The sequence below is a fragment of the Micromonospora sp. CNZ303 genome (genome assembly GCF_004345505.1).
In genome coordinates this window covers 57,672-160,404 of record NZ_SLVT01000019.1, presented here as the reverse complement: position 1 = coordinate 160,404, position 102,733 = coordinate 57,672, and the positions used below count along the sequence as shown (strand labels likewise).

At 74.7% G+C, this 102,733-nt stretch carries 96 protein-coding genes (1 of these 96 running past the window's edge); 54 read left to right on the top strand and 42 right to left on the bottom strand.

The window, feature by feature from the left end; genetic code table 11:
• Nucleotides 1-319: 319 nt before the first annotated feature.
• Together EV374_RS25930 and EV374_RS25925 are read left to right on the top strand one after the other, a co-directional pair.
• Nucleotides 320-661: a hypothetical protein gene (locus tag EV374_RS25930; RefSeq protein ID WP_132239731.1), complete on the top strand. Its 342-nt coding sequence runs from the start codon at nt 320-322 to the stop codon at nt 659-661.
• Complete coding sequence (locus tag EV374_RS25925) at nt 658-1,317, top strand: nucleotidyl transferase AbiEii/AbiGii toxin family protein (RefSeq protein WP_486485965.1); 660 nt, start codon at nt 658-660, stop codon at nt 1,315-1,317. The genes EV374_RS25930 and EV374_RS25925 overlap by 4 nt, the downstream gene beginning before the upstream one ends.
• A 175-nt stretch (nt 1,318-1,492) precedes the next feature.
• Here EV374_RS25925 and EV374_RS25920 read toward each other — a convergent pair whose 3' ends face one another.
• Nucleotides 1,493-2,395 (bottom strand): SDR family oxidoreductase, encoded by a 903-nt coding sequence (locus tag EV374_RS25920; RefSeq protein ID WP_132239727.1) that lies wholly within the window; start codon nt 2,393-2,395, stop codon nt 1,493-1,495.
• 212 nt (nt 2,396-2,607) lie between these two features.
• Here EV374_RS25920 and EV374_RS25915 point away from each other — a divergent pair, with 212 nt between their 5' ends.
• Complete coding sequence (locus tag EV374_RS25915; protein ID WP_132239725.1) at nt 2,608-4,398, top strand: 5'-nucleotidase C-terminal domain-containing protein; 1,791 nt, start codon at nt 2,608-2,610, stop codon at nt 4,396-4,398.
• Between the two features lie 188 nt (nt 4,399-4,586).
• Here the strand turns inward: EV374_RS25915 and EV374_RS25905 are convergent, their stop codons facing one another.
• From EV374_RS25905 to EV374_RS25895, 3 genes are all read right to left on the bottom strand, one after another.
• Complete coding sequence (locus EV374_RS25905; protein ID WP_132239723.1) at nt 4,587-6,263, bottom strand: ABC-F family ATP-binding cassette domain-containing protein; 1,677 nt, start codon at nt 6,261-6,263, stop codon at nt 4,587-4,589.
• A gap of 252 nt (nt 6,264-6,515) precedes the next feature.
• Complete coding sequence (locus EV374_RS25900) at nt 6,516-6,707, bottom strand: hypothetical protein (protein ID WP_132239721.1); 192 nt, start codon at nt 6,705-6,707, stop codon at nt 6,516-6,518.
• 258 nt (nt 6,708-6,965) lie between these two features.
• Nucleotides 6,966-8,096 (bottom strand): geranylgeranyl reductase family protein, encoded by a 1,131-nt coding sequence (locus tag EV374_RS25895; RefSeq protein WP_132239719.1) that lies wholly within the window; start codon nt 8,094-8,096, stop codon nt 6,966-6,968.
• Nucleotides 8,097-8,299: 203 nt separating this feature from the next.
• Between EV374_RS25895 and EV374_RS25890 the strand changes: the two genes are divergently transcribed.
• Nucleotides 8,300-8,536, top strand: coding sequence for a hypothetical protein (locus EV374_RS25890; RefSeq protein ID WP_132239717.1), 237 nt, complete (start codon nt 8,300-8,302; stop codon nt 8,534-8,536).
• A gap of 85 nt (nt 8,537-8,621) precedes the next feature.
• Entirely contained in the window at nt 8,622-10,046 is a 1,425-nt protein-coding gene (locus tag EV374_RS25885; RefSeq protein ID WP_132239715.1) for an MFS transporter, read from the top strand.
• A 203-nt stretch (nt 10,047-10,249) separates the two neighbouring features.
• Here the strand turns inward: EV374_RS25885 and EV374_RS25880 are convergent, their stop codons facing one another.
• The 3 genes from EV374_RS25880 to EV374_RS25870 all read right to left on the bottom strand — a co-directional run bounded on the left by EV374_RS25880 (nt 10,250) and on the right by EV374_RS25870 (nt 14,043).
• Complete coding sequence (locus EV374_RS25880) at nt 10,250-10,846, bottom strand: hypothetical protein (protein ID WP_132239713.1); 597 nt, start codon at nt 10,844-10,846, stop codon at nt 10,250-10,252.
• A 1,126-nt stretch (nt 10,847-11,972) separates the two neighbouring features.
• The gene (locus EV374_RS25875) at nt 11,973-12,680 is read right to left on the bottom strand and encodes a hypothetical protein (protein ID WP_132239711.1); all 708 of its coding nucleotides are present in this window, start codon (nt 12,678-12,680) and stop codon (nt 11,973-11,975) included.
• A gap of 235 nt (nt 12,681-12,915) precedes the next feature.
• A complete protein-coding gene (locus tag EV374_RS25870) occupies nt 12,916-14,043 on the bottom strand; it encodes a DUF3626 domain-containing protein (protein WP_132239709.1) in 1,128 nt (375 codons plus the stop codon).
• A 364-nt stretch (nt 14,044-14,407) separates the two neighbouring features.
• On the opposite strand from EV374_RS25870, the gene EV374_RS25865 reads away from it, so the two are divergent.
• A complete protein-coding gene (locus tag EV374_RS25865; RefSeq protein WP_486485964.1) occupies nt 14,408-15,352 on the top strand; it encodes a sensor histidine kinase in 945 nt (314 codons plus the stop codon).
• Between the two features lie 128 nt (nt 15,353-15,480).
• Here the strand turns inward: EV374_RS25865 and EV374_RS25860 are convergent, their stop codons facing one another.
• Both EV374_RS25860 and EV374_RS25855 read right to left on the bottom strand, forming a co-directional pair.
• Nucleotides 15,481-16,110 carry an MBL fold metallo-hydrolase gene (locus tag EV374_RS25860; protein ID WP_132239708.1) on the bottom strand — a complete coding sequence of 210 codons (630 nt, stop codon included), beginning with the start codon at nt 16,108-16,110 and terminating at the stop codon, nt 15,481-15,483.
• Nucleotides 16,110-17,195 (bottom strand): S-(hydroxymethyl)mycothiol dehydrogenase, encoded by a 1,086-nt coding sequence (locus EV374_RS25855; protein ID WP_132239707.1) that lies wholly within the window; start codon nt 17,193-17,195, stop codon nt 16,110-16,112. The genes EV374_RS25860 and EV374_RS25855 overlap by 1 nt, the downstream gene beginning before the upstream one ends.
• A 185-nt stretch (nt 17,196-17,380) precedes the next feature.
• On the opposite strand from EV374_RS25855, the gene EV374_RS25850 reads away from it, so the two are divergent.
• Complete coding sequence (locus tag EV374_RS25850) at nt 17,381-17,800, top strand: hypothetical protein (protein WP_132239706.1); 420 nt, start codon at nt 17,381-17,383, stop codon at nt 17,798-17,800.
• 105 nt (nt 17,801-17,905) lie between these two features.
• Here EV374_RS25850 and EV374_RS25845 read toward each other — a convergent pair whose 3' ends face one another.
• The 6 genes from EV374_RS25845 to EV374_RS25820 form a co-directional block, all read right to left on the bottom strand.
• Nucleotides 17,906-19,201 carry an MFS transporter gene (locus EV374_RS25845; protein WP_486485963.1) on the bottom strand — a complete coding sequence of 432 codons (1,296 nt, stop codon included), beginning with the start codon at nt 19,199-19,201 and terminating at the stop codon, nt 17,906-17,908.
• A complete protein-coding gene (locus tag EV374_RS25840) occupies nt 19,198-19,509 on the bottom strand; it encodes an FCD domain-containing protein (protein ID WP_486485967.1) in 312 nt (103 codons plus the stop codon). The genes EV374_RS25845 and EV374_RS25840 overlap by 4 nt, the downstream gene beginning before the upstream one ends.
• Nucleotides 19,510-19,605: 96 nt before the next feature.
• On the bottom strand, nt 19,606-20,712 hold the full coding sequence (locus EV374_RS25835) for a CapA family protein (RefSeq protein WP_207914555.1): 1,107 nt from the start codon (nt 20,710-20,712) through the stop codon (nt 19,606-19,608).
• A gap of 30 nt (nt 20,713-20,742) precedes the next feature.
• Nucleotides 20,743-21,606 carry an alpha/beta fold hydrolase gene (locus tag EV374_RS25830; RefSeq protein WP_132239705.1) on the bottom strand — a complete coding sequence of 288 codons (864 nt, stop codon included), beginning with the start codon at nt 21,604-21,606 and terminating at the stop codon, nt 20,743-20,745.
• Complete coding sequence (locus EV374_RS25825; protein WP_132239704.1) at nt 21,603-22,529, bottom strand: SDR family oxidoreductase; 927 nt, start codon at nt 22,527-22,529, stop codon at nt 21,603-21,605. The genes EV374_RS25830 and EV374_RS25825 overlap by 4 nt, the downstream gene beginning before the upstream one ends.
• Nucleotides 22,522-24,006: a flavin-containing monooxygenase gene (locus tag EV374_RS25820; protein WP_132239703.1), complete on the bottom strand. Its 1,485-nt coding sequence runs from the start codon at nt 24,004-24,006 to the stop codon at nt 22,522-22,524. The genes EV374_RS25825 and EV374_RS25820 overlap by 8 nt, the downstream gene beginning before the upstream one ends.
• A 110-nt stretch (nt 24,007-24,116) precedes the next feature.
• On the opposite strand from EV374_RS25820, the gene EV374_RS25815 reads away from it, so the two are divergent.
• Complete coding sequence (locus EV374_RS25815) at nt 24,117-24,779, top strand: TetR/AcrR family transcriptional regulator (RefSeq protein ID WP_132239702.1); 663 nt, start codon at nt 24,117-24,119, stop codon at nt 24,777-24,779.
• Here EV374_RS25815 and EV374_RS25810 read toward each other — a convergent pair.
• From EV374_RS25810 to EV374_RS25800, 3 genes are all read right to left on the bottom strand, one after another.
• Nucleotides 24,749-25,609, bottom strand: a complete 861-nt coding sequence (locus tag EV374_RS25810; protein ID WP_132239701.1) for a hypothetical protein — start codon at nt 25,607-25,609, stop codon at nt 24,749-24,751. The two genes, EV374_RS25815 and EV374_RS25810, sit on opposite strands and share 31 nt — an antisense overlap.
• Nucleotides 25,606-26,721, bottom strand: coding sequence for a WxL protein peptidoglycan domain-containing protein (locus EV374_RS25805; RefSeq protein WP_132239700.1), 1,116 nt, complete (start codon nt 26,719-26,721; stop codon nt 25,606-25,608). The genes EV374_RS25810 and EV374_RS25805 overlap by 4 nt, the downstream gene beginning before the upstream one ends.
• A 90-nt stretch (nt 26,722-26,811) precedes the next feature.
• Nucleotides 26,812-28,311, bottom strand: coding sequence for an HtaA domain-containing protein (locus EV374_RS25800; protein ID WP_132239699.1), 1,500 nt, complete (start codon nt 28,309-28,311; stop codon nt 26,812-26,814).
• A 182-nt stretch (nt 28,312-28,493) separates the two neighbouring features.
• On the opposite strand from EV374_RS25800, the gene EV374_RS25795 reads away from it, so the two are divergent.
• From EV374_RS25795 to EV374_RS25745, 11 genes are all read left to right on the top strand, one after another.
• On the top strand, nt 28,494-29,324 hold the full coding sequence (locus EV374_RS25795; protein WP_132239697.1) for a hypothetical protein: 831 nt from the start codon (nt 28,494-28,496) through the stop codon (nt 29,322-29,324).
• A complete protein-coding gene (locus EV374_RS25790; RefSeq protein WP_486485962.1) occupies nt 29,321-30,379 on the top strand; it encodes a heme/hemin ABC transporter substrate-binding protein in 1,059 nt (352 codons plus the stop codon). Before EV374_RS25795 ends, EV374_RS25790 begins: the two co-directional genes overlap by 4 nt.
• Nucleotides 30,376-31,464, top strand: a complete 1,089-nt coding sequence (locus EV374_RS25785; RefSeq protein ID WP_486485961.1) for an iron ABC transporter permease — start codon at nt 30,376-30,378, stop codon at nt 31,462-31,464. The genes EV374_RS25790 and EV374_RS25785 overlap by 4 nt, the downstream gene beginning before the upstream one ends.
• Nucleotides 31,461-32,345: a heme ABC transporter ATP-binding protein gene (locus EV374_RS25780; protein ID WP_132239693.1), complete on the top strand. Its 885-nt coding sequence runs from the start codon at nt 31,461-31,463 to the stop codon at nt 32,343-32,345. The genes EV374_RS25785 and EV374_RS25780 overlap by 4 nt, the downstream gene beginning before the upstream one ends.
• Nucleotides 32,342-33,013: a biliverdin-producing heme oxygenase gene (locus EV374_RS25775; RefSeq protein WP_132239691.1), complete on the top strand. Its 672-nt coding sequence runs from the start codon at nt 32,342-32,344 to the stop codon at nt 33,011-33,013. The genes EV374_RS25780 and EV374_RS25775 overlap by 4 nt, the downstream gene beginning before the upstream one ends.
• Entirely contained in the window at nt 33,010-33,315 is a 306-nt protein-coding gene (locus EV374_RS25770) for a DUF2470 domain-containing protein (protein WP_132239689.1), read from the top strand. Before EV374_RS25775 ends, EV374_RS25770 begins: the two co-directional genes overlap by 4 nt.
• Before the next feature lie 115 nt (nt 33,316-33,430).
• A complete protein-coding gene (locus EV374_RS25765; protein ID WP_132239687.1) occupies nt 33,431-34,069 on the top strand; it encodes a flavin reductase family protein in 639 nt (212 codons plus the stop codon).
• 111 nt (nt 34,070-34,180) lie between these two features.
• Nucleotides 34,181-34,789 carry an ATP-binding cassette domain-containing protein gene (locus tag EV374_RS25760; protein ID WP_132239685.1) on the top strand — a complete coding sequence of 203 codons (609 nt, stop codon included), beginning with the start codon at nt 34,181-34,183 and terminating at the stop codon, nt 34,787-34,789.
• A complete protein-coding gene (locus tag EV374_RS25755; RefSeq protein ID WP_165947912.1) occupies nt 34,786-36,084 on the top strand; it encodes an extracellular solute-binding protein in 1,299 nt (432 codons plus the stop codon). Before EV374_RS25760 ends, EV374_RS25755 begins: the two co-directional genes overlap by 4 nt.
• A complete protein-coding gene (locus tag EV374_RS25750) occupies nt 36,081-37,844 on the top strand; it encodes an ABC transporter permease (RefSeq protein WP_132239681.1) in 1,764 nt (587 codons plus the stop codon). The genes EV374_RS25755 and EV374_RS25750 overlap by 4 nt, the downstream gene beginning before the upstream one ends.
• On the top strand, nt 37,841-40,228 hold the full coding sequence (locus EV374_RS25745) for a tetratricopeptide repeat protein (protein ID WP_132239679.1): 2,388 nt from the start codon (nt 37,841-37,843) through the stop codon (nt 40,226-40,228). Before EV374_RS25750 ends, EV374_RS25745 begins: the two co-directional genes overlap by 4 nt.
• A 62-nt stretch (nt 40,229-40,290) precedes the next feature.
• On the opposite strand, the gene EV374_RS25740 is transcribed toward EV374_RS25745, so the two are convergent.
• On the bottom strand, nt 40,291-40,602 hold the full coding sequence (locus EV374_RS25740) for a hypothetical protein (RefSeq protein WP_132239677.1): 312 nt from the start codon (nt 40,600-40,602) through the stop codon (nt 40,291-40,293).
• Nucleotides 40,603-40,792: 190 nt separating this feature from the next.
• Between EV374_RS25740 and EV374_RS25735 the strand changes: the two genes are divergently transcribed.
• On the top strand, nt 40,793-41,170 hold the full coding sequence (locus tag EV374_RS25735; RefSeq protein ID WP_132239675.1) for a CU044_2847 family protein: 378 nt from the start codon (nt 40,793-40,795) through the stop codon (nt 41,168-41,170).
• On the opposite strand, the gene EV374_RS25730 is transcribed toward EV374_RS25735, so the two are convergent.
• On the bottom strand, nt 41,097-43,067 hold the full coding sequence (locus EV374_RS25730; protein ID WP_132239673.1) for a peptide deformylase: 1,971 nt from the start codon (nt 43,065-43,067) through the stop codon (nt 41,097-41,099). The genes EV374_RS25735 and EV374_RS25730 overlap by 74 nt on opposite strands.
• Nucleotides 43,068-43,164: 97 nt before the next feature.
• Between EV374_RS25730 and EV374_RS25725 the strand changes: the two genes are divergently transcribed.
• Genes EV374_RS25725 through EV374_RS25715 form a run of 3 tightly spaced genes read left to right on the top strand, consistent with a single transcriptional unit; the run spans nt 43,165 to nt 44,749 of the window.
• Nucleotides 43,165-43,872, top strand: a complete 708-nt coding sequence (locus EV374_RS25725) for an HAD family hydrolase (RefSeq protein ID WP_165947910.1) — start codon at nt 43,165-43,167, stop codon at nt 43,870-43,872.
• Nucleotides 43,873-43,904: 32 nt separating this feature from the next.
• Complete coding sequence (locus tag EV374_RS25720) at nt 43,905-44,267, top strand: metalloregulator ArsR/SmtB family transcription factor (RefSeq protein ID WP_132239669.1); 363 nt, start codon at nt 43,905-43,907, stop codon at nt 44,265-44,267.
• Nucleotides 44,264-44,749, top strand: a complete 486-nt coding sequence (locus EV374_RS25715; RefSeq protein ID WP_132239667.1) for an SRPBCC family protein — start codon at nt 44,264-44,266, stop codon at nt 44,747-44,749. The genes EV374_RS25720 and EV374_RS25715 overlap by 4 nt, the downstream gene beginning before the upstream one ends.
• Nucleotides 44,750-44,879: 130 nt before the next feature.
• Here EV374_RS25715 and ygiD read toward each other — a convergent pair whose 3' ends face one another.
• Together ygiD and EV374_RS25700 are read right to left on the bottom strand one after the other, a co-directional pair.
• Complete coding sequence (ygiD, locus tag EV374_RS25710; protein ID WP_486485960.1) at nt 44,880-45,749, bottom strand: DODA-type extradiol aromatic ring-opening family dioxygenase; 870 nt, start codon at nt 45,747-45,749, stop codon at nt 44,880-44,882.
• Between the two features lie 404 nt (nt 45,750-46,153).
• On the bottom strand, nt 46,154-46,756 hold the full coding sequence (locus EV374_RS25700) for an MBL fold metallo-hydrolase (protein WP_132239665.1): 603 nt from the start codon (nt 46,754-46,756) through the stop codon (nt 46,154-46,156).
• Between the two features lie 163 nt (nt 46,757-46,919).
• On the opposite strand from EV374_RS25700, the gene EV374_RS25695 reads away from it, so the two are divergent.
• Both EV374_RS25695 and EV374_RS25690 read left to right on the top strand, forming a co-directional pair.
• Nucleotides 46,920-48,521, top strand: coding sequence for an LLM class flavin-dependent oxidoreductase (locus EV374_RS25695; RefSeq protein ID WP_132239663.1), 1,602 nt, complete (start codon nt 46,920-46,922; stop codon nt 48,519-48,521).
• A 150-nt stretch (nt 48,522-48,671) separates the two neighbouring features.
• Entirely contained in the window at nt 48,672-49,103 is a 432-nt protein-coding gene (locus EV374_RS25690; protein ID WP_132239661.1) for an archease, read from the top strand.
• 49 nt (nt 49,104-49,152) lie between these two features.
• Here EV374_RS25690 and EV374_RS25685 read toward each other — a convergent pair whose 3' ends face one another.
• From EV374_RS25685 to EV374_RS25675, 3 genes are all read right to left on the bottom strand, one after another.
• Entirely contained in the window at nt 49,153-50,571 is a 1,419-nt protein-coding gene (locus EV374_RS25685; RefSeq protein WP_132239659.1) for an RtcB family protein, read from the bottom strand.
• Between the two features lie 28 nt (nt 50,572-50,599).
• Nucleotides 50,600-51,214, bottom strand: a complete 615-nt coding sequence (locus EV374_RS25680) for a GNAT family N-acetyltransferase (RefSeq protein ID WP_132239753.1) — start codon at nt 51,212-51,214, stop codon at nt 50,600-50,602.
• A gap of 177 nt (nt 51,215-51,391) precedes the next feature.
• Nucleotides 51,392-52,717 carry a cation:proton antiporter gene (locus tag EV374_RS25675; RefSeq protein ID WP_486485959.1) on the bottom strand — a complete coding sequence of 442 codons (1,326 nt, stop codon included), beginning with the start codon at nt 52,715-52,717 and terminating at the stop codon, nt 51,392-51,394.
• Nucleotides 52,718-53,122: 405 nt separating this feature from the next.
• Here EV374_RS25675 and EV374_RS25670 point away from each other — a divergent pair, with 405 nt between their 5' ends.
• Complete coding sequence (locus EV374_RS25670; RefSeq protein WP_132239657.1) at nt 53,123-54,007, top strand: ABC transporter ATP-binding protein; 885 nt, start codon at nt 53,123-53,125, stop codon at nt 54,005-54,007.
• Nucleotides 54,004-55,632 (top strand): ABC-2 transporter permease, encoded by a 1,629-nt coding sequence (locus EV374_RS25665; RefSeq protein WP_132239655.1) that lies wholly within the window; start codon nt 54,004-54,006, stop codon nt 55,630-55,632. The genes EV374_RS25670 and EV374_RS25665 overlap by 4 nt, the downstream gene beginning before the upstream one ends.
• A 71-nt stretch (nt 55,633-55,703) precedes the next feature.
• On the opposite strand, the gene EV374_RS25660 is transcribed toward EV374_RS25665, so the two are convergent.
• Genes EV374_RS25660 through EV374_RS25640 form a run of 5 tightly spaced genes read right to left on the bottom strand, consistent with a single transcriptional unit; the run spans nt 55,704 to nt 62,659 of the window.
• On the bottom strand, nt 55,704-56,573 hold the full coding sequence (locus EV374_RS25660; protein ID WP_132239751.1) for a carbohydrate ABC transporter permease: 870 nt from the start codon (nt 56,571-56,573) through the stop codon (nt 55,704-55,706).
• Nucleotides 56,574-56,611: 38 nt separating this feature from the next.
• Nucleotides 56,612-57,652, bottom strand: coding sequence for an ABC transporter ATP-binding protein (locus EV374_RS25655; protein WP_132239653.1), 1,041 nt, complete (start codon nt 57,650-57,652; stop codon nt 56,612-56,614).
• Nucleotides 57,649-58,983, bottom strand: a complete 1,335-nt coding sequence (locus tag EV374_RS25650; protein WP_132239651.1) for an ABC transporter substrate-binding protein — start codon at nt 58,981-58,983, stop codon at nt 57,649-57,651. The genes EV374_RS25655 and EV374_RS25650 overlap by 4 nt, the downstream gene beginning before the upstream one ends.
• 2 nt (nt 58,984-58,985) lie before the next feature.
• Nucleotides 58,986-59,840, bottom strand: coding sequence for a carbohydrate ABC transporter permease (locus EV374_RS25645; RefSeq protein WP_132239649.1), 855 nt, complete (start codon nt 59,838-59,840; stop codon nt 58,986-58,988).
• Between the two features lie 26 nt (nt 59,841-59,866).
• Nucleotides 59,867-62,659, bottom strand: a complete 2,793-nt coding sequence (locus EV374_RS25640; RefSeq protein WP_132239647.1) for a sialidase family protein — start codon at nt 62,657-62,659, stop codon at nt 59,867-59,869.
• A 170-nt stretch (nt 62,660-62,829) separates the two neighbouring features.
• Between EV374_RS25640 and EV374_RS25635 the strand changes: the two genes are divergently transcribed.
• The 4 genes from EV374_RS25635 to EV374_RS25620 all read left to right on the top strand — a co-directional run bounded on the left by EV374_RS25635 (nt 62,830) and on the right by EV374_RS25620 (nt 65,830).
• Nucleotides 62,830-63,642, top strand: a complete 813-nt coding sequence (locus EV374_RS25635) for an SDR family oxidoreductase (RefSeq protein ID WP_132239645.1) — start codon at nt 62,830-62,832, stop codon at nt 63,640-63,642.
• A gap of 243 nt (nt 63,643-63,885) precedes the next feature.
• Nucleotides 63,886-64,794, top strand: a complete 909-nt coding sequence (locus tag EV374_RS25630; protein ID WP_486485958.1) for a pentapeptide repeat-containing protein — start codon at nt 63,886-63,888, stop codon at nt 64,792-64,794.
• A gap of 471 nt (nt 64,795-65,265) precedes the next feature.
• On the top strand, nt 65,266-65,502 hold the full coding sequence (locus tag EV374_RS25625) for a preprotein translocase YidC (protein WP_132239641.1): 237 nt from the start codon (nt 65,266-65,268) through the stop codon (nt 65,500-65,502).
• Between the two features lie 97 nt (nt 65,503-65,599).
• Nucleotides 65,600-65,830 carry a hypothetical protein gene (locus EV374_RS25620; protein ID WP_121398427.1) on the top strand — a complete coding sequence of 77 codons (231 nt, stop codon included), beginning with the start codon at nt 65,600-65,602 and terminating at the stop codon, nt 65,828-65,830.
• A 25-nt stretch (nt 65,831-65,855) separates the two neighbouring features.
• Here the strand turns inward: EV374_RS25620 and rnhA are convergent, their stop codons facing one another.
• Both rnhA and EV374_RS25610 read right to left on the bottom strand, forming a co-directional pair.
• Nucleotides 65,856-66,335 (bottom strand): ribonuclease HI, encoded by a 480-nt coding sequence (gene rnhA, locus EV374_RS25615; protein ID WP_132239639.1) that lies wholly within the window; start codon nt 66,333-66,335, stop codon nt 65,856-65,858.
• Between the two features lie 98 nt (nt 66,336-66,433).
• Complete coding sequence (locus EV374_RS25610; protein ID WP_132239637.1) at nt 66,434-67,684, bottom strand: lycopene cyclase family protein; 1,251 nt, start codon at nt 67,682-67,684, stop codon at nt 66,434-66,436.
• 143 nt (nt 67,685-67,827) lie between these two features.
• On the opposite strand from EV374_RS25610, the gene EV374_RS25605 reads away from it, so the two are divergent.
• Complete coding sequence (locus tag EV374_RS25605) at nt 67,828-68,937, top strand: serpin family protein (protein ID WP_132239635.1); 1,110 nt, start codon at nt 67,828-67,830, stop codon at nt 68,935-68,937.
• Between the two features lie 47 nt (nt 68,938-68,984).
• A complete protein-coding gene (locus tag EV374_RS25600) occupies nt 68,985-69,812 on the top strand; it encodes an inositol monophosphatase family protein (RefSeq protein WP_132239633.1) in 828 nt (275 codons plus the stop codon).
• Between the two features lie 115 nt (nt 69,813-69,927).
• On the opposite strand, the gene EV374_RS25595 is transcribed toward EV374_RS25600, so the two are convergent.
• Entirely contained in the window at nt 69,928-70,263 is a 336-nt protein-coding gene (locus EV374_RS25595; protein WP_132239631.1) for a winged helix-turn-helix transcriptional regulator, read from the bottom strand.
• A gap of 142 nt (nt 70,264-70,405) precedes the next feature.
• Between EV374_RS25595 and EV374_RS25590 the strand changes: the two genes are divergently transcribed.
• From EV374_RS25590 to EV374_RS25570, 5 genes are all read left to right on the top strand, one after another.
• Nucleotides 70,406-71,290, top strand: a complete 885-nt coding sequence (locus EV374_RS25590; protein WP_132239629.1) for an imine reductase family protein — start codon at nt 70,406-70,408, stop codon at nt 71,288-71,290.
• On the top strand, nt 71,287-72,177 hold the full coding sequence (locus EV374_RS25585; protein ID WP_486485957.1) for an NAD(P)-dependent oxidoreductase: 891 nt from the start codon (nt 71,287-71,289) through the stop codon (nt 72,175-72,177). Before EV374_RS25590 ends, EV374_RS25585 begins: the two co-directional genes overlap by 4 nt.
• A gap of 395 nt (nt 72,178-72,572) precedes the next feature.
• On the top strand, nt 72,573-73,061 hold the full coding sequence (locus tag EV374_RS25580; protein ID WP_132239627.1) for a hypothetical protein: 489 nt from the start codon (nt 72,573-72,575) through the stop codon (nt 73,059-73,061).
• A gap of 112 nt (nt 73,062-73,173) precedes the next feature.
• Entirely contained in the window at nt 73,174-73,794 is a 621-nt protein-coding gene (locus EV374_RS25575) for a class F sortase (protein WP_486485956.1), read from the top strand.
• Between the two features lie 65 nt (nt 73,795-73,859).
• A complete protein-coding gene (locus EV374_RS25570; RefSeq protein ID WP_207914553.1) occupies nt 73,860-74,963 on the top strand; it encodes a magnesium and cobalt transport protein CorA in 1,104 nt (367 codons plus the stop codon).
• A gap of 143 nt (nt 74,964-75,106) precedes the next feature.
• On the opposite strand, the gene EV374_RS25565 is transcribed toward EV374_RS25570, so the two are convergent.
• The 5 genes from EV374_RS25565 to EV374_RS25545 form a co-directional block, all read right to left on the bottom strand.
• Nucleotides 75,107-76,573, bottom strand: a complete 1,467-nt coding sequence (locus EV374_RS25565) for an FAD-dependent oxidoreductase (RefSeq protein WP_132239623.1) — start codon at nt 76,571-76,573, stop codon at nt 75,107-75,109.
• Nucleotides 76,570-76,881 carry a (2Fe-2S)-binding protein gene (locus EV374_RS25560; protein ID WP_486485955.1) on the bottom strand — a complete coding sequence of 104 codons (312 nt, stop codon included), beginning with the start codon at nt 76,879-76,881 and terminating at the stop codon, nt 76,570-76,572. Before EV374_RS25560 ends, EV374_RS25565 begins: the two co-directional genes overlap by 4 nt.
• Entirely contained in the window at nt 76,874-78,061 is a 1,188-nt protein-coding gene (locus EV374_RS25555) for an FAD-dependent oxidoreductase (protein ID WP_132239621.1), read from the bottom strand. Before EV374_RS25555 ends, EV374_RS25560 begins: the two co-directional genes overlap by 8 nt.
• Nucleotides 78,058-78,978, bottom strand: coding sequence for a dihydrodipicolinate synthase family protein (locus EV374_RS25550; RefSeq protein WP_132239619.1), 921 nt, complete (start codon nt 78,976-78,978; stop codon nt 78,058-78,060). Before EV374_RS25550 ends, EV374_RS25555 begins: the two co-directional genes overlap by 4 nt.
• A gap of 73 nt (nt 78,979-79,051) precedes the next feature.
• Nucleotides 79,052-79,588, bottom strand: coding sequence for a helix-turn-helix domain-containing protein (locus EV374_RS25545; protein WP_132239617.1), 537 nt, complete (start codon nt 79,586-79,588; stop codon nt 79,052-79,054).
• Between the two features lie 302 nt (nt 79,589-79,890).
• Between EV374_RS25545 and EV374_RS25540 the strand changes: the two genes are divergently transcribed.
• The 16 genes from EV374_RS25540 (at nt 79,891) to EV374_RS25465 (ending at nt 99,582) form a co-directional block, all read left to right on the top strand.
• Complete coding sequence (locus EV374_RS25540; RefSeq protein ID WP_132239615.1) at nt 79,891-81,498, top strand: ABC transporter substrate-binding protein; 1,608 nt, start codon at nt 79,891-79,893, stop codon at nt 81,496-81,498.
• Between the two features lie 7 nt (nt 81,499-81,505).
• Nucleotides 81,506-82,594: an ABC transporter permease gene (locus tag EV374_RS25535; protein ID WP_207914551.1), complete on the top strand. Its 1,089-nt coding sequence runs from the start codon at nt 81,506-81,508 to the stop codon at nt 82,592-82,594.
• A complete protein-coding gene (locus EV374_RS25530; protein ID WP_132239613.1) occupies nt 82,591-83,511 on the top strand; it encodes an ABC transporter permease in 921 nt (306 codons plus the stop codon). The genes EV374_RS25535 and EV374_RS25530 overlap by 4 nt, the downstream gene beginning before the upstream one ends.
• A gap of 3 nt (nt 83,512-83,514) precedes the next feature.
• Nucleotides 83,515-84,492 (top strand): ABC transporter ATP-binding protein, encoded by a 978-nt coding sequence (locus EV374_RS25525; protein WP_132239611.1) that lies wholly within the window; start codon nt 83,515-83,517, stop codon nt 84,490-84,492.
• Entirely contained in the window at nt 84,489-85,472 is a 984-nt protein-coding gene (locus EV374_RS25520; protein ID WP_132239609.1) for an ABC transporter ATP-binding protein, read from the top strand. The genes EV374_RS25525 and EV374_RS25520 overlap by 4 nt, the downstream gene beginning before the upstream one ends.
• Before the next feature lie 10 nt (nt 85,473-85,482).
• Entirely contained in the window at nt 85,483-86,721 is a 1,239-nt protein-coding gene (locus EV374_RS25515; protein ID WP_132239607.1) for an amidohydrolase family protein, read from the top strand.
• A complete protein-coding gene (locus tag EV374_RS25510) occupies nt 86,718-88,364 on the top strand; it encodes a DUF885 domain-containing protein (protein ID WP_132239599.1) in 1,647 nt (548 codons plus the stop codon). Before EV374_RS25515 ends, EV374_RS25510 begins: the two co-directional genes overlap by 4 nt.
• 42 nt (nt 88,365-88,406) lie before the next feature.
• Nucleotides 88,407-88,784 carry a nuclear transport factor 2 family protein gene (locus tag EV374_RS25505; RefSeq protein WP_132239597.1) on the top strand — a complete coding sequence of 126 codons (378 nt, stop codon included), beginning with the start codon at nt 88,407-88,409 and terminating at the stop codon, nt 88,782-88,784.
• Nucleotides 88,785-88,829: 45 nt separating this feature from the next.
• The gene (locus EV374_RS25500; protein ID WP_132239595.1) at nt 88,830-89,834 is read left to right on the top strand and encodes an LLM class flavin-dependent oxidoreductase; all 1,005 of its coding nucleotides are present in this window, start codon (nt 88,830-88,832) and stop codon (nt 89,832-89,834) included.
• Between the two features lie 164 nt (nt 89,835-89,998).
• The gene (locus tag EV374_RS25495) at nt 89,999-92,383 is read left to right on the top strand and encodes a discoidin domain-containing protein (protein ID WP_132239593.1); all 2,385 of its coding nucleotides are present in this window, start codon (nt 89,999-90,001) and stop codon (nt 92,381-92,383) included.
• A 57-nt stretch (nt 92,384-92,440) separates the two neighbouring features.
• A complete protein-coding gene (locus EV374_RS25490; RefSeq protein WP_132239591.1) occupies nt 92,441-94,486 on the top strand; it encodes a glycosyl hydrolase family 28-related protein in 2,046 nt (681 codons plus the stop codon).
• Nucleotides 94,487-94,853: 367 nt separating this feature from the next.
• Entirely contained in the window at nt 94,854-95,558 is a 705-nt protein-coding gene (locus EV374_RS25485) for a tryptophan 2,3-dioxygenase family protein (RefSeq protein ID WP_132239589.1), read from the top strand.
• 74 nt (nt 95,559-95,632) lie between these two features.
• Entirely contained in the window at nt 95,633-96,907 is a 1,275-nt protein-coding gene (locus tag EV374_RS25480) for a tryptophan 2,3-dioxygenase (RefSeq protein ID WP_486485954.1), read from the top strand.
• Nucleotides 96,904-98,082: an aminotransferase class V-fold PLP-dependent enzyme gene (locus EV374_RS25475; protein WP_132239584.1), complete on the top strand. Its 1,179-nt coding sequence runs from the start codon at nt 96,904-96,906 to the stop codon at nt 98,080-98,082. Before EV374_RS25480 ends, EV374_RS25475 begins: the two co-directional genes overlap by 4 nt.
• Entirely contained in the window at nt 98,079-99,110 is a 1,032-nt protein-coding gene (locus EV374_RS25470) for a methyltransferase (protein ID WP_132239582.1), read from the top strand. Before EV374_RS25475 ends, EV374_RS25470 begins: the two co-directional genes overlap by 4 nt.
• 55 nt (nt 99,111-99,165) lie before the next feature.
• On the top strand, nt 99,166-99,582 hold the full coding sequence (locus EV374_RS25465) for a YchJ family protein (RefSeq protein WP_132239580.1): 417 nt from the start codon (nt 99,166-99,168) through the stop codon (nt 99,580-99,582).
• 41 nt (nt 99,583-99,623) lie between these two features.
• On the opposite strand, the gene EV374_RS25460 is transcribed toward EV374_RS25465, so the two are convergent.
• The 4 genes in view from EV374_RS25460 to EV374_RS25445 are tightly spaced (each overlapping or abutting the next) and all read right to left on the bottom strand, a layout consistent with a single transcriptional unit that may run on beyond the window.
• Nucleotides 99,624-100,169 (bottom strand): gluconokinase, encoded by a 546-nt coding sequence (locus tag EV374_RS25460; RefSeq protein ID WP_132239578.1) that lies wholly within the window; start codon nt 100,167-100,169, stop codon nt 99,624-99,626.
• A complete protein-coding gene (gene manD / locus EV374_RS25455) occupies nt 100,159-101,424 on the bottom strand; it encodes a D-mannonate dehydratase ManD (RefSeq protein WP_132239743.1) in 1,266 nt (421 codons plus the stop codon). The genes EV374_RS25460 and manD overlap by 11 nt, the downstream gene beginning before the upstream one ends.
• Complete coding sequence (locus tag EV374_RS25450) at nt 101,421-102,374, bottom strand: sugar kinase (protein ID WP_132239576.1); 954 nt, start codon at nt 102,372-102,374, stop codon at nt 101,421-101,423. The genes manD and EV374_RS25450 overlap by 4 nt, the downstream gene beginning before the upstream one ends.
• Nucleotides 102,371-102,733, bottom strand: partial view of a bifunctional 4-hydroxy-2-oxoglutarate aldolase/2-dehydro-3-deoxy-phosphogluconate aldolase gene (locus EV374_RS25445; RefSeq protein WP_132239574.1) — the 3' portion only. It continues 276 nt past the right edge of the window; only the last 363 of its 639 coding nucleotides appear in the window; its start codon lies beyond the right edge, outside the window; its stop codon occupies nt 102,371-102,373. Before EV374_RS25445 ends, EV374_RS25450 begins: the two co-directional genes overlap by 4 nt.

Genomic DNA, 102,733 nt, shown 5'->3' with positions numbered 1-102,733 from the left:
CCGACGGGGTGTGGCCCGCCGTGCCCGGCGCAGGGATCAAGCCTGACCGCCCGGAGCCGGGCACGGCGGGCCACACCCCCACCACGACGCACCGCAACCACCCCACGCACCACCATCCGCCGCCGCCGCCGCCGCCGAAAAAACCAACCACGGTGATCACGCCGAACCCAGCCACGGCAACCCGCGCTCAAGCCAGCCACGGCAGCCCGCGCTCACCGCCGTACAAAAAGCACGAAAAACATCCCGATGACGCCCCGCCGCCCGCGACACCGGCGAAACCGCGATCCCCAGCGGCCCGACCTGGGGTTACCCTGACAGCATGCAGGCCCTCTCCCCCGCTCCGACCCGCGCGGCCCATCTGGCCCGTCCGGGCCGGCCCGCCGTGGTGGCCCGCACCCTCACCGAGCTGACCGGCCCCACCCGTGGCGTGGTGGAGCTGCCGGTGCGGCTGATGTGGAACTCCGACCGCACCTTCGACCTGGGCGATCCGGACGAACTGCTCTGGATGTACGAGAACGTGCTGCGCGAGACCACCCGCGCAGAGGATCTCCGGCTGCTCATCAACGGGCGCACGCTGCGCCGGGTGTGGCGGCTGCTCAACCTGCCCCGGGGCGTACGCCAGGCGTGGGAGAGCCACCACCGGGGGCTACGTACGGCGTGAGCACCGCCCACCCGCACGAGTTCTACCGCGAGGTGGCCCGGGTGGCCCTGTCCGCTGCCGGGCCGTACCGGTTCGTGCTCGGCGGCGGGGTGGCCTGGGCCGCGCACGGGCTGGTGACCCGCCCGACGGAGGACGTGGACCTGTTCGCGGACGTGGAGGGGGCCGCCGCAGCGGCGGCGGACGGGGTGCGGACGGCACTGGAGCGGGCCGGGTTCGAGGTGACCGACGCCGACCCCGACAGCGAGCTGGCCGAGCTGTTCGACGGCTTCGACCGGGACCTGAGGGACTTCGTGGTGAGCCGGGACGGGCGGCTCATCCGGCTCAGCCTGGCCCGCCTCGACCGGCACCGGAGCCCGGTGGTGATGGACCTCGGCCCGGTGATGGACGTGCGGGACCTGATGGCGAACAAGACCGCCGCCCTGGTCAACCGCCGTGAGGTCCGGGACTACATCGACGTCGCGGCGGCCCTGGAACACCACGACGTGGCCGAACTGCTGGACCTGGCCCGCCAGCTCGACCCGGCCCTGGACGAGGACGACGTCCGGGCCGCCGGCCGCTACCTGGACCGCCTGCCCGACCGCCGGTTCGCCCGCTACGGCCTGGACCCCGCCGCCGTAGCCCAAATCCGTACCCGCCTAACCCCCTGGCCCCGCTGACCCCACCCCACCCTCTCCCCCGCACCCTGTCCCCCCGCACCCCGCACGCCCCGCCCCTCTCGCGCGTCGATCATGCACTTGTGGTGTGCGGGAAGTGCTGATCCTTCCCTTTTGCGGGGCACCACAAGTGCATGATCGACGCGGGTCAACGCGGGCGGGGCGGCGCGGGGCGGGGTTACTTTGTGGGGCGGCCGCCCGTTACGCCGAGGATCTCGCCGGTGACGTAGCTGGATTCCTGGGAGGCGAAGAAGACGTACGCGGGGGCCAGCTCCGCCGGCTGGCCGGGGCGTCCCTCCGGGGTGTCCTGGCCGAACTTCTCGACCTTCTCGTTCGGCATCGTCGCCGGGATCAGCGGCGTCCAGATCGGGCCCGGCGCCACCGCGTTCACCCGGATGCCCCGCTCGGCCAGGTCGGCGGCGAGCGCCTTGGTGAAGTTGGCGATCCCCGCCTTGGTGGTGGCGTAGTCCAGCAGCTGCGGCGAGGGGTCGAACGCCTGGATCGACGAGGTGTTGATGATCGCCGAGCCCTCGGACATGTGCGGCACGGCCGCCCGGCAGAGCCAGAACATCGCGTACAGGTTGGTCTTCAGCACCCGGTCGAACTGCTCGTCGCTGATACCGAGGATGCCCTTGTCCTGTGCCATCTGGTAGGCCGCGTTGTTCACCAGGATGTCGATCCCGCCGAGGTCGCGCAGGGCCCGTTCGACCAGCTCCTGGCAGTGTCCCTCGTCGGTGATGTCGCCGCGTACCGCGATGCCCTTGCGGCCGGCCTCCTCGACCAGCCGGACGGTCTCCCGGGCGTCGGCGTCCTCCTCGTCGCTGAGGTAGGAGATGAGCACGTCGGCGCCCTCCCGGGCGTACGCGATGGCGATCGCGCGGCCGATGCCGGAGTCACCACCGGTGATCAACGCCCGCCGGCCGTCGAGCTTGCCGCTGCCACGGTACGACTCCTCGCCGTGGTCCGGCTTCGGGGTCATCTCCTCCGTCGAGCCGGGCGGCGTCTGCTGCTGCTTCGGTTGTCCCTCCTGCTGGCCGTACTGGCTGGTGGGGTCCTGCTGGGTGTGCTGGTCCTCGCTCACCGACGTCTCCTCGCGCACCGGTCGGGTCTGGGGTCTCCCACGCCCTACCCTGCGGCGGCAAGCGGAAACGGCCGTCGCCGTGTTACATGACCAGGCCCCTGCGCGCCGGTGTGATGAAACACCTCGGGCGGCTGTGGCAGGAGTGACCGACGCTCGTTTATGGTGCGCTCGGCGCTCACCGGGCGTCCCGAACCCCCATGGAAGGGCACCTCATGACCTCTCCCTCCGGCCCGTCGCGTCGGACGGTGCTCGCCGCCGCGGCCGCGGCGGCGAGCGTCCCGCTGATCGCCGCCACCCCCGCCCAGGCGGCCGGCCCGGCCCGGTCGCGGACCTGGGACCTGACGATCCTCGGCACCTCGGACACCCACGGCAACGTCTACAACTGGGACTACTACTCCGACGCCGAGTACGACGACAGCAAGCACAACGACGTGGGCGTCGCCAAGCTGGCCGCTCTCGTCAAGCAGATCCGCGCCGCTCGGCGCGGCAAGGCGACGCTGGTGCTCGACGCCGGCGACACCATCCAGGGCACCCCGCTGGCCACCTTCTACGCCAAGCAGGAGCCCATCACCACCACCGGCGCGACGCACCCGATGGCCAACGCCATGAACGTGCTCGGCTACGACGCCGTGACGCTGGGCAACCACGAGTTCAACTACGGCCTGCCGCTGCTGGCGAAGTGGATCTCGCAGCTGGGCTTCCCGGCGCTGGCCGCCAACGCCGTCAACGTCGCCACCGGCAAGCCGGCCTTCCTGCCGTACGTCATCAAGAAGGTCGACGTCGGCTTCGCCGCGCCGCCGCTGCGCGTCGGCATCCTCGGCCTGACCAACCCCGGCAGCGCGATCTGGGACCGCGCCAACGTCGAGGGCAAGCTGCGGTTCGACGACATGATCGCCACCGCCGCGACGTACGTGCCGATCATGCGGGCGCGCGGCGCCGACATCGTGCTGATCTCCGCTCACGGCGGCGACAGCGGCACCTCCAGCTACGGCCCGGAGCTGCCGATCGAGAACCCGACGGCGCTGATCGCCCAGCAGGTCCCCGGCATCGACGCGATCCTGTTCGGCCACGCCCACGCCGAGGTCGCCGAGAAGTTCGTGACCAACGAGCGTACCGGCGAGCAGGTGCTGCTCACCGAGCCGTCGAAGTGGGGCCAGCGGCTGAGCCGGATGGACTTCACCCTGGCCCGCGAGCGGGGCCGCTGGAAGATCACCAAGAAGGCCGCCGCCCTGTTGAACACCAACACCGTGGTCGAGGACCCGAAGGTCCTCGCCGCCGTACGGGCGCAGCACCAGAAGACCGTCGCCTACGTCAACCAGGTCGTGGCCCGCTCCACCGTGGAGCTGTCGGCGGCGGAGAGCCGCTACAGGGACACCCCCATCCTGGACTTCATCAACCACGTGCAGACCGAGGTCGTCGGTCAGGCCCTGGCCGGCACGGCGTACGCGGACCTGCCGGTGCTGTCGATCGCGGCACCGTTCAGCCGCACCGCGGTCTTCCCCGCCGGCGACGTGAAGATCCGCGACGTGGCCGGGCTGTACGTCTTCGACAACACCCTCGAGGCGGTCGTGCTCAGCGGCGCGGAGGTGCGCGCCTACCTGGAGTACTCGGCGAAGTACTTCCGGACCCTCGCCCCCGGCGCCCCGGTCGACCCGGCGACGATCAGCGACCCGGCCGTGCCGGACTACAACTACGACGTCTTCTCCGGCCTGGACTACGACATCGACATCTCCAGGCCGGTGGGGCAGCGGGTCACCCGCCTGGTGCTGCCCGGCACCGACACGCCGGTGGCGGACAACGCGCAGTTCGTGGTGGCGGTCAACAACTACCGGCGCAGCGGCGGCGGCAACTTCCCAGGCATCGTGAAGACCCAGGTCTACAACGCGCAGCAGGAGATCCGGCAGCTGCTGATCGACTGGGCGCAGGCCAAGGGCACCATCGACCCGGCGGACTTCTTCCAGCCGAACTGGCGGCTGGTGCGCGAGGGCGTGCCGGTCTTCTGATCCCCGCATCACCGGACGGGCCGTGGGCTGATCGCCTGCGGCACGACGGCCCCGACGGCACGACGGCACGACGGCCCCGGCGGCACGACGGCCCGGCGGCACGACGGCACGACGGCCCGGCGGCACGACGGCACGACGGCCCGGTGCCACGTAGGCGACGTGGCACCGGGCCGGCCTCGCGAGCTGGGTCAGCGTCGTTCGCGGCCGGTGACCCGACGGCCGATCTCCAGGCGCGGCCAGTCGGCGAGGTCCCGCAGCAGCTGCCGGTCGTGCGTGGCGACCACGACGGCGGCGCTCGTGGCGCGGATCGCCTCGGTCAACTCGTCGACCAGCGCCGACGACAGGTGGTTGGTCGGCTCGTCGAGCAGGATCAGCCCAGGCCGCCCGGCCAGCGCCAACGCCAGGTCGAGACGCCGCTGCTGCCCCTGCGACATCCGCCCGACCGGGGTGCGCATCGCATCGGAGTCCAGCAGCCCGAGCGCCCCGAGCGGGACGGCCTCGGCGTCGCGGAGCGCCCCGCGGGCCACCAGCCGCCCTACGTGGCGGGCGTGGACCTCGCGGGCGGTGCGGCCGGGGTCGTGCGGGGCGGTCTCCTGGTCGATCAGGGCGATCCGTGCCTCCTTCGCCCTCCAGACGCGCCCGCCCGTGGGCTGGAGCGCGCCGGCCAGCACCGCGAGCAGCGTGGACTTCCCGGCACCGTTCGCCCCGGTGACCAGCAACCGGTCGCCGCCGTCGAGGGTGAGGTCGACCGGGTCGGCCAGGCGCCCGTCGACGGCGACGCCGTACGCCCGCAACTGTGGCGCACCCCGCCGGACGCTCAGGTCGGGCCACCGCAGGGTCGGCGGCGGCTCCGGCACGTCGATCCGGTGCGCCTGGAGGGCATCCTGCTGGCGGTGCAGAGCCTGCACGACGCCCGGCGCGCGGGACTGGCGCTGGTGCTTACCGGTCCCCTTGTCGGGCCGCCAGCCGGTGGAGAGCCGGTCGCGGGCCCTGGACACCGCGTTCTGCAGCCGCTGGTGCTCGGCCTGCTGCTCCTCGTAGTCCTGCTCCCAGGACTCACGTTCGCGGCGCCGGGCGTCCTGCCAGGCGTCGTAGCCGCCGGCGTACAGGCGCGGCGTCCCGTCGCGGGTCGGGTCGAGGTCGAGGAACCGGTCCGCGACGTCGCGCAGCAGCGCCCGGTCGTGGCTGACGACGGCGAGGCCGCCGTCGTGCTCGCGCAGCCTGCGGGTCAGGAAGTCCAGCCCGTCGGCGTCGAGGTGGTTGGTCGGCTCGTCGAGCAGCAGCACGTCGTGCCGCGCGCCGAGCAGGCACGCCAGCCGTACCCGGTAGCGCTGCCCGACGGAGAGCTCCGACAACGCCCGGTCGCGGTCCGTGCACGCGCCCAGGGCCTCCAGGGCCACATCGATGCGGCGCTCGGCGTCCCACGCGTCGAGCCCCGTGGCGGCCTCCAGCGCGACGGCGTAGCGGTCCCCGGCGCCGGGATCGCCCGCCGCCACGGCGAGCGACGCCTCGTCCAACGCGGCGAGGGCCGCCAACGACGCGGCCAGCGCCTCGGACGTCAGGGTGCCGACGGTCTCGCCGTCACGCGCGGACAGCTCCTGCCGGGCCAGGCCGATCGTGCCCGCCCGGTGCACGGTGCCCTCGTCGGGCGGGATGAGGCCGGCGAGAACGTGCAGCAGCGTCGTCTTGCCGCGGCCGTTCTCGCCGACGACGGCGATCCGGGACCGGGCGGAGACAGTCACCGACACGTCGTCGAGGACCCGTCGGGAGCCGCGGACGACGGCGACGCCGTTGGCGCGGACGTGCGCGACGCCGCCCGCCGTGACGGGCAGGGACAGGGTTTCGGGGGTCGGGGCGAGGTTCAAGGGTGCTCCGCAGCTCGTGGTGGAGCCGGGCAGCAGCAAGCGGCCGCCCGGCGGGAACCGGGACGGCGAGCGCGGATTCAGCAGAGAGCAGGCGCCGCCGTCAGCGGGCGGAGCGGACCTTCTGCGACCAGATACCTCGTGCCATGACGGCCAGGCTAGCAGCGCGGGCGCGCCCGCTCGGCCGGATTTCACCCCGTCGGGCGGGCCGTAGGAAGAACCGGCAGGAACGACGAGGGAGCTGGGCCCCGTTCCTCATGCCCCGTGCCGCAGGTCCCACCGGTCGCACTCGTCGCCCGGATCCGGCTGGTCCCGCCGCGGATCGGTCTCCGTCAGCGCCGTCCGCTCCTCCGGGCGGACCGCGGGCGGCAGCTCGCCGAAGCGCACGTGCCGCAGGAAGTCGTACTCGTCGTCGGTGAACGCCGGTCCGGAGCGGTCTTCTGCCATGACTTCTCTCCCTCGACGTCATCATTGTGTGCGGTGGTGACGTCGGACACTACCGTTAAGGCATCCTAGGATCCTGGGCGAAAGACCAGGGCCGGTGCCGTGTGGCGCGTGTCGGCAGGCCGGGCGGCGTGCCGACACGCGCCAGGCGGCGTGGACATGCGCCTCCGTGGCCGGGTTCAGAAGGTGCGGCCACGGACGTGGGCCGCCGTGGCCGGGTTCAGAAGGTGCGGCCACGGACGTGGGCCGCCGTGGCCGGGTTCAGCCGACCTGCGGCCGGTCCAGCAGCGCCAGCACCGCCCGGACCGGGGCGCGACGCAGCGTCTCGTCGAAGCTCGCCCGGCCCTGGCAGAACCGTACGAACATCCGCCAGCCCGGCGGCGTGGCCAACAACGCGTGGAAGACCCCCGGCCGACGGGCGAACACGTCGAGCAGCCGGTGCCCGGCGCGCATCGACGGCACCAGGTCCCGGGTGACCGCGCGCTCGTAGCCCGCCAGGTCACCGGCGGCGACCGCCGCGCCGGCCAGTTCGCCGGACCGCAGGGCGTAGCTGATCCCCTCCCGGCTCCACGGCTCCAGCAGCCCCGCAGCGTCGCCCGCGACCAGGACCCGGCCCCGACGCAGCGGCGAGTCCTCGGCCCGGCAACGGGTCAGGTGGCCGGAGTCGTGCGCCGGCTCCACCCCGGTGAGACCCAGCCGGTCGACAAAACCGCGCAGGTAGGCCCTGGTCCGCTCCCCCTCGCCCCGGGCGGCGATCACCCCCACCGTCAGCCGGTCGCCCTTCGGGAAGACCCAGGCGTACGAGCCGGGCAGCGGACCCCAGTCCAGCAGGAGACGGCCCCGCCAGCGGGTCTGCTCCTCCGGCGGCACGGGCAGCTCCAGCTCCAGCCCCAGGTCCACCTGCCGGTGGCGGACCCCCACGTGCCGGGCGGTCACCCCCGAGGAGCCGTCCGCCCCGACCACCGCCCGCGCGTGGACCGTGTCCCCGTCTGCCAGCCTCAGGCGTACGACGTCGGGGTCCTGCTCGACCGCGCGGACCGCGACGCGCTCGCGCACCTCGGCACCGGCGGCGACCGCGGCGGCCCGCAGCCGGTCGTCGAACTCCTCCCGGCGCACCATGCTCACCAGCGGCCCGCCGGGATGGCGGCGGGTGAACCGGCGACGCCCGTCCCGGGTGAACGTCACACGGTCGACCCGGTCGTGCGCGGGCACCTCGATCCGGCCGGCCACCGCCGCGAGCGAGGTGCCGATCAGCCCGCCCCCGCAGGTCTTGTAACGCGGGTGCGCGGCGCGCTCCACCACCAGTGTGCGCACGCCCGCTCGGGCGGCGGCGTGGGCGGCGGAGAGCCCGGCGGGGCCGGCGCCGACGACGGCGAGATCCCAGACGATCACTGGTGCAGCCTAGGGCAAGCCACGGCCCGCGGCTCCGACGGCGCGGCGAGCACGTGCAGCCTGGCCAGCGCCTGCCGGGGCGCCTTCGGCCAGAGCGCGGCCACCGGCACCGCCCGATCGGGTGGGCATCTTCGCCCGTCCACCGGGTAATCGCGCGACGTGACCGCCCGCGCAGGGGCGGGACAGGCGAAGGAGGAAAGGCCATGCGGCAGGTGCAGCTGTCGGATGTCGAGGAGCGGGTGTACGACGCGGTCGCCGCGCTGGAGGCCCGGGGACAGGTGCCGTACCCGGACCTGATCGCCGAGGAGGCCGGTCTCACCGAGGAGCAGCTGCGGGCGCCGCTGCACCAGCTCACCGAGAAGAACCTGTTGCACCGGGAGGACTCGCCGATGGCCGGGCTGGACTTCGGTCCCCGGTTCTGCGCCCGCCAGATGGCGTGAGCCGCCGAGCGCCTCGCGATGGTTCGCCTCCCGGGGACCGGGGTAGCGCTCGACGATGCCCGAAGACCGGTCCACGGGAGGCGCGATGAGCCCGACCGACACGACCGCGCCGCCGGACGACCGGCGCCGCTGGCAGGCCCTCGGGGTCGGGCTGGTCGCCGCCTTCATGACGCTGCTCGACGTGAGCATCGTCAACGTCGCCGTCCCGTCCATCGACCGCGCCCTCGGGGCCTCCCCGAGCGACCTGCAGTGGGTGCTCTCCGGGTACGCCCTGACGTTCGGGCTGGTGCTGGTCTCCGCCGGCCGCTTCGGCGACGCGCGCGGCCGGCGGAGCGCGTTCGTCTTCGGGATCGCCCTGTTCACCCTGGCCAGTGCGCTGGCCGGGCTGGCCGCCTCGCCCGGGTGGCTGATCGCGGCCCGGCTGCTCCAGGGCGCCGCCGCCGGGGTGGTGAACCCGCAGGTCACCGGGCTCATCCAGGAGCTCTTCCAGGGGCCGGAGCGGGGTCGCCCGTTCGGGCTGCTCGGTGCCACCATCGGCATCTCCACGGCCGTCGGCCCGCTGCTCGGCGGCCTGCTGATCGCCGTGGGCGGCGAGGCGCACGGCTGGCGGTGGGTGTTCTTCGTCAACGTGCCCGTCGGCATCCTCGCGGTGGTCCTCGGCTGGCGGCTGCTCCCCGGCCGACCCGCCGGCCCACGCGACCACCGGCGGCTGGACCCCGTCGGGGTGCTGCTGCTCGGCGTGGGGGTGCTGGCCGTGCTGTTGCCGCTGGTGCAGCAGGAATGGCGGAGCCCGGCGAAGTGGCTGCTCGTTCCGGCGGGGCTGCTCGCCCTGGCCGGCTTCGGGGCGTGGGAACGGTGGTACGGCCGCCGCCAGGAGCCGCTGTTCGACCTGGGGCTGTTCGGCTTCCGGTCGTACGCCCTGGGATCGCTCATCGCGCTGGTCTACTTCGGCGGCTTCACGGCGATCTTCTTCATCTTCACGCTCTACCTGCAGAACGGCCTCGGCTACAGCGCGCTGGTCGCCGGCCTGGCCATCACCCCGTTCGCGCTGGGCTCGGCCGCGGCGTCCGCGCTCGGCGGCCGGATCGTCGACCGCTTCGGGCGCCCCCTGGTCGCGGTCGGGCTGCTCACCGTGGTGGTGGGACTCGTCGCGGTGGTCGTCGTGCTGAACCTGGCCCCGAGGGGCGCCGCCGTGCCGTGGCTGACGGCGGCCCCCCTGCTGGTGGCCGGGCTGGGCAGCGGTCTGGTGATCGCGCCGAACCAGACGCTGACCCTGTCCCAGGTGCCGGTGCGGCAGGCGGGCAGCGGGGCCGGCATGCTCCAGACCGGCCAGCGGATCGGTTCCGCCGCCGGGATCGCCGCCGTCGGCTCGGTCTTCTTCTCCTCGCTGGCCGCCAGCGGCGGGGACTTCTCGCTCGCGTTCCGGCACTCGCTGCTGCTGGCCGCCGGGGTGATCGCGCTCGCGCTGGTCGCGGCCCTGGTCGGCGTCGCCTACGGCCACCGCCGGTGACGGCGGTGGCCAGCAGTTCCAGCCGGGCGTCGAGCCAGCCCTGGGCCAGCTGCCACGACGGCCGACGCCCCCGGCCAGCACCCGCCGGCGGGACGCCAGGTCGCCGCGCTCGCCCCGCTCCGCCACCCGTCACCGTGGCCCGACATGCGTCTGGCCGGCACCCCGAGGTGGGGTGCCGGCCAGCGGCGATCCGTCTACTGCTGTCAGCTGTTCCAGTGCTCGGCCACCAGGTCGGCGGCCATCTGCTCCCACTGGGCGTAGTGGTCCGGGTACGCCGACACCTGCACCGTCTGCGCGGCCTTCGTCAGCGGCATGTCCTGCCACCCGTCGACCTGCTTCAGGCCCTTCAGGAACGCGGTGGTGGAGTACTCGGGGTCGGTGATCTGCTCGACCGTGCCCCACCCGCTGGAGGGGCGCTGCTGGAACAGGCCCTGCGAGTCGTGGTCGTTGCGGTCACCGAGGTGACCCAGGTTCTCCAGCTTCGACTCCTGCAGTGCGGTCGCGATCGACACCACCGCGGCCCGCTCGTCCATGCCGGCCTTCTTCGTCGCCGCGATGATCGCCTTCACGTTCGCCACCTGCTCATCCGACAGGTCGATACGCGACTGCGCACCCTGCACCCCATGCGGCACCAGCTTGCCCATGTCCGGCTTGTCGGCCTGCACCGCAACCGCCGTGATCGGCGAGCCCGCCTCGACCTCGACACCGGAGTTGGCGTGGTTCAGCGGACCGGCAGCCAGACCACCGGCGACCGCCAGGCCAGCGATACCAAGAACGCTCTTACGCATGATCGTGTTCATCGGAAACGCTCCATTCGGGGGTCGGCACCCACACCGAGGGGGATCGGCTCACGCGGGTGCAAGCACCGTCCGGCGCTCATGAACTCACGGGGGATCTCCAGCGGAAACTGGAGAGGATCTCCGACGATCAAGCCGGAGGGAAGATCAGATCGGCCGTGCCGGCCGTGTGTCCGACCCGTGCGGGCCGGAAAGTGGGCCGGGCTGTCGTGCGGGGCGGGGGTTGCCCTCGCGTCGGCCGGACCATGTGTAACCACCGCCGGCCCGCCATCATTCCGGGGCCGGGCCCGCCATCTGTCGGGGCGGCGTGACCTCAGCGGGGTGGCCTTGCTCGGTCGTACGCATGGTGTAACGACCCCGCCCCGGCCACGATTCCGCCCCCACGATGTCCCCGGTCACACGCCTAGACCGGACATCTCGTCACTGGACGGTCCAGACGACCACAGACCGGGTCCGCAGCGAGCGTACCGATGGTCACGCCCGCCGCGACGGAGCCCTTATCCGGACTCCGGGGCATGAACCGGACGGCCCATGCACGGGACGCTTCATCGGCGCCTGCGGAGACCTTGGCAGATTCGGGCCCCTGGCGGGCCCTGTTCCTTCCAAGATCGGTTGATGGCCGGCGGCGGGAGGTGCAGCTGCGCTCGACCTCGCAGTGGAAAGTGACCACCTGGCCGCGCGACGCATTCGAGCCCCCACCAGGATCGGCGAGTGGCCGGCCGGTCCCCACCGCCGGACAGCCCCACGAGTACCGCCGCGCGCCGGAGGCGCAGCGGACGGATCTGAGCAGGGACGCCGGCGACCCGGTCACCGGTGGAACACCATGGGTGTCTCGCGGCCCCGGTGACACCCATGGTGTTCCACCGGTGGGCCTCGGACGGCGGCGCGCGCCCGGGCTGGGAGGTGGTCTCGTGAACGGGGCAGCTCGACAGGGACACAGGCTGGTCACGGCGACGAGACGCTGCACCGGCTGCGGGCGAACAGCGGACCGGATGACGGCGGCTTGGACCGACAGCGGACCGGACGAGGGCGTCGTCAGCATGAACGCGACAGCGGTCCGGATCACGGCGGCGGCGTGGACGCGACCGGTCGGCCCCCGAGGCGAGGGCCGGCCGGTGTCACGCGGGTGTCACCAGAGCTGGGAGACGATGTCCGCCGCCTGCTCCTCCCACTGCGCGTACGCGAAGGGGTAGGCCGAGACCTGCACCGTCTGCGCGGCGGAGGTCAGCGGCAGGTCCTGCCAGCCGCCCACGTTCTTGAGCGCGCTGAAGAACGCCTGCGAGGCGTACTCGGGGTCGGTGATCTGGTCGGGCGAACCCCAGCCCGACGACGGACGCTGCTGGAACAGGCCCTGCGAGTCGTGGTCGTTGTACGCGCCCAGGTGGCCGAGGTTGTAGAGCTTCGACTCCTGCAGCGAGGTGGCGATCCCGATCACGGCGCCCCGCTCCCCCACGCCGGTCTCCTTGGCCTCCTCGATGATGGCCTTGGCGTTGGCCAGCTGCGCGTCGTCGAGCGGGATGCGCGACTGGGCGCCCTGCACGCCGTGTGGGACCAGTTCCTCGCGGCTGGGCTTGTCGGCGGACGGCTTGGTGGTGGTACCGCCCGTGGTCAGGGCCGACTCCTCGGCCGCGCCCGGCCTGCCCTTGCCGGTGGCCTGCTCGATCGCCGCCACGGCACCCTCGTGGGGCACGGAGGTGACCGGGGCGGCCACGGCCGTCGGCCCGAGGGCCAGGCCGCCGAGGGCGGCGACACCCACCACGCTCAGCGCGACCTTGCGGTTCGAGTCCTTCGAGTCCTTCGCAATGGCCGGGAGCCATCGAGTGAAGTCGTACTTCACGATGGTTGCCCTTTCGGTCAGGCGAAGCGCTCCCTGGATGAGCACTCCTTCGGGGGAAACTTCCGCGCCGGACGGGGTTTCGGTTCCGGCGGTACGGGGGACACAACCAGCCCGCTCTGTCGGTCATTCCGGATATGAGCGGGTACCGATCGACTGTGACCCGGGTCACTCGACACTCGTGACGGGCCCGGCCCGTCCGCGCCCCCGGCGATCGCAACGTCCGGGGGCCATCGGCCTAGGCGGCGTAGGGGGCGCCGAAGCGCACGAGGACGTGCCAGAGCTGCTTGAGGTGTTGGAGGGTGACCTGCGTCGGCCCACGGTCGGCCCAGCGGGCCGGCTCCGTGACCACCGAGACCGCCGCGCGGCCGATCAGGGCGGCGTCGACCAGTTCGCCCGGCCGGGCGAACTCGGCGTGCACCCGGGCGGCCAGCGGCGGGATGGCCGGCCCCCGGAACTCCGCGTCGATCCGGTCGACGGGCAGCGCGAACCCGGCATGCCAGCACAGGGCGAAGCCGTGCCGCCGGGCGAGCGCGGCGAGCGTCGCCCCGGTCCCGGTGCCTCGGAAGGACGGGTCGACGACCAGCGCCTCCACGTCCCGGGCGAGGCTCAGCTCGCCGTGGACCTGCGCCTCGATGTAGTCGTCGAGCGCACGGCCCGCCGCGCCGGGGGCCCACGCGGCGTCCTCGCGCCGGCGCAGCAGCGCCCGGGTCAGGGTCACCACGTCGCCCGGAACGCCGAGGCTGACCCCGGTGCCGTCGGTCGCGGCCAGCAGGGCCGCCAGCACCGGTTCGAAGACGTCCACGGTGCCCAGGTCGCGGGGCCCGAGGTGGCTGTCGCCGAAGCAGAACGTGGCCCGCGCCAGCACCTGCGGACGCAGCCGCAGGTGGCAGGAGCCGAACCGGGGGCACGCGCCGTCCGGGTGGTCGAGCAGGTTCAGGCCGCCGTACTTCGGCCGGTCGGCGGGGCGTACGCCGGCCGTCTGGTAGGCGCCGCCGAAGAGCGACTCCTCCCAACGGTCCCGGTCGCCGCCGAGGAAGGCCGTCAGGCCGCCGTTGGAGATGCCGGTCTCGAACTGGCTGCGGTAGACGCCCTCGGCGGTGAGGGCGTCGGCGACCGTACGCCCGTCGGCGAGCAGCCGGTCCGGGTGGAAGTTCAGGGTGAGCCGCCCGTTCGCGCCGACCGCCGCGATCAGGTGCTCCGGCCCGTGGGCGACACCCGAGCCGGCGAGCGCCCGGGCGATCGCGGCCAGGGCGGCGGGGCGCTCGCGCAGCGCCGCCTCGCGTACGTGGGCGAGGGCGGCGCGTTGGGCGGGGGTGAGTGCCGGCGCCGTGTGCGTGGCGGCCGGTTCGGTGGTGGGTCGCACGGCGACGAATCTCCCTCACCAGCGGGCCGGGACGCACCCCGTTTTCGGTGCCGGAGGGCGAGGCGTCGCGGCTGTCGTCCCACCCTCGAAGGGCGCACCCGGCAGTCGCCACCGCACGAGCGATCGTGACCCGTGGTCACGGCCGTGGGCGGGCGGTGCCCGGCCCGTGCCGGCCCGGATGGGCGGCGGCGTTCACCCGGTGGGCCGGCACCCGGACCGGCGATTACAGTGGGACCCGAAGCGGAAGGCGACGGATGACTGGTGGTGCGGTGGTCGAGCAGGTGCCCCGCCGGATGGTCGCGTGGTGCCGCCACCACCGGCGGCCGCGCGAGACCGGGTCCGCCACCATTCTGGGACAGCCGGCGTGACCGGGGCGCGGCACGCGCAGGCGGCGGGCGCCTTCGTGCACGAGGGGCTCTTCTACCGCGATCGGGAGGGTCTGCTCGCGGGCACGGTGCCGTTCATCACCGACGGTCTGGCCGCCGGGGAGCCGGTGCTGGTCGCGATGCCCGGCGCGAACCTGCGGCTGGTCCGCGACGCCGTCGGCCCCACGGACGCGGTGCGCTGGGCGGACATGTCGGAGGCCGGCCGGAACCCGGGACGGATCATCCCCTGGGTGTTGCAGGCGTTCATCGACCAGCACGCCGGCCGCCGCGCGCGGATCATCGGCGAGCCGATCTGGGCCGGGCGCAGCGACACGGAGTATCCGGCGTGCGCCCAGCACGAGGCGCTGATCAACATGGCGTTCGCCGGCCGCGAGGCGACCATCCTCTGCCCGTACGACGTCGCCGGGCTCGACGCCGACGTGCTCGCCGACGCGTACGCCACGCACCCGATCCTCGTCGACGACGCCGGGCGACGGCCGAGTGCCCATTACGCCCCGGCGGACGTGGTCGCCCGCTACAACGAGCCCCTGGCGAGCCCGACGGAGCCCGTTTCGGCGCTGGTCTACGAGGTCGACACGCTGTCCTCGGTGCGCCGGTTCGTGGCCGGGCACGGCGCGGCCGTGGGGCTGGACGAGGACCGGCTGGCCGATCTTCAGATCGCGGTGACCGAGCTGGCGACGAACAGCGTCGCGCACGCCGGCGGCACCGGCGTGCTGCGCGTGTGGCGTACCGCCGAGCACCTGGTCTGCGAGATCCGCGACGACGGCTGGCTGGCCGACCCGCTGGCCGGGCGGCTGACCCCGGCCGCGAACGGCATCGGCGGCCGGGGGCTGGTCATCGTGCAGGCGCTGTGCGACCTGGTCCGCGTGCACACCACCGCCGCCGGGACGACCGTCCGGATGTACGTGCGGCACCCGGCGTGACCCTGCGCTCGACGGCGTCACCCCGGAAGGTGACCGGGAGAGCGCCGGCGTGACCGCACGCGGCGGCGCCGGCCGCGGCGCGGGCCCCGGACAGTCGCTGAGCGGCTGTCCGGGGCCGCTGGCAGGGGTCAGTGCCCGCGGGCCAGCCACTCGTCGAGGTGGGGAGCCTCCGCCCCGACGGTGGTGCTCTCCCCGTGCCCGGTGTGCACGACCGTCTCCGGCGGGAGGGTGAGCAGCCGGTCCCGGATCGAGGCGACGATCGTGCCGAAGTCGCTGTACGAGCGTCCCGTCGCCCCCGGCCCGCCGGCGAAGAGCGTGTCGCCGGTGAACACGACGCCGAGCTGCGGCGCGTGGAAGCTGCACGCGCCGGGGCTGTGGCCGGGCGTGTGCAGGACGGTCAGCGCGGTCCCGGCCACCTCGACGGTCTGCCCGTCGCGCAGCTCCCCGCCCGGCGCCTCGTCGGGGTGCACCATGTCCCACAGCACCCGGTCGGCGGGGTGCAGCAGCACCGGGGCGCCGGTGGCCCTCGCCAGCGCCGGGGCCACCCGGACGTGGTCGTCGTGCGCGTGGGTGGCGAGGATCGCCCGGACCCGTCGGTCGCCGACGGCGGCGAGGATCGCGTCGACGTCGTGCGGGGCGTCGACGACGACGCACTCGGCGTCGTCGCCGACCACCCACACGTTGTTGTCGACGTCGAAGGTCTGGCCGTCGAGGGAGAACGTGCCGGAGGTGACGGCGTGGTCGACGCGGGCCGCCATCAGAGGACCACCACCGAGCGCAGCACGTCGCCCCGGTGCATCCGGGCGAACGCCTCCTCGACCTGGTCGAGGGCGATCTCCTCGGTGACGAAGGCGTCCAGGTCGAGCCGGCCCTGCAGGTAGAGCTCGGTGAGCATGGGGAAGTCGCGACTGGGCAGGCAGTCGCCGTACCAGCTCGACTTGAGCGCGCCGCCGCGGCCGAAGACGTCGAGCAGGGGCAGGTCGACGGTCATCTCCGGGGTCGGCACGCCGACCAGCACGACGGTGCCGGCCAGGTCGCGGGCGTAGAAGGCCTGCTTCCAGGTCTCGGGGCGGCCTACCGCGTCGATCACCACGTCGGCGCCGAAGCCGCCGGTGGCGGCGCGGATCGCCTCGACCGGGTCGTCGTCGCGGGCGTTGACGGTGTGCGTGGCCCCGAACTTGCGGGCCCAGTCGAGCTTGCGGGGGTCGGTGTCCACCGCGACGATCGTCGTCGCGCCGGCCAGCACGGCGCCCGCCACCGCCGCGTCGCCGACGCCGCCGCAGCCGATCACGGCCACCGAGTCGCCCCGGGTGACCCCGCCGGTGTTCATGGCGGCGCCGAGACCGGCCATCACGCCGCAGCCGAGCAGTCCGACGGCGGCGGGCCGGGCGGCCGGGTCGACCTTGGTGCACTGCCCGGCGTGGACCAGGGTCTTCTCCGCGAAGGCGCCGATGCCCAGCGCGGGCGTGAGCTCGGTGCCGTCGGTGAGGGTCATCTTCCGCGCCGCGTTGTGGGTGGCGAAGCAGTACCACGGGCGGCCCCGGCGGCAGGCGCGGCACACGCCGCATACGGCCCGCCAGTTGAGCACCACGAAGTCGCCCGGCGCGACGCCGTCGACGCCCTCGCCGACCTGCTCGACGACGCCGGCGGCCTCGTGGCCGAGCAGGAACGGGTAGTCGTCGTTGATGCCGCCCTCCCGGTAGTGCAGGTCGGTGTGGCAGACCCCGCAGGACTGGATCCGTACGATCGCCTCGCCCGGCCCCGGGTCGGGCAGCACGATCGTGGTCACCTCGACCGGCGCGCCCTTGCTGCGGGAGATGACTCCCCTGACCTCCTGGCTCACGTTTCCTCCTGCTCCACGCCGACGCGTCGCGCCGCCGTCCGTCGGTGCCCTGACGCGGCACCCGATCACGTTCCTCGGGCCGAACCTACTCCCGATCGTCGCGGACGACCGGGGCCGTCGGGCGGTTATCGCGGGCGGCGAGGGGTAGGCGGGGGCACGGTTCGACGCTCGGACGGGAGTGCGCCATGAGGATCAGCCATCTGCCGCTGCGGGTCAGCATCGGCGCGTTCGTCCTCAACTCGGGGATCGGCAAGCGGTCGCTGGAGGGGGAGGCCGCGCAGAGCGTGCACGGGATGGCCGTCGGCGCCGTCCCGCAGCTCGGCAAGCTCGATCCGGACCGGTTCGCCCGGCTGCTCTCCCGGGCCGAGATCGCCCTGGGCGCCGCGCTGCTCGCGCCGTTCGTCCCGTCGGCGCTGGCCGGTCTGGGGCTGGCGGCGTTCGGCGCGGGCCTGGTGCAGCTCTACCTGAGGACGCCGGGGATGCGCGAGGCGGGCAGCATGCGGCCCACCCAGCAGGGCATCGGCCTGGCCAAGGACGTCTGGCTGCTCGGGGCCGGCCTGACCCTGGTGCTGGACGACCTCACCCACGGCCGACGGCGGCGCTGAGGCCCCGGCGCCGGCGGCCTCCTGCACCCCACGGGCCGCGACTGCGCCGGAGACGCGCCCCGGCCCGGGAGGGCGGGGGGCGCCACCCGGGGGCGGTGCGGCGGGTCAGGTCGGCGTCGCGGCGGGGGTCCGCGCGGCGAGCTCGCGGCGGGCCGCGTTGCGGTAGCGCAGGACCTGGACCGCGCCGAGCGCCCAGAGGACGTACTGCACGGCGAAGGCCCACCGGAAGGCGGTCAGGTCCGGGGTGGCCCGACCGGCCGGGGTGGCCAGGTCGAGCACCACGCCGACGGCCAGCACCAGCACGATCGAGGCGACGAAGCCGCCGACGTTGACGACCCCGGTGGCGCTGCCGATCCGGTTGACCGGGTTGAAGCTGCGCGCGTAGTCGAAGCCGATGAGGGAGGCCGGGCCGTTGACCGCGAGCACCAGCACCAGCGTGACCAGCAGCCAGCCCGGCGCGCGTCCCGGCCAGGCCAGCACGACGGCCCAGACCACGGCGGTGGCGCCGGTGATCGCGAAGACCAGCACCGAGCGGTGGAACGGGTGCCGGGCGCAGAGGTGCGCCACCACCGGCCCGGTCAGCAGCATGGCCGCGGTCATCAGGGTGAGCAGCGACGCCGCCCTGGTCGGGCTGAGCCCCTGCCCCTGCACCAGGAACGGGTAGCCCCAGAGCAGGGCGAACACGGCGCCGGAGAACTGGGTGACGAAGTGCGTCCAGAGCCCCAGCCGGGTGCCCGGCTGGGCCCACGCGGCGGCGAGTTCCCGGCGGACGTCGGTGAGGGTGGGCGCCGCGCCGGCCGGGACCGGCCCGCCCGGGGTGTCCCGGACGGCGACGACGACCATCAGCAGCACGGTCGCCCCGACCGCCCCGGCGGTGAGGAAGGCCGGCGTCCAGCCCGCCGAGTGCAGCAGGGCCACCAGCGGTACGGCGCCGAGGATCGCCCCGAGCTGGCCGAGCGTGCCGGTGAGCTGGGTCATCATCGCGTAGCGCCGCCCCGGGAACCACAGCGCCACGATGCGCAGCACGCTGATGAACGTCATGGCGTCGCCGAGCCCGATCAGCACGCGGGCGGCGATCGCCAGGGGCACGTCGGTGGCCAGGGCGAAGCAGAGCTGGCCGGCGACCATCAGCGCGCCGCCGGCGATGAGCAGCCGGCGGGACCCGAACCGGTCGAGCAGTACGCCGACCGGGACCTGCATCGCCGCGTACACGGCGAGCTGGGCGACGGAGAAGGTGGCCAGCGCCGAGGCGTTGACCTCGAAGCGGTGTGCCGCGTCGACGCCGGTGACGCCGAGTGAGCTGCGGTGGAACACGGCGGCCACGTACGCGGACACGGCCACGCCCCAGACGAGGCCGCCCGCCGAGCGGAGCGGGGCGGGCGGCGCGGTCAGCACCCTCACCGCAGGGCCCGCAGCACGGCCGCCGCGTTGTCGATGTGCGCGGCGACGGCGGCGAGCCAGCGCCCGGGGTCGTCGGAGTCGAGCGCGGCGAGCTGGTCGGTGTGCTCGGTCAGCGCCGTCTCGGCCCAGCCGGGCGAGAGCCGGAAGCTGGCCTCCCCCATCCGCAGCTGCCGGTCGCGCAGCCGCTGGTACAGCTCGGCGAGGATCTCGTTGCCGGCGGCGTCCACGACGGTGGCGTGGAACGCCCGGTCGGCCTGCATCAGCGCGGCCAGGTCACCGGCGGCGTGCGCGTCCCGCATCTCGGCCAGCCGGGCGGCGACGGGGAGGGATGCGTCATGTATCTATCGTGGGCCCCGCCTGCTCGGCGCGTCCCGCGCCCCCGCCGGGGGTGGCGCGGGCCACCGTCAGCGGGGGTGGAGCGTCAGCAGCCCGTCGCCGTCGACGGTGAACCCGCGCGCGAAGGGTGGGCCGAAGCCGCCGAGCAGCCCCGCCAGCCAGCCGGCCTCGTCGGGCGCGGCCCGCTCCAGCCGCATCCGGCGCATCCGTACCGGGGCCGCCCGCAGGCGCCGCAGCGCCCCGGTGGCGGCGTCGAGGGTCGGCAGCCAGAGCAGCCGCAGCTCCGGGCGGTACGCCTCCCGCCCGCCGATGCCCTCGTAGTCGTCGACCAGGTCGCCGCAGCCGTAGAGGACCAGCCGGTCGCGGTACACCTCGACGGGGCGGGGATGGTGCGACGAGTGGCCGTGCACCACGTCCACGCCGGCGTCGACCAGCCGGTGGGCGAAGTCGACGTGCGCGGGCGGCACCTCGTACCCCCAGTTGGTGCCCCAGTGCACGGAGACCAGCACCCGGTCCCCCGGCCCGGCCACGGCGGCGATCCGTCCGGCCAGCGCGTCCGCCGAGGCGACCGAGACCTCCGGCAGGTACGCCACCCCGGGCGACCCGGCGGTGGCCGCCCAGGGCGGGGGCACCCCGCTGGACGGTACGGCCACCGACCAGACGAGCAGCCGACCGGCCCGGCCGAGCGGCACCCGGGCGGGCCGCCAGGCCGACGCCGCGTCCCGGCCGGCGCCGGCGGTGGCGATGCCGGCGCCGGCCAGCGCGTCGAGGGTGTCGGTGAGCCCGACCGGGCCGAAGTCGAGGCTGTGGTTGTTGGCCAGGGCGCAGACGTCGAGCCGGGCCGCGGCGAGGCAGGACAGGTTCCCCGGGTGCATCCGGTAGTGGATGGCCTTGGCCGGGGCGTGCTCGCCCCGGCCGGTCACCGCGGTCTCCAGGTTGACCACGCGGGCGTCGGGCCGCAGCTCGTCGAGCAGGTGCAGCGCCTCGCCCCACGGCCAGGCCGGCGGCGCCGGGCGCGGAACCGGCCCGTTGGCGACCCGGGCGAGGTCGACGTAGTCGCGGGCGTCGCGTACCGCCGGTTCGCGCAGCTCGGGCGGGCCGGGCGCGGGCAGGGTCGCGTCCATGCCCCGACCGGTCATCACGTCGCCGCCGAGGAAGAGGGTCAGCTCGGGCACCGGGCCCGCTTTCCCCGTCGCGCCGCCGGCTCACCTGCCGGCGGCGTCCGCGTCGGCCTCGGCCCAGAAGTCGACGAGCAGGCGGTGGAACTCCTCGGCGCACTCGATCTGCGGCATGTGCCCGCAGTCGGCGAACAGGTGGGTGCGGGCGCGCGGCAGCCGGGACCGGGCGGCGTCGAGGTGCGCCGCCGGCAGGATCAGGTCCCGGTCGCCCCAGACGACCAGGGTGGGCACGTCGAGCCGTTCCACCTCGGCCAGCAGGTCCTCGCGCCACTGCGGGCTCACACCCCGGAAGGTGCCGAGGCTGCGCGCGGTCTCCAGCATCACCCGGGCGGCGTACGGCTGGCGGGCGACCGCCAGGGCGTGCGCGACGCGTTCGGCGGTGGCGAGGGCCGGGTCGTGGAAGAGCGACAACTCGGCGCGGCGGGCGGCCCAGCGGGTGGGCCGCAGCAGCAGCCGGCCCAGCGGGCGCAGCGCCAGCAGCCGCAGCGCGATGGTCACCTCCCGGCCGAAGCCGGCGCTGTTGACCAGCGTCAGGCTGGCCACCCGGGCCGGCTCGGACGCCGCGAGGCGCATGGCGACGGCGCCGCCGAGGGAGTTGCCGACCACGTGCGCCGGCTCCTCGACGCCGACGGCGTCGAGGTAGTGGGCGGCGAACTCGCCCAGCGCCGGCAGGGTGCAGGGGCGGGCCATCGGCAGCGAACCGCCGTAGCCGGGCAGGTCGACGCTGTGCACCCGGAACCGCGCGGCGAGCAGTTCGTGCAGCTCGGTGAAGTCGCGCAGGGTGCGGCCGATGCCGTGCAGCAGCAGCACCGGCGGCCCGTCGCCGTCGACGCGGTGGCACACCCGCCGGCCGTCCACGCTCACGTGCCGGCGTCCGGCCGGGGCGCTCACGCCGGTCCTCCGGCCGGGTCGGCCGCCGGGGGCGCCTCGGGCTGCGGCTGCGCCGGGCCGGGCGATCCGGTGGTGAGCCGGCGGGTGGCGTCGCCCGCGACGCGGTCGAGCGCGAAGGCCAGGACCCGCTGGTACGACACGGGCGCCACCCGGGCCAGCAGGTCGGGCAGCTTCGCCGACCAGCCGATCAGCACCCGGCCCCGGCGGCGGTGCACCCCGCGCAGGATCACCTCGGCGGCCCGGGCGGGGTCGATGGTCAGCAGCTTCTCGAACTGCCGGCGGCCGGTCTCGAACTCCTCGGCGGGCACGCCGGCGCCCACCCGGGCGTTCTGCGCGATCCGGGTGCGGATGCCCCCCGGATGCACGCAGGTCACCCCGATCCCCTCGCCGGCCAGCTCCTGGCGCAGCGCCTCGGTGAAGCCGCGGACGGCGAACTTGCTGGCCGCGTAGGCGGTCTGCCCGGCCGGGGCGATGAGGCCGAAGAGGCTGGAGACGTTGACCAGGTGCGCGCCCGGCTCGACCCGCAGGGTGGGCAGCAGGGCGTGGGTCAGCTGCGCCACGGCCCGGAAGTTGACGTCGACGACCCAGCTGAACTCGTCCAGGCTCACCTGGTCGAACCGGCCGCCCAGCGCCACCCCCGCGTTGTTGACCAGCAGCCGCAGCACCGGGTGCCGCCGCCTGATCTCCTCCGCCACCCGCGCGGTGGCGGCGGCGTCGGCCAGGTCGACCACGTAGGCGGTGAGCTGCCGGTCGGGGTGCGCGGCGCGGACCGCCGCGACGACGGCGTCGAGGCGCCCGGCGTCGCGGTCGACCAGCACCAGGTCGCTGCCCCGGCGGGCCAGCCCGTGTACGAGGGCCTCGCCGATCCCGCTGGCGGCGCCGGTCACCACGGCCGTGCCGCCATTGAAGACGAACCTACGCACGGGCGGTCCTCCTTTCCGGTGTGCCGGCGCGGGAGAACCGCACGCCGGGGTCGGTGAGCCGGCCGTGCCGCATCAGCAGGACGTCCCGGGGATAGTTCTGGTGCAGCCGCCACGGCGCCCGGGCGCCCTGCTTGGGCAGGGCGTCGACGCTGCGCAGCACGTAGCCGGCCGTCAGGTCGATGATCGGCTCCAGCTCGCCGTCGGGCGGCGGCAGCGGGGTGACGACCTGCTGGCCGGTGCGGTCCAGGTGCCGCAGCAGCCGGCAGACGTAGGTGGCGACCAGGTCGGCCTTCAGCGTCCACGAGGCGTTGGTGTAGCCGAGGGTCATCGCGAAGTTCGGCACCCCGGAGAGCATCATCCCCTTGTAGGCGACGGTGTCGGGCAGCTCCACCTCGGCGCCGTCCACGGTCAGCGTCATGCCGCCGAGGGCGAGCAGGTTGAGCCCGGTGGCGGTGACGACGACGTCCGCGGCCAGTTCCTCGCCGGAGGCGAGCCGGACGCCCCGCTCCGTGAAGGTGTCGACGGTGTCGGTGACCACCGACGCCGTCCCCCGGGCCACCGCGGTGAACAGGTCGCCGTCGGGCACCACACACAGCCGCTGGTCCCAGGGGTCGTAGCGGGGCGAGAAGTGCCGGTCGACGTCGTAGCCGGCCGGCAGCCTGCCCCGGGCGGCGCGCAGCAGCAGCCGCCGGACCACCGCGGGCGCCCGCCGGCTGAGCTGGAAGTTGGCGGTGGAGAGCAGGACGTTCTTCCAGCGCACCACCGGATACGCGGCCTTGGCGGGCAGCCAGCGCCGCAGCGCGTCGGCCAGCACGTCGCGCGACGGCAGCGCCAGGACGTACGTGGGTGAGCGCTGGAGCATGGTGACGTGGGCGGCCCGCTCGGCCATCGCCGGCACCAGGGTCACGGCGGTGGCGCCGCTGCCGATCACCACGACCCGCTTGCCGGTGTGGTCGAGGTCGGCAGGCCAGTGCTGCGGGTGCACGATGCGCCCCGCGAACCGCTCGGTGCCGGGGAACCCCGGGGTGTACCCGGCGTCGTAGCGGTAGTAGCCGGCGCAGGTGAACAGGAAGGAACAGGTCAGCGCGACCGTCTCGCCGGTGTCGTCGCGCTGGGCGTGCACCGTCCAGCGGGCGCTCGCGCTGTCCCAGTCGGCCCGCAGCACCCGGTGCCGGAAGCGGATGTGGTCGGTGACGCCGTACTCGTCGGCGGTGCGGCGGACGTAGTCGCGGATCGAGTCGCCGTCGGCGATGGCCTTCGGGTCGGTCCACGGCTTGAAGGAGTAGCCGAGGGTGAACATGTCGGAGTCCGACCGGACGCCGGGATAACGGAACAGGTCCCAGGTGCCGCCGATCGCGTCGCGGGACTCCAGCACCGCGTACGTCTTCTCCGGGCAGTGGCGGCGCAGGTGGCAGGCGGCACCCACGCCGGACAGGCCGGCGCCGACGATGAGCACGTCGACGTGTTCGGTGGCCATCTCGTCTCCGTCCGCCGGTGTGACCGGACACTAGCCACGGCTGTCGAGGCTCGTCAACACCCTGTCGAGTTGGATCGACACAGCGTTGATCCGGTGTAGAGTCACCGGGCATGACACCCGCCCGTACGGCCACCGGGAACGCGACCGGGCGCGGACGGCGCGCGGCGCGCTCCGTCGGCGACGAGCGGGAGCTGGCCATCCTGGCGACCGCCGAGCGGCTGCTGGGGCAGCGGGCCTTCGCCGACATCTCCATCGACGACCTGGCGCGCGGGGCGGGCATCTCCCGGCCCACCTTCTACTTCTACTTCCCGGCCAAGGACGCGGTGCTGCTGACGCTGCTGGACCGGGTCATCGAGGAGGCCGACGCCGCCGCCGGGAACGTGCTGGAGCGGCTGGCCGAGGACCCGCCGGCGCGCTGGCGGGAGCTGATCGACCGGTTCCACGAGACGTTCGGCGCACACCGCGCGGTGGTGCTGGCCTGCGCCCAGGTGCGCGGCACCAACGCCGAGGTGCGCCGACTGTGGGCAACCGTGCTGGAGCGCTGGGTGCACGCGATCGAGACCGCGATCGTGGCCGAGCGGCGGCGCGGGGCGGCCCCCGACGGCGTGCCGGCCCGCGACCTCGCCATCGCGCTCAACTCGATGAACGAACGCGTCTGGTACGCCACCTTCGCCGGCGACGGGCCGGCGGTGGCGGAGCGCGACGTGGTCGACGTGCTGCGCGACGTGTGGCTGGCGGCGATCTACCGCGGCACCGCTCCCCCGCCGCCCTGACCACGCCGGCCCGGCCGCGCCAGCGCCCACAGCAACGGCACGGCGACCAGGCCCAGCAGGCCCCAGGGGTAACGGGCCGCCTCGACGGTGAAGGCGACCGGCCCGCCGGACGGCTCGATCCGGCCGTGCAGTTCGTGCGGGCCCACGACGGTCGCGTCGGTCGGAACGCGGATCCGGTACTCCCGGGTCTGCCCGGCCCCGATCGTGCCGAGCGGCGGGGCGTCGACGAGCGTGTGCACCCGACCGGGGCGGCCGAACAGCAGCGCGAACGGCGGGTCGACCGCGTCGGTGGGGCCGACGTTGCGCAGGGTGAGGTCCACGGTCAGGTCTCCCGGCACGCCGAACCAGCCCGGCACCCCGGACCGGTCGGCGGCGCGCAGCCCGGCGACGACCAGTTCCGCGGCGCCGACCGGCGCGGGGGCGGGCGGCGCGCTCACGCCGGTCAGCGGCAGGTCGACGCTGGCCCGGGTGCCGCCGGTGGGCGTGCGGGCCCGCACCAGGCAGGGGCAGCCGACCGGCGGGGCGGCGAGCAGCACCGGCAGGGTGGCCGCGCCCGACGACGGCACCTGTCCGTGCCCGGCCCTGCTGGTCGCGCAGTCGAGCGCGCCGCGTCGTCCCCCGTTGCCGCAGACCTCGATCTGCACGGTGCCGGCCGGCCAGCCGCTGAGGGTGACCAGGATCTGGTCGCCGGCCCGGAACGTGCCGGCCGGCACGGCGATCCGCGGCGCCGCCGGTGCGACGGCGGGCGCGGACGTGGGGGCGACGGCGGGCGCGGGCACCGGGGAGGCCAGCGCGAGCAGCGCGGCGGCGACCGGCAGGAGCCGGGTCACGGCGCGCCGCCCGCCGGGCCGGCGGCCGGGCGGGTGGCGGGTGAGCCGGCCGGGCGGGCCGGATCCGCCGCCGCGTCCCGCGCGGACCCCTCCCCGGCGCCGCGCTCGGCGAGGGTGCGGCGGCGCAGCCGGACGGCCAGCCAGCCGGCCGGCACGGCCAGCGCGGCGAGCAGCAGCCACGGCGGCGCCCACGTGCTCGCGGAGCGCAGCACCGGCGGCAGCGCCGCGTCCACGGTGGTCGGCGCCAGGTCGACCTCGGCGGTCAGCCGGAGCGCGGGCGGCACGCCGGTGACCCGCTCGGTGACGGTGAAGACCCCGCCGGGCAGCAGCTCGGGCAGGTCCACCGGCGCGGTACGGGCCAGCCGCCACCCGAACGGCCCCTCGACGGCCACCGTGCCGGTTCCGCCGAGGCGCACGTTGCCGGTGTTGCGTACGCGGTAGCTGACCACGGCGTCGCCGCCGCCGGCCGGATTGATCGGATTGTCGTAGCTGACGCTGACCGACTCGATCGCGACGGCGGGGCGGACGTCGCCGTCCACCCGGAGGTAGACCCGCGCGGCCAGCCGTTGGTCCACCCGGACCTGCTGCCCGTCGGCGGTGGTGCGGGCCTGGGTGATGGCGGCTATCACCCCGCCCGCGTGGTCGCCCGGGGTGGCGTTGGCGGGCACGCTCAGCCGGAACGGGATGTCGGCGCGACGTCCGGGGGCGATCGTCCAGGTGCGCTTGTCGAAGCGGACCCAGGAGCCGACGTCGGTGGCCGCCCGGTCGGCGGGCAGCAGGGCGAAGGCCCCGTCGGCGGTGGTGTAGGCGTCGGTGCCGTACACCTGGAAGGTCAGCGGCCGGTCGCTCAGGTTGGTGACGCCGACGTGGTCGGTCAGGGTGCTGCCGGGGGCCAGGTCGTAGATGAAGTAGTTGCGTCCGGTCGGGCCGTCCGGCCCGGACGGCTGCACCGCCCACCGTGTCGCGGCGGGGCCGGGCGCCACCGGGGCGGGCGTCGGCGCGGCCGGTGTGCCGGGCGGCGTGGGCGCGGCGACGGCCGCCGCCGGCCCCGCCGCGAGCAGCGCGGCGACGAGCGTGACGCAGGTCCGGGACAGGAGGGTGACGAGGGACATGCCGGGCTCCGGGTGGGTGGGTGGCGGTGGGCGGGACGGCCGGTGGGGCGGGCCGGGGAGGGCCCGCCCCACCGGTGACCCGGCGCCGACCTAGGAGAGGGTCAGGGTGAGGGTCGCGGCGTAGTCGCCCGCCGCTGCGGACACCGGCACTCCGAGGTTCAGCCGGGCGCCGCAGGTGAACGTGCCGCCGCTGGCCCCGGCCGCCGAGGTGCAGAGCGCCCGGGCCGCACCGAGGCCGGCACCTGGCGCGGCCACCGCGCCCGGGACGACCGTGCCGGGGTCGCCGGCCAGCGGGTCGTCGACGGCGGCCGCGCTCGGCGCCCAGCCGAGGTTGTCCGCGGCGATGACCCCGCCGGTGCTGGAGGTGAAGTCGGAGACCTGCCCGACGAGGCTCCAGCCGGCGTCGGTGCCCCGCAGGTCCGCCACGGTGGCGTCCTGCAGTGCCCCGCTGGCGACCTGGCCGTTGGTCACGGCCGGCAGGGCGACGGCGGAGCCGGCCACGCCCAGGGTGAGCGGGCCGCCCTTCACGGTGGCGGTGATCCGCTGCACGGCGTCCCCCGCACCGGTGCCGGTCCCGGAGAAGGTGACCGGCGTGAAGGTGTCCTGGCTGCGGTCCGCCGAGCCGCGGGCCGCGAAGGTGATGACGTAACACTGCACGGCGGTGCAGTCGACCCGCTCACCGGTCCGGTCGGTGTAGACCGCGCTGATCGGAAGCGTGGTACGGAACGTGCCGTCGGCGTTGAGCCTGTCCCGCGCCTCCGTCGGCTCGTTCGTCGCGCTCACCCACTTGGTCACCTGGAGCACGCCGGCGTTGGTCCAGTGCTCGTCGACCCTGGGCCCGAACGCGACGTAGACCCCGGCCGCCCCGTTGGCGGCGGGGTCGAAGCCGGAGCCCTCTACGGTGATCGTCGCCCCCGACGGGTCGAGCCCGCCGGACGGGGTGACCGCCACCGCCGGACGCGCCGGCCCGGAGTCGCCGCTGGTGAACGTGAACGACACCGGGTCGAGCGCGTCACCCGCGGCGTAGAAGCCGTTGAACGCCGAGGCGCCGGCGGCGGTCAGCGTCGCGGCGAGGTTGCTGCCGCTCACCGTCCCCGCGCCGCCCAGGTTCCCGCCGGACGCGAGCGTGGCGATGGTCGCCTGCCGCACCGACACCGGTTCGGCCGCCGTGGTGACCAGGTCGACGTCGGCCTTCAGGGCGGCGGTGCCGCCGGAGATGGCGATCGTCGGGTTGGCCAGCGTGATGGTGAACATGTGCGAGGGGTACGAGAAGACCACGGTGCCGCCGTACTCGGCGCTGGCGGCGCCGGTGGCGGAGTCGTGGGTGCCCCCCGTGGACGGGAAGGTGAACGTGCCGTCGGCGTTGATGGTGGCGCCGTTGCTCGCCGCGATCGGCGGGTTGCCGTTGCCGCCCGAGACGTAGGTGCGGAACGACTGCTTGAAACCCCAGGTCAGGGTGCCACCAGTGATGTCGGCCTCGGCTGCCGAGGCGGGGCCGGCGCCCACGAGTGCGGTCGACAGGCCGAGGGCGGCGACCGCCGCCCAGCGCATCGACTGCCGCCAGGCCTGACCGGCTCTGGATCGGACCATGCTGACTCCTTCTCTTGATCCGCTACGGACAGTCAGTAAGGTAAGGCAAACCTAAGAAGTCGACCATCCGCGTTCGGCCCGGTTATCCGGTCCGAACAACCCCTTGTGAACTGGATCTTCATAACTTAGGTTAGCCAAACCTAACTTCTCGGTTCTCCGCCGACGCTCTCGTGAGGAGCCCGATGCGCACACCGCGTCACGTCTTCATGGCCGCCACCCTCATCACCGTGGGTGTCGTCGCCACTGCGCCGCCCGCGCACGCCGGCACCGGCCGCGGCCCCGGCGGCCAGGCGCTCAGCGTCACCCCAAGCACCGGAATCGACAGGTCCGGCGCGACCGTCACCGTCTCCGGCCGCGGGTACGACGTCACCAAGGGCATCTACGTGGCGTTCTGTGTGGACAACGGGCCCGGCGCGGCACCCAGCCCCTGCGGCGGCGGGGCCGACATGACCGGCGCCCTCGGGGCGTCGCACTGGATCTCGTCGAACCCGCCCTCGTACGGCGAAGGGCTGGCCGTCCCGTACGGCCCCGGCGGGTCGTTCCGGATCACGCTCCGGGTCACCCCGGCCATCGGCGACGTCGACTGCACCACGCGCCGGTGCGCGGTGGTGACCCGCGCCGACCACACCCGCACCGCCGACCGTTCCCAGGACGTCCGGGTCCCGACCGTCTTCGCCCGGCCCGCCCCCGCCCCGGCCAGCCCCCGCCCGGCGACATCCGGCGCCACCGCCCCGGGCCGCGCCCCGTCGGCCGCCACCGGGGCACCGGGCGGCGCCGCCGCGCCGGCGACCACGACGGCCAGGCCCGCCTCCCCCGCCGGCGCCCCGGTGACCACCGCCGCCGGGGACGGCGCCGCCCCCACCGCCGCCGCCCCGAGCGAGCTGGCGATCAGCAGGGTGAGCACCGCCACCGAGGCGGGTCGCGGGTGGACCGTCGGCCTGGTGGTGCTCGCGTTGTCGGCCACCGCGCTGCTGGGCCTGCGCCGGTGGCGTCGCCGGGGACAGGCCCGGTGACCGGGCATCCCCGGCGCGACCGCCCCGTGCCGGCGGCCGCCCGCCGTTCCTCGGTCGCGGCCCTGGTGGTGCTGCTCCTCGGGGCCACCGCCTGCTCCGCGTCCCCCTCCGGCGCCACGCCGGCCGCGACGGCTGACTGCGGGCCGGTCACCGCCGCTCTGGACAGCACCGACGTCACCGCGTTGCGGCCGGCACCGGCGCCCGCCCTGCCGGCCACCGTCACCTCCGCCGACGGCACGAGCGTCACCGTCACCGACGCCAGCCGCATCCTGGCGGTGAACCTCTACGGTTCCATCGCCGAGACCGTGTTCGGCCTCGGGCTCGGCGGCAACGTCATCGGCCGGGACACCTCGACCACCTTCCCGGCGGCCGCGCACCTGCCGGTGGTGACCCCGGCCGGGCACGACCTCTCCGCCGAGGCGGTGCTCGCCCTGAACCCGACCGTGGTACTCGCCGACGACAGCATCGGGCCGCCGGAGGTGCTCCGCCAGTTGCGCGCCTCCGGCATCCCCGTCGTCCTGATCGAAGCCGAGCAGACCCTCGCCGCCGTACCGGGCCACGTACGCGCCGTCGCGGCGGCCCTCGGTGTCCCGGCCGCCGGCGAGCTGCTCGTGTCCAGGGTCGAGAGCGAGATCGCGGCGGCCCGCCGGAGCGCGCCCGGGGGCCGGGCGCCCCGGATCGCGTTCCTCTACCTGCGCGGCACCGCCGGGGTCTACCTGATCGGTGGCGACGGAGCCGGCTCGGACGCGATGATCGAGGCGATCGGCGGGGTGGACGCCGGCAGCGCCGTCGGCCTGGCCAGGTTCCGCCCGCTGACCAGTGAGGGACTCATCAACGCCGCCCCGGACGTGATCCTGGTGATGAGCGCCGGGCTCGCCTCCGTCGGCGGAATCGACGGCCTGCTGAAGCTCCCCGGCGTCGCGCAGACCCCGGCCGGAGCGGCCCGCCGGATCGTCGACATGGACGACGGCACCCTGCTCACCTTTGGCACCCGTTCCGGGCGGACCGTGCAGGCCCTGGCCGCCGCCGTTTACTCCTGCGGCAGCGCGTCGTGACCGGCGTCGACACTCCGGTCCGGCCGCCCGCGCGGCCCCCGGCCAGCCGTCCCGTCCGGCGTGGTCCGCTGCTCCTAACGGGCCTCGGCGCCGCCCTGCTGCTGATCGTCCTGGTCGCGGCGGGCCGGGGACAGGTGCAGGTCTCCCCCGCCGAGGTGCTCGGCTCGGTCCTGCACCGGCTCGGCCTGGACGTCGGTGCCCTGCCGACGAACCCCCAGGGCGAGAACGCGCTCTGGATCGTCCGGTTCCCCCGGGTGGTGCTGGCCGCCGTGGTGGGCGCCGCGCTCGGCTGCGCCGGCGCCGTCATGCAGGGCGTCTTCGGTAACCCGCTCGCCGAGCCCGGCGTCATCGGGGTCTCCGCCGGGGCGGCCGTCGGCGCGGCCCTCGCCATCGTCACCGGCGTCACCGTCCTCGGCGGCTGGACCGTCCCCGCCGCCGCCTTCGCCGGGGGGTTGGCCACCACGTACGCCGTGTACCTGCTGGCCCGCGCCAACGGCCGGACCGAGGTGGTGACCCTGGTCCTGACCGGTGTCGCGGTCAACGCCGTCGCCGGGGCGGCGATCGGGCTGCTCATGTTCGTCGCCGACGAGTCCGGCGTGCAGGCCATCGCCTTCTGGAACCTCGGCAGCCTGGCGTCGGCGAACTGGTCGGCGGTCACGCTGGCCGCGCCGTGCCTGGCGGTCGGTCTCGGCGTCGCGTACGCCGACGCCCGCCGGCTCGACCTGCTCGCCCTCGGCGAGCCCGCCGCGCGCCACCTCGGAGTCGACGTGGAGCGGCTGCGGATCCGCATGATCGTGGTCACCGCGCTGCTCGGCGCGGCGGCCGTGGCCTTCACCGGCATCATCAGCTTCATCGGTCTGGTGGTGCCGCACCTGGTCCGGATGGTCGCCGGCCCGGGGCACCGCGTGCTGCTGCCGGCCAGCGCGCTGGGCGGCGCGATCGTGGTGATCGCCGCTGACCTCGCCGCCCGCACCCTGGTCGAGCACCAGGAACTCCCGCTCGGCGTGCTCACCGCGGTCGTCGGCGGGCCGGCCTTCTTCTGGCTGCTGCGCCGCACCCGGAACCGGGCCGGAGGCTGGGGATGAGCCCTCCGGGCAGCCGGGTGACGCGCGCCCCGCGCCGATGGGCGACACCCCGCATTCCGGCGCCGGTGCCGGCCGGGACGCCCCGGGTACGCGTCGCCGACCTGCGCGTCGCCCGCGCGGGGCGACCGGTGCTGGACGGCGTCGACCTGCTGATCCGGGCCGGCGAGGTGCACGCCCTCGTCGGGCCGAACGGGGCGGGCAAGTCCACCCTGCTCGCGGCCGTCAGCGGCGACCTGCCCGCCGTGGCCGGCACCGTGGAGATCGACGGCGCGCCCCCGGCCGGCTGGACGCCGGTGGAGCTGGCGATGCGCCGGGCCGTGCTCCCGCAGCGCAGCACGCTGAGCTTCCCGTTCACCGTCGACGAGGTGGTGCGGATGGGACGGGCGCCGTGGGCCGGGCGGCCGGAACAGGAGCGCGACGACGCGGTGGTCGCCGACGTCCTGCGGCGCTGCGACGCGACCCGGTTCGCCGACCGGCCGTACCCGGCGCTGTCGGGCGGCGAACAGGCGCGCGTCGCGCTGGCCCGGGCGCTGGCGCAGCAGGCCACCGTGCTGTTGCTCGACGAACCGACCGCGGCTCTCGACCTGGGCCACCAGGAGCTGGTCATGCGCGTCGCGCGGGACCGGGCACGGGCCGGCGACGCCGTGGTGGCGGTGCTGCACGACCTGACCCTCGCCGGCGCGTACGCCGACACCGTCACCCTCCTCGACGCCGGGCGGGTACGCGCCGCCGGGCCGCCGGCGGAGGTCTTCACCGCCCCCCTGCTCAGCGAGGTGTACCGGCACGACATCGAGGTCGTGCCCCATCCACGTACCCGACTACCCTTGATCGTTCCCCGACGGCGGCCCACCCGGCCTTCCGTCACCCTGGAGGAGACATGAGCCCGACCAGCACCCCGTTCTCGGCCGAACTGCGGGCCGCCAGCCAGGAGGCCCACCAGGGCGCGGAGTCCCAGCGGTACGTCTCGGCCCTGGTGGCCGGCGAGCTGGACCGCGCCGGCTACGCCGCGCTGGTGGTGCAGCACCACGTGATCTACGAGGCGCTGGAGGCCGCCGCCGAGGCGATGCGCCACGACCCGCTCGCCGGCCCGTTCGTCGACGACGCGCTGACCCGGCTGCCCGCCCTCGCCGCGGACCTGGAGTTCCTGCTCGGGCCCGACTGGCGCCGACGGATCGACCCGACCCCGGCGACGGTCGCCTACGCCGGGCGCCTCGGCGCGGTCTGCGCCAGCTCACCGGAGCGGTTCGTCGCCCACCACTACACCCGCTACCTCGGCGACCTCTCCGGCGGCCTGCACATCGGACGGTCCCTCGCCCGGCACCACGGGCTGACCGGGGACGCCGGGGCGGCGTTCTACCGGTTCGACCGGATCCCCAGTCCGAAGGCGTACAAGGACGCCTACCGGGCCAGGCTGGACGCCCTCCCGCTCGACGAGGTGGGTCGGGCCGTGCTGCGGGCCGAGGTGCTCGTGGCGTACCGGCACAACACCGAGGTCCTCGCCGCCCTGTCCCACCTCGTGCCGGCCACGGACACGGAGGTGGCCGCGTGACCGCCCCGTTCGGCGCCGACGTGGTCGCCGCCGTCTGCCGGCACATGAACGACGACCACGCCGGGGACTCGCTGCTCATCTGCCGCACGCTCGGCGGGCAGCCGGCGGCCACCCGGGCCCGGGCCACCGGCCTGGACGCCGAGGGCATGGAGTTCGCCGTGACGGTGGACGACATCGAGGTCCCGGTGCGGGTGCCGTTCGCCCACCGGCTGAGCGAACGCGCCCAGATCCGGCAGGAGGTGGTGCGGATGTACCGGGAGGCGTGCCAGCGCTCCGGCCTCCCGCCGCGCCCGGCCGGCTGACCGACCGGCGGTCGCAACGCCACGTCCGATCGCCGCCAGCGCCGGCCGACCGGTTCCCGGATAGTCGGCTCCGGTGGCGCGGCGCGCGGTCGCGCCCTCGGTGGAAGGTGGACGGATGCACGTCGTGCCCGGTCTGAAGGTGCTCTACTTCGGCACCCCAGTGGTGCTGGTCACCTCCCGCAACCCCGACGGCACGGCGAATCTCGCGCCGATGTCGTCGGCGTGGTGGCTGGGCCGGCAGGCGATGCTCGGGCTCGGCGACAGCGGCCGGACGACGTCGAACCTGCTGCGCGAGGGTGAGTGCGTGCTCAACCTGCCCTCCTCGGCGATGGTCGACGCGGTCGACCGGATCGCGCTGACCACCGGCCGCCCGGACGTGCCGGAGCAGAAGGCACGCCAGGGCTACCGCTACGAGCCGGACAAGTTCACCCTGGCCGGGCTGACCGCCCAGCCGTCGGCGCTGGTCGGGGCGCCCCGGGTCGCGGAGTGTCCGATCCAACTGGAGTGCCGGGTGGTCGCGGCCCACCCGTTGGCGGGAGACGACGTGCGGGCCACCGCCTTCCAGGTCGAGGTGCTGCGCGCGTACGTCGAGCAGGACCTCGTCATCCCCGGGACGAGCCACGTGGACCCGCTGCGCTGGGATCCGTTGATCATGAAGTTCTGCGAGTTCTTCGGCGGCGGGCACCACGTGCACCCGTCCCGGCTCGCGGAGGGCTGGCAGATGCCTCACCGGCTCGGCGCGGCGTCGCGCTGACCGGTGGGCGACGCGGCCGGCCCCGGGGCACTCCACAGGGGACGGTGGCGGGGCGCCGGTCGTCGCCGGATTGTGCGACCCTGGGGTCGACTGCCCGGGTCACCGGAGGTGATGGCCACGTTACGACTGTGCGAGCTCGTCGCCGTGCCCGGCGCCGCCGCGGTGACCCTCGACGTCGCCGCCGGCGCCACGGCCGCCCTGGTCGCCGCCCCGCCGATCGGCACCGCCGTCGCGCGGGTGGTGAGCGGGCTGGCCGCGCCGGTCGCCGGCCGGGTCCTGGTCGGCGACCGGGAGGTGACCACCCTGCCGCCGCCGCAGCGCCGCATCGCCTACGTGCCGGCCGGCGGCGCGCTGCTGCCCCACCTGACCGTGCGCCGCAACATCGCCTACGGCCAGCGACGGCGGGAACGGGTGCGGGAGATGGCCGACGCGTGGACGGCGAAGGTGGTCGACCGCCTGGAGCTGGCCCCGACACTGGAGCTGCGACCGCACCTGCTGTCGGAGGCGCAGCGGTTCCGGGTGGCGCTCGCCCGGGCGGTGGCCTGCCTGCCCGAGGTGCTGGTGGTCGACCTGCCGACCGGACCGGCCGGCGGTGGGCGGCTGACCGACCTGCTCGGCAGGCTCTCCCCGGAGAACACCCCGGGGGTGGCGGTGCTGGTGTGCACGGCCGACCCGGGCTCGCTGGCCGACGTGCCGGTCGTCGCCGAGGTGGGCCGGTGACGCCGGTGGGCCGGGCCGCGCCGGCGACGCGGCTGAGCCGCCGTACCCTGCTGCGGGCCACCGCCGCGCTCACCGCGACCGCCGGCGCGGGCTGCGCCGCCACGCCGCCGGCGGTCCAGGTCGCGGTCGTGTGGAGCGGCGGCGAGCTGGCCCGTTTCCGCGAGGTCGTGGGCAACTACGGCGCCGACGTGCAGGTGATCAGCGCCGGCAACGACATCGACGCGTTCCTGCGCGCCCGCCACCTGGCCGGCACCAGCCCCGACGTGGCGATCCTGCCCCGGTCGGGGCTGGTCGTCGAGTACGCCCGGCGCGGCTGGCTGCGCGAGCTGACCCCCGCCACCAGCTACGCCCTCCCGCCCGGCATGGCCGACCTGCTCTCCGCCGACGGGCGCCGCTACGGCGTCTGGGTCAAGGCGGCCCACAAGTCGCTGTTCTGGTACTTCCCGTCGATGCTCCCCGAGCCGCCGCGCACCTGGGAGCAGCTCGTGACGCTCACCCGACGGCTCGGCGCGCGGGCCCGGTCGGGCGACGGCCCGGCGCCGCTGGCCGTCGGCGCGGCCGACGGCTGGGTGCTCACCGACTGGTTCGAGAACGTACTCGCCGACGTGGCCCCGCCCGGCCACTACGAGGCGCTGGCGCGCGGCGAGGCCGACTGGCGGAGCCCGTCGGTGCACACGGCGCTGGACCGGCTCGCCGAGCTGTGGGGCGTCGACGGCGCGTTCCCCGGCGGCGGTCGCCGGGCCCTGCTCACCCAGTACGAGGAGTCGGTGATCCAGGTGGTGCACCACCGGCGGGCCACGATGCTCTTCGAAGCCGACTTCGTCGACGACGTCAGCCGTCGGTTCCGCCGGGGCCCGGAGCAGCCGGAGACCTTCCGCTTCCCGGGCGCCCGGGTGGCCGGCGGCCCGCTGATCGTCGGCGGTGACGCCGCCGTGGCGTTCGCCGGTTCGGCCCGTGGGGCGGAGCTGGTGCGCTGGCTCAGCGGCGGCTCCGCCTTCCAGCCGTGGCTGCGCGCCGGCGGCTACCTCTCCCCGAACGTGTCCGTGCCGCTGGGCGACTACCGCGATCCCGTCCGCCGCCGCCTCGCCGCCGAGCTGCGCACGGCCGAGGCGGTGCGCTTCGACCTGTCCGACCGGCTGCCGGGCCCGTTCACCGGCTCCGACGGGGTGGGCATCTGGCGGATCATGCAGGACTTCTTCGCCGACGTCACCGACGGGGTCCCCGCCGGCAGGGCGACCCGCCGGGCCGTCGGGCAACTGGCGGCGGCGGCCCGGTCGGCGGGCGGCGGCCGATGAGCCGGGTCCTGGGCGAGCTGGCGGTCCTCGACGACGTCGGGCCGCCCCGGCGCGGGCGGGCCTACCCGGCGGCGGGGGCCACCTCGGCGCTGCTGCTGCCCGCCCTGCTGCTGCTCGGCGGGCTGGTGGCGTGGCCGGTGCTGCGTACGCTGCACGCCAGCGTCACCACCGACGGCCGGTGGGTGGGCGCGGAGCACTTCCGCACCGCGCTGGCCGCGCCCGGCACCGGCGCCGTGGTGGGACGCACGCTGCTCTGGGCGCTGCTGGTGCCGGCGGTGGTCACCGTCCTGGGCTACCTGCTCGCCGCCGCCTCGCGCCGCTCGCAGGAGGGCGGGCTGGTCCGCCTCATCCTGGTGGTGCCCACCGCGCTGCCGCTGGTGGTCACCGGGGTCACCTTCCGGCTGATGTACGACCCGGACCCGGAACGCGGCCTGGCCACGCTGGTCGCGGCGACGCTGACCGGCCGGTCGGCGGCCGACGCCCCGCAACTGCTCGGTCCCGGCCTGGTCACGGTGGCGCTGATGTCGGCGTTCGTGTGGGCGTGGGTCGGGCTGGCCGTGCTGGTGTTCCGGGCCGCCCTCGACGCGGTGCCGCCCAGCCTCGCCGACGCGGTGCGCGCCTACGGCGGCAACCGCCGCGACGTGCTCTGGGACGCGCAGTGGCGGCCACTGCTGCTGCGCACCGTGGCGGTGGTGTTCACCCTGGCGGCGCTCGGCACCGCCCGGACGTTCGACCTGATCCTGGTGATGACGCCCGGCTCGGTGCGCGACGAGGCGTCGGTGCTCGCGCTGCGGGTCTGGCAGACCTCCAACGGCGCCACCACCGGCGAGGGCGCGGCGCTCGGCGTGGTGTGGCTGGTGGCGGTGGCCGCCGGCATGCTGGTCGCCGCGCTGTTCGTGCGGCAGGCGTGGCCGCCGCCCCGCGACCCGGTGCCCGTCGCGCCCGAACCGGTGGCGCCCGCGCCACGCCGGACGACCCGGCTGCTGGTGGCGGGCGCGGCGGTCGCCTGGCTGGTGCCGCTCGGGGTGCTGCTCGCCACCTCGCTGCACGGGACGGTGGACGCGGCGGCCCGGGGCTGGTGGTGGAGCCCGCCCGGCCTCGACTCCTACCGCGACCTGCTGACCGGCGCGGAGCTGTGGCGCACGCTGGGCTTCACGCTGGTGCTGGCGACCGTGGTCACCGCCGTGGTGCTGGGCGTCGCGCTGCTCGCCGCGTACCCGCTGGCCTGGCTGACCGGGCCACCCGCCCAGGCCACCGGGCTGCTGCTGATGGCCGCCAGCATCGTGCCGGTACAGGTCATCGCCGGGCCGGTCAACGAGGTGCTCGGCGTGGTGCTCTCCTCGGGCACGGCGCGTGGCCTGGCGCTGGTACACGTCGCACTGGGCGTGCCGTTCGCCGTGCTGGTGCTGCGCAACGCGTTCGCGGACCTGCCCGCCGAGCAGGTGCGGGCGGCCCGGGTGGGCGGGCGGCACTGGTGGGGCACCCTGCGGCTGCTCGCCCGGCACAACCGCCCGGCCGTGGTGGCGGTCGCGGTGCTGGAGTTCGTGCAGGTGTGGAACGACCTGGTGGTGGGCCTGCTGTTCAGCGGTCCGGGCGCGCTGCCGCTGGGGCTGTTCCTCGCCGGCCAGACCCGGGGCTTCGCGGCCAACAGCGGGGCGCTCGCCGCCGGCTCGGTCATCGCCTCCGTCCTGCCGGTGCTGCTGGTGGTGCTGGCGCGCCGCCAGCTCGTCGCCGGCCTGGTCGCCGGGGGTGTGCGGTGACGGGGCCGGGACCGGCCCGCCGCTCGCGGCGGCCCCGGCGGCTGAGCCTGCTGCTCGCGATCGGTGGCGTGGTAGGCGGCACGGTCAGCGCGGTGCTCGGCAACGTCACCGGCAACCTGCTCTCCGAGCTGTCCGTCGCCCAGCTCGGCTCGGCGAGCGCCGGGGTGATCGTGCTCGGCCTCGCCGCCGCGATGATCGTGGAATGGCGCCGCCAGCGGCAGCAGGCCACGACGCCGGACGACACCGAGCCGCCGCCCGGCGCCGGCGCCGGCGCCGGCGCGCCCACCCTGCCGTGGCCGGCCGGGTTCACGGGGCGGGCCGGGCACGTCGACGCGATCGTCGACCTGCTGGAGAAGGAGCACGCGGTCGCGGTGGTCGGCCGGCGGGCCGTCGGCACGTCGGCCTGCGCGATCCAGGCCGCCAACCTGTGCCGGGACGACTTCCCGGACGGCCAGTACTACCTGGACCTGCGCCGGGGCGGCCGGCGGCACGACGCCCGGCAGGTGCTGACCGCGCTGGCCCGGATCCTCGGCACCCGGCCGCCGGCGTCGGGACGCGCCGACGACCTCGCCGACGCCGTCGACGAGCTGAGCGGCCAGCTCGACGGCCGGGCGGTCCTCGTGGTGCTGGACAACGTGGACGACCCGGCCCAGGTCCGGCCGCTGCTGCCGCCGACCGCGCGGACGTGCCGCCTGCTGCTGGCCGGCACGGGAGCGCTGGCCGCGGTGGACGGGGTGGTGGCGCACGGGCTCGCCGAGCCGGACGCCGCCGACGCCGTCGAGCTGTTCGCCGCCGCCGGCGCCGCCGCGCCCGTCGCCCGGCCGCACCGCCCGGACCCGCGCACCGACCCCGCGGTACGCGACCTCGTCGAACTCTGCGGGCGGCAGCCCCGCACGGTCGCGGAGCTCGGCCGGCGTACGGCGCAGCACGGGTGGCGGCACACCGACGTGCTCGGCGCGCTGCGCCGCGCCGTCGACACGCCCCCGCACCAGCACGTCGCCGCCTCCCCGGCGACCCTGCTGGTGACCGCGCGGGACACCGCGTACCACGCGCTGGGCGGCGAGGCGGGGCGGTTGTGGCGGCTGATGTCGCTCAGCCCGGTGCCGCTGGACCGACCGACGATCGGGGCGCTCGCCGGCCGCCGCCCGGACCGGGTGGCCGCCCTGCTGCACGAGCTGGCCGCCGGCGGGTTCGTCACCGGCGCGCCCGGTGACCGCTACGAGGTGCGCCCGCTGCTGGCCCCGTACGCCCGGATGCACCTGCGCGACGCGGAGCCGGCGCGGCGGCGGGTCGCCGCGCAGGCCCGGCTCACCCGGCACCTGGCCCGGCGGGCCGAGCGGCATGCCGCGAGCCTCGCCGTGGTCGGCTCACCGCCGGACCGGGAACCGACGCTGGCGTTGGACGACGACCCGTACGGCTGGTTCGACCTGCACCAGGAGCTGCTGCTGGCCGTGGTCAGGGTGCCGGCGGGCGCGGCGGAGACCCTGCCGCGCCGGGTGCGCCGCTGGTGGTTCCGCCTGGCGGTGGCGCTGTGCGGCTGGCTCGCCCACGCCGAGCGCCTCGACGAGTGGGCGGAGGTGTGCCGCACGGTGCTCACCACGCCCACGGCCGACGACCGGCCGGAGATCGCCGGCTGGGCGCACAACGAGCTGGGGGTGCTGCGCCGCCGCCGGGGCGACCCGCAGGCAGCGGCGACGGCGCTCAGCCTCGCGGTGGCGGAGCGGGGCCGGCGCGGCACCGCGCAGGCGCGGATGAACCTGGGCCTGGTGCTGCTGGACCTGGGGCAGTTCGACGACGCGGTGGAGCACCTGGAGCTGTCGCGGCGGCACCGCTCCGCGGCGGACCGGGCCGGGCACGCGCTGACCGATCTGGGCCTGGGCGCCGCCCGGCTGTCCCGGGGAGAGTTGGAGGTCGCACACCGCCACCTGGTCCGCGCGGCGAACGCCTTCCGCGCGCTCGGCGACGCCCGGGGCTACGCGGCGGCGCTGACGAACCTGGTGCTGGTGCACGCCGGGCTCGGCGAGCACCTCGACGCGGCGCAGTCGTGGCGGGCGGCGCTGCGGGAGTACGAGTCCGTGGCCGATCCGACCAACCGGGCCGCCGCGCTGCTCAACGCGGGTGCCGCGCTGTTGTCCACCACGCCGGCGCAGGCACGGCAGGCGTACGAGTTGCTGGCGGAGAGCCTGCGGCTGCGCGACGGGCGGCCGACGGCCGGCCTGGGGCGGACCCTGCTGCACCTGGGCGACGCGGCGGCGGCCCTCGACGACGCCGACGAGGCCCGGCGCCACTGGGCGGACGCGGCGGGCGTGTGCGAGGAGGCGGGGGACGTCGACGGTCAGGCGGCGGCCGACGCCCGCCTGGTGGGCAGCGACGCGCCGGCCTGAGCGGGGCCCGCGCCGAGGGCCCCGCTCGGGCGACGGCGGGTGCCCGGGGACCGGCGCGGCGTCTACTCGGCGCGCCAGACGGCCTCGCGGGGCGGGCCGGGCTCGGCCCAGCACAGCCCGCCCTTCGCCGCCACCCCCGGCAGCCCCTCGACCATGCGGCTGATGTCCACGAGCGACGCCAGCGACACCACGACGTCGTTGCGCAGGTCCGCCACCGCCGTCTCGAGGTCGTCCTCCTCCGCCGCCCAGTCGATGTCCGCGGCCCGCAGGTCGGCCACCGCGTGGTCGGTGAGCACCTGCGGATCGGTCACGGCCACCGTGAGCCGGCAGTACACGTTGAGGACGAGCGGTTCGGGGGCGTCGACGTCAGTCACCGCACCAGCATGACCCACGCGCCACCGATGAGAAACGCCAGCGGCCTCGCAGCCGGCACCGGGTCGTTCCCGGGGGCAGGACGCGTTGCTGCGAGAAAGCCGTCGGATGCCTACCGCTCGGCACCGCGAGCTGCTACACCTTGGCTCACTGCCCTCGGCGCCCCTGGCACCGCCGACGCACGGAGGTCACATGACCACGCTGATCCTCAAGGTTCCGGTCGCCGACGGCGGCGACGAGTACATCGAGGTCGAGGCGGAGCGGCGGGACCTCGGGAACATCGAGTTGGTGGCGGCGGGCGACGGCGGCGCCCCGTGGGCCGGCGTCACGCTGACCAACTCGCTGGAGCGGGTGCTGCCCGCCGTGCGCGCCGTGGTCGCCGGGCTGCGGGCGGCGGCGTCCACTCCCGACGAGATCTCCGTCGAGCTGGGGCTGACGGTGGGCGGGGAGACGGGTCTGATCTTCACGAAGGGGACCGCCGAGGCGACCTTCAAGGTCAGCCTGACCTGGCACCGTCCCGATGCTCCTGCGCCCGCCAGGTCAGCCGCCGCGGAGGCGCCAGCGGTGTGAAGCGGTCGCTGTCGCGCAGTTGCCGGTACTGGCGCACGCCTATCGGGGCCTCGTCACTCGGCATCCGGTCGGTGTCGGTGTAGAGCTTTCCGCCGAGGTGGTCGATCTCGTGGGCCACGCTGCGGGCCAGGGCCCCGGTCAGGACCACGTCCCGGTCGTCCCCCTGCGCGGTGCGGTGCCGCACGCGCAGGCCGTAGGGCCGCCGGACCCGGCCCCGCACGTCGAAGAAGCTGAGGCAGCCCTCGAACTCCAGCACCTCCTCGTCGGTCCGCTCGACGACGCTCGGATTGACCAGTTCGAGGTAGTCGTTCGACCCCGGCTGGCGGACGATCGCGATGGCGTACGCCATGCCGAGTTGCGGCGCCGCTATCCCCATGCTGACCTGCGGCTTGAAGGCGTGGTAGCGGTTGACCCAGCCGGCCACCCGGCGTAGGTGAGCGAGCACCCGCACCGCCAACTGCCGATCGTGGGACGAGTCGAAGTCGATGAGCCGCGTCCTCGTCGGCAGGTTCGACGACTCGCGCCCACGGGCCGGCTCGCGCAGCTGCCGGATGCCGAACTGCCGCAGCACGCTTGCCGCGTCGTCGCACTCGCTGCTGTCGGGGATGCGGCGCCAGAAGAACCAGTCCAGTCGGATGCGGCGTTCCTCGGCGAGGTTCTCCTCCTCGGCGCTGCGGTCCCAGGAGTAGACGATCCGGTCGCCCTCCACCCGTGTCTCGACGTCGGAGAGCGGTTCGAGGTCCGTCTCCGACGGCAGCGAGGTCATGCCCCAGCACTCCGGCTCCAGCTCGGCCGGCAGGTACGCCTCGATGGAGAGCCGGTCGGTGTTGGGCTTGACGTTGCGCTTGTACCACTGCCCCCAGATCTCGTCGCTGACCCGGTAGCGGTACTCGATGACCGCCTGCTGGCCGGGCGTCAGCAGCCCCGGCCCGGGAAAGCAGAGGTCGAAGTTGATCTCCTCATGGCGCACCTTCGTCGCCTTGACGTCCATCGGCCTGGTCCGGTCGTCGACCGTGCACCAGGCCTGGAGCCCGATGTCCCGGGCCGGGTCGCCGACGCTGAGCGGATGCCGGGCGTGGTGGCGCAGGTTGCGGGACGCCTCGTCGTTGAGGAAGCGTGCCACCGACACCTTCATCTCGTACTTGGCGCGGGGACTACCCCCGCCGTGGCGCAGCAGCCGGCGCTGTCGCAGCGTGTAGTGGCTGCCGTCGTAGTGCACCTCACCGTGGTCGTGCAGCAGCGCCAGGCCGGGGCGGGCGGTCGCGACCGCCGCCAGTGCCCGCTCCAGCAGTGCGCCGTCGAGCACGAGCACCTCGGCGGAACCGTCCGTGGTGATGGCCTGGAGCATGCCGAACACCAGCGAGGTGGCCGGGTCCCAGACCGGCCCCCCGCTGAACCCGGACTGCACCCGGAAGACCCGGAGCACCGTCTCGTCGACCTGGAGCCGGTGCTTGCCGACCGCGCCGAGCAGGCTGCCCCGCACGTGCCGTCCGAGGTCACGGCCGTGACCCGGCCCCCACATCTGCACGGCGGCGTTGTAACGGTCGTTCAGGTCAGCCCTGATGCGCAGCGGCTCCGCCCCGCTGCCGTCCAGCCCTTCGCCGAGCCGGAGCACCGCCACGTCCTCGACGTCGAAGCTCTCGCCGGTGGGCAACCACGCCACCACCTCGGCACTGCGCTCGATCCAACTGTTCGGCGGCCCGAGCAGCGCGAAGTGCAGGGAGACGCGGATGTTCCTCGGCACGGGCTCCGCGTGCCGCGCCGGCCGACCGAGCGCCGCGTTGACCACGTGGGCGCAGGTGACCATCACACGCTCCCCGACCAGGAATGCCAACCCGACGCGCTCGGCGTCGCGTCGACCGAGCACGAAAGCGATGGCGCGCTCGACCCGGTACATCACCGGGACCTCCGTTCCGCTGCGGATTACCGATCCTATCGGAAATCACCGTTCCCGCCCTGTCCGAACGTTGACCGAGAACGTCGAAGAATGGAGCATGGCAGTGGTGAAGAAGTGGGCCGCACTCTTCGATCTCGACGGCACCCTGGTCGACACGGCACCGCTGTGGCGGGCCGCGTTCACCGCGCTGATCGGTCGACGGCAGGCCGTGCCGGCGGGGGCGCTCGACGGGCTGCGCGGACTCACGGCGCTGGAGGCCGCCCGCACCGTGCATCGTCGACTGGGCTGGTCGGAGGTGGATCTCACCACCGACGCGGCCTGGGTGGAGCGGTTCGTACGACGGTGCCACCTCGATGGCATGGCGCGATGGGACGGTTCCGGGCTCTGCCTCGTCGCGGATCTGCGACGGCACGGCGTGCCGGTCGGGCTCGTCACGTCGAGCAGCCGGGAGATCGTGAACGCGTTGCTGACTCACAATGACGTTCCCCAATTCGACACCGTCGTCTGCGGCGACGACGTGACTCGGCCAAAACCCGCGCCCGATCCCTATTTGCTCGGTGCGCGCCGGCTGCAATTTCCACCGTCTCGGTGCGTTGTCGTGGAAGATTCACCAACGGGAGTCTCCAGCGCGATTGCCGCTGGCTGCCCGGTGGTGATGGTCGGCGACGGATCGCCGGTCGCGCCCGGCCGGCGGCTGGCCGACCTCACCGTGGCGCTGCTGTCCGCCGCGGTGCCACCCGACGGCCCCGACGGGATCCACGGTGACGACCGCCCGGGGCCGCCGACGACTTCGCTTAGGGCTTGACCTAAGTGTTCGGCGCAAGCATACTTAGGTGCATGCCTAAGCAATCGGCCGGCGGAGCCGGAAGCGACGACGGGACCCTGGACGGCGTGTTCCACGCGCTGTCGGACCCGACCCGCCGCCGGGTCGTCGAGCTGCTCGGCCGAGGGCCCGCGACAACCAGCGAGCTCGCTCGTCCGTTTGACATGGCACTGCCGTCGTTCACCCAGCACCTGGGCGTCCTCGAGCGCTCCGGCCTGGTGACGTCGGAGAAGAAGGGGCGCGTGCGGACCTACCGGCTCGCCCCCCAGCCGCTCGAGCACGTCGACACCTGGCTCGCCGGTCAGCGCGCGACATGGTCCCGGCGCCTCGACCAGCTCGACTCGTTTCTCCACGACCTGAAGGAGCAGCAGACATGACCGCCTACCCGAGCGTGAACCCGAACCTCGACCTCGTCCTGGAGCGCACCGTCGACGTCGCCCCCGAGCTGGTCTGGAAGGCCTGGACCACGCCCGAGCTGATCGTGCAGTGGTTCGCCCCGCGGCCCTGGTCGACCTCGTCCTGCGAGATCGACCTCCAGCCCGGCGGCAGGTTCAACACGGTGATGCGCTCGCCCGAGGGCGAGGAGTACCCGAGCACCGGCTGCATCCTGGTCGTCGAGGAGGGCTCGACGCTGATCTTCACCTCGGGGTTGGGCCCCGGCTTCCGCCCCCAGGTGGTCAGCGACGACCTCCCGTTCACCGCGATCATCAAGCTCGAACCCACCTGCAACGGCACGAAGTACACGGCCACGGCGATCCACGCCGACGCCGCCGCGAAGAAGTCGCACGAGGAGATGGGCTTCGCCGAGGGCTGGAGCGCCGCGCTGGACCAGCTGGTCGAGGTCGTCAAGGGCCTCTGACGGACGCGGCGACGGGATGCGGGCCCCGCCGTGCGGACCGGCGGCACGATCGGCTGGTCCCGCGTCCCGTCGCCCCGCCCGGGGCCGGCCGCGCGAGCCGCCAGGCGGCGGCCCACAGCGACGGCGACCGTCAGATGTTGGCGGAGTCGGGCGGCACGTCGGCCGGCAGGGCGGGTGCCCCGGCCAACGGGGCCTCCGTGCGGCAGGACGACCCCACGGTGTAGGCGGTCATCGACAGCGACCCGTACGCGTACCCGTCCACCAGCACCTCCGCGCCGTTGCCGGCGGCGCCGGCCAGGCCGGCGAGGTAGAGCAGCGGGATGAAGTGGTCCGGCGTCGGTACGGCCCGGCCGAAGTCACGGTGGGCGTCCAGCGTGGCCGCCTCGGTCGGCTCGCCGAGCATGACGTCCTTCGCCGCCTCGTCGAACCGCCGCGCCCAGTCGAAGCCCTCGTCGACCATGCGCGGGTCCACCCCCCGCAGGTTGTGCACCACGTTGCCGCTGGTCACGACGAGCACTCCGCGCTCGCGCAACGGGGCGAGCCGCGCGCCCAGGTCCAGGTGGTAGTCCAGGCTCTTGAACGCGTTGATGCTCAACTGGACGACCGGGACGTCCGCGTCGGGAAACGCGTGGGTGAGCACCGACCAGGTGCCGTGGTCGATCCCCCACGAGTCGACGTCCGCCCCGACCCAGGTGGGGTGGACCACGTCGGCGATCTCCTCCGCCAGCTCCGGCAGGCCGGGCGCCGGGTAGCGGACGTCGAACAGCTCCGGCGGGAAGCCGTAGAAGTCATGGATCGTCCTCGGCCGGGGCATCGCGGTGACGGCGGTGGCGCCGATGTACCAGTGGGCCGACACGACCAGGATCGCCCGGGGCCGCGGAACCGCCCGCCCGAAGGCGCGCCACGCCTGCGTGTAGCGGTTGAGTTCCAGCGCGTTCATCGGGCTGCCGTGCCCGATGAACGCGGCCGGCATCACCGCCGGGACGGTCTCGCTGCTCATGCTGCTCCCCCCGGGCTCACGCTGAGGCGAGCCTAACCGCTGTCGTGGGGAGCCGACCGGTCATCGCCGGCCGCGACCGGTCGGCACCGGTCGCGGCCGGCGATCGCCGTCAGTCGGACACCTCGCGCCAGGCGGGGTGATTGCCACGCCATGCACCGGCGAGGATGACCGCGGACGTCCGGCCGGGGCATTCCTGCACCCGGGAGCGGCCGGACTCGCCGCCGATTCGTACCTGTACGTCCCAACGCTGCCCATCGGTGCGGATGTACACGTCCCGACGCCCGCGTTGCGACGTGTCACCGTTCCACCAGTGTTCTTCGACCCTCACCCAGCGACCGTATAGCAGTTCGTCCGTGGACGACACGGCCGGTGCCGGTGGAGATCGCGCCGGGCGGGGTCGCCGGTCAGGCGGACTCCCCCGGCGCCAGGTGACGGTAGCCGGGCACGGTCTCGGCGAACCAGCCGTTCACGCTGGTCAGGCCGCGCTCGTTGAGCTGGGCGTCGTGGATGGGGAACACCCGCTCGGCCCCGACGGCACCGGCGAAGTCGATCGCCTCGGTGAGCTTCAGCCAGGAGGCCTGCGCCGGGACCAGCAGCGTCTCGACCGGGCGGTCCGGCCGGTGCAGCGAGTCGCCCGGGTGGTAGACCGCGTCGTCGACGAGGTAGCCCAGGTTGGGGCAGTCGGTCTGGCCACCGTGGATGGTGGCGTGCCGACCGCCGAGCGCGGTCACGGTGAGGCCGGCGGCGGTGAACCGTTCGCCGGCGCCGACCCTGGTCACGGACAGCCGCGCCAGGTCGGGCAGGGCAGCGCCCTGCGGGGCGAAGACCGGCACGCCGAGACCCGCCAACCGGAGCACGTCGACGTGGTCGGTGTGCTCGTGGGTGACCAGCACGGCGTCCGCGCCGGCCAGGGCCCGCGGCTCGCTCCAGGTGCCGGGGTCGATGACCAGCACGCCGCCGTCGTGCTCCAGCCGGACACAGGAGTGGGTGAACTTCGTGATCCGCATCCGGCGACCGTACGCCGGTGGCAGCGCCCCGTAAGCCCGGCGGCGGGCGGCACGGGCCGTGCCGGAGGGCGGCGCGGGCCCGCCTTCCCGGCCGGTTTCGCCGGGCGGCCCGGGGACCGTCCCGAGCCGCGTGAGAGGCTGCGGGGCGGAAGGGAGTACCGAGATGGGCGACTACGGCCACCCGCTGGCCTTCGGGGCGTTCCTGACGCCCGGCAGCGCCGAGCCCGGGCGGGTGGTGGGCCTCGCCGCGCTGGCCGAGCAGGTCGGGTTCGACCTGGTCACCTTCCAGGACCACCCGTACCAGCCCGCGTTCCTCGACACGTGGACGCTGATGAGCTTCGTGGCGGCCCGGACCGGCACGGTGCGGCTGGCGGCCAACGTGACGAACCTGCCGCTGCGCCCGCCGGCCGTCCTCGCCCGCAGCGTGGCGAGTCTCGACCTGCTCAGCGGTGGCCGGGTGGAGCTCGGCCTGGGCGCGGGCGCGTTCTGGGAGGCCATCGAGGCGATGGGCGGGCGCCGGCTCTCCCCCGGGCAGGGCGTGCGGGCCCTCACCGAGGCGATCGACGTCATCCGCCAGGTCTGGGACGTCGAGGCGCGCGGCGGCGTCCGGGTCGACGGCGAGTTCCACCGGGTGGTGGGCGCGAAGCGGGGCCCCGCGCCCGCCCACGACGTGGGCATCTGGCTCGGCGCGTACAAGCCGCGGATGCTGGCGTTGACCGGGCGCCGGGCCGACGGGTGGCTGCCGTCGCTGGGCTACCTGCAACCCGGCGACCTGGGCAGGGGCAACACGATCATCGACGACGCCGCGCGGGAGGCCGGCCGCGATCCGGCCGACGTGCGTCGCCTGCTCAACGTCACCGGCCGCTTCGCCACCGTCGGCCGGGGACCGCTGAACGGCCCCGCCGAACAGTGGGCCGAGGAACTGGCCGACCTCGCGCTCAGCGACGGGATCAGCACCTTCATCCTGGGCAGCGACGACCCGGAGGACCTGCGGCGCTTCGCCGCCGAGGTCGCCCCCGCCGTACGGGAACTCGTGGCCGGCGAGCGCGCGGCCGGCGCCGCTGCCGCCGTGACCCCGGCGACGCCCGGAGCCGTCGAGGCGCAGGCGACACCCGGGGGCGCCGGGGCGCAACCGCCGCCCGCTTCCCGCCCACCCGCCGGCGCGGGGTCCTTCGCCGTCGTCCCGACGCCCGACGACGGCGTGCGCCGCAGCGCGATCCGGGTCTGGGACGAGGCCACGCGCCCCACCGGCCCCGCGCCCGACCCGGCGCGCACCTACACGCCACACGACCAGGCTGGTGCCCAGCACCTCATTGACGTGCACGACGGGCTGCGCGCCGAGCTGACCCGACTGTACGACCTGGTGGAACAGGTGGGCGCCGGGCTGGTCGACGCGGGCACGGCCCGCTCGCACATCAACACCATGACGATCCGGCAGAACAAGTGGACCCTGGGCACGTACTGCGAGTCGTACTGCCGGGTCGTCACCACCCACCACACGCTGGAGGACCGGGGGATCTTCCCGCACCTGCGCCGGGGCGACGCCCGCCTCGCCCCGGTGCTGGACCGGTTGGAGCAGGAGCACCACGCCATCCATGACGTGCTGGAACGCGTCGATCGGGCGCTGGTCGCGTTCGTCTCCGTCGCCGACGGGATGGCCGAGCTGCGCGCGGCGGTCGACCTGCTCAGCGACACCCTGCTGTCCCACCTCGCCTACGAGGAGCGCGAGCTCGTCGAGCCGATCGCCCGGCTCGGCCTGAACTGAACCCCGCCGTCGCACGGCGTGCCGGAGGACCGGAACCGAACCCGCCGTCGCACGGCGTGCCGGCAGACCGGAACCGAACCCGCCGTCACACGGTGTGCCGGCAGACCGGAACCGAACCCGCCGTCACACGGTGTGCCGGAGGATCGGGGCATGCCGCGACCACCCGGGCGGGGGCACCGCCGCCTGCCGCACACCGCCGACGTCCGCATCGAGGCGTGGGCGCCGAGCCGGGAGGAGTGCGTCGCCGAGGCGGTCGCCGCGCTGGTCGCAACGTTCGTCGACCCCGCCGGGGCGTCCCCCGGCCCGCGGCGGGAGTTCCACGCACCGCCCGGCGACGACGACGCGGACCTGCTGGTGGGCGTACTCGACGAGGTGATCTTCCGGATGGAGACGGCGGGTGAGCTGCCGCTGCGCACCGACGTGGCCGACGACGGCGCCGGCGGCCTGGTGGTGCGCTGGCGCACGGCGGACACCGACGCCGTCGAGCTGGTCGGCGCGGTGCCGAAGGCCGTCTCCCTGCACGGGCTGCGCTTCGGCCCCGACCGCGAGGGCTGGTGCTGCGCGGTGACGCTGGACGTGTGAACCCCGTTACCTTCCTGATCGTCACAGCCGGGGACCCTCCGTCGCCCGCTCAGCCCTTGACCACGCCGAGCGGGACCAGGCGGGCCACCTTGCGGCACAGTCCGGCGCCCTCGGCGGCGGCCACCACCGCCGAGACGTCCTTGTACGCCGCCGGCATCTCCTCGGCCAGGCCGCGCCGGGACGCCCCGCGTACCGCGATGTCCCGCGCCTCCAACTGGGCACGCGGGTCCAGCCCGCGCTCCGACCGCACGGCCTGCTTGCGGCTCTGCACCCGGCCGGCCCCGTGGCAGGTGGACGCGAAGGCCGGTGCCCCCGGCACGCCGGCGAGCACGTACGAGCCGGTGCCCATGGAGCCGGGGATCAGTACCGGCTGACCCACGTCCCGCAGGTCGTCGGGCAGGTCGGCGTGGCCGGGCGGCAGCGCGCGGGTGGCCCCCTTGCGGTGCACGCACAGCGCGCGGCGCTCGCCGTCGACGCCGTGCGTCTCGATCTTCGCGAGGTTGTGCGAGATGTCGTAGACCAGGTCGAGCCGGCTGCCGGTGACCCGGGCGAAGACCTTGCGGGCGGCGTCGGCCAGCAGTTGCCGGTTCGCCCGGGCGTAGTTGGCGGCGGCGGCCATCGCGCCCAGGTAGGCGCGGCCCTCGGCGGAGGAGACCGGAGCGCAGGCGAGCTGGCGGTCCGGCACCTCGATGCCGTGGCGGGCCATCACCTGCTCCATCTTCCGCACGTAGTCGGTGCAGATCTGGTGGCCCAGCCCCCGGGAGCCGCAGTGGATCATCACGCAGACCTGGCCGGGACGCAGCCCGAAGGCGGTGGCGGCGGTGTCGTCGTACACCTCCTCGACGGCCTGCACCTCCAGGAAGTGGTTGCCGGAGCCGAGGCTGCCGACCTGGCGCGCGCCGCGCTCGATCGCCCGCTCGCTGACCCGCGCCGGATCGGCGTCGCCGACGGCGCCGGCGTCCTCGCAGCGGTGCAGGTCCCGCTCGACGCCGAAGCCGCGTTCCACCGCGTACCGGGAGCCGCCGCGCAGCACCGCGTCGAGTTCCGCGCGCGTCGACAGGTGCCACACCGCGCCCCTGCCCATGCCGCGCGGGGTGGCCTCGCCGAGGCCGTCCATCAGCGCGTCGAGGCAGGGCCGCAGCCCGTCGCGGTCGAGGTCGGCGGCGAGCAGCCGGACGCCGCAGGAGATGTCGAAGCCCACCCCGCCGGGCGAGACCACGCCGCCGTTCGCGACGTCGGTGGCGGCCACCCCGCCGATCGGGAACCCGTAGCCCCAGTGCACGTCGGGCATGGCGTACGAGGCGTCGACGATGCCGGGCAGCGTGGCGACGTTCGCGACCTGCTCCAGCGACCTGTCCTCCCCCGCGTCGGGCAGCAGGGACCGGGACGCGAACACCACCCCCGGCACCCGCATCGGGTCGTGCCGGTCGATCCGGAAGCGGTACGGCGACTCCTCGACCAGCTCCATTCCCGGCGGCTACCCGGGCGGACGGCCCTTACACCCGCTCGCCGGCCGCCGGCCGCCGCATCGCCCAGACGTCGGGCCCGCCGTCGGGCACCCGCGCCTGGCCGGTGACGACGAAGCCCAGCCGCCGGTAGAAGCGCACGTTCGGCTCCGACGAGGTCTCCAGCACCGCCGGCAGGCCGGCCCGGTCGGCCTCGGCCAGGCCCGGCCGCAGCACCCGGGCGCCCAGCCCCCGGCCCTGGTCGACCCGGCGCACGCCCACGGTGGCGAGCAGGAACGCCGGCTCGGCCGACCGCAGGGAGGCGCAGGCCGCGTCGGCGGCGTGCAGCGCCGACTGCCGGTCGCCGGCCAGCTCGGCGTTGCGGGCCGCGACACCGGCCCAGACCTCGTCCGGCACCGGCCGGTCCGGGGGCAGCCAGACCGCCACCGCCGCCAGCCGGCCGTCGGCGTCCACCGCCGCCCAGACGTCGCCGTAGGGCAGCCCTACGGCGGCGACGGTGCCGGCGAACATCGCCGCCAGCCGCTCCCGGTGCCGGTCGGCGGCCACCGTCCAGGCCATCCAGGGGTACCCGTCGAAGGCGTCGGCGAGCACGTCGGCCGCCTCGGCGGTCGACTCCGGGCCGATGCGGCGTACGTCGAACTCCATGCCGTCCTCCTCGCGCGCCGCCACCCGGCCGGCGCAGTGCGCGATCATGCCACGGCCCACAGGCCGGCGCCCGGGATTATCAGGTCAGGCCGGCCCACCCGGTCGACGGCCACGGTCTGGGCCGGACCAGTGTCGCCGCAGGCGGCGAACCGGGTGGCGGCGCGGCAGGCACGGTCACTACTCCTGTCCGGTCCGCGCCGGATCTGCTCCCGACCCGTCCTCGGTCGCCGGCCGTTCCGTGGACGTGGACCGGCTGGCTGCCGGGCGGTCGGCCCGACGTGAGGGCGGAGCCACCGATCGCCGGGACCGGCGCATCCGGTGCAGCACCCCGTGCCAGGCCGGCGCCTCGCGGGCGTCGTCGAAGGCCCGGGCGATCACGACATCGGTCGAGGAGTGCGCCAGGATCGAGATGACGATCGTCAGGGCGACCAGGTGGAACACCTCGTCGCCGGCCGCGATGCCGGACTCGAGCACCAGCAGCCCGTAGACCACGGAGGCGAAGCCTTTCGGTCCGAACCACATGGCGGCGGCCTGCTCCCGCAGGCCCAGTCCCGAGCGCAGGAAAGAGATCCACAACGCGACCGGCCGAGCCACCACGATCGCCAGCACGGCGAAGACCCAGCCGGTCCAGGAGATCTCCCCGAGGAACTCCACCGAGATCAGCGCCCCGAACACCAGCAGTGCGGCCAGCTTCAGCAGCTCCGCCACGTTCTCCCCGAAGTGTTCGAACGCCGCGCGCTGCCGTGGCCCGAAGGTGGCCACGGTGATCCCGGCGGCGAACGCGGCCAGGAACAGGTTGCCGTGGGTGGCCTTGCCCAGCGCCAGCACCAGCAGGCCGATCGCCATCCCGTTCAACGGGGCGTACGCCGTCGACGCGGCGAACCAGCGGGTCCGCTCCAACCCGATCGCCAACAGCGGCACCAACACCCCGATGAGCAGACCGACCGCCAGTTCGGTGCCCAACTCCCCCAGGTGCAGATCGTCCGAGCCGGCCGCAACCGCCAGGAGGACCACCACGAACGGCAGGGCCAGGCCGTCGTTGACGCCGGACTCCACGTTGAGCAGGTGCCGCAGCCGCGCCGGAACCTTGTCGTTGCCGACCAGTGCGGCGGCGAAGACCGGATCGGTCGGGGCGAGGATGGCCCCGACCAGCAGCGCCTCCGGCCAGTCAAGACCGGCCACGTAGTGCGCCAGCACCGCCGTCACCAGCAGGGTCAGCGGCAGACCCCAGCCCAACGCCCGACCGGGCAACCGCCACGCCGAGCGCAGGTCGGCCCAGCCCACCCGCATCCCGTCGGTGAACAGCACCGCGAACAACGCCAGCTCCGCCAACTGGGCCACGATCGGCGAGTCGGCCCGCAGGTGCAGCACGCCCCCGGTGTCCTCGCCCAACAGGAAGCCGGCGACCAGGAACAGCGCCGCCGTGGAGAGGATGGTGCGGTGGGCCAGCGCCGACACGAGCACGGCAGCCAGCAGGACGGCGGCGAAGGACAGCAGCAGCACGGGTTGGCCTTCCGAGGGTACGGGACATCACGGTGCCGACCAGACTTCCCGGCGCTCCACAGATCTCGGCGATCATACCGGCGGCCCGCACGCCGAGGCACCGGATCTACCCGCGCCTCCCGGCCGGCCATCCCTGCTGCTGAGCCTGCTGATGTTCGCCGGGCGTACCGCCCGCTGACGCTGCCGGCGCTGGCGCTGGACCCGCCGTTGCTACGGCGGCTCGGGATCGCCGGCTCCCACCGCGCGGTCGTGGCCATCGGAGCCGACGTCGACCACGTGGAACGCTTCGCCGGCGGCCGGATGAACCGCGCCACTTCCCACGCGTGACGCGGCGCAGTACGGTGAACGCGGTGCGCCGGGAAGCCTGGTCGGCAGTCGTGACACGTCGTCGACCGGAGGCATTCCATGGCCACACCCGCCGTTCGCACGCAAGACCTGACCAAGCGCTACGGAAAGGTGCTCGCCCTCGACGGGCTGGAGCTGACCGTGCCGGCCGGCGAGGTGTTCGGGTTCCTCGGCCCGAACGGCGCCGGGAAGTCCACCACCATCCGGCTGCTGCTGGGCCTGGCGCGGCCCACCGCCGGGCGGGCCTGGGTCTTCGACGCCGACGCCGGCGACGTCGCCGCCCATCGCCTGCTGGCCTACGTGCCGGCCGACGTGGCGCTGTGGCCGCAGCTCACCGGCGCGGAGACCCTCGAACTGCTCGCCGCCACCGGACCCGGCATCGACCGCGCCTACCGCGACGACCTCGTGGAGAGGTTCGCCCTCGACCTGTCCAAACCGGCCCGCACCTACTCGACCGGCAACCGGCAGAAGATCGCGCTCGTCGCCGCGTTCGCCACCCGCGCGCCGCTGCTGGTCCTCGACGAGCCGACCAGCGGGCTGGACCCGTTGATGGAGCGGGAGTTCCGCCGTGCCGTCTCGGTCGCCCGGGACCGCGGCCAGACCACGTTCCTCTGCTCCCACCAACTGGCGGAGGTGGAAGCGGTCTGCGACCGGGTGGCGATCCTGCGCGCCGGCCGCCTCGTCGACGTCGCTACCGTCGGCGACCTGCGCCGCCTGCACCGCACCGAGGTGACGGCCCGCTTCACCGGCCCCGTACCCGACCTGTCCGGCGCGGCGGGAGTCGACATCGTCGCGCAGGACGGCGGGACGCTCAGCTTCTCCCTGACCGGGCCGCCCGCGCCCGCGCTACGCGCCCTCGCCGCCGCCGACGTCACCGCCCTCACCGTCCGGGAGCCGAGCCTCGAGGAGATCTTCCTCGACTACTACGGCGAGACCGCCCGATGACCGCCGCCGCCCTGAGAGTGGCCGGCCGCACCGCGGCCACCGCCGCTGGGCAGGCCGTCACCCGCCTGGCCGTACGTCAGGTACGCCGCGGCGCACTGGTCGTGCTCGCCGTGACGGTCGGCATGTCGACGCTGGTCGCCGCGACCTACGCCACGACCGTCGGGGACAATCTCGACGCGGACGCGCTCGCCGCCCTGGCCCGCAATCCCGCGATCCGGACCCTGTTCGGCGAGCCGGTCGCCCTCGACACCGCAGGCGGTTTCACCGTCTGGCGGACCGGCACCATCCTCGCCGTCGTGCTGTCGGTGTGGGGCCTGCTCGCGACCACCCGCGTCACCCGCGGCGAGGAGGCGGCGGGCCGGTGGGACCTCCTGCTCGCCGGCCGGCTGGGGCCGGCTACGGTGCTCGGCCGGCACCTCGCGGTGCTGGCGGCCGCGACGACCCTGACCGGGGTCACGCTCGCCGTGGCGCTCGTCGCGGTCGGCACCCCGGCCCGCGGAGCGGCCCTGCACGCCGCCGGTCTGGCGCTGGTCGCCACGGTGGCCGTCGCGGCAGCGGCCCTCGCCGCACAGGTCTTCCCCACGCGGACCGCCGCGAGCGGAGCCACGCTGGCGTTTCTCGGCCTCGGGCTGCTCGCCCGCATGGTCGGTGACGGCGTCGCCCCGCTCGGCTGGCTGCGCTGGCTGCCGCCGTACGGGCCGCTGGCGCTGACGCGCCCCTATCAGGACGATCGGGTGTCGCCCCTGATCGTGCTCGCGCTCGCCACGGTCGTCCTGTCCGCCGGTGCGCTCGCGCTGGCCGGCCGGCGGGACGTCCGCGACGGACTGCTCTCCCCCGCCGCCGGCCGGCCGCCCCGTCTGCGGCTGCTCGGCTCGGTGGAGACCTTCGCCGTCCGGCGGATGCTGCGGCCACTCGTCGGCTGGTCGTCCGGCGTCGGCGCGTACTTCCTGCTGATCGGCGTGCTCACGGTCTCCCTGACCGACTTCCTCGCCGACAACCCCCGCTTCGCCGACCTTGCCGCGCAGGCGGGCTTCGCCGGCCTCGGCTCCGTCCGTGGATACGCCGCCACGCTGTTCGCACTGCTCGCCGTACCGGTCGGCGCCTTCACCGCAGTCCGGGTCGCCGCGTTCGCCGCCGCGGAGGCCGACGGGCGCCTGACCCTCCTCCACGCCGGGACGGTCCCGCGCGCCCGGCTGCTCGCCGCCGAGGTGGGCACCACCGCGGTCGGCGCTGCGGTGCTCGTCACCGTCGCCGGAGTGGCGACGTGGCTCGGCGCGATCCTGGTCGGCGCGGATCTGCCGCTGCGCGCCGCGCTCGCCGGCACCTGGAACATCCTGCCGGTGGCGCTGCTCAACCTCGGAGCCGCGGTCCTCGTCCTGGGCCGGGCACCGCACGGGGTGGCGGTACTGGGCATGGTGCCGGCCGCCGGCGGGTTCCTCCTCAAGGTCATCGCCGACAGCACCGGGGCGGCGGGCTGGGTGAGCTGGCTCTCGCCGTACACCCATCTCGCGGCCGTGCCCCAGGCGACGCCGGACTGGCCCGCCACGGCCGTCATGATCGTGCTCGCTGGTGCGGCCGTCACGGTCGGCGTGGCGGGCTACCGGCGTCGGGACATGGTGGTCTAGCCCGACGGCTGGACGCGGCCCTGCCGATCGACGGCCTGCGGCGGGACGGGCAGCCGCCGAACGTCGCGAGGTCACACCCGGTAGAACGCGCGGTAGCGGCGGATCAGCCGCCACTGCACCAGCACCGCCGCCACGGTCAGCAGGATCATCACCAGGGTCGCGGCGGCGGCGTAGCCGTAGCGCAGGTACTCGAAGCCGGTGCGGTAGACGAACAGCGACAGGTAGGTGGTGGCGTACGGGGGTGGGCCGCCGTCGGTCACCACGAAGGCCGGCACGAAGGAGAAGTGCAGGCTCTGGATGGCGTCGCGCACCGCCAGCAGCCCCAGCACGGGCGCCATCAGCGGCAGCGTGACCCGGCGGAACACGTCCCACCCGGTGGCGTCCTCGATCGCCGCCATCTCGTAGACGTCGCGGGGCAGCGCGCGGCGGGCGGCCAGCAGCACCACGAAGGTCTCGCCGATGGTGAACAGGCTCATCAGGACAATCGCGGCGCGGGCGTCGGTCGGGTCGGTGAGCCACTGCGGCGGGGTGCGTCCCAGCGCGGTCAGGCCGTTCTCCCCGCCCGTGCGCAGCAGCTGGTTGATCGGGCCGTAGAGGGGGTTGAGCAGCCAGAGCCAGAGCAGCCCGTAGGCGATCTCCGGCACCGCGGTCGGCAGCACCGCCGCGGTGCGGGCGCCGCCGACGCCGACCGCGCGGCGGTGCAGCAGCAGCGCCAGGCCGAGGGCGAAGAGCACCCGCAGCGGTACGGCCACCAGCGCGAAGACCAGCGAGTTGGTCAGCGACACCCGGAACACGGGGTCGTCCAGCAGCGCCGCGAAGTTGTCCAGCCCCACCCAGCGGGGCGGGCGCAGCAGGTCGTACTCGGTGAAGGCCAGCGCCAGGGTGACGGCGGCGGGCAGCAGCACCAGCCCGACGAGGCCCACCAGGTACGGCGTGAGCATCAGCGCCAACTGCCGGCGCGAGCGGCGGTCGGTCGTCGTCACGGGGCGTACCGGCGGCCCGATGCGGCGTGGAAGACGTGCACGTCGGCCCAGCGCACGCCGACGCGCACCGGCGCGCCCCTGCCGGGCCGGCGGGCGGCGGGCACCCGGGCGACGATCCGGTGCCCGCCGGCGAGCCTCAGGTACGCGTACGCGTCCTCGCCCACCACTTCGACCCGGTCGACGGTGGCCGGCGCGCCGTCGGTCGCGCCCAGGACGACCGCCTCGGGCCGGAAGCCGATCTCCATACCGTCGTGGTCCGCCCCCGGGGCCGGGGCGCCGTCGGGGCGCAGCGAACCGTCGGCCGGGAGCAGGTTCATCGCGGGGGAACCGACGAACCGGGCCACGAAGGTGGTGGCCGGGGTGCGCCAGATCTCGTCGGGGGTGCCGACCTGCTCGATGCGCCCGTCGCGCAGCACGGCGATCCGGTCGGCGAGCACCAGCGCCTCGGTCTGGTCGTGGGTGACGTGCACCATCGTCGCGCCCAGCCGGTCGTGCAGGGCCCGCAGCTCGGCGCGCATCTGCACCCGCAGCGCCTGGTCGAGGTTGGACAGCGGCTCGTCGAGCAGGAACACGTCCGGCTCGCGCACCAGCGCCCGGGCCAGCGCCACCCGCTGCCGTTCGCCGCCGGAGAGCTGCCCGGGCCGCCGGTCCAGCAGCCCGGCGCAGCCGACCGTCTCGGCCGCCGCCCGGGCCCGCTCGCGGGCCGCCGCGCGGGGCGTGTCGCGTACCTCCAGGCCGAAGGCGATGTTCTCGGCGACGCTCAGGTGCGGGAAGAGCGCGTACGACTGGAAGACCATCGAGACGTTGCGCCGGCCCGGGCGCTCGGCGGTGACGTCGCGGCCGGCGATGCGGACGCGGCCGGCGGTGACCGGCTCCAGGCCGGCGACGACCCGCAGCACCGTCGACTTGCCGGCCCCCGACGGGCCGAGCACCACCAGCAGCTCGCCCCGGGCGGCGGCCAGGTCCACCTCGTGCAGCACCGTCGCCCCCCGGTAGGCGGCCGAGACGCCGGCCAGGGCGAGGCCCGGATCGCTCACCCGTGCTCCCCGCGGGCGAAGATCGGCCGGGTCTGCCGGTCGAGGTCGCGGATCACGTCGTCGAGCCGGTCGCCCCGGTGCATGGCGTTCTCCAGGATGCCGTAGGTGACGTCCTCGATCTCCGGCCAGGTGGAGACGGTCGGCAGCGCCCGCACGGTGGGGATGGCGTCGAGGAAGACCTTGGCGCTGCGCGGCGGCTGGGCCGGGCCGAGGAACGCCGGGGACCGCGACACCCCGATGTGCGACGGGACGGTACGCCCAGTGGCCGCGATGATCCGCTGCCCCTCCTCGGCGATGGCGAACTCCAGGAACCGCCACGCGGCGTCCTTGTGCTTCGCGCCCCGGGTCATGCAGTACGCGTCGGAGTGCAGCACCCCGACCTGCTCCTTGTAGACGGGCAGCGGCGCGACGTCCCACTCGAAGCCGGTGATCGAGCGGAACGTGGTGGTGGAGCGGCGGGAACTCATCAGCATGGCGAGCCGGCCGTTGGCGAAGCGCGACTCGTCGTCCTCGGCCTCCACCTCCTCGTCGGTGGGCACCACCCCGTACGCCAGCCGCAGGTCCACGAGGTTCTTCAGTGCCTCCCGGGCGACCGGGGTGTCCAGGGTCAGCCGGGTCGGCTTCGCCGGGTCGTCGACGATCTCGCCGCCGCCCGACCAGACGAACGGGGCGAGCCGGATGATCGACGGCTCCACGCCGAGCCCGTGCACGGCCGGGCGCAGCGCCGCGCCCTCGCTCTCGGTGGCCCTGACCACCACGCCCCGCGAGTCGCGGGTCATCGCGGTCGCGGTGGCGACCAGGTCGTTCCAGGTCCAGCCGGCCCTCGGCTCGGGCACGCCGTGCTTCGCGAACAGGGTGCGGTTGTAGTAGACGGCCAGGCTGGAGACGTTCTGCGGCAGGCAGAGCTGCCGGCCCTGCCACCGGAAGGCGTCCCAGGCCACCGGGTAGTAGTCGGCCGGGTCGACGGCCGGCGAGGCGGCCAGCCGGTCGTCCAGCGGCTCGATGACGTCCTTGGCGGCGAACTGGCCGTAGAAGCGGTAGTTCATCAGGAACAGATCCGGCGGGGCGCCGCCGGCCACCGACGTGGCCAGCCGGGCCAGCAGGTCCTTGCGGTCGCTGGCCTCGACGAGCTGCACGTCGGCGCCGGGACGGGCCTTCTCGTACGCCTCGACGAGGGTGCGGTAGGCGGCGAGTTCCTCGGGGGCGCCGAAGACCAGCAGCCGCACCGGGCCGTCGGCGGACGACCCGGCGCCGGAGCCGCACCCGGTGGCCGTCAGCACGGCGGTGAGCAGCAGCGCGAGCAGCGCCTTCGGTCGCGTCGTCGGTCGCATCGTCAGTCTCGTCCCGTCGGGTCGTCGTGGTGGAGGAAGCGCCGCTGGGCGAGCACGAAGACGGCCAGCGCCGGCACCGTGGCCAGCACCGCGCCCGCCAGGAACACCGGGAAGTTCGTCGGGTCCAGCACCGACAGGGAGCGCAGCGCCAGCGGCAGGGTGAACAGGTCGCGGTCGTAGACGTAGACCAGCGGGTCGAGGAAGTTCGACCAGGTGAGCACGAAGGTCAGCGCGGTGAGGCCGGCGGTGACCGGGCGCACCAGCGGCAGGGCGACCCGCCACCAGGTGCGCAGCGGCGAGAGGTCCGCCACCAGGCAGGCGTCGTAGAGATCGGCCGGCAGCGCCCGGAACGCCAGGAAATAGACCAGGACGTAGAGCGGCGAGGTGCCCAGCAACGCCGGGGCGACCAGCGGCACCAGGGTGTCGGTCAGGCCGAGCAGCCGGAAGATGGCGAAGCGGGGCACGAGCAGCGCCGTGGCCGGCACCATCAGCGCCACCAGGGAGGCCGCCACGACGACGCCGGTGACGCGCGGGGCGATCCGGGCCAGCGCGAAGCCCGCCAGGGAGGCGACGAGCACGCTCAGCGGCACGGCGACGACCGCGACCAGGACCGAGTTGAGCGAGGCGCGCAGCAGCCCGCCCAGCTCGACGGCCTGCCGGTAGCCGGTGGTGGAGACCGGCTCCGGCACGAGCTGCGGGGTGGGCGGCGGCGGCAGGCCCGGCTCGGTCAGCGAACCGGAGACCAGCAGCAGCAGCGGCGGGACGAAGACGAGCAGGACGAAGGCCGCGCCGAGGGTCCGCCAGGCCCGCCCGGCTGCCCCGGGCAGCGGTGCGGGGCCGCGCACGCGGCCCCGCACCGTGTCGTTGCCGATGGTCGCCTGCCTCAGAGCGTGAGCTGCCAGGCGCCGAGGCCGTGCGAGGCGGCGTAGAGCACCCGCTTGCCCGGCACGATGGTCAGCCCGGCCACCTCCACGTTCGGCATGCCCCGGGCCGCCTTCACCCAGGTCGTGGCGCCCTTGGCCAGCCGCAGCACGCCGAAGTCGGTGGCCGCGTAGAGGGTGCCGGTGACGTCGTCGCGGACCAGGTCGGTGATCGGCTGGTCGCCGAAGTCGTACGACCGGTCGGTCCAGGTCGCGCCCGCCCCCGCCAGCCGCACCTCGAACGCGTGCCCGAGGGTGGCCGGGGTGTTCGAGTTGAAGCCGCTGTAGGAGACCCACGCCCGCGCCGGGTCGGCCGGGTCGACGTGGACGCTGGTGACGAAGCGGTTCGGCGTGGCGGCGGTGTCGATCCGCGTCCAGGTGACCGCCGACGCCGGCTCGGCGTCGACGTTGCGCGACACGAAGACCCGGCCGGTGCTGGTGGCTGCGTACGCCGTGGCCGAGTCGGAGGCGACGCGCTCGACGACCGAGACGGCCCCGCCGGCCCGGTCGCCCCACGCCGCGTCGGTCAGGTTGACCGTGCCCAGCGGCGCGAAGTCGCCGCACTGCGCCTCGAAGGTGCCGGTCCAGGTGTTGCAGATCCGGTCGGCCTCGGCCAGGCTCCGGTCGCCCAGGCCGAACGTCTTCGTCCGGTAGACGGTGCGCGAGGTGCCGGCGAAGATCGTCCCGCTGACCTTCGGGTCGCTGACCACGGGTGCGTAGAACAGGGTGCCCGGCTGCCCGAAGACGGGGTCGGAGATCGAGATCCAGCTGCCCACGTCGCCGTTGGCGAAGTTCACCTCGGGCGAGGCGTCGTAGAAGGTGTGGAAGCGGAACTCCGGCCTGCCGACGTCGAAGCCGGACGCGCCGCCGTCGCCGATCATCGTGTTGACCCAGCGCCGACGCTCGCCCTTGTTCTCCCAGGTGCCGTTGTCCTGGGTGCCGCCCTGGAGCAGCCGGTGGTCGTGCGGGCTGGCCGAGAGGCTGATGAACTGCAACGTGTTCATGCCCTTGTTGATGCCGTCGAGCTTCGACGGGATCTTCGACAGCATCTGCCGGCAGCGGTCCTTCTGCGCCTGCGTGGTCAGGTTGCGGTCCGGGTTGTCGCACCAGGCCGACCGGTCGACGAACTGGCCGCTGGAGCGCATCACGCCGCCGTCGTTGGCCTCGAAGAACTGGTACGGGTTGCGCGGGTTGGTGACCAGGGCGTGCTGGTCGGGGTGCAGGCCGTTGGGGTGCAGCTCGTCGGTGCCGTCGAAGGTCATGTCGGTGCCGCTGACGCCGGCGTCGGTGGAGAGCACCACGGCCCGCTTGTGGGCGACGGTCTCGCCGTAGACGTACGAACCGCCGGTGTAGACGATGTCCGGGTGCCCGGCCGGGGTGTGCACGAACACGTCGTACCAGCACTGGCCGGTGCACTGGTTGTAGGTGGCGTAGCCCGGGTCGGCCGGGTTGGCGCTGCTCAGGTCGGCGAACGCGGGGGCGCCGCCGGCCACGTCGTCGCTGCGGAACAGCCGCGAGTACGGGTTGCCGAGGTTGCCCTCGTAGACGTACATGCGGGTCTTGCCGTTCGGCAGGGCGGTCACGTCGATCGCGGCCCGGGTCTGGAAGACCGCCGGGTTGAGCGAGGGCTTGATCTGCGTCCAGGTGGCGCCGGCGTCCGTCGAGCGCCAGACCCCCCGGGCGTACGAGGAGGCGTAGACGGTGTTCGCGTCGCGCGGGTCGAGCTTGACGTAGCGCACGCCGCGCGGCGAGCAGGTGGCGGTGTTGCCGTATTCGGCGGCGCTGCCGGTGCACTGGGTGGCGTCGGCCGAGCCGTTGTGGATGAACTTCCAGTTCGCGCCGCCGTCGGTGGACTTGTAGAGGCCCCACTTCTCGGCGTCGGGCACCGGCCGGGTGACGCCGGTGCAGCAGGAGCCGGACATGCCGCGCAGGGCGGTGGTGGTGGCGACGTAGAGCGTCTTCGGGTCGCCGGGCTTGACGGTGATCTCGCCGATGCCCTTGCCGGCGAGGGCGTCCTTGCCCAGCGGGCCCTTCCAGGTGACGCCGCCGTTGGTGGACTTGTAGAGCCCGACGCCGGCGACGCAGCCGGAGGCGCAGGTGTTGGCCTCGCCGGTGCCGACGTAGATGGTCAGCCCCGTCTTGTCGTTGCGGTCGATCTTGACCGAGCCGGCCGCGTTGATGCCCAGCGGCCCGCCCAGGTAGAACCACTTCGGCTCGGCGGCCAGGACGTTCAGAGTGCCCCAGACGCCGCCGCCGGCCGGCGTGACGTACGCCCGGCAGAGCAGGGCGTTGCAGTCCGGGGCGATGTCGATGGAGGTGACCCGGCCGCCCGCGACGTACGCGTTCGGCACGTAGTTGCCGGCGTTGCGGAACTCGGTGAACGGGTAGAGCGCCTCGCTGGGGCCGATGTTCGTCCAGCCTCGGGTGCCGCCGGCGCGCCGCTCGGCGGCGGCGTACGCCGACTTGGAGCGGTCGACCTGGGCGATGCTGATCGTGTCGGCCGGGTACGCGCGCTCCAGGAACTCCTGCTGCGCGGCGTTGCCGGGCCCCTCCGGCGACATGCCGTCGCTGCCCGGCACGGCCTGGCGCAGCCGTTCCATGTGGGCGCCGAGCGCGCCCGGCATCTCCCCGTCGCCGGCCGCGGCGACGGGGGCCGGCACCTCGGCGCCGGCGAAGTGGATTCCGATGAGACCGGTCGACGCCACCAGGGCACCGACCGCCAATCCTGCGAGCAGATGACGACGTCTGCGCTTCACGAGGTCCCTCCGGCAGATGACGGCGCCACTCAGCGCGACCCTCCGGAATGCCGACCGCCGCTGGCAGCGTCCACGGTGGAGAATGACAGAGCGCATCGACGCAGACAATCCTCTGCATGGACGGGGATCGACGCATGGTTGCATTCGCATGGAACGGGTAGTGCGCCGGCATGCCATCGCGTTACGAGAACTACCCGAGGATCGCCGTCGTCACCGGCGCGGACTCCGGCATCGGCCGGGCCTGCGCCGTTGCCCTCGCGGAGGCCGGCTTCGACGTCGGCGTCACCTGGCACCGCGACGCCGGGGGCGCCGAGCGGACCGCCGCCGAGGTACGCGCCGCCGGCCGGCGCTGCGAGGTCGCCGAGCTGGACCTGACCCGGCTGCCGGGCGCCGACGCGGTCGTCGACGAGCTGGCCGACCGGCTCGGCGGTCTCGGCGTGCTCGTCAACAACGCCGGCACCGGGGCGTCCACGCCCTTCGTCGACACCGGCTGGGAGCAGTGGCGCGAGGTGCTCTCCGTCGACCTCGACGGGCCGTTCCTGTGCGGTCAGCGGGCCGCCCGGCGGATGCGGGCCGCGGGGCTGGGCGGACGGATCGTCAACATCACCAGCGTGCACGAGCACGCGCCCCGGGTCGGCTCGGCCGCGTACTGCGCCGCCAAGGGCGGGCTCGGTCTGCTGACGAAGGTGATGGCGCAGGAGCTGGCTGCCGACGGGATCACCGTCAACGCGGTCGCCCCGGGCGAGATCGCCACCCCGATGACCGGCCAGGAGGACGTCGACCCGTTCACCGAGGAACGTCCCGGGGTGCCGGTCGGGCGGCCCGGCGACGCGCGGGAGGTGGCCGCCGTGGTCGCGCTGCTCGCCTCGCCCGCCGCCGCGTACGTCACCGGCGCGTCCTGGCCGGTGGACGGCGGCATGCTGATGATGGGCCCGCAGGCCAACGCGCTGGAGTCGCACGACTGGCGCTCGGTGCGGGGGTGAGGCGGCGCCGCGCCGGGACGCCCCGGCGCGGCCCCACCCGCCGGGCGCGCACAGCTCGGCACCCCGGGCGCGGCCCCACCCGCCGGGCGCGCACAGCTCGGCACCCCGGGCGCGGCCCCACCCGCCGGGCGCGCACAGCTCGGCACCCCGGGGCCCGGTGACCGGCGCGGCGGCGGGACAATGGGAGCCTCCGCCCGCGAGGCCGCCGGCGGGATCCCCCCGATCGGCAGGAGAACGGTCAGCGTGTCGGAAACTCCCGGGGCGACGTCGCCGGCGGACGGACTGCGCGCCGACTGCGCCCGGTGCTTCGGGCTCTGTTGCGTCGCGCCGGCCTTCGCCGCGTCCGCCGACTTCGCCATCGACAAGCCCGCCGGGCGGCCCTGCCCCAACCTGCGGGCCGACTCGCGCTGCGGCATCCACGCCGACCTGCGCGACCGGGGTTTCCCCGGCTGCACCGTCTTCGACTGCTTCGGCGCCGGGCAGCGGGTGGCCCAGGCCACCTTCGGCGGGCGGGACTGGCGCGACGCCCCGGAGACCGCGGCGCGCATGTTCGACACGTTCGCGGTGATGCGGCCCCTGCACGAGCTGCTCTGGTATCTGACCGAGGCGCTCGCGACGCGCCCACCGCAGCCGCTGCGTGACGAGTTGTCCGTCGCGCTCGACGAGACCGGGCGGCTGACCCGGGAGCCCGCCGACACGCTGTTGGGCCTCGACGTGGACGCGTACCGGGGGCGGGTCAACCCGCTCCTGTCCCGCGCCGGCGACGCGGCCCGGGCCAGGGGCGGCCGGCCCGGCGTGGACCGGCGGGGCGTCCACCTGTTCGGCGTCGACCTGCGCCGTACCGACCTGCGCCGGGCGAACCTGCGCGGGGCGCTGCTGATCGGCGCCGACCTGCGCGGCGTCGACCTCGGCCTGGCCGACCTCACCGGCGCCGACCTGCGCGGGGCCGACCTGCGCGGCGCGGACCTCTCGGGCGCCCTGTTCCTGCACCAGTCCCAGCTCGACGCGGCCCGGGGCGACCGGCACACGGCCCTGCCGCCCGCCCGGACGCGCCCCGGGCACTGGTCACCGCTGTCGCTCACCCCGCTGCCCCGCCCACCCCGCTCCTCCACCCGCGCCACCCGCGCCACCCGCCCACCACGCCCCCGCTGACCCCCACCCCCGCGCTCCCCTCCCTCCCACCCACCCCCACGCTCCCCACCCACCCCACCTCCGCGCTCCCCGCGCCCCGCCCCACCCCTCTGGCTCCCTGACCCGCACCTCCCGCCCGCTCCCGCACCACCCCGCCCGGCCCCTCTGGCTCCCTGACCCGGCACCTCCCACCCCCGCTCCCACCCCTCGCTCTTCGCGATCATGCAGTTGTGGTGCTGCGCGTACCGGCAGCAATCCGCCCACAACGGGCACCACAACTGCATGATCGCCCCACCGGGGCGGGCGGCGCGGGACGGCGTGGGATGGCGCGGGGCGGGACGGCGCGGCGCGGGCAGGCGGGGCGTGGGGCAGGCGGGGCGGGGCGCGGTGCGGGGTTGGAGGCGGGCGGGTTTTGGGTGGGGGGGTGCGGGTAGCCGGGGGCGGACACGGCATCGGCGGAACGCGTCGGTGCGACGGCACGGGGAGGCAGTGGTGGGGTATCGGGCGCGCGACGGGGAGCTGCCGGTTGATCCGGCGCACGCCGAGGACGAGGCCGGCCAGGCCCGGCTGGTGCAGGTCGAGGCGGACACCGACGTCCCGGCGCCGGACGACACGACGACGAAGCCCGACATCGTCACCGAGGACGACGGGTCGGGCATGGCGGGCGGCGCGTCGGGCAGCTCCAGCGGCGGGTCCGGCATGCCGGGCCACCCGGACGCGGCCCACTGAGCACCATGGGGCACGGTTGCGGGCAGACCACCCGGACGCGACCCGCTGAGCACCGTGGGGCACGTTTGCGGGCAAGCCACGGGGGCAGGAGAGCGGCATGACCGATCAGAACCGTACCGACCGGGCCGCCACCGACGAGCCGGACGGCGCCACCGCCATGCAGGCGTCGCTGCGTCCGCCGGGCGAGTCCCTGCGCAGCACCGACGACACCGGCGACGACTTCGCCGACCTGCCCGCCGAGGACCGGCGGTCGGCCCGGGAGGTCAGCCGCGCCGGCTACGACGTGGACGCCGTCTCCGGCACCACCGACCCGAGCCGCACCGAGTGACCTGAGCGTCAGCCCGCCGGCCCGATCAGCGGCCGGCGGGCACCGCCGACGCGCGGGCCTCGGTCATGCCCCGGTTGGCCAGCGCGTCGGCGCGCTCGTTCTCCGGGTGGCCGTTGTGCCCCTTCACCCACAGCCAGGTGACCTCGTGCCGGGCGCACGCGGCCTCCAACCGCTGCCACAGGTCGGCGTTCTTGACCGGCTGCTTCGCGGCGGTCCGCCAGCCGTTGCGCTTCCACGAGGCCAGCCAGCTGGTGATGCCGTTGCGCACGTACGTGCTGTCGGTGTGCAGCTCGACGGTGACCGACCGGGTCAGGCTCTCCAGGGCCTGGATGGCCGCCATCAGCTCCATCCGGTTGTTGGTGGTCGGGGTCGCCTCGCCGCCGCACAGTTCCCGCTCGTGCGCGCCGTAGCGCAGCACCACGCCCCACCCGCCGGGGCCGGGATTGCCGCTGCACGCGCCGTCGGTCCAGATCTGCACGACCCTGCCGGCCGTCTCGTCCACCATGCCGGCAACCTACCGAATCCGCACCGCCTCCCCCGCCGTCGGGCGGCGGCGCGGCGGGGACGACCTCCCCGACCTTCCACCGCGCCGGCTGAGGCGGCTCAGCCGTCGGCGTCGGCCCGGTCGCCGATCACCGGTCGCGGGACCGTCCAGGTCGCCGCCCGCCGGGTCGGGTCGACGCGGTCGCGGAGCCGGGCCACGACGTCGCCGGCGGTGGCGGTGATCATCGGCCGCAGCCGGGTGGTGCCCATCAGCGCCACCTCCTCCGCCGGGGTGGTCACGCCGTCGAGGAACCGCAGCACCCGCTCGGCGGGATTGCGGTCGAAGAGCCGGCCGAAGAAGTCGGGCCCGCCGACGCCACCGGCGTCCAGCGCCCGGAGGGCGACCGCGTCCATCCAGCGGTGCCGACGGGGGTACGCGGGAGCGGGCACCGGCGGGCGGCCGGCCGCGAGGGCCCGGGCGACCTGCTCGGCCTGGCGGTGCATGGCGGAGAAGGTGAAGCCGGTGGAGGGTCGGGTGGCGCCGCCGGCCGTGCCGAGGCGGACCACCCGGGGCGAGGGTCGGGCCTCGAACGGGCCGTCGGTCATCGGGATCACCCCGTTCTCCACCTCGCGGACGGTCAACCGGGTCGGGTCGAGGCCGAGCAGGTCCCGGTAGCCGGCCAGCGCCGCGTCGTAGCCGGCGTCGGTGAGCAGGTCGGGGCCGAACTCCGTGTACTCCACCAGGGCGTACCGGTCGCTGACCGGCAGGACGTACCCGAACGACACGCCCCGGGCGGGCTGCGGGGTGCGGAAGTCCATCAGGACGGCCCGGGCCGGGTCGAAGACCGGCACGGCGGACTCCAGCCACCAGCCCCGGAAGTGCTGGAGCCAGTTGGTGCGCCCGGGTCGCCGGGGCGGCCGGGGCCGGGAGTCCAGCACCCAGGACGCGCGGACGGCCGGCCCGGCGCCGCCGGCGCGCACCGTGACGTGCCCGCCGTCGTCGTGCAGGGCGTCGACGGGCGCGACGATCCGTCGCACGCCGAGCCGCCGCTCGGCCTCGGCAGCCCGGGCGTAGACCGGGCCGGAGCGCAGCATGGCGTACCGCAGGGGGGCCAGGTCGAGGACGCGGCGGCCGTCGGGCGTCGCCACCTCGACCTGGTCCCAGCTCGCGGCCAGCAGCGGGTCCAGGTCGCTGCCGGGACGGTCCCAGAACGCCCAGGTCCGGTCCTGGCCGCGCCGGTGGACCGGGTCGACGACGGCGACCCGGAGGTCCCGCACGCCGTGCCGGTCCAGGGCGGCGAGGACCAGCGACGCGGCGCCGCCGCCGCCGACCAGCGCCAGGTCGACGTCCAGCGGCGCGGAGGTGTTCACGCCGACCACGCTGCCACACCACCGGGGGCGCCCGGGCACCGACCGGCCCGGGTCGGGGGCGTCGGCCGGTCGCCGGACGGCGGTAGGGTGCCAGCGGTCGCCCCCGGGCGACGGCCACCGCGCAACCGGGAGGACGCCCGCCGATGAGCATCACCGCCGCCAACGCGCTCACCGCCCGTTGGGCGGCCACGGTGGACAACGGGCAGACGGTCGTCTCCGGCGCCGGCGTCTATCCGCTGCTGGCGCTGCTCGCCCGCTACGCCACCGGTCCGGTCCGCGACGAGCTGCTCGCGGTCGCGCCGGAACCGGCCCGGTTCGACCTGGACCGCTCCCCCACCACCCGGCTCGCGCTCGCCGCCTGGGCGCGGCGGGACCTGCCGCTGGCCGACCGGTGGTTGCGGGAGGTGCCGGCGGTCATGCGCGGGGAGCTGACCGGCGATCCGGCGCACGACCAGCGGGCCCTCGACGACTGGGCCGCGACCCACACCGACGGCCTGGTCCCCCGGATGCCGGTGCGGGTCACCCCGGCGACCGCCATGGTGCTGGCCAGCGCGCTGTCGCTGCGCACCGAGTGGGCCACGGCGTTCCGCGACGCCTGGTGTCAGCCGTCCGCCGGGCCGTGGCACGGTCGCCGGCTCGTCGGGCTGAGCCGGACGAGCTACGACCTCGACGCGCTGCGGGCCGTCGACACCCCCGCCGGCCCGCTCAGCCTGCTGACCGTGCGGGGTGCCGAGGACGTTGACGTGGTGCTCGCCCTGGGCGCGCCGCAGCACGGGGCGGCGGAGGTGCTGCCGGCCGCCGTCGGCGCGCTCGAGGCGCCGGCCGCGCTGCCGATCGCCGCCGGCCCCGGCGTCGACGAGCAGGTCGTCGACGCCCTCGACGACCGGCCGGAGCTGCTCGTCTGCACCGTGGCCTTCACCGCCTCCGCCGACCACGACCTGCTGGAGCGGGCCGCGCTGTTCGGCCTGTCCACTGCGGCCGGCGACGGCGACCACTTTCCCGGCATCTCCCGGCTCCTGGCGGTCTCGCAGGCGCGGCAGAGCGCCACGGCCACCTTCAGCGCGACGGGTTTCCGCGCCGCCGTGGTCACCGCCGTCGCCACGCGGGCGGGTTCCGCCCGCCCGCGGCTCACCGCCCGCAGGCGGCGGGTACGTTTCGACGTCGACCGGCCCTTCGGCTTCCTCGCCGTGCACCGGCCCACCGGGCTGGTGCTGCTCGCCGGCTGGGTGACCGATCCCGACCGTCGCGGCTGAGCACCGGGTGCGCCGCCGTTCCGCCGGGCCGGGGGTACCGTGCGGCCATGACACTCACCGATCCGGAACTGGCCATCGTCGCGGCGGAGGCGGGCGCGGCGGTCGTCCGGGCCCGGTTCGGCGGGCCGCTGGAACGGTTCGACAAGTCGCCCGGTGACTTCGCCACCGCGGCCGACCTCGAGTCGGAGCGGGCCGTCCTCGACGTGCTGCGCCGCGCCCGGCCGCACGACGCCGTGCTGGGCGAGGAGAGCGGGCACACCGGTTCCCGGTCGGCGGACCGGGTCTGGCTGGTCGACCCGCTGTGCGGCACGCTGAACTACGCGGCGCGGACTCCGCTGGTCGCGGTGAACGTGGCGCTGCGCACCGGTCCGGAGGTCACCGCCGCCGCGGTCGCGGACCCGTTCGCCGGGGAGGTGTTCTGGTTCGGGGACGGCGGGGCGGCCCAGATCCGCCGAGACGGCGTCGACGAGCCCCTCGCGCCGTCGGCCGGCTCCCGGCTGGTGGACGTCAACCTCGACCCGCCGTTCCCGAACGCCCCCGCGTTCCGGGCGACCGGGATGCTCGCGGACACGGAGTTCGCCGCGCGGTTCGGGCCACGGGTGCTCTCCACCACGCTGGCCGTCGCGTGGGTCGCCGCCGGTCGACGGGCCGCGTACGTCACCGACGGGGACCTCCGCGACAGCGTGCACTTCGCCGGCGGTATCGCCCTGTGCCAGGCGGCCGGGTGCGTGGTGACCGGGCTGCGGGGGCAGCCCCCGCACACCGGCGTGGGCGGTCTCATCGTGGCGGCGGACGCGGAGACGCACGCCGCCCTGCTGGCCGTCGTCGACCGGCAGTTCCGGGGGGCGCCGGAGCGAACGGCGGCCCGGCCCTGAGCGAGAGGTCGGTCTCCCGCCAGTCGCGAAGCAGCAGCCGCTCGTCCTGATCTCCGTCACCGCGCGACCCTTTGCGCCGGGCAGCCGCCGGGGCACGCGGATTCGCGCCGGCCGGTCAGTCCCGGGGGATGGCCTCGATGGTCGCCATGTTCCGCTCGCCCCAGTCGCCGAGCGGCATCAGCGCCTCGTTCAGGGACCGGCCGAAGTCGGTCAGCGAGTATTCCACCTTGGGCGGGACCTGCCGGTAGACCTCTCGGTGCACGAGGCCGTACGCCTCCATCTCGCGCAGTTGCTGGATCAGCATCTTCTCGCTGATCCCGGTGATCCCCCGGCGCACCTCGGCGAAGCGGCGGGGGCCCCCGTCCAGCTCCCACAGGATCAACGCCTTCCACTTGCCGCCCACGACGTCGATCGCGGCGTCGAGCCCGCACGTGTAGGTCCGCTTCTTCACGTCGCCCCGCTCTCACTTACCAAAAGGTAAGTACCTGAGAAAATAGTCGGTACTTGATGCTTCGCGCGTACGGAAACAGGATGGGACCGGCCCGGCGGCACGCGCAAGGGCCGAGCCATCCCAGCCACGAAGGAGCACTTCCGTGACCGACCGCGACCTGTCCCCGGTGACCGTGCTGGGCCTCGGGCCGATGGGCCAAGCCCTCGCCGGCGCGCTGCTGGCCGCCGGCCACCGGACCACCGTCTGGAACCGCACGGCCGCCCGGGCCGACCCGCTCGTCGCACGTGGCGCCCGCCGGGCGCCGACCGTGGCGGAGGCCGTCCGCACGAGCCCGCTGGTGCTCGCCTGCGTCATCGACTACGCCGCCGTCCGCGCCGTCGTCGAGCCCTCGGTCGAAGCCCTCGCCGGGCGCACCCTGGTGAACCTGACCGCCGACACCCCGCAGCGGGCCCGGGCGATGGCGGCCTGGGCAGCCAGGCAGGGCGTCGACTACCTCGACGGCGCGATCATGACCCCGGCCCCCACCATCGGCGGGTCCGAGGCGCTGGTGCTCTACAGCGGGCCCGAACGGGTCTGGCACGCCCAGCGGGACACCCTGCGGAGCCTGGGCGGCTCAGCCGACTGGCTGGGCCCGGACCCGGCTCGTGCCGCCGCCCACGACGTGGCGCTGCTCGACGTGTTCTGGACCGCGATGAGCGGCATCGCGCACGCCTTCGCCCTGGCCCGGGCGGAGGGGATCACGGCGACCGAGTTCACGCCGTACGCCAAGGGGATCTCGGGCCTGCTGCCCGACCTCGTCGACGACCTGGCCGGGCGGATCGACGTCGGGAACCACGCCGCCGACGTCTCCACCATCGCCTCCGCCGCCGCCACCATGGCGCACATCGTCGAGGCGGCCGAGGGGCACGGCATCGACACCGGCACGCTCCGGGCGGCCAACGCCGTCGCCGCCCGCGCGGTGGACGCCGGGTACGGTGCCGACGACTTCTCCCGGCTGGTCCGGGTGTACGCGGAGACGACCGCGTGAGCGCCCCACGCCACCGGCCCGTCGCCGTGCTCGGGCTCGGCGCGATGGGCAGGGCCCTGGCCGGCGCGCTGCTGGCCGCCGGCAGCCCCACGACCGTGTGGAACCGGTCGCCGGAGCGCTCCGCCGCGCTGGCCGGGGCGGGAGCGGACGTGGCGGGCTCCGCCGCCGAGGCGGTCGCGGCGGGCGACCTGGTCGTGGTGTGCCTGCTCGACGACGACGTCACCCGTCGGGTGCTCGAGCGGGCGGCGCCGGCCCTGGCCGGGCGGACGGTGGTGAACCTGACCAACGGCACCCCCGCGCAGGCCCACCGGCTCGCGGAATGGGTGACCGCGCGGGGCGCAAGGTACGTCGACGGCGGCATCATGGCCGTTCCGTTCATGATCGGCCAGCCCGGCGCGTTCGTGCTCTACAGCGGCGCGGAGGACGCCTTCCTCGACTGGCGGGACACCCTCGCGGCGTTCGGCGACGTCCACTGGCTCGGCGCCGATCCCGGTCGGGCGGCGGTGCACGACCTGGCCCTGCTCGCCGCCATGTACGGCATGTTCGGTGGGTTCCTGCACGCCTCGGCGATGGTCCGCGCGGCCGGCACGCCGGCGGGTCGGTTCGCGCCGATGGTGGCCGGGTGGCTGACCGCCATGCTCGGGGAGCTGCCCGCCATGGCGGCGGCCGTCGACTCGGGCGAGCACGACGCCGACGGGTCCTCCCTGCGGATGCAGGCCGCCAGCTTCGGCAACCTGCTGGCGGCCTGCCGGGACCTGGGGGTCGACGCCGGGCTGATGCGACCGGTACGGGACCTGCTGGACGAGGCGGTCGCCCGGGGCCACGGCGAGGAGGGCCTCTCCGCGCTGGTGGGGCTGCTGCGCGACGACGCCGGCCGCCCGGCCTGACCGCCCCCCGCCGCCCCCTGAGGGGTGGACGCGGCGACCCGGCTGGACAGGCGGTCGCCCGGGGCAAACCGGCCAGGACCGGGCCAACGCGGCGGGCCGGACGCGTACGGCCCGCCGCAGGGGCACCGTTCCCGAGTGGGGCCGGGACGGCCCAGCCGCGACAGCACGACCCCCGGTGACATCGGCACGGCCAACCCTCGCGGGTGGGCCGTGCCGGCATTTCCGCTGCTCCCTCCGCCTCCCGGGTGGACACGTGACGGCAACGAGGATTTCTCATTTTCACCGGATCGGGGGCCCAACCCTCCTAGGGTTGGTCACACCGGTGCTAGTCACGGAGTTGGCCACCCGAACGACGTCCCACGCAGTCAGCGGACGAAAAGTGAGGGAAGACGCGTATGAAGGCAAAGACAGTTCTCGTATCGGCGGCGCTCGGCGTGGGTCTCGGCACGCTCCTGCTCCCCGGCGCGGCGCTGGCCGACACCGTCGTGTCACCGGCCACCACGCCGGTCGGCGGGACGGTCGTGCTCACCGCGACGACCTGCAACCCGAAGTCCGGCGACGCGATCTTCCGCGTCACCGGCCCCGACCGCGACCAGAACGTCCGGTCCACCACCGCGGCGGCCGGCGGCGGGCTGAGCGCCGAACTCTTCACCGCCGGCTTCACCCTGGGCACCTACACCGTGACCGCGACCTGCGGCGACGGCAGCGCGGCCGGCAGCGCCACGTTCACCGTCACCCCGATCGGCGGGGCCCAGGCCGGCGGGCGCGGCGGCACCGACGGGACCGGCGCGTTGGCGGCCGGCGGTGCCCTGCTCGGCTCCGCCGCGGGCGGCGCCCTGGTCCTGGCCCGCCGCCGGCGCCACATGGCGGCGGCCACGCTCTGACCGACGGCCCCGTGCCGTCCACTCCTGCAAGCCGTCCATCCCTGCAACGGGTGCCCGCACCGGTGAACCCACCGGAGCGGGCACCCGGGCGCACGCGTACGGAGGTGGGATCGTGTCCTGGCGCAGGCCCGGCTGGGCGGTCACGGTCGTCGTCCTGCTCGCCACGACCGGGCTCGGCCTGGTCGCCGCCGGGCTGGCGACGACCCCGCCCCGCCCGCCCCGGCCGGAGGCCGCCGACGCCCCCGCACCGGCCCGCTCCGCGCCGCCGGTGCCGCCGCTGCGCCGGGCCGCGCCGGTCGACGTACGGATTCCGGCCATCGACGTGCGGGCACGGATCGTCCCCGTGGGCGCCGACGCCGACGGGCACCTGGAGGTGCCGCCGCTGGACCGGCCCACCCTGGCCGGCTGGTACCGGCACGGCGTCAGCCCCGGCGAGACCGGCAACGCCGTGCTCGTCGGGCACGTCGACTCCGCCGCCGGCCCCGCCGTCTTCTTCGACCTCGGCCGGCTGCGCCCCGGCGACACCGTGCGGATCACCCGCGCCGACGCCAGCGTCGCCACCTTCGCCGTCGACGGCGTCGGGTCGTACCCGAAGGACCGCTTCCCCACCGACCTGGTCTACGGGCCCAGCGACGCGACCGGCCTGCGGCTGATCACCTGCGGCGGCCGGTTCGACCGGGACACCGGCAACTACGTCGACAACGTCATCGTCTTCGCCACCCGGGTGCCGTGACCCCCCGGAGCCGCCGGACCCGAGTACGGTGTCCGCGCGGATGCCGGCGCGGCGGAGGGGGACGGGTGGATCGGCTGGCGAGGGAACGGGTCAGGCTGTCGGCCGTGTTCGACCGGCTGCTCGGCCGACCGCTGCCCGGGCAGCGCGCGCCGGAGCCCCGTCGCGCCAATCCCGACGCCGTGGTCGACTGTGCCGTCTACGTCGGCGGGCGGCGCGAGCCCGGCCGGCCGCACTACGCCGACGCGTACGCCCGCAGCCGTCGCGGCCGCGACACCTTCGTCTGGCTGGGTCTGCACGAGCCCGATCCGGTGGTGATGGCGGCCGTCGGCCGCACGTTCGGGCTCGACGACCTCACCGTCGAGCAGGCCCTCGCCGACGGCCACCGCCCCACGGTGCGCCGCGAGGGCGACGTGACCCTGCTGGTCCTGCGCACCGCCCGTTACGTCGAGCATGCCGAGCTGACCGACACCTCCGAGGTGGTCGACACCGGCGACGTGATGGTGCTGGTCGGCGACCGCTTCGCCGTCACGGTGCGGCACGGCGCCGCGGGCGCGCTCACCTGCGTGCGTGCCGACGTCGAGCAGCGCCCCGCGGTGCTCGCGCAGGGCCCGTGGGCGGTCGCGTACGCGGTCTGCGACCGGATGGTCGACCTCTACCTGGAGGTCGCGGGGCACGTCGAGCGGGACCTGGAACGCGTCGAGGAGTCGGTGTTCGCCCGCGACCGCTCGGCCGACATCCAGCACATCTACCAGCTCAAGCGGGAGGTGGTCGAGTTCAAGCGGGCGGTGCAGCCCCTCCAGGCGCCGCTGCGCTCCCTGCTCGACCAGCGGCCCGACAACCCGCCGCGCGGCCTGCACCGGTGGTTCGTCGACGTGGACGCCCGGCTGACCCGGGCGGTGGACCGGGTCGCCGCCTACGACGACCTGCTGAACTCGATCGTGCAGTCCCGGTTGGCGCAGCTCGCGGTGGAACAGAACAACGACATGCGCAAGATCGCCGCGTGGGCCGCCATCGCCGCCACCCAGACCGGCATCGCCGGGATCTACGGCATGAACTTCACCACCATGCCGGAGCTGCACTGGCGCTACGGCTATCCCACCGTGCTCGGCCTGATGGCGCTGACCGCGTTCGCCCTGCACCGCCTCTTCCGCCGCTCGGGTTGGCTCTGAGCGCCGCTACTCCATCGTGGACGCTAATCGCGGGCGCGGGCTGGTACCCGGCATCGGGACCTCGGCGGCCCGGACCGCCGGCGCCGACGCCGGCATCCGGTCGAAGACGCTGCGCAACAGCGTCGACATCGCCGGATCGTCGGTCAGGGTGCGTCGGGCGGCGCGTCGCCGACCGCGAGGGCGCGCAGGGGGACGGGCTTGACCGGCGCCTGCGCGGTGAACGCCCCGACCTCCTCCGGCGCCCGGCCGGTCAGCGAGCAGATGAACTGGCAGAGGCCCGGCTGGCAGGACCGGCCCTGGCACAGGCCCATCCCGGCGCGGGTCACCAGCTTGACCGCGTTCGCGGTGCCCAGGTGCGGGTTGTCCGCCACCGCCCGGCGCACGTCACCGGCCCGCACCTCCTCACAGCGGCAGAGCACGGTGTCGTCGGTGACCAGGCTGCCCAGGGCCGCCCGGTCCGGCGCGAAGCGGTCGAGCACCTGGGTGACGAAACGTCGCCGGCGGCGCAGTTCCCGGCGCACCGGGTCGGCCAGCGCGGTGGCCCGGTGCTCGTCGAGCAGCCCCAGGTCGCGCAGCACGCCCAGGGCGGCCAGCCGGCCCTCGACCGCCGCCTGCTCGGCACCCGCGACGCCGGTCAGCTCGCCGGCGACCGCGATCCGGGGCACCGAGGTGCGCAACCACTCGTCGTGCCCGACCACCCAGCCGCCCGCGGGCGAGTCCCAGGTCACCGCGCAGCCGGCCTGCCGGGCCAGCTCGACGGAGGGGACGAAGCCGTAGCCCAGCGCCAGCACGTCGCAGGGCACCTCCCGGTCGGTCCCGGGCACCGGCCGCCCCGTGGGGCCGACCTCGGCGAGGGTCACCGCGCTCAGGTCCGGGTCGCCGTCGGCGCGGCGGACGACGGTGGCGAACCGGACCGGCACCTCCGCCCGGCGCAGCACGCGCAGCGCCCCGACGCCCTCGGCGATCTTGCCGCCCGCGCCCGCCACGGCGGTCAGCCCGGCCGGACCGGGCAGCAGGTCGCGGCGGCGTTGGACCAGCGCGACCTCGACCACCCGGGCACCGGCGCGCACCAGCTGGGCGGCCACCACCAGCAGCAGTGGGTGGCCCCCGGCCAGCACGAACCGGCCGCCCGGCAGCAGGCCCTGCGCCTTGACGAACGTCTGCACACCGCCCGCCGTGAGCACTCCCGGCAGGGTCCAGCCGGGAAACGGCACCGGCAGGTCGTAGGCGCCGGCGGTGAGCAGCACCGCCCGGGGTTCGAGCAGGCGGACCCCGGTCGGGCCGTGCGTGGCGACCCGGTAGCGCCCCGGCGGGGGCTGCTCGCCCGCGTACCCGTCGAGGCCGGCACGGGTGCCGAGGACGCCCCACACCGTGGTGTCGGCGAGCCACCCGACGCCGGGCGCCGCGGTGGCCTCGGCGAGCAGGGCCCGACCGGCGGCGGACGGCGCGGCCGGCGGGGTGAACCCGGCCGGCGGCCGGCGGTAGATCTGCCCGCCCGGCTGCTCCTGCTCGTCGATGACGGTGACGGCGGCGCCGTGCCGGCCGAGGGTGGCGGCGGCGGCCAGCCCGGCCGGGCCGGCGCCGACCACCACCACGTCGGGCGCGCTCACCGGGGCACCGCCGTGCGGACCCGCATGTCGGCCCGTACCCGGATCAGGCAGGACCGCTGGCAGGGCACGTCGTCCACCGTGACGACGCACTCGAAGCAGACGCCCATGTTGCAGTAGGGCCCCCGGCGGGCGCCGCCGCGCGTGGTGCCGACGGCCCGCTCCCCGGCGGCCAGCAGCGCGGTGGCCAGCGACTCGCCCGGGTGGGCGGGCACCGGCCGCCCGTCCACCTCGATGGTGACCGGCGCGGGCCGGCCCATCGCGGTGCGCCTCGGCGCCTCGGCGGGCTGCGGCGGGCGGTGTTCAGACAAAGTTCAGCGCTCCGAAGCGGGCGGGTGAGTAGTCCTCGACCGAACGGTCGGGCTCGCCGGTGACGACCATGGCGGCGAGGAGCCGGGCGTAGGTGAGGCCGAGGGTGAAGGCCGAGCCGCCGGTGGCGACGTACAGTCCCGGCCGGCGCGGCACCGCGCCGAGCAGCGGCAGGTGGTCCGGGGTGAGCGTGGTCATGCCCGTCCACGTCCGGATCACCGGCAGGTCCCACACCGCCGGGACCACCCGGGCGGCGTCGGCGTTGCCGACCAGCGACTCGTAGCGCAGCTCCGGGTTGGTCTCCAGGTCGACCTGTCCGGCGCGGCTGACCAGCTTGGCCGGCCAGCCGCCGCCGATCAGCACGTTGCCGTCCTCGGTCTGCTTCATCGACAGCCGCCGGCCGACGTGCTGGATCAGGTGCGGCAGGAACGGCCGGCTGCGGGCGGTGGCGCTCATCGTCAGCCCGACCGGGAAGACGGGCAGCCGGACGTCGGCCATCGCGGCCAGCTCGGCGGTCCAGACGCCGCCGGCGAGCACGACCGTGTCGGCCAGGTGGGTCTCCCCGGCGGTGTCCCCCGGGCCGGTCCCGGTGCGCAGCTCCCAGTGCCGGCCGCGCCGGTGCAGCCCGGTGACCCGGCAGCCGGTGCGCAGCACGGCACCGTGGCGGCCGGCGGCCCGGGCCAGCGCCGGGGTGACCAGTCGGGGGTTGGCCTTGCCCTCGCCGGGCACGTGGCCGGCGGCGAGCACGGTGTCCGCCAGGTACGGCGCGAACCGGCGCAGCTCCGGGCCGGAGAGCACGGCGACGTCGAGGCCGTACTCGCGTTCGAGGGACGCCTTGCGGTCCAGCACGGCGATCTCCGCCGGGGTCTCGGCGAGCATCAGCCCGCCGGTGCGGGACACCCCGCACCGCTCGCCGAGCTCGTCCTCGATGCTCGCCCAGGCCCGCACGGCGTCCAGGTGCAGCGGCAGCGCGCGGGCCGCCGCGCGGGCCGCGTCGTCGCCGTGCTCGACCATCCGGAACTCCAGCTGGAAGTGCAGGCTGCCCGCGTTCTGCCCGGAGGCGTGCCGGTTGACCTGGTCCTTCTCGACGAGCAGGACGCGGTTGCCGGCCCGGGCCAGGTGCCAGGCGGTCGCGCAGCCGAGCAGGCCGCCGCCGACGACCGCCGTGTCGTACGCAGTCACGGGAGCAGGTCGAGCTGGGTCATGGTGGCCCGGACGCGGTCCTGTTCGGCGGGGGTCAGCGGGAGCAGCGGCGCACGGACGTGGCCGGCCGGCACGCCGCGCAGGGTGAGCGCGTACTTCATGATCGCCTGGGCGTTGCCGAACCGGGCGCCGTAGTCGGGCCCGAACCAGTCCTCCATGATCACGCGGTCGCGGGCGCCCAGGATCCGGGCCCGGTCGAGGTCCCCGGCGCGCAGCGCGCGGAAGAAGTCGGGGTGGTCGGCGCCCAGCACGGCGCCGGCGCCCATCAGCCCGTCGCCGCCGATCGTGGTCATCAGCTCGATGCCCACCTCGTTGGTGGGGATGCCGAAGTAGCGCACCCGGTGCCGCAGGGCCACCAGGCTCCGGACGAAGCCGCCGAAGTCGGGGGTGGAGTTCTTGACCGCCACCACGGTGTCCAGCGCGCTCAGTTCCAGCAGCAGGTCGGCGTCCAGGTCGACGCCGGTGCCGCGGGGCCAGTTGTAGACGCAGAGCGGGATGTCCACGGCCTCGGAGACGGCCCGGTAGAACGCCACGACCTCCGCCCGGGTGGGCACCACGTACGGCGGCGGGGTGAGCAGGATGCCGTGCAGGCCGGCGGCCCGGGCGGCCTCGGCGTGCCGGATGGCCTCCGCCGGGGTGTACGCGTTGCAGCCGCCGAGCACGGTGAGCCGGTCGCCGACCCGCTCGGCGGCCACCCGGAACAGCTCCGCCCGCTCCTGTTCGCTGAGACTGAACCACTCGCCCGTGGTGCCGCCGACGATCACCCCGTGCAGCCGCTCGGCGGCGAGCCAGTCCAGTTGCCCGCGCCAGGCGGCGAGGTCCAGCTCGCCCGTGGCGGTGAACGGGGTGGTGACGGCCGGGAGGTAGCCGAACCATTCGACGCTGTCACGGTCCACTGCGGGTCCTTTCGACGGGCGGCGTCGTACCGCCCACGTGCGCGTACGCGGGCCGGGTGACGTGCCGGGTGGGTCAGGGGGTCGGCGGGGTGACCGCGATGATGAGCCGGGCCCGCTGGTCGCTGGCGTTGCGGTAGAGGTGGGGCAGCCGGGAGTCGAAGGTGATCGCCTCGCCGGTCTTCAGCACGTAGTTCTCGCCGCCGATCTCGGCGACGACCTCGCCGGTGACGGCGATCGCGCACTCGGTGGAGGGGTGCGCCCACGGTTCGGTGGAGCTGGCGTCGCCGGGCGCCAGCTCGGCTTCGAGCACCTCCAGGTCGCCCCGCCCCGGCGTGAGCCGGTCGTAGGCGATCTGCCCGGGAGGCGCGGCGAGCCGGGACCGCGAGCCGGGCCGGCTGATGTGCACCAGCGGGGCGTCCGGCTCGGAGAACAGCGCCGCGATGGAGGTGTCGAAGACCTTGGCGAGCTTACGCAGGGTGGCCAGGCTGGGGTCCGTGGCGCCGTTCTCGATCTGGCTGAGCAGGGCGGGCGACACGTCGGCCGCCGCCGCGAGCTGGCGCAGCGTGAAGGAGTGCTGCTGGCGCAGGTCGCGGAGCTGGTCACCGAGCATGCGTCTTTCCTCGTTCCGAAACAGTGTGGCTAGAAATGTTTGACGTGACTATACGCCGCTGTCTAGGGTGGTCAAACACAAGGTGAACGTGTTTGGCGCTACTAGACAAGCGGCGTTGAGGCACGAACCGGACACGAGTCCCGTCCGGGTACATCCAACCCCATGACGGCCCAACGGCGCAGACCCGCGAAGCCGCCACGGTTGCACCAACGACCCGGCCGCGGCGTCACCGACGTCACCGGGTGTGACAGCCCTCAGAGCCCGTCCCGCGCGGGCCGGCCCCATACGAAGGTAGGAACAGCATGTCGGTGTCCCCTCGCCGGCTCCGCGTCGGAGCGATCGCTCTGGCGGCGCTGGCCATAGCCTCCAGCACCGCGTGCAGCGCGGGCGGCAGCGGAGGAAACGGTGACGGCGGTTCGGCCAAGACCCTCACCGTCAACACCTCGTTCGTCCTCAAGACCCTCGATCCCGGCCGGATCTACGAGGCGACCGGCCTCACCGCCGTGCACTCGCTCTACGACACCCTGCTGACCTTCGAGGGCTCGCACGTGAGCAAGCCGGTCCCGGCGCTGGCCGAGTCGTTCGAGGCGTCGCCGGACGCCAAGACCTTCACCTTCAAGCTGCGCGAGGGCGTGAAGTTCTCCGACGGCACCGCGCTGACCGCCGACGACGTGGTCTTCTCCCTCAACCGGCTGAAGAACGTCAAGGCCAGCCCGGCCGTCATGGTCAGCGGCCTCACGTTCGCCAAGACCGACGAGCGGACCGTGGTGGTCACCTCGGCGACCGCCGACCCGAACATCCCCGTGGTGCTCGCGATGCCCTCCACCGGCGTGGTGAACTCCAAGGTCGCCAAGGAGCACGGCGCGACCGACGCCGCCGACGCCGCCAAGAGCGACACCGCGCAGCAGTACCTCGACACGAACTCCGTCGGCAGCGGCCCGTACGTGCTCAAGTCGTACGACCCGTCGGCGCAGGTGGTGCTGGAGGCCAACCCCAACTACTGGGGCGACAAGCCCGAGTTCAGCCGCGTCGTGCTGCGCAACATGGACGTGCAGACCCAGAAGCTGACCATGCAGCGGGCCGGCGGCTCCGAGATCGCGCTGGACATCTCCGGCAAGCTGCTGGAGGGGCTGCCGGGCAGCCTGAAGACCTCCGCCATGCAGGACACCGTCTACTTCCTCTTCCTCAACGCCGACCCGGCCGTCTCCCCGGTGAGCTCGAACGCGAAGTTCAACCAGGCGCTGCGTGCCGCCATCGACTACGAGGGCATCGCCGGGCTGTACGGCAAGGGCGCCGCCCCCGGCGCCGGCCTGGTCGCCCCGGCCTACCCGGGCGCGCTGCCCGTCGAGGAGCAGTCGAAGCGTGACGTGGCGAAGGCCAAGGCGTTGCTCACCGAGGCGGGGCTGACCAACCCCACGGTCAAGTTCAACTACCCGGCCATCACCTACAAGGGGGTCGACCTGGGCACGGTCGCGACGAAGGTGCAGGGCGACGCCGCCGAGGCCGGCATCAAGCTGGAGCTGACCCCGCAGCCGCTGACCACCTTCCTCGACGAGATGCGTACGGGCAAGATGGCCCTCGGGTTCACCCCGCAGAGCCTGAACTACCCGGTCGCCGACTCGCTGATCAACAACATGTCCCCCGGTCAGGCCACCGCGCTGCGCTCGGGCTGGACGGTGGAGCGGGCCGACCCGGCCGTCGTGACCGCCGGCAAGAAGGTCACCGAGACCCTCGACCTGGCCGCCCGGGCCGCCGCCATGCAGGAGTGGCAGCGGGCGATGAACGCCGCCTCGCCCTACATCGTCCTCGCCAGCAACTCCTCCACCGTGGTGGCGAGCGGCGACCTGACCGGCACGGACTACACCGCCGCCGGTTGGCAGGTCGACCTCGCCGCGGTGGGCCGGGGGTAGTCACTCGATGACGACGACAGTCGACGACGCCGAGCCGGGCACGGTCACCACGACCGTGTCCCGGCCCCGGCCGCACCGGGCACTGCTGGTCTTCCTGCTCAAGCGGGTGGCCATCACCGCCGGCCTGCTGCTGGGCGTCACGATCGTGACGTTCGGCCTGGTCACCGTGGTGCCCGGCGACCCGGTCACGGCCAACCTCTCCGACCAGGCGCTCAACGATCCCGCGACGGTGGCGGCGTTCCGCGAGAAGTGGGGCCTGGACCAGCCGCTGTACGTGCAGTACTTCCAGTACCTGGGCAACCTGCTGACGGGTGACCTCGGCATCTCCCAGCAGACCGGCCGCACCGTGGCCGACGACCTGTTGCAGTACGTGCCGGCGACCATGGAACTGGCCATCCCCACCATGGTGCTGGCACTGCTCATCGGCACCGGGATCGGCATGCTCGCCGCCGTGCGCAACGGTCGGGTCACCGACCAGCTGATCCGCGTCGGCGCTCTGCTCGGCCTCTCCACCCCGCCGTTCTGGCTGTCGCTCGTCGTGCTCTACGTCTTCTTCTACCAGCTCGGTCTGGCGCCCAGCGGCGGACGGCTCTCGACCGACTTCAGCCCGCCGCCCACGGTGACCGGCATGTACACGGTCGACGCCGCCCTCGCCGGCCAGTGGGACGTCGCCTGGGACGCCGCCCAGCACCTGATCCTGCCGGTGCTCGTGCTGACCAGCCTGACCGTGGCGATGCTCGTCCGGTTCGTCCGCTCGTCCATGCTGGAGGTGCTCCAGCAGGACTACATCCGGGCCGCGTACGCCAAGGGCCTGCCCGCCCGGGTGGTGTTCCGCCGGCACCTGCTGCGGGCCGGCCTCGTCCCGGTGATCACCGTCTCCGGGCTGGCCTTCGCCTCGCTGCTCTCCGGCACGGTGCTGGTGGAGAACATCTTCGGCTGGCCGGGCCTCGGCCAGTACGCGTACCGCAGCGCGACGGCGCTGGACCTCCCCGCGATCCTCGGCGTCAGCCTCTTCGTGGCGCTGGTCTACACGCTGGTCAACCTCACCGTCGACCTGCTGTACGGGCTCATCGACCCGAGGATCCGCCTGTCATGACCGCACTCGCACCCGATCCCGTGGCGCCCGACCCGAAGGCGACCGCCGCGCTGACCCGGCGCCGCTTCCTGGGCGGCCGGCTGCGGGGACGTTCGACGGCGCGGCCCATCTGGCGCCAGCCGATCGCCGTGGTGGCCCTGGTCATCCTCGGCGGGTGGCTGCTGGCGGCGCTCCTCGCCCCGCTCGTCGCGCCGTTCGACCCACTGGCGCAGAGCCCCGACGCCTACGCGCCGCCGTCCGGCACGCACTGGTTCGGCACCGACTCCCTCGGCCGGGACGTGTTCAGCCGGGTGGTCCACGGCGCCCGCCTGTCGATCCCGCTCGCGCTCGCCATCGTCTCGCTCGCCCTGCTGATCGGCGGCCTGCTCGGCCTGGTCGCCGGCTACGTGGGCCGGTTCGTCGACGAGGCGCTGATGCGCCTGACGGACCTGGTCTTCGCGTTCCCGCAGATCATCCTGGCGATGGCGGTCACGGCCGCGTTCGGGCCCAGCACCCGCAACGCCGTCCTCGCGCTGGTCATCGTCTCCTGGCCCGTCTACGCCCGGGTCATCCGCAGCGCCGTGCTGACCATGCGCGGCGAGGACTACCTCAGCGCCGCCCGGCTGCTCGGCGTCGGGCCGATGCGCGCGCTGCGCCGCGACGTCCTGCCCAACAGCGTGGGCCCGGCGATCGTGCTGGCCACCCTGGAGCTGGGCAACGCCGTGCTGCTGCTCTCCGCGCTGTCCTTCCTCGGCCTCGGCCCCCGCCCGCCGGCCGCCGAGTGGGGCTCGATGGTGGCGCTCGGCTCGCAGGACCTCTCCATGTGGTGGGTCAGCGTCTTCCCCGGTCTGGCCATCCTCACCGTGGTGATGGCCTTCAACGTGCTCGGCGACGCGCTGCGCGACCGGATCGACCCCCGCTACGCGAAGGGACGTTGAGAAATGGCACCTCTGCTCGAGGTCGACTCCCTGGCCGTCACCCTGCCCGGCCCCACCGGGCCGCTGCCGATCCTGCACGACGTGTCGTTCACCGTCGACGAGGGCGAGATGGTCGGCATCGCCGGGGAGAGCGGGTGCGGCAAGAGCCTCACCGCGCAGACCCTGCTCGGGCTGCTGCCCGCCGGCGCCAAGGTCACCGGATCGGCCCGGTTCGACGGCACCGAACTGCTCGGCCTGGACACGAAACGCTGGCAGAAGGTGCGTGGCGCCGGCATCGCGATGGTCTTCCAGGACCCCACCGCCGCGCTGCACCCGATGCTCACGATCGGCCGGCAGCTCACCGAACACATGCAGGTCCACCTGGGCCTGGACCGGCGGGCGGCCGACCGGCGGGCGGTGGAGCTGCTCGAGCAGGTCCGCATCCCCGACCCGCAGCGGGCGGTGCGGGCGTACCCGCACCAGTTCTCCGGCGGCATGCGGCAGCGGGCGGCCATCGCGATCGCCCTCGCCGCCCGCCCCCGGCTGCTGATCGCCGACGAGCCCACCACCGCGCTCGACGTGACGGTGCAGGCCGGCATCCTGGCGCTGCTGGACCAGTTGCGCGCCGAGACCGGGCTGGCCGTCGCATTCATCACCCACGACCTCGGCGTGCTCAGCGCCCTCACCACCCGCGGATACGTCTTCTACGCCGGGCGGGTGGTGGAGACCGGTCCCACCGGGGCGCTGCTCACCGCGCCGCGGCACCCGTACACGGCGGCGCTGCTCGGCGCCCGCCCGCACGGCACCCAGGCCGTCGGCACGCTGCGCCCCATCCCGGGCGGACCGCCGGCGCCGGGGCAGGCGCCGCCCGGGTGCCCGTTCCAACCCCGGTGCGGGTACGCCGAGCCGTCCTGCGGCAGCGCGCCGCCCCCGCTCTCCCCCGCCGGCGCCGACCGGTCGGTGGCCTGCGTGGTCCGTCCGCACCTGGAGGTGGCGGCATGAACCAGCCCGTCGGCTCGGGCAACCTGCTCGAGATCAGCGACGTCGAGGTCGAGTACAAGGCGCGCGGCCGGGGGCCGGTGCGGGCCGTGGCCGGGGTGAGCCTCGAGGTGGCGCCCGGCCAGATCGTCGGCCTGGTCGGCGAGTCCGGCTGCGGCAAGTCGTCGCTGGCCCGGGTGGCGGTCGGGCTGGCCGCGCCGAGCGCCGGGGCGATCCGGTTCGCCGGCCGCCCGGTCACCCCGCTCGGCTGGCGGCGCCGGCCGGTGCCGCAGGTGGGGCTCCAGATGGTCTTCCAGAACCCGTACGCGTCGCTGAACCCCCGGCGCACCATCGGCGCCCAGCTCCTCGACGGGGTGCCGGACACGGTGACCGGCGCCGCCCGCCGGGCGAGGGTCGCCGACCTGCTGGACCGGGTCGGCATGCCGGCCGGGGCCGCGGAGCGGTACCCGCACCAGTTCTCCGGCGGTCAGCGGCAGCGGCTCGCCATCGCGCGGGCGCTCGCGCCGGAGCCCCGGATGATCATCGCGGACGAACCGGTCACCGCGCTGGACGCCTCGTCCCAGGCGCAGGTGGTCAACCTGCTCGTCGGGCTGGTCCGCGACCTGGACATGGGCATGCTGTTCATCTCGCACGACCTGTCCCTGGTGCACGAGATCGCCGACGTCACGGCGGTCATGTACCTGGGCCGGATCGTGGAGACCGCGCCCACCCGCCAGCTGTGGCGCTCGCCCCGGCACCCGTACAGCCAGGCGTTGATCGACGCGGTGCCGCAGATCGGCCCGCACCCGCAGCTGCCCAGGACGCTCGCCGGGGAGGTGCCCGACCCGGCGCACGCGCCGACCGGGTGCCGGTTCCGGCCGCGCTGCCCGCACGCGTTCGCGCCGTGCGGCGAGCAGCCGCCCACGCTCGACCTCGGCGGCCGCAGCGCCGCCTGCTGGCTCAACGACCCGACGGTGGCGCCGACCACCGCGCCCGCCGCGTAGAGGACTCCGCATGCACATCCCCACCGAACAAGTCCTGGTCAACCTCGCGCTCTACGACGGCGTGCGGGACGACCTCCAGCGCGACCAGGGCATCTGGGTCGGCGCCGACGGCACGATCCGTGCGGTCGGCCCGGTCGACGACGTCCTCGACGAGGCCGGCGGCGCCCGGGTGGTCGACCTGCGCGGCGACCACGTCATGCCCGGCCTGACCAACATGCACGTGCACCTCTCGCTCGGCCTGCCCGGCCACTTCGGCGACGAGGTGCACCGGTCGAACCTCGCCGAGCTGGTGCTGCTGATGGCCGACTCGGCGCGGCGGACCCTGCACTCCGGCGTCACCACCGCCCGGCTCGTCGGCGAGAGCCGGTACGCCGACTTCGCCCTGCGCAAGGGCATCGAGCGCGGCGCGGTGGACGGCCCGCGGATCTTCACCGCCGGGCACGCCCTCTGCTGCACCGGCGGGCACGGCTGGGAAGCCGACGCCCTGGAGGCCGACGGGGCGGACGGGTTCCGCCGGCTCACCCGGCAGCAGATCCGGGCCGGCGCCGACCTGATCAAGGTGTGCATCTCCGGCGGCATCGCCGGCGAGTTCGAGTCGATCGACACCCCGCAGCTGCTCGACGACGAGCTGGCGGCGGTGATCCGGGTGGCCCACGACTGGGGCCGCAAGGTCACCGCGCACGCCGGCCCCGCCGAGTCGGTGCGCCGCGCCGTGGAACTCGGGCTGGACTGCGTCGAGCACGGCTACGAGCTGACCGACGAGGTGACCCGGCTGATGGCCGACCGGGGCGTCTGGTATGTCCCGACCATCGTGGTCAGCCGCTGCGAGCAGTTCTTCCGCGACGCCGGCGTGCCGGGCTGGCTGATGGACCGCGCCCTGGGCGCCGGGCCCCGGCACTGGGAGAGCCTCCAGCACGCCATCCGCAACGGGGTGCCGATCGCCCTGGGCAGCGACATGCCGCCGCACGCCGGCTACGACGAGACGACCGCGACCGTGCGCGAGCTGGAGTTCATGGTGGACGCCGGGATGCCCGTCGCCGACGCGCTGAGGTCCGCCACCATCCGCCCCGCGCAGTGGCTGGGCCAGGCCGACACGCTCGGCAGCGTCGAGGTGGGCAAGCACGCCGACCTGCTGGTCCTGCGCGACGACCCCACCCGCTCGGTGTCCGCGCTGCGCACCCTGCACACGGTGCTCAAGGGCGGCGTCGGGTACCGGGACGACCACTGCCGCCTCGGGGTCGCCCGATGACGACCATCGTCGAGGTCGCCGACGGGTACCTCGACGCGCTCGCCGGGCTGGACCCGGAGGCCGCCGAGGCGGCGGGCCGTACCCCCGGATCGCACTTCGCGGACCTCTCCCCCGACGGCTTCGCCGCCCGCGCGGAGCTGGCGCGCGGCACCGCCACGGCGGCGGCCGGCGCCGACGCCGACGGCACGGCGCAGCGGGCCCTCGCGGGCGCGCTGCGCGACCGGCTGGCCAGCGAGGTCGACCTCTACGACGCGGGCTTCACCACCCGGCTGCTCGCCCCGCTGGCGACGCCGGTGCACCTGGTCCGGCAGGTCTTCGACAACCTGCCGCGCGCCACCGACGAGGACTGGGCGGTCGTCGCCGCGCACTTGCGCCGGGTGCCCGAGGCGCTCGGCCAGTACGCCGAGACGCTGCGCTGGTCGGCGCGGCGGGGGCACCTGGTCGCCCGCCGGCAGGTGCTGGCGGTCGCCGACCAGTGCACCGCCTGGGTCACCGCCGACGACTTCTACGGCCGGCTGGTGGCCGGCCATCCGGGCGGGCCGCTGGCCGGCGAGCTGACCGCCGGGGCGGAACGGGCCAGTGCCGCCACCGCCGACTTCGCCGCGTTCCTGCGCACCGAGCTGGCGCCCCGGGCCACCGACGTCGACGGCGTCGGCCGCGACCTGTACGCCGTCACCGCGCGCAGCTTCCTCGGGGCAACCGTCGACCTGGACGAGCTGTACGCGTACGGCTGGGCGGAGCTGGCCCGCACCGCCGCCGAGCAGCGGGCGGTCGCCGCCGAACTCGGTCACCCGGACGTGGCGGCGGCGCGGGCCGCGCTGGACGCCGACCCCGCCGGCCGGGTACCGGTCGGGCCCGACCTGGAGCGGTGGCTGCGCGAGCGCACCGAACAGCTCACCGACGCCCTGGACGGCCCGAACTTCGACATCCCGGCCGCCACCCGCCAGGTGGTGTGCCGGCTCAGCCCCGCCGCCTCCGGCGTCATGTACTACACCCCGCCCGACGCCGGGTTGACGCGGCCGGGCGGGATCTGGTGGTCGACGCCCCCCGGCGAGTCGACGGTGCCGGTGTGGCGGCACGTCGGGACGCTCTGCCACGAGGGCCTGCCCGGGCACCACCTCCAGCACGCGATCACCCTCACCACCGCCGAGCTGCACCCGTGGCAGCGGTCGCTGTGCCAGGTGCACGGATACGCCGAGGGCTGGGCGCACTACGCCGAACGCCTCGCCGACGAGCTCGGCCTCTACGCGGGCCCCGCCGAGCGGCTCGGCATGCTCGACGGGCAGATGTGGCGCGCCGCGCGGGTGGTCATCGACCTCGGCCTGCACCTGGACGTGCCGATCCCGCCCGGGAACGGCGTCACCGACGCGCGCCGGTGGACCCCCGAGCTGGCCGTGGACTTCCTGGTCCGCGTCGCCGGGCTGGACGCGGCGACGGCGCGGTTCGAGGTCGACCGGTACCTGGGCTGGCCGGCGCAGGCGCTGGCCTTCAAGGTCGGGGCGCGGCTCTGGCAGCAGGCCCGCCGGGAGGTCGAACGGCGCGAGGGCGCGGGGTTCGACCGCAAGCGGTTCCACGACCGCGCCCTGCGGCTCGGCCCGATGGGACTGGATCCGCTGCGTGCCCGCCTCGCCGAACTCTCCTGATCCGCCGTCACCCCCGTCCACCCCGACCGGAAGCGAGCCCCGATGACCGTTGACGATCTCACCGCCGCCATCACCGACATGTACCGGTCGTTGGGCGACCGGTCGGCGTTCGACGCCCGCCTGCACCCCGACCTGACGATCTGGGAGTCCGACGCGCCCGAGCTGCTGGACGGGCTGGCCGCCCTGGACGACCTGCGGGACCGCCGGGCGGCGGACCGGGGCCCGGCCGCGCCGCCGACCTCGGTCGCGCCCGAGCAGTTCCGGGTCGAGTCGTGGGACGACACCGGCCTGGTCCGTTACGTCCTGCGGGCCCGGTACGCGGGCGGGCAGCCGGACGACTGTTTCCGGGTGACCGACGTGCTACGCCGCGACGAGCGGGGCTGGCGGATCGTGCACCACCACGCGGAGGCGGTCCGATGAGCGCCGGGGAACCGCCCGGCGGCAGATTCCCACTGGAGACCTGACGTGAGCACCGACGACGGACGCCGACTCGTCGGCATCGGACTGCAGTCCGACAAGAGCGCCGACGAGTACGCCGCACTGGCCGAACTCGCCGAAGGGCACGGCTTCGACGTGCTGTCGGTCTTCGGCGACCTGATGTACCAGCCGCCGTTCTTCCCGCTGCTGGTGGCCGCGCGGCACACCCGGCGGATCCGGCTCGGGTCGGCCTGCCTGAACCCGTTCACCATGCACCCGGTGGAGATCGCCGGGCAGGTCGCCGCCCTGGACCTGGCGTCGAACGGGCGGGCCTACCTCGGGCTGGCCCGGGGCACCTGGCTCGACCAGATCGGGGTGCCGCAGGCCCGGCCGCTGCGCCGGATCACCGAGGCGGTCGACGTGGTGCGGCTGCTGCTCTCCCGCGACGAGGGCGGCTTCCAGGGCCGGGAGTTCACGGTGGCACCCGGCACGGCGCTGCGCTACGCCCCGGTCCGCGCCGACGTGCCCGTCCTGGTGGGCACCTGGGGTCAGCAGACCGCCCGGACGGCCGCCGCGTTCGCCTCCGAGATCAAGGTCGGCGGGTCGGCCAACCCGGCGATGGCCAAGACGATGCGCGCCTGGCTGGACGAGGCCACGCCCGCCGGGCGCGACCAGGTGGGCGTCGTGATCGGTGCGGTCACCGTGGTGGACGAGGACGGCGCCCTGGCCCGCCGGGTGGCCCGCACCGAGGTCGCCATGTACCTCGCCGTGGTCGCCGCCCTCGACCCGAACGTCGACATCGACCCGGAGTTGCTGGCGCGGATCCAGCAGCACGTCGCCCGCCAGGAGCACGACCTCGCCGGCGCCCTGGTCGGCGGAGACCTGCTCGACCTGTTCGCCTTCTCCGGCACGCCCGAACACATCGCGGCGCAGGCCGCGGCGGTGTTCGACGCCGGGGCCACCCGGGTGGAGTTCGGCACCCCGCACGGGCTGACCCCGGCCGGTGGCGTCGACCTGCTCGGCCGCCGGGTGCTGCCGCTGCTCAGGGAGTGACGCCGCGGTGGGGGCGGGCCGGAAGGGGTTCCCGACCCGCCCCCATCTGACAAATTTCCGCGCCCGGTCGCGTTCTTTCATTACCGGGTCTCGCTCTTGCATTGTGGAGTCGCCTACTGCACCATGGCCATCGATACCTTTCCGCTACCGGAAGGAAGACGGCCATGGCGGTGTCCCGTCGCAGACTCATCGGATCCCTCGCCGCCGGTTCGGCGCTCGCCGCCGTCTCCCCCACCGACCTGGTCTCGGCCCTGCGCGCCACGGCGCACGCGGCCAGCCCGCCGGGCGACGTCGTCGGCAAGGTCTCGGTCGGCTACCAGGGCTGGTTCAGCTGCCCCGGTGACGGCGCGCCCATCGGCGGCTGGTGGCACTGGAGCCGCGACCGGTTCCAGTCGCCCTCCCCGGCCAACACCACGATCGTCTCCTGGCCCGACATGCGGGAGTACGCCCGCGGCTACACCACCGCGTACCCGCCGCTCGGCAACGGCCAGCCGGCGCAGCTCTTCTCCTCCTACGACCAGCAGACCGTCGACACCCACTTCCGCTGGATGCAGGAGCACGGCTGCGACACCGCCGCCCTGCAACGGTTCAACCCGTTCGGCGACGAGGGGCCCACGCGCGACGCCATGACGGTCAAGGTCCGGAGCGCGGCGGAACGCCACGGCCGCAAGTTCTACATCATGTACGACGTCACCGGCTGGACGGCGATGCAGTCCCAGATCAAGCAGGACTGGCTCGACCGGATGTCCGCGCACACCGCCTCCCCGGCGTACGCGCGGCAGAACGGCCGGCCGGTGGTCTGCGTCTGGGGCTTCGGCTTCAACGACGACGGCCGCCCCTTCGCCCCGGCCGCCTGCCTCGACGTCGTCAACTGGTTCAAGGCCCAGGGCTGCTACGTCATCGGCGGCGTGCCGACGTACTGGCGGCAGGGCGTCAACGACTCCCGGCCGGGCTTCTCCGAGGTCTACCACGCGTTCCACATGCTCTCGCCGTGGATGGTCGGCCGCACCGGCACCCTCGACGGGCTCGACTGGTTCCACACCAACGTCAACGTCCCCGACCTGGCCGACTGCGCCGCGCACGGCATCGACTACCAGCCCTGCGTCATGCCGGGCGACCTGTCGGCCGGGCACCGCCGCCACGGCGACTTCTACTGGCGGCACCTCTACAACATGACCCGGCTGGGCGCGCAGGGCCTCTACGTCTCCATGTTCGACGAGTACAACGAGGGCAACCAGATCGCGAAGACCAGCGAGACGCAGGCGGGCACGCCGGCCGGGGCGGGCATCCGGGCGCTGGACGAGGACGGCGTCGCCTGCTCCGCCGACTACTACCTGCGGATCACCGCCGACGGCGGCCGGATGTTCAAGGGGCAGCTCGCCCTGACCCCCGTACGGCCGACGCCGCCCGTCCCCGGCGGCGGCCCGCAGCCCGGGGGCGACCTGGCGGCCGGCCGGCCGGCGTCGGCGAGCAGCCAGAACGGCGCGTTCGCCGCCGGCAACGCCGTCGACGCCGATCCGCACAGCTACTGGGAGTCCGCCAACGGTGCCTTCCCCCAGTGGTGGCGGGTCGACCTGGGCGCGAGCCACCCGCTGGCCCGGGTCGCCCTCGCCGTGCCCGGCGGCTGGGAGGCGCGCACCCAGACGGTGACGGTGCAGGGCAGCACCGACGGCACGACCTTCACGACGGTCGCCGGGCCGGTCGGGGTCCGGTTCGACCCGGCGACCGGCAACACCGCGACCCTCACCGTGCCCTCCACCGCCGCCCGGCACGTCCGGGTCACCGTCGCGGGCAACACCGGCTGGCCGGCGGCCCAGCTCGCCCAGGTCAAGGTGTACGCGGCGACCGGGACGCCCACCCCGCCCACCACGCCGGGCGGCCTCACGGTGACCGGCCGGACCTCGACGAGCGTGTCGCTGGCCTGGACGGCGTCGACCGATCCCGACGGCATCACCGGCTACCAGGTGCGCCGCGACGGGCAGACCGTGGCGTCCGTCCCGGGCACCTCCGCCACCGTCGGCGGGCTGACGCCCCAGACCGCGTACACCTTCACGGTCGTCGCCGTGGACGGCGCCGGCACGCCGTCGGCGCCCTCCGCCGCCGTGTCGGCGACCACCGCGCCGGCACCCGGGGCCGACCTCGCCCGGGGCCGGCCCGTGACGGAGAGCAGCCACGCGCAGGCCTACGGCTGCGCCAACACCGTCGACGGCGACGCGAACACCTACTGGGAGAGCGCCGGCAACGCCTTCCCGCAGTGGGTACGGGTCGACCTCGGCACGACCGTCCCCGTCGGACAGGTCGTGCTCCGGCTCCCGCCCGCCGCAGCCTGGCAGCGACGCACCCAGACCCTCTCCGTCGAGACGAGCCCGGACGGCACCGCCTGGAGCACCGCCGTCGCGTCCGCCGCCCACGTCTTCGATCCGGCCACCGGCAACCGGGTGACGATCGCCGTCCCGGCGACGCCCGGCCGGTACGTGCGGATCCGCATCACCGGCAACACCGGCTGGCCGGCGGCGCAGCTGTCCCAGCTCGAGGTGTACGCCGCGTAGCGGCGGTCACTGCCGGCCGCGCGGCCGGACCCGTCCCACCACGAGAAGAGTCACGCCATGCCCCTGAGCAGATCTGCGCTGCCCGGACCGTCGTCGCGGCGAGGGCCCCGGGCGGCGGTCGCCGCCACCGTCGCGCTCGCGACCACCCTCGGCGTCCTGGCCGGCGCGCCCGGCCCGGCCACCGCCACCCCGCCCGCCGGCACCGCACCGGTGGTGACCAGGGCCGGCCTCGACCCGCAACTCGTCGCCGGGCGCGGCGCCGACGTCGCCTTCGTCGAACAGGAGGCCGAGAACGCGACCACGGACGGCGAGGTCATCGGCCCCGACCGCACCGCCTACACGCTGCCCGCCGAGGCCTCCGGCCGCCGCGCGGTCCGGCTGACCCCCGGCCGGTACGTCGAGTTCGTCCTGCCCCGCGCGGCCAACGCGATCACCGTGCGCTACAGCATTCCCGACGCCCCGCAGGGCGGCGGCATCACCGCCCCGCTGGACGTGGCGGTCAACGACCGGCGGGTCCGGACGATGACCCTGACCTCGCAGTACGCCTGGCTCTACAACCAGTACCCGTTCTCCAACGACCCGACCGCCGGCCTGCTGCACCCGGACTGGTGGATCACCGAATGCTCGTGCGTGCCGGCGGCCACCACGCCGTACCCGAGCATCCCCACCCCGTTCCGCCCCAGCCACTTCTACGAGGAGCAACGGCTGCTGCTCGGCCGGACGTACCGGGCGGGTGACCGGGTCCGGCTCACCGCCCCCGCCGGCAGCAACGCGGCGTGGACGGTGATCGACCTGCTGGACTCCGAGCTCGTCGGCCCGCCACGCGTGCGGCTGCGCGCGGCGAACGTGCTGGCCTTCGGCGCCGACCCGACCGGCCGCCGCGACTCCGCCCCCGCCCTGGAGCGGGCCATCGCCTTCGCCCGGCGGGCGGACGTGCCCGTCTATCTGCCGCCCGGCACGTACCAGGTCAACCGGCACATCATCGTCGACGACGTGACGATCGAGGGCGCCGGCAGCTGGTACACGATCGTCAAGGGACGCGAGGTCGCGCTGCCCACGCCCGCGCCGGACGGCTCGGTGCACACCGGCGTCGGCTTCTACGGCAGGAGCGCCGCCGAGGGCGGCAGCCGCAACGTGCACCTCTCCGGCTTCGCCATCGAGGGCGACGTGCGCGAGCGCATCGACACCGACCAGGTCAACGCGATCGGCGGCGCGATGAGCGACTCCACCATCGACGGCCTGCACCTGCGCCACACGAAGGTGGGCATCTGGTTCGACGGGCCGATGAGCAACGTGCGGATCACCAACACGATCATCGTCGACCAGATCGCGGACGGGCTCAACTTCCACACCGGCGTCACCGACTCGCTGGTCGCGCACACCTTCGTCCGCAACACCGGCGACGACGGGCTCGCCATGTGGTCGGAGAAGGTCGGCAACGCCCGCAACCGGTTCGACCACAACACCGTGCAGTCGCCGGTGCTGGCCAACGGCATCGCCCTCTACGGCGGCACCGACCTCACCGTGTCGCACAACCTGGTCGCCGACCCGGTGCGTGAGGGCAGCGCGATCCAGGTCGGCTCCCGCTTCGGCGCGCAGCCGTTCACCGGGCTGCTACTGATCACCGGCAACACCACCGCCCGCGCCGGCACGTACGAGCTGAACTGGAAGATCGGGCTGGGGGCCATCTGGTTCTACGCGCTGGACCGGGACATCGACGCGCGGATCGAGGTCATCGGGGACAGCTACCTCGACAACACGTACAACGCCATCATGCTGGTCAGCGACTGGCCCGTGAAGGACCTCCACTCGATCACCGGCGTCCGGTTCCAGGACATCCGGGTCGACGGCACGGGCACCTCCGTGCTGAGCGCCCGGGCGGCGGGGTCGGCCACTTTGCGCAACGTCGACGCCCGCAACGTCGGTGCCGTCGGCGTCAACAACTGCGGGTCGTTCAACTTCCCGGCGACCGGCTCGGAGTTCGCCCTCACCGACCTGGGCGACAACGACGGCGGCTGGCTGGCCCCGTGGCAGCTGCCGAACACCATCACCTGCGACGACCGGCCGCCGGTCGTGCCGCCGCCGCCACCGTCGGCCTGGTGAGTCCCTCGCGGTGGGCGGTGCACTCCGCCGCCCACCGCCAGCCGCCGCCGTACCGGGACCCCCCGGCACGGCGGCGGCTTTCTCGTGCCCCGCCCGACGGGAACCGTCGACCCAACCCCGCACCCACCCGCCGGCCGTGTGACGGGTCAGCCGTTCACCACGATTGACGAATGTCGACCGAATGTGCTAACAAAACGCCTTGTAAATGTCGCCGAAAATGGCGGAAACCCTCCTCTTTCCGAAATCGGACACGGGACGCGACAGAGGCGTGACACATTGCCTTTCGTCGTTGCATAATGTCCGCCGCACGCGCTGTCGCACCGTCGGTTTCCGATGCGGCGACGCCGACCGAAGGGGACACAATTCCGTGAAGCGGGACCACTCACCTGTGCTGCCTGGCGACGGCGCCACGGACTATGCGCGCTACATGCGGCTGGACGCGCTGCTCGACCTGCAACGGCGTCCGGAGGAGATGCTCCACCGCGACGAGCTGCTCTTCCAGGTGGTGCACCAGTCCACCGAGTTGTGGCTGAAACTCGCCGCCGCCGAGCTGGCCGAGGCGGTCACCCGGCTGCACGCCGGCGAGCTGGCGGTGACCGAGTCGCTGCTGGCCCGGGCGACGCTCGGAATCCAGCTGGTCACCGACCAGCTGGAGATGTTCCGGCACCTGTCCCCGGCCGACTTCCAGGCCATGCAACCGGCGCTGGGCAAGGGATCCGGCGCGGAGTCGCCCGGCTGGCGGCAGGTCCAGGCCACGAGCCGACAGCTCGGCCGCGCGTTCGCCGAGCATCTGGAAGCCCAGGGAATCGACCCGGCCAGACTGGGCCGGCCGGATCCGGCGGACCCCGTCCAGCGGCTCGCCGAGGCGCTCGTCGACTGGGACGAGCGGGTGTCGCTGTGGCGGACGCGGCACTACCAGCTCGCCCTGCGCGTCGGGGGCCACGCCCCGGACGGCGCCGAGGCGACGATGCTCGCCAAGCTCGTCGGGTACCGGTTCTTCCCCGAACTGTGGCGGGCCCGCCTGAAGCCCACCGACGAATCCGGTAACGAATCACAGGTCGATCGTCCCTGACAATCCTCGTCCACCAGAAATTGTCAATCCTCCCCACCTGTCTGCGTGGCGACCGAAATGTCGAGGTGCGGTTCGTGCGTGAACTGACGAGTTGGCTGTCCGGTGCCGGTGAGCCCGACAGTTTCCCATACTCCGCCGTGCTGGCGGAGTTTCACCGGGTCGGCAAACACTTCGTCGAGAAGGAACTGCTGGCCCTGCTCGACCAGGCCCGCGCGCAGTCGACGGTGCCGGCGGCCGCGCGGGATGCCCACGCCCGGTTGCTGGGTGACTTCCTCGACGCCGCGCTCGACAAGTGGGACGGCCGGTACGACTACCGCAGTTACCTGGCGCTGCGGCTGCTCCGACTGCCCTGCGGGGACGACGTCGACGACGGACCGTCCGTCGACCCGGTCGGTGCCCGGCGGGACCGGGACCGGCTCCTCGTCCGCCTGGTCGCCGACGCGCTGGCCTTCGAGCTGACCGCCGCCTCCGGCACCACCGACCTGCTGCCCGAGCGGCGCCCGAGCCGGGACGTGGTGGCCAAGCGCTACCGGCTCGGCGTACGGGCCGCGTCCCCCGCTCTCGTCCGGATGGGCCTGGCCGGCACGGTCCCCGACCGGGGGGCGGTGGCGACCCCGGACGAGCTGCGGGCCCTCGCCGCCGACCCGGATCCCACCGGGGAGCTGGTGCTGCGGCTGAGCATGCTGCCGGTCCACGTGACACACGACGAGTACCTGTTCATCCGGGTGCTCCAGGCGTACGAGTGCCTCTTCGCGGGAATCGCCGACGAGCTGCGCGCCACCGTCGCCGCCCTGACCGCCGGCCAGGCGGGGCCGGCGGTCGAGCGGCTGGCGTACGCCCGCGAGCAGCTCACCGCCGCCGGACCGCTGTTCTCGCTGCTGGCGACCATGCACCCGGAGGCGTTCCGGACGTTCCGGGAGTTCACCGAGGGGGCGAGCGCCATCCAGTCGCGCTCCTACAAGCTGGTGGAGTCGCTGTGCCGTACCCCGGAGGGGTCGCGGTTGGACTCGGCCGCCTACCACCAGGTGCCGGAGGTCCGCGACCGGGTGCACGCCGGCCGACCGTCGGTCGACGACGCGTTCCGGGCCGCCGTACGCGACGGCCTGCTCGCCGCGCCCGGCGGCGAGCGGGTCGAGGAGGAGATGCGGTCGTTCGCCGCTGCGGTCGTCCAGTGGCGGCGTACGCACCACCGGCTGGCGACCCGGATGCTCGGCCCCCGCCCCGGCACCGGCTACACGGAGGGCACGCCCTACCTGGCCGCCGTCCGGTCCATCCCGGTCTTCACCTCCGTCACCGACGACTCCCGATCCCCGTCCCCGACCGAGCCGACCGGAGGCAGCCCCGAGTGAGCCCGCCCGAACCGCACCCCGACCCGCACGTGCCCGAGTGCCTCGACGCCGCCACGCACGCCGCCCTGCGCGCCGAATTCCCCCTGCTCCAGAGCGCCGTCTATCTCAACAACAACTCCACCGGCGCGGTGCCCAGAGGGGCGGAGCACGTCCTCACCGGCTACTGGGAGACGCTGCGGAGCTGGCGCGACGAGGTCTGGCAGGGCTGGCACGTCGGCCTCGACCGGTACGCCGACTCGGTCGCCGCCCTCATCGGCGCGCCGGCGGGCAGCGTCGTCACGGACGCGAACCTCAGCACGCTGCTCGCCCGGGTGGCGTCCTGTTTCGACTACCGCCCGCCGCGCGACCGGATCGTCACCACCGACCTGGAGTATCCGACGGTGCCGTTCATCTGGAACGCGTTCCGCCGCTACGGCGCCCGGCTCGACGTGGTCGGCTCGGGCGGCCCGCGGTTCGACGAGGACGCCCTCGAGGCGCGCGTCGACGAACGCACGCTGCTGGTGTGCGTCCCGCACGCCAGCTTCTCCTCCGGCGCCATCATCGACCTGCCCCGGCTGGTGCGGCGCGCCCACGACGTCGGCGCCCTGGTGGTGGTCGACGCCTTCCAGAGCGTCGGGGTGATGCCGCTGGACGTGACGGCGCTCGGCGTCGACGTGGTCCTCGGCGGCGCGCACAAGTGGCTGTGCGGGGTCGGCACCGCCTTCCTCTACGTCCGCCCGGGTCTGGTCCCGGAGCTGGAACCGGCGGCGACCGGCTGGCAGGCCGGCGACCGGGCGTTCACGTTCCAGCCGTCGACCGGCTGGGCCGACGGGGCCCGGCGGTTCGCCGGCGGGACGCCGTTCCCCCTGACCTCACTGGTCTCCCAGGTCGGCCTGGACCTGCTGGCCGGGGTGGGCGTCGACGCGATCCGCCGGCACTCGCTCGCCTGCACGCAACGGGTCCTGGACCGGGCCGCGGCGGCCGGCATCGACGTGGTCAGCCCGACGGAACCGCAGCGGCGCGGCGGCGTCGTCTGCCTGGACGTCGCCGACGGCGAGGCCGTCAAACGGCGGCTGGTCGCGCGCGACATGGTCTGCAGCTGGCGGGGCCACCTGCGGGTCGGCCCGCACGTCTACAACACCCTCGACGAGATCGACACGTTCATGGACGCCCTGGAAGAGGAGCTGAAACGGTGAAGGTCACGCTGTCCCCCCGGGCGCTGATGAGCCTGCTCGCCAACGGGCCCAAGGCCATGGACGTGCTGGAGACCGCGCTCGGCACGGGCCTGCTCGACGCGCTGGAGCCCGGGCCGGCGAGCCTCGGCGAGCTGGCCGCCCGCTTCGGCGTACGGCCCCTGCGGCTCTACAAGTTCCTCGACTGCCTGGAGAGCCTCGGCGTCGTCGAGCGCAGCGAGCCGGGCGACGACATCACGACGGCCACGTACCGCGCGGTGCCCGGCCTCCGGGACGCCGTCACGGCGGTCGTCGGTCCCGGCGCCGTCGAACGCGACCGGGACCGCTACCCCTGGCGGCGGCTGCACGGCCGGCTGGCCGAGAGCCTGCGGGGCGAGGTGAGCATGAGCGACGACGACTTCGCCTGGCCCCCGAAGACCGACGAGCAGACCGCCGACTTCGAGCGCAGCATGGCCGTCGGTCTCGGCCCGGTGATCGAGACGGTGCACCGCAACGCCGACCGGCTGTGGCCGGACCGGCGCCGACTGCTGGACGTCGGCGGGGGCGACGGCACGCTCGCCGCGCACGTTCTCGACGACGCCCCGGGGCTGCGGGCCGACGTGTACAACCTGCCGGCCGTGGCGCCGCTGGTGGCGGCCACCCGGGCGCGTACGGGGCATGCCGACCGGCTGGGTTTCGTCGGCGGCGACTTCTTCACCGAGCCGCTGCCCACGGGCTACGACGCCATGGCGTTCGTCCGGGTGCTGCACGACTGGCCCAACGACGTCGCCCGCCGGCTGGTCGAGAAGGCGTACGCGGCCCTCGAACCGGGCGGGCTGCTGGTGATCTGCGAGGAGTTCCGCACCCCGGACCGGCTGGCGATGCAGTTCTTCTGGAGCTACTTCCTCATCGGGGTCGACAGCTGCGTCAGCCGGCTGCGGGAGGTCGAGTTCTACACCGGCCTGCTCAAGGAGGTCGGCTTCGACCGGGTGGTCGTGCTGCCCGGCGGCTGGGAGGTGGTCTGCGCGTACAAACCGGTGGCCGGGGTGTGACGCGGCGGCGGGGCCGGCTGCCACGCCGCGCGGGGACGTCGGCCAGAATGGGCCGGTGGCGAAGCGATCCCGCCGGCGGGCGGCCGACGACCGTGACCGGCCCTGCCCCTGCGGCGCCGGCCAGCCGTACGCCGGATGTTGCGGGCGGCTGCACCGGGGCGAGGCGGACGCGGCGACCGCCGAGGCGCTGATGCGCTCGCGGTACAGCGCCTTCGCCGTCGGCGACACCGCGTACCTGCTGCGCAGCTGGCACTCCTCGACCCGGCCGGGCGCCCTCGACCTGGACCCCGGCCAGCGCTGGACGGGCCTGGAGATCGTCGACACCGAGCGGGGCGGGCTGTTCGACGCCACCGGCACCGTCGAGTTCCGGGCCCACCACCGCGCCGGCGGCCAGCCGGGCACGCAGAGCGAGCGCAGCCGGTTCGTCCGCGAGGACGGTCGCTGGGTCTACCTCGACGCGCTGCCCGACTGACGTCCCGGTCGCGGCGCCCGGGCACCGCGACCGGGACGCGCTCAGCCGTTGGCGGCGACGCCGTGCGTCAGGCCGAGCCGGTCGACCGCCGCCGAGACGAGTTCGTCAGGCGTCAGCGACAGGTCGAGCACCAGCACCGACTCGTCCGGGTGGTGCTGCTCCAGGGTGGCCAGCTGCGACTCCAGCAGGCTCGGCGGCATGAAGTGCCCGGCACGCCGGGCCATCCGCTCCCGGATCACCTCGGCGGCGCCGTCCAGGTGGACGAACTCGACGCTCGGCGGCCCCTGCCGCAGCGTGTCGCGGTAGGACCGCCGCAGCGCCGAGCAGGCCAGCACCGTCGACACGCCCTCGGCGGCGCGGGCGGCCATCCAGCCGGCCAGCTCGCGCAGCCAGGGCAGGCGGGCGGCGTCGTCCAGCGGCACGCCGGCGCGCATCTGCGCCACGTGCGCCGGCGTGTGGAACTCGTCGGCCTCGGCGAAGACCAGTCCGGTACGGGCGGCGATGCCCCGCGCCACGGTCGTCTTGCCGGCGCCGGACACCCCCATCACGACCACGTGCCGCGTCGGGGACGCGCCCTCACCAGTCATGGACGGTGCCGTCCTGGAGCCGGTTGAACGGCAGGTACGCCGGCACGTACGGGAACTTCGCGGCGGCCTCCTCGTCCAGGTCGACGCCGAGGCCGGGCTGCTCGCCCGGGTGCAGGTAGCCGTCGACGAAGGTGAACGACTGCCGGAACACCTCGTTGGTGAGCGCCCCGTGCCGCATGTACTCCTGGATGCCGAAGTTGTGGATGGCCAGGTCCAGGTGCAGGGCGGCGGCCATGCCGACGGGCGAGATGTCGGTCGGGCCGTGGATGCCGGACTTGATCTGGTACTGGGCGGCGAAGTCGAGCAGCTTGCGCATGGCCGTGATGCCGCCGGTGTGGGTGACGGCGGAGCGGACGTAGTCGATGAGCTGCTCGCGGATGAGCGTCTGGTAGTCCCAGACGGTGTTGAAGACCTCGCCGATCGCCAGCGGCGTGGTGGTGTGCTGGCGGACCAGCCGCAGCGCCTCCTGGTTCTCCGCCGGGGTGCAGTCCTCCAGCCAGAACAGGTCGTACGGTTCGAGGGCCTTGCCCAGCTTGGCGGCCTGGATGGGGGTCATCCGGTGGTGGCCGTCGTGCAGCAGGGGCAGCTCCGGGCCGAACTCGTTGCGGACCGCCTCGAACACGCCGGGCAGGTGGCGCAGGTAGGAGCGGGTGTCCCAGTCCTCCTCGGCCGGCAGCGGGATGCGCTGCGCCGGCTCGTAGTCGTAGCGCTTGCCGTCGGCGCTGGGCTGGCTGGCGACCCCGTACACGGCGTTGATGCCCGGCACCGAGGTCTGCACCCGGATCGAGCGGTAGCCCTCGTCGAGGTGCCGGCGGATCGAGTCGAACAGCTCGGGCAGGTCCCGGCCGGAGGCGTGGCCGTAGGCCATGATCCCGGTGCGCGACGCCCCGCCCAGCAGCTGGTACAGCGGCATGCCGGCGGCCTTGGCCTTGATGTCCCACAGGGCCACGTCGACCGCCGCGATGGCGGCCATGGTGACCGGCCCGCGACGCCAGTACGCCGAGCGGTAGAGGAACTGCCAGGCGTCCTCGATGCGGTGCGCGTCCCGGCCGATCAGCAGCGGGACGACGTGGTCGCGCAGGTACGAGGCGACCGAGAGTTCCCGTCCGTTGAGGGTGCCGTCGCCCAGGCCGGTGACGCCCTCCTCCGTGGTGATCTTCAGGGTGACGAAGTTGCGGTCGGGGCTGGAGACGATGACGTCAGCGGCGACGATCTTCACGGGGTGCCTTTCTTCTTCGGGGTGCTCGGTGGTCAGCGGAGGACGTCGCCGGCCTCGTGGCCGTCGAGGAGGGACAGTTCGGCGCGGCGCGGCAGCCCTTCCCAGTCGCCCGGGCTGGAGACCGCGAAGGCGCCGAGGGTGGCCGCGCGGCGCAGCCGACCGGCCAGGTCGAGCCCGTCGAACCAGCCGGACAGGTAGCCGGCGGTGAACGCGTCCCCGGCGCCGACGGCGTCGACGGCGGTCACGCTCAGCGCCTCGGCCCGCCGGACCCCCTCGCGGGTGTGCGCGCGGGCGCCGTCGGCGCCCAGCTTGACCAGGACCGTGTCCACGCCGCGGCGCAGCAGGTCCGCCACGACGGTGGACTCGTCGGCCCCGGGGTCGCCGACGAGGTCCAGCTCGTCGGCGGAGGCGACGACGGTCGAGGCGTACCCGGCCAGCGGGGTCAGCACCTCGCGGGCGGTGTCGCGCGACCAGAGGCGGTCGCGGTGGTTGACGTCGAGGCAGACCGGGATGCCGGCGGCGACGGCGGCCTGGGCCGCCCACCGGGTGGCCGCGCGGGCGGTGTCGGACAGCGCCGGGGTGATGCCGCTCAGGTGCAGCATCCGCGCGCCGGCGGCCAGCGGCGCCCGCAGGTCGTCGACGCCGAGGGCGGAGCCCGCCGATCCGGCCCGGTGGTACTGCACCCGGGTCAGGTCGGCGGTGCGCCGCTCCAGGAACATCAGGCCGGTCGGCCGGTCCGGGTCGCGGGTCACGCCGTCGACGGCGACGCCCTCGGCGCGCAGCTGGCGCAGCACGTACTCGCCGAACTCGTCGGCGCCCACCCGGCCGACCCAGGCGGCCCGGTGGCCCAGCCGGGCCACCGCGACGGCCACGTTGGACTCGGCGCCGGCCAGGTGCATGGTCAGCGGCCCCCCGGCGGCGAGCGGCCCGGCCGAGCGCAGCGACACCAGGGCCTCGCCGACGGTGAGCAGGTCGGGTGCGGTCATGACGGCGTCGACTCCCGCACGGTGGCGAGGTAGCTGCGCGCCCGCGCCCGCAGGGCGTCCAGGTCGCCACCGGAGGCGGCGTCGCCGACCAGGGGGCCGCCGAGGCCGACCGCGATCGCGCCGGCCCGGAGGTAGCCGGGCACGTCGTCGCGGCCGACGCCGCCGACCGCGACGAACGGGATGTCCGGGAAGGGGTCGCGCACCGCCCTGAGGTACGCCGGGCCGCCGACCGACGCCGGGAAGAGCTTGACCGCCGACGCCCCCATCCGCACCGCCGTGTAGGCCTCGGTCGGGGTGAGCGCCCCGGCGGCCACCGGGAGGCCGCGGCGCGCCGCCTCGGCGATCGACTCGACCACGGC

Excerpts from the sequence above, each read along its gene's own strand:
- EV374_RS25930 (WP_132239731.1), top strand. The coding sequence starts at position 320 with ATGCAGGCCCTCTCCCCCGCTCCGACCCGCGCGGCCCATCTGGCCCGT.
- EV374_RS25915 (WP_132239725.1), top strand. The coding sequence starts at position 2,608 with ATGACCTCTCCCTCCGGCCCGTCGCGTCGGACGGTGCTCGCCGCCGCG.
- EV374_RS25900 (WP_132239721.1), bottom strand. The coding sequence starts at position 6,707 with ATGGCAGAAGACCGCTCCGGACCGGCGTTCACCGACGACGAGTACGAC.
- EV374_RS25890 (WP_132239717.1), top strand. The coding sequence starts at position 8,300 with ATGCGGCAGGTGCAGCTGTCGGATGTCGAGGAGCGGGTGTACGACGCG.
- EV374_RS25885 (WP_132239715.1), top strand. The coding sequence starts at position 8,622 with ATGAGCCCGACCGACACGACCGCGCCGCCGGACGACCGGCGCCGCTGG.
- EV374_RS25880 (WP_132239713.1), bottom strand. The coding sequence starts at position 10,846 with ATGAACACGATCATGCGTAAGAGCGTTCTTGGTATCGCTGGCCTGGCG.
- EV374_RS25860 (WP_132239708.1), bottom strand. The coding sequence starts at position 16,110 with ATGGCGGCCCGCGTCGACCACGCCGTCACCTCCGGCACGTTCTCCCTC.
- EV374_RS25850 (WP_132239706.1), top strand. The coding sequence starts at position 17,381 with ATGAGGATCAGCCATCTGCCGCTGCGGGTCAGCATCGGCGCGTTCGTC.
- EV374_RS25820 (WP_132239703.1), bottom strand. The coding sequence starts at position 24,006 with ATGGCCACCGAACACGTCGACGTGCTCATCGTCGGCGCCGGCCTGTCC.
- EV374_RS25815 (WP_132239702.1), top strand. The coding sequence starts at position 24,117 with ATGACACCCGCCCGTACGGCCACCGGGAACGCGACCGGGCGCGGACGG.
- EV374_RS25805 (WP_132239700.1), bottom strand. The coding sequence starts at position 26,721 with ATGTCCCTCGTCACCCTCCTGTCCCGGACCTGCGTCACGCTCGTCGCC.
- EV374_RS25800 (WP_132239699.1), bottom strand. The coding sequence starts at position 28,311 with ATGGTCCGATCCAGAGCCGGTCAGGCCTGGCGGCAGTCGATGCGCTGG.
- EV374_RS25795 (WP_132239697.1), top strand. The coding sequence starts at position 28,494 with ATGCGCACACCGCGTCACGTCTTCATGGCCGCCACCCTCATCACCGTG.
- EV374_RS25780 (WP_132239693.1), top strand. The coding sequence starts at position 31,461 with ATGAGCCCTCCGGGCAGCCGGGTGACGCGCGCCCCGCGCCGATGGGCG.
- EV374_RS25775 (WP_132239691.1), top strand. The coding sequence starts at position 32,342 with ATGAGCCCGACCAGCACCCCGTTCTCGGCCGAACTGCGGGCCGCCAGC.
- EV374_RS25765 (WP_132239687.1), top strand. The coding sequence starts at position 33,431 with ATGCACGTCGTGCCCGGTCTGAAGGTGCTCTACTTCGGCACCCCAGTG.
- EV374_RS25760 (WP_132239685.1), top strand. The coding sequence starts at position 34,181 with ATGGCCACGTTACGACTGTGCGAGCTCGTCGCCGTGCCCGGCGCCGCC.
- EV374_RS25750 (WP_132239681.1), top strand. The coding sequence starts at position 36,081 with ATGAGCCGGGTCCTGGGCGAGCTGGCGGTCCTCGACGACGTCGGGCCG.
- EV374_RS25735 (WP_132239675.1), top strand. The coding sequence starts at position 40,793 with ATGACCACGCTGATCCTCAAGGTTCCGGTCGCCGACGGCGGCGACGAG.
- EV374_RS25730 (WP_132239673.1), bottom strand. The coding sequence starts at position 43,067 with ATGTACCGGGTCGAGCGCGCCATCGCTTTCGTGCTCGGTCGACGCGAC.
- EV374_RS25725 (WP_165947910.1), top strand. The coding sequence starts at position 43,165 with ATGGCAGTGGTGAAGAAGTGGGCCGCACTCTTCGATCTCGACGGCACC.
- EV374_RS25720 (WP_132239669.1), top strand. The coding sequence starts at position 43,905 with ATGCCTAAGCAATCGGCCGGCGGAGCCGGAAGCGACGACGGGACCCTG.
- EV374_RS25715 (WP_132239667.1), top strand. The coding sequence starts at position 44,264 with ATGACCGCCTACCCGAGCGTGAACCCGAACCTCGACCTCGTCCTGGAG.
- ygiD (WP_486485960.1), bottom strand. The coding sequence starts at position 45,749 with ATGAGCAGCGAGACCGTCCCGGCGGTGATGCCGGCCGCGTTCATCGGG.
- EV374_RS25700 (WP_132239665.1), bottom strand. The coding sequence starts at position 46,756 with ATGCGGATCACGAAGTTCACCCACTCCTGTGTCCGGCTGGAGCACGAC.
- EV374_RS25695 (WP_132239663.1), top strand. The coding sequence starts at position 46,920 with ATGGGCGACTACGGCCACCCGCTGGCCTTCGGGGCGTTCCTGACGCCC.
- EV374_RS25690 (WP_132239661.1), top strand. The coding sequence starts at position 48,672 with ATGCCGCGACCACCCGGGCGGGGGCACCGCCGCCTGCCGCACACCGCC.
- EV374_RS25685 (WP_132239659.1), bottom strand. The coding sequence starts at position 50,571 with ATGGAGCTGGTCGAGGAGTCGCCGTACCGCTTCCGGATCGACCGGCAC.
- EV374_RS25680 (WP_132239753.1), bottom strand. The coding sequence starts at position 51,214 with ATGGAGTTCGACGTACGCCGCATCGGCCCGGAGTCGACCGCCGAGGCG.
- EV374_RS25670 (WP_132239657.1), top strand. The coding sequence starts at position 53,123 with ATGGCCACACCCGCCGTTCGCACGCAAGACCTGACCAAGCGCTACGGA.
- EV374_RS25665 (WP_132239655.1), top strand. The coding sequence starts at position 54,004 with ATGACCGCCGCCGCCCTGAGAGTGGCCGGCCGCACCGCGGCCACCGCC.
- EV374_RS25660 (WP_132239751.1), bottom strand. The coding sequence starts at position 56,573 with ATGCTCACGCCGTACCTGGTGGGCCTCGTCGGGCTGGTGCTGCTGCCC.
- EV374_RS25650 (WP_132239651.1), bottom strand. The coding sequence starts at position 58,983 with ATGCGACCGACGACGCGACCGAAGGCGCTGCTCGCGCTGCTGCTCACC.
- EV374_RS25635 (WP_132239645.1), top strand. The coding sequence starts at position 62,830 with ATGCCATCGCGTTACGAGAACTACCCGAGGATCGCCGTCGTCACCGGC.
- EV374_RS25620 (WP_121398427.1), top strand. The coding sequence starts at position 65,600 with ATGACCGATCAGAACCGTACCGACCGGGCCGCCACCGACGAGCCGGAC.
- rnhA (WP_132239639.1), bottom strand. The coding sequence starts at position 66,335 with ATGGTGGACGAGACGGCCGGCAGGGTCGTGCAGATCTGGACCGACGGC.
- EV374_RS25605 (WP_132239635.1), top strand. The coding sequence starts at position 67,828 with ATGAGCATCACCGCCGCCAACGCGCTCACCGCCCGTTGGGCGGCCACG.
- EV374_RS25600 (WP_132239633.1), top strand. The coding sequence starts at position 68,985 with ATGACACTCACCGATCCGGAACTGGCCATCGTCGCGGCGGAGGCGGGC.
- EV374_RS25580 (WP_132239627.1), top strand. The coding sequence starts at position 72,573 with ATGAAGGCAAAGACAGTTCTCGTATCGGCGGCGCTCGGCGTGGGTCTC.
- EV374_RS25545 (WP_132239617.1), bottom strand. The coding sequence starts at position 79,588 with ATGCTCGGTGACCAGCTCCGCGACCTGCGCCAGCAGCACTCCTTCACG.
- EV374_RS25540 (WP_132239615.1), top strand. The coding sequence starts at position 79,891 with ATGTCGGTGTCCCCTCGCCGGCTCCGCGTCGGAGCGATCGCTCTGGCG.
- EV374_RS25535 (WP_207914551.1), top strand. The coding sequence starts at position 81,506 with ATGACGACGACAGTCGACGACGCCGAGCCGGGCACGGTCACCACGACC.
- EV374_RS25530 (WP_132239613.1), top strand. The coding sequence starts at position 82,591 with ATGACCGCACTCGCACCCGATCCCGTGGCGCCCGACCCGAAGGCGACC.
- EV374_RS25525 (WP_132239611.1), top strand. The coding sequence starts at position 83,515 with ATGGCACCTCTGCTCGAGGTCGACTCCCTGGCCGTCACCCTGCCCGGC.
- EV374_RS25520 (WP_132239609.1), top strand. The coding sequence starts at position 84,489 with ATGAACCAGCCCGTCGGCTCGGGCAACCTGCTCGAGATCAGCGACGTC.
- EV374_RS25515 (WP_132239607.1), top strand. The coding sequence starts at position 85,483 with ATGCACATCCCCACCGAACAAGTCCTGGTCAACCTCGCGCTCTACGAC.
- EV374_RS25510 (WP_132239599.1), top strand. The coding sequence starts at position 86,718 with ATGACGACCATCGTCGAGGTCGCCGACGGGTACCTCGACGCGCTCGCC.
- EV374_RS25505 (WP_132239597.1), top strand. The coding sequence starts at position 88,407 with ATGACCGTTGACGATCTCACCGCCGCCATCACCGACATGTACCGGTCG.
- EV374_RS25495 (WP_132239593.1), top strand. The coding sequence starts at position 89,999 with ATGGCGGTGTCCCGTCGCAGACTCATCGGATCCCTCGCCGCCGGTTCG.
- EV374_RS25490 (WP_132239591.1), top strand. The coding sequence starts at position 92,441 with ATGCCCCTGAGCAGATCTGCGCTGCCCGGACCGTCGTCGCGGCGAGGG.
- EV374_RS25460 (WP_132239578.1), bottom strand. The coding sequence starts at position 100,169 with ATGACTGGTGAGGGCGCGTCCCCGACGCGGCACGTGGTCGTGATGGGG.
- EV374_RS25450 (WP_132239576.1), bottom strand. The coding sequence starts at position 102,374 with ATGACCGCACCCGACCTGCTCACCGTCGGCGAGGCCCTGGTGTCGCTG.